This window comes from Nakamurella lactea DSM 19367 (assembly GCF_000426645.1).
Classification (GTDB): Bacteria; Actinomycetota; Actinomycetes; order Mycobacteriales; family Nakamurellaceae; genus Nakamurella; species Nakamurella lactea.
Map to the genome: position 1 here is coordinate 1 of NZ_AUFT01000001.1, position 115070 is coordinate 115070.

Consider the following 115070-nt stretch of genomic DNA (forward strand, 5'->3'; position numbering starts at 1 on the left):
TCGCCCGGCAGTGTCGACCGCCGCCGCGGTGTGCGTGTCCTTGTGGGTGTCAACACCGCCGGTCACCTCGACCACCGCACCGGTGTGGACCTTGTCTGCTGTCGATGTCATCGTGAATACCTGCCGTCCTATCGCTGAACCGGGAAGGGCGGCACGCGCCGGTCGGGCGGGCGGACAAGACAGTGACGGGGCCTCTGGCCAGGCTCCTATAAGGTCACGACGCCCGTCCGGCAGGTGCCGAATACGCCACCACACCAGCCCGGACGACACATCCCGTTCAGGACACCACGGTCAGTCAGAGCAAGAGTCAGACCGGACCAGCGCGGCAGCACCACCATCCTCACTGTCAGAACAGGACGGAGGCGAAGGTGCCCACCTGGTGGAAGCCGACCCGGTGGTAGGCCGCTCGGGCAGCGTAGTTGTGCTGGTTCACGTACAGGCTCGGCAACCGGCCGACGCCGTCCTGGATGTGCCGCACCACCGCCGCCATTCCGGGTGCCGCGATCCCCCGGCCGCGATAGCGCGGGTCGACCCAGACGCCCTGGATCATCGCCACCTGCGACGAGAGTGCGCCGATCTCCGCCTTGAACACCAGCCGGTCGCCGTCGAACCGGGCGAACGCCTGCCCGCGGAGCATCAGTTCCTGCACCCGGTGCCGGTACCCGACGCCGCGATCGCCGCGGCACGGGTCGACGCCGACCTCCTCGGTGAACATTGCGATCGCCGCCGGCAGGTACTCGTCCAGCCGGTGCGCCGGCACCTGGTGGACCTGCTCGTCGGGGGCCACCAGCGGTCGTCCCTGACAGACCAGCAACGGCTGATCGGGCCGGACGTCGCGGGCCGGCCCCCACTTGGACTCCAGGAACTGCCACAGCGGCAGCACCTGACCGGCCGACCCGACCATCGACGCGACGGTCCGTCGGCGGCGGCCGAGCCCGGCCGCCAACTGACGCAGGGCAACGGGTGTTCCGGTCAACGGGATCAGGTTGCCACCGACGAATGCGACCGCGTCCCGGCCGCCGGCCACTCCCCAGAACTGCCCGCCCAGCGCGGTCCGGTCCATCCCGCAGGCCTCGAACCGTTCCGCCACCAGGCATCCGGCGACCGGGTCGGCGGCCAGCGCCTCGGCCACCCGTTCGGCGTGCGCCGGGCCGAGCGTCCGAGCGCCGAAGGCGGTCAGCACGGGCATCTGTCCACCGTCTGGTCCGCCCGTCAGACCGTGGTGACCGACGGCTCGCCGGCCGGCACTCCCTCGGCGCGCATGCCGTCGGCGATCCGCATCGCTTCCTCGATCAGCGTCTCGACAATCTCGGATTCCGGAACGGTGCGGACCACCTCGCCCTTGACGAAAATCTGCCCCTTGCCGTTGCCGGAAGCCACGCCGAGATCGGCCTCGCGGGCCTCCCCCGGGCCGTTCACCACGCAGCCCATCACCGCCACCCGCAGCGGAACGTCCATCCCCTCCAGGCCGGCCGTCACCTCGTTGGCCAGCTTGTAGACATCGACCTGGGCCCGCCCGCACGAGGGGCAGGAGACGATCTCCAGCCCGCGCTCGCGCAGGTTCAGCGACTCCAGGATCTGCAGGCCGACCTTCACCTCTTCGACCGGCGGCGCCGACAGCGACACCCGGATGGTGTCGCCGATGCCCTGCGACAACAGGGCCCCGAAGGCGACGGCCGACTTGATCGTGCCCTGGAACGCCGGACCGGCCTCGGTGACGCCCAGGTGCAGCGGGTAGTCGCACTGCTGCGCGAGCAGCTCGTAGGCCCGGACCATGATCACCGGGTCGTTGTGCTTGACCGAGATCTTGATGTCGGTGAAGTCGTGATCTTCGAACAGCGAGCACTCCCACAGCGCCGACTCGACCAGCGCCTCCGGGGTGGCCCTGCCGTACTTCTCCAGCAGTCGCTTGTCCAGCGAGCCGGCGTTGACGCCGATCCGGATCGGCGTGCCGAGATCCTTTGCAGTGCGGGCGATCTCCTTGACCTGATCGTCGAACTGCCGGATATTGCCGGGGTTCACCCGCACCGCGGCGCAGCCGGCCTCCAACGCGGCGAACACGTACTTGGGCTGGAAGTGGATGTCGGCGATCACCGGCAGCTGCGAGTGCTCGACGATCTGCTTGAGGGCCGCGGCATCGTCGTTGGTGGGCACTGCGACCCGGACGATCTGGCAGCCGGCCGCCGTCAGCTCGGCGATCTGCTGCAGCGTGGCGTTCACGTCGGCGGTCACCGTGGTGGTCATCGACTGCACCGATACCGGCGACTCGGAACCGACCCCGACGCCGCCGACGTCCAGCTGCCGGGTGGGCCGGCGCGGGGCGAGCACCGGGACCTCGCGGTCGGCCGGCATCGACGGCATGCCGAGCCCGATCCCGGTGGGAGCGGTACTCGCGGTGTTCGTCATCAGAGTCCTTTGCTGCGGTCTGCGGGGCGGTTCAGAAGAGCTTGACCGGGTTGACGACGTCGGCGACCAGAGTCAGCGCCGTCAGCCCTATGAACAACAATGCCACCACGTAGGCCACCGGCATCAGCTTGGCCACGTCGAACGGGGCCGGTTTCGGGCGACGGGCGAGCTTCGCCCAGCCGCGCTTGATCCACTCGATCAGCGCGCCGAAGATGTGCCCGCCGTCCAGCGGCAGCAGCGGCAGCAGGTTCAGCAGGAAAAGGCTCATGTTGAAGCCGGCGAGCAGGGTCAGGAACAGTGCCAGCTTGTCCTTGGCCTGGGTGTCCATCGACAGGATCTCGCCGGAGATCCGGCCGGCGCCGACGATGCCGACGGGCGAGTTGAGATCCCGTTCCTTGCCGTTGAAGATCGCCTCCCAGAGTGCCGGGATCCGGGCCGGGATCTGGATCACCGCATGGGTGGCCGCGCCGATGAACTGTCCGGTGCGGTCGAAGGCACTGCCGAAACCCTGGGTGACGTACGGCGTCTGCGGCCCGACGCCGAGAAAGCCGGTCTCGAACGTGCCGGTCATCTCGCCCCGGCTGTCGTACACACCGCGCTGGGTCAGCACGATCGAGACATCCTTGTTGATGCTCTGCCCACCGCGATCGATGACGATCGGCACGGTCTGCCCGGCCGCGGCGCGGATCAATCGGGTCAGCTGATCCCAGTCGGCGATCGGGGTGCCGGCGAACTCGGTGATCCGGTCGCCCGGCTCCAGGCCGATCGTTCTGGCCGGCGTCCATTGGTCCTGCGGGCACTCGGTCTTGTTCTGTTCGGCGAGCGGAGCAGACGCCGGCACCACGCAGGCGCTGACCGATTGCACGGTGGTGTTGGGGGTCGGTACCCCGATGGTGGTCATCACGATCCCGAACAGCACGACCGCCAGGACCAGGTTCATGAACGGCCCGGCGAACATGATGACGATCCGCTTGAACGGGTGCAGTTGGTAGAACTGCCGGCCGTCGTCGGTCGGCAGCACCTGCGAGCGGTCGCCGTTACGGGAGTCCTCGATCACCTGCCGGAAGAAGCCGGCCGGGCCGAGGGCCGTGGTGGTGATCCGCTGCCGGCCCTTGGCATCCGGCGGCACCATGCCGATCATCCGGATGTAGCCGCCGAGTGGGATGGCCTTGATGCCGACCTCGGTCTCGCCCATCTGCTTGGACCAGATGGTCTTGCCGAAGCCGACCATGTACTGCGAGGTGCGGACGTTGAACAGCTTTGCGAAGGTCAGGTGCCCGAGCTCGTGCCAGGCGATGGAGAACAGCAGCCCCACCGCGAACAGCACGATTCCGATCGCCATCCACATCAGCGCGTTGCACCTGCCCTTTCGGTCGCCAGCTCCCGGGCCCGTCCCCGGGCCCAGTTCTCGGCGGCCAGCACGTCATCGACGCCCTCGGGATCCCTGGTCAGGGTTTCCGCCTGTTCTGCTTCATCAATGATGCCTGCCAATACCGCGGAAATGCCGGGGAACGTGAGCAATCCCCCTCGGAAAGCCGCGACAGCCACCTCGTTGGCGGCGTTGTAAGTGGCCGGCACCAGGCCGCCGGCCTGCCCGGCCCGCCTGGCCAGCCGCAGCGCCGGGAACGCCTCGTGGTCCACCGGCTCGAACGTCCAGGACGTCGGTGACGAGAAGTCGCAGGCCGCGGCGACGTCGGGCAGCCGGTCCGGCCAGGTCAGACCGAGCGCGATCGGCAGGCCCATGTCCGGCGGGCTGGCCTGGGCGATGGTCGCGCCGTCGCGGAAGGTGACCATCGAGTGGACGACGGACTGCGGGTGCACCACCGTCTCGATCCGCTCGTAGGGCACCCCGAACAGCAGGTGCGCCTCGATCAGCTCCAAACCCTTGTTCACCAGGGTGGCCGAATTGACCGTGATCACCGGGCCCATGTTCCAGGTCGGATGGGCCATCGCCTGGTCGAGCGTCACGTCGACCAGCTCGTCGGGCCGCCGGCCGCGGAACGGGCCGCCGGAGGCGGTCAACACCAGCTGGGCGACCTCCTCGGCCCGGCCGGCCCGCAGGCACTGGGCCAGCGCGCTGTGTTCGGAATCGACCGAGACGAGTTGCCCGGGGCCGGCGGCCGCGAGCACCAATGGCCCGCCGGCGATCAGCGACTCCTTGTTGGCCAGCGCCAGCGGCCGACCGGTGGCCAGCGCCGCCAGCGTCGGAGCCAGGCCGATCGAGCCGTCGATAGCGTTCAGTACCACGTCGGCGTCGACCTCGTCGATCAGCCGCAGCGCCCCGTCGATGCCGGTGGCGACCTTCGCCCCGGGAAACCTGGCGGTCTGCGCGGCCAGAAGTTCCGGGCGGGACCCGCCGGCCACCAGACCGGCCACCGCCAGTTCGTCCGGATGCCCGGCGATCACATCGAGGGCCTGGGTGCCGACCGAGCCGGTGGACCCCAGGACGAGTACGCGGCGCATCCGACCATTGTCACCCAGCCGGCCCGTCGGCCGGGCTGCGCGCCGATCCGGAGGGTCGCGTGCGAAGATGGGCGCGAGCCGCAGTATCAAGGAGGAGCAGTGTCAGACCCAGCAGTGTCAGAGGCCGGAACCGCGCTGCAGAAGCACGACCCTTCGGCGCATGCCGAGGTCGAGGTCGCGCATCATGCCGCTCCCCTCACTTACAACCCGGACGCGCCGAGCGCCGAGTGGGGCTGGCACGGCGACTGGAGCCTGTTCGCCGCCCGCGGCTCGCGCCTGCTGCTGCTGTTGTTCACCGCGGTGATCCTGCTGATGCTGTTCGGCAACCACGTCAGCCACGTCGAGGACTGGTACCTGATCGGCACCGGCGCCGTGATGATCATCTGGCTGGTGTCCCGCGAGCTGCGCGCCCGCAAGCAGCGCCGACTCCGCCCCTGATCCGTCAGCCCTGATTCGTCAGCCCTGATCCGTCAGCCCTGATCCGTCAGCCCCTGGGTCGGAAGCCGGCCACCATCGGGCACTGGTACGGATCGCGGTGCACCAGACCGACCTTGTTCAGGTAGCGCACCACGATGACGTAGGCGCGCAGCAGCGAGGTCTCGGTGTAGGGCACCTGCCGCTCGGCGCAGAACGGCATCACGATCTCCCTGGCCCTGCGCAGGTTCGGCCGCGGCATGCTTGGGAACAAGTGGTGCTCGACCTGGTAGTTGAGTCCGCCCATCGCGAAGGTCATGAACTGCGGACCGGTGATGTTCCGGGACATCAGCACCTGCCGACGGAAGAAGTCGATCTTGGAATTCTCCGGGGCGACGGGCATGCCCTTGTGGCTCGGCGCGAACGTGCAACCCATGTAGACCCCGAACACCGCGAGTTGGACGCCGAGGAACGCCGCGGCCATGCCAGGTGAGAGCAGCAGGAACAGCGTGGTGAGGTAGGCGGCCCAGCGGAAGGCGACCATCCCGAGTTCGGTCCAACGATGCTTGACCGGCGCCTTGCCCACCAGGGTGACCATCGACTGGGCGTGCAGGTTGAGTCCTTCGACGATCAGGATCGGGAAGAACCACCAGCCCTGTCGAGCCATCAGGAACGCCGCGATCCGGCCACGCTCACGATCCGGCTCGGGGTAGAACACCACCACAGTGGGCTCGATGTCCGGATCGAAGTTGATCTGGTTCGGTTTCGCGTGGTGTTTGGTGTGCTTGCGCACCCACCAGCTGATGCTCATCCCGGTCAGCAGGCTGCCGAGCACCCTGGCCAGCCAGTCGTTCGCCTTGCCGGAATGAAACACCTGGCGATGGGCCGCGTCGTGCGACAGGAAGGCCAGGTGGGTGAGCACCAGGCCGAGCGCGGCGGCGATCCCGAGCTGCGCCCAGGATTCACCCACCACCGCGAACGCGACCCAGACAGCGGCGAAGGCTGCGATCACCGAGCCGATCTTGACCGCGTAGTAGCGGTATCGGCGTTCCAGCAGGCCGTGCTCGTGGATCACGGCGGCCAGTTCCGAATAGTCGGTGGCGATCCGGTGACGGGTGGCCGGTGCAGCGCCGAGGGTGGCGGTCAAGGTGTCCAGTTCCCTGCGAGATACGGTTCACCGTCGATCCGGCGCCCGGTCGCGCCCCACGGTCGGTCCGTGAGGGGCGACCCGAGGTCGTCGTACCGCCATCGTCAGCGTACGGGACGCCGCCGGAAGTGGCGGGTCAACCGGGCCGGCCGGTGCGTTGGCTGATCCGTTGGGCCACCGCCGCATCCGCCGTTCCCTCGTCCGGCTCGAACTCCCAGAGGATGCCGGTCCACGGATCCTTCACGCTCGCCGCTACCACCGGCAGATACCGCGGCTGTTGGCGCAACCCGAGCCCGGCGAGCTGGTTCCGGGACGCCAGCAGGACAAGTCGGAGGCCGAGCAGCGCGCCATCGACCCCGATCCGGTCCAGCGCGGCCACCTCGGCGGCGCCGAATCCGAGGGCCGGCCACGGCACGATCACCACGCCCGGCAGCGCACCGGGCAGGTCGGCCATGGCGCCGGCCTCGGCGGCCATCAGGTGCAGATCCACCTGCCGGGCCAGTTCGGCCAACGGGTTCTGGTCGGGCCGGCGGGCCGGTGCCGGCAGGCCGAGGAAGCCGGCCAGCTGGTCGTCGTCGGCGACCACGGCGACCTCGGTGCCGGCCGGCACCGCGGCCAGGATCCGGTGCAGCAGTCCGCGGACGGCCTGGTCGACGACGCCGGCCGGATTCTCCAGACAGATCCCGCCGAGCGCCGAAACATGGTGCACCATCGGGATTCTCAGCGCCTGGCTGTCCGGGCGGGTCAGCGTGCCGATCCGGAAGATGCCGACGCCGTCCGGCCCGATCGGCTGCTGCCAGACGGGCGCGCCCCAGCCTGCGACGGGAGCCGGGAACGTCGTCTCCAGTGCGGTCAGCTCACCGACCAACTGGTCCAGATCATCGAGCCGCCGGCGGGCCGCTAGGTCGGCGATCTGGCCATGCCGCGCCTCGACGGCTGCCCGCTGGGTGTCGACGATTGCCGACCGGTCCGGGTCGGCGGACCCATCGGCCGGGCCGCCGGCAGATCGGCGGGTCGGATCGGCCAGCAACGCGCCGAGCTCGTTGTCGCGGCGCTCGTCGGCGAACGCCATCGACTCGGCGTAAGCGACCAGACTGCGCGAGGCGTCCTCCCAGATGCCGTTCAGGTGCCGCTGGATCGTTTCCGGGTCGTGCTGGACCGTCGACTCACCAGCAGAACTGTCCACAGTGGACGCCCCGGCGCCGAAACCCGCCGAAACACCAGCCGCACTGTCCAAGTTGGACGGCCCTGCGGGCGCGAGACCGGCGGCGTCGGTCAGCATCGCGCCGTGCACCCGACCGAGTTCGGGCAGTCCGCCGGCGTAGTGCTGGCCCAGCGCGCGCACCTTCCAGCCGCCGGCGCGCCGATAGCACTCCAGCAGCACCGTGGCCGGGGCCTCACCCGGCGCCGCGGACCGGACCACCAGGGTCGACTCCCCCAGGTCCAACTCGCTGGTCGCGGCCGGCAGGCGCCGACCGTGAGCGACCAGCAGGCACCGCTGCACCGACGACTCCAGTGCCCCGAGGTTCATCGGAAGTGCCGACGCCACCACCGGTATCGGCTCGCCGTGCACGTGGTCGGCAGCGTCCAACGCGACCATCAGCAGCGGTACGGCGGGGGTGACGGTCAGTCGCCAGGTCGCCGGCAGCGGCGTATTCTCCCCGGCGGCGAGCTCCCTGGTCTGCACCGGCCGCTACAGGAACCGCGGGAGCTGCGGGAAGGAGTCGGACGGGGTGCGGGCCTGGATGCCCTCGCCGATCGCCTGCATCTGCCAGCCACCGCCGTCCCGGAACACCTTCGCCATCACCATGCCGGTGAAGGCCATCCCACCGGTCAGCGTGTAGCGGGCCAGTTCGCCGCCGGAGGTGTTGTCGATCAGCCGGCAGAACGCGTTCTGCACCTGTTCGAAGGTCTGACCCTCGTAGGACGTGACGATGAAGACGATCGAATTGATGTGCGCCGCGACCCGGTCCAGGTCGATCAGCACGGTCTCGTCATCCCCGTCACCGGCGCCGGTACGGTTGTCGCCCTGGTGCTGGACGCTGCCGTCCTTGGACCGCAAGTTGTTGTAGAACACCACGTCGGCGAGCTGCTTGTCGGCGAACATCACGGCTGACGCGTCCAGATCGATGTCGACCTCACGGTTGCCGAACATGCCGCGTTTCTTCAGTGGATCCCAACCCAGCCCCATCCGGACCACCGTGAGGTTGCCGCCCGACTCCTTGCGCAACGAGACCCGCTGCCCCTTCTGCAGGCTCACCGGTCGTTGCGCGCTGAGCCCGGCCGGCGGCTGCTGGCCTTGCGGGGCCCCGGTCGGCGGCGGGTAGTTTCCGGCCCCGCCCGGCGGCGGGAAGCCCTGCGCGGCCCCGCCCGGCGGCGGGAAGCCTTGCGCGGCCCCGGTCGGCGGCGGGAAGCCCGACCCGGCCGGCCCGCCGGCAGCGGTCGGCGGCGGGTAGCCCACGTTCGGCGCCGGGGCCGACGGGGGCGGGAACGCCGCCGGGCTCTGTTGCTGGCTCGGCTGCGGTGGCGGTGGGTAGCCGCCCGCCGGCGGGGGCGGCGGCGGCTGGGTCGCCGGTGGGCGCGGCGCTACCGGCTGCTGCGGTTGCAGATGCCCGAACGCTCCGCCGGTGTCCGGCGGCTCCCCCGGCGCGGGCTGCGTGGGCTGCGCAGCGGCCGGCTGCATGTTGCCGAAGACTCCCCCGGTGTCCGGCTCCTCGATCCGCGCCGGCGGGGTGGGCGCAGCCGGGGCCTGTGAGCCGGCATCGTCGACGGAGACGCCGTGGTCGGAGATCAGGTCCGCGAGCCCACCGGCGTAGCCCTGGCCAACCGCACGGGCCTTCCAGTCGGCGCCGCGCCGGTACAGCTCGACCGCCACCATGATCGACTCACTGTCCAGTCCGGTGACCCGGTACTCGGCGATCGGGCCGCCGGCGGCGTCGGCGATCCGGGCCACCGGCGGCGCGACCTGACCGAACCGCTGACCCGGCGTCTCCAGGTTCACCACTGCCCGCACGGTCTGGATGTCCGCGGGGATCTGGTCGGTCTGCACGGTCAATTGCCAGCCGCTGCCGTCCTTGACGCATCGCACACCGGGGCCGTCGGGCTGGTTGAAGAACACGAAGTCGCTGTCGCTGCGCACCTTTCCGGAGTCGGTCACCAGTAACGCGGACAGATCGGTCGGTGCTTGCACCTCGACGGTGATCCGCACCGACGAGGCGGCCAGCGGCGCGTTCTGGCCTTTGACCAGGATTGCGGGTCCAGTAGGTGTCGTCACGACGCTCCTTCGGTTCGGGGCTTGACCCCTCGATCCTGCCAGGTGCCGCGACCGGGGTCAGCCTGTTGGCCCATCCGGGCACGGGCGGCCCGGCGATGCGATGCTGGTCCGATGGCGACCAAGAGATCCCGATCCCGCCGCCGTCGTTCGGCGGCTCCCTCGGTGGCTGTCGTGGCCGGCGCGGCCGTGCTGTTCGCCGGGGTGTCCAGATATCTGACGCCGTGGCCGATGGCCATGGTGATCCGTCGGATCTTCGAACGCGGCGGCCGGCAATCGATGGTGCAGATGCTGCCGCACATGCCGACGGTCGGCATCGCCGAACTGCTCGACCAGCCCTATGCGCCCAGCCCCACCCGCACCGCCACGGACACCGCGCTGGACGTGTTCGCGCCCGACACCGGGACCGACGCCCTGCCGACGGTGATCTGGATCCACGGCGGCGGCTGGATCGCCGGCGACAAGTCGCAGATTGCTCCCTACCTGAGAGTCCTTGCGGCGCAGGGGTATACGACCGTCGGCCTGAATTACACCCGCGGCCCGCAGGGCCGGTACCCGACGGCGCTGCGGCAGTTGGACGCGGCAATCGGCTACCTGATCGACCATGCCGGCGAGTTGCGGATCGATCCGACCCGGCTGGTTCTGGCGGGTGATTCGGCCGGCGCCCAGTTGGCCAGCCAGCTGGCGGCGCTCGTCACCAATCCGGAGTTCGCGCGCCAGGTCGGGATCCGGCCGCGACTGGCACCCGAGCAACTGCGCGGGATGGTACTGAACTGCGGCGTGTACGACCTGGACATGATGAGCCGGGCCAAGGGTCTGGTCGGCTGGGGCTTCAAGAAGACCCTCTGGGCCTACACCGGTTCGCGGGACTGGGCGAAGACGCCGGCCGGCACCCAGATGTCCACGCTGCGGTTCGTCACCCGCGATTTTCCGCCGACCTACATCTCCGGCGGCAACGGCGACGGGCTGACGGCCGGACAGTCGAAGCCGATGGCCGAGCGGCTGCGCCGGCTCGGAGTGCCGGTCACCGCGCGATTCTTCGATGATGGCCACGAACCGCCGCAACCGCACGAGTACCAGTTCGCGTTGGGCACTGCGGAAGCCGACGAAGCGCTGACGGCGACGTTGACGTTTCTGAAGGAACTGCCCGGATTCTGAGGAGCATCGCTTCTGCCCGGGGATTCGACACCGGCATGGTGGCTGCGATCGGCACCTCCGTCGACCGGTCTGCGGCCGACATCGCAGAACTGGCGACACGCTTTCAGGATCAACCGAGGGCGGCGACGATTCGTTCGCCGACTGCGGCGATGGCGGCCCGGTCTCCCGGGACGTCCGGCACCCACGGCAGCGTCAACCTGTCCCTGTCCTTGTCGGTGTACCGCGGGATCACGTGCAGGTGGAAGTGGAACACCGACTGCCAGGCCGCCGCGCCGCAGCAGTTGATCAGGTTCACCCCGTCGGCGCCGAGTGCGGGTACTGCGACCGCGGCGATCCGCTGCGCGGCCAGGGTGACGGCGGCCAGGTCATCGGGCGCGATTTCCAGCAGGTCCCTGCTGTGTCGCTTGGGAATGACCAGTAGGTGACCATCGGAGGCCGGATTGATGTCCATGAAGGCGAAGGTCTTCTCGTCCTCGGCGACCTTCATGCTGGGAATCTGGCCGGCCACGATGCTGCAGAACAGGCATTGTTCGCTCATGAAGTCTCCCGTTCGACGAGTTCCGGACCGTCAGCGCTCGGCCGCGGCCAACTGGCCGCAGGCAGCGGCGATCTCCTGGCCCCGGGTGTCCCGGACCGTACAGGCGACGCCCTGGGCGCGCACCCGGCGGACGAACTCGGCCTCCACCGGCTTGGGTGAAGCGTCCCATTCCGAACCGGGGGTCGGGTTCAGCGGGATGACGTTGACGTGCACCAGCGACCCGAGATGCTCGCGCAGCAGTTGCCCGAGCAGGTCGGCCCGCCACGGCTGGTCGTTGATGTCGCGGATCAGGGCGTACTCGATGGACACCCGTCGACCGGTGGTGTCGGCGTACCGGCGGGCCGCCTGCAGCACCTCGTCGACCTTCCACTTGTCGTTCACCGGCACCAGGGTGTCGCGCAGTTCGTCATCCGGGGTGTGCAGCGAAACCGCAAGCCGCACTTGCAGTTTCTCGTCCGTCAGCCGGTTGATCGCCGGCACGAGGCCGACCGTCGACACCGTCACCGAGCGGGCCGAGATGCCCAGGCCGTGCGGATTCGGCGCGGTGATCTGCTTGACCGCCGACAGCACCCGGTTGTAGTTGGCCAGCGGCTCGCCCATCCCCATGAAGACGATGTTCGACAGCCGCCCCGGCTCCCCGAGGGCGCCGTCGCGGGCCGCGGCGGCGGCCAGCCGGACCTGCTCGACAATCTCGGCGGTCGACAGGTTCCGCTGCAGACCGCCCTGCCCGGTGGCACAGAACGGGCAGGCCATGCCGCAGCCGGCCTGGCTCGACACACACAGCGTGATCCGGTCCGGGTAGCGCATCAGCACCGACTCGATCAGCGTGCCGTCGTGCGCCCGCCAGAGCGTCTTGCGGGTGTCGCCGGCGTCGCAGGAGATCGAGCGGACCTCGGTGAGCAGTTCCGGCAGCAACGCGTCGACGAACTCACCGCGGCCGGCTGCCGGCAGGTCGGTCATTTCGTCCGCGATCCTGGTGAGACCGCCGTAGTAGTGCCGGGCGAGCTGATCGGCGCGGAACGCCGGCTGCCCCGCCTGCTGGACCGCGGCCTTACGCTGGGCTTCGTCGAGGTCGGCCAGGTGCGCGGGTGGCTTCCCACGGCGGGGAGCGGCAAAGATCAGGGGCAGGCTCTTGCGGGCGGCTTCAGCAGTCATGACCGCTACATTCTCCCATGCGGACGACACCGACCCGGCCCTGGAACCGTTCAGCAGTGAGCACCGTCGCACCCGGGACCGAAGGAGATTCCACCGTGACCCACAGCGGAACCACCGTTGTTCAACGCCTAATGCCGGCGGCCGGGACGGCCGTGCTGGCGCTCACCGCCACCAGTTGGATCGGCAAGTCGTTCCGCACGGATGCGGGCACCGGCGACCGGAGCTTCAGCTTCTGGGGGCTGTTCCACACGGTCCGCCACGGCCTGACCCTCGGGGTGGGGCTGGTGGCGGTGCTGCTGATGGCGTTCGTCGCCGTCGCAGTGCTGGCCAACCACGCTCGCCCCGCGGCGGGCTCGGTGATGGCCTGGGTGGCTGCGCTCGCCACGGTGGCCGTGCTGATGAACGTCGACGCCGGCTACTCGGCCGGGCCGGGCTTGTGGCTGACGCTGATCGTCACCGTTGCCGCGGCGGTCGCCGGCACCCTGGACTGGGTGTTGACCGCCAACGGCGACCGGCGGGAAGCGCTGGCCGCGGCCCGCTGAATCGTCAGCCGTAGGGAATCGGTCGGTCGCCGAGTCCGATCACCGATCCGACGAGTTCGCGGCCGGGTTCGGCCGAGGACACTTCGCAGGTCTGCATCGGGACCAGCTGCCGGCTGCCGTCGTCCTGCAGAACCATGCTGCCCATGGAGGGGTCCTGGGAGACCTTGGCCTGCAACGGATGGGCGCCGCCGAAGGCCGCGGCGCCGACCTGATCCACCGCGAAGTCCAGACAACCGGTGACCGGTGTCCGAGCCAGATACTCGGGTTGGAACGTTCCGATCCGCTGCACGAAATGCGGTGTCGTGCAATCGACCTGCTGCAACTCGTCCCGATAGCAGGCGCCGACGGCAGCCGACGATTCACCACCCGGCAGCGGATTGACCGATCCGGCGTACTGCAGCGCCCGAAGCTGCGGGCCACTGGTGACCGGACCGACGACGCAGGCCTGCCAGCCGAGCGGGGCTCCGCCGCTCACCGGGCGGGACAACAGCCATGGCTGGGGCGCGGTCCAGTCCGGCCCGGAGGTCCCGGTCATGGTGGGGCCCTGGCTGCTGCAGCGATCTGCTCCGGCAGCCGCCCCGGACGGCGATTCGGCGCCGGCCCGCCAACTTTCCACCACCTCGGCCGTGTGCGGCTCCGAGCACGGCACCTCACTGGGCTCGGTGCTGGTGGCGCCGAGGTCCGGCACGACCAGACAGGCGCCGACCGCCGGTGGCGGCGTCCACGGCAACGCGACCGGCTCGCCGTGGACGTTGCGACCGCTGACCCGGTTGACGACGATCAGGGCCAGCGCGGCGGCGACCACCACCGCGATCCCCCAGCGCCGGTCGTTCGTCATACCAGCAGGCTAGGCCCGCGGGCGCCGGCCGTCAGCCGAACGGCAGCGGCTTGTCCCCCAGGCCCTGTACGGAGTCGACCAGCGGTCGGGACGCGACCACGCTGCAGGTGTCTGGCAGCACCGGTTCGCCGGTGGTGGCATCGACGATCGTCACCGGGCCCGAGCGGTCCAGTCCGGTCACCGCAAGCAGTGCATCCGGACCTGAGAACGCGGATGCGCCGACGACCCGGCGGGCGAAATCCTGGCAGTCCTCCCGTGGTCGGGGGTCCACCGACGACGCGAGAAACAGGCCGATCCGCTCGACGCGATGTGGTGCAGCGCAATCGATCCGGACGTTCCGGCCGGCGTAGCAGGCGCCGATCACCGCCGCCGACCGGCCTGTCGAACCCGGAGTCAGGGAGCCGACGAAGGTCAGCGGATCCGAGGGGTCGCCGTCGACGGCGGCGATGAATGCGCAGACCTCCCAGCCGACCGGCCCGGGCGAGGACAACCGGGCCGAGAACGTCGGGCTCGGTGGCCGGGACCAGTCGCCGCCGCTCGGAACCGGCGGGATGCCACCATCGGCGGCGCACCGGTCCGAGATGTCGGCCGGGCTCCGGCCCTTTCGCCAGCTCTGGTAGACCTCGGCGGTGTGCCGCCGGTTGCAGGCGACCGGCGTCGGGGTGGATCCGCGGGTGTCCAGGCAACTCCCCACCGCCGGGATCGGCTGCAGGGCGACCGCGACCGCCTCGCCGGGAAGGTCGGGCCCACTGAGCCGGCTGACGGCGATCAGCGCCAGCGCCGCGGCCAGCACGACCGCGATGCCCAACCCCCGGTCCTTCGTCATCCCCGTCGCCTTTCCCCATCCCGGTCCGTCGTCGGTGCACACCCACGCAGCGCTGCGATCGACGTCGTCAGCCAGGTCCGCCGTACGGCAGCGGCGCATCACCGAGGCCGACGACGGACGTCATCAGCCACTTCCCCGGTTGCACCCGGACGGCGCAGTTCGACAGCGGCGGTGCCGGGAAGGCGGCGCCGGTCAGGAACGGCTGGGTATGACGGTCCATCCGGCCGTTCTCGACGTCGATCACGATCCGGCCGGTCGCCGCCAGGTTCAGGTCGCCCACCGTCAACGGTTCGGGGCCGTCGAAGACCTTGGCCGAACCGATCAGGTCGACAGCCAGTGCGGCACAACCGTTGTCGGCTGTCTGCGGCCGGTTGCTGACCGCCAGCAACTCCGCGTCGTGTGGCTGGGTGCAGTCGACCGGGTGGGCGGCCGCCTTCGCCGCGGTCTGCCAGTAGCAGGCTCGCAGCGACACCGGATAGTCGGCGACCGATGCGGCAGACAGCAGCGATCCTCGATGCACCACCACGCCGACCGGGTCCGCGGTGGCGATGGCCTGCTGCACGCAGGCGGTCCAGCCGGTCGGTCCGCCGCCGTCGACCAGATGATCGAACGTCGAGTACGGCGGGGGTCGCCAGTCTTCGCCGACGGCGCCGAGCACCGACTGCCGATCATCCCACCGGCAGGGCGAGTCCTGGCCCGCCAGACCCACCGGCCAGGCGCCGATCACCTCCGCCGAGTGCCGTTGATCGCACGGCAACACGGTGGCCTGACTGCCGGCCAGGTTCAGACAGGTACCGGCTGGCGGCGGCGAGACCGGCGGCACCGCAACGGCGGCACCCGGGACGTCCCGGCCGCTGATCCGGACCGCCGTCAGCAGCGCGACCAGCGCCAGGCACACGAATACCCAGCCCCCGAGCCGACGCATCGCCTCCGACGTCATGACTGGTCCATTCGCCGATCCAGATTCTAGGCGCTTCCCCGCCCCCGTTGTGATGGCAATCCGTGGTTGTGGCAGCGGAACAACCACGACTTACCATCACAATCTGGCCGCCGGCGCCAACCAGGCAGCCCGCCGCCGGTCGTAGACCTGTTTCGCCCGGCGCCGGAACTGGACCGGTTGCCGATAGAGGTCGTCGCCGGTAACCCGGAACACCCGGAGACCCGCGTCCTCCATGCCGCCGTTTCTTCTGATGTCCTTGCGGAACTGGGCCCGGTCGGTCCGATGACCGTCGCCCTCGTACTCGAAGACCAGCTTCAGGTCCCGGTAGAGGGCGTCGACACAGCTCAACCATCGACCCGTCTCGTCAAAGAGATCGACGTTGATCTCGGGCTCCGGCAGTCCTGCCGCCAGCAGTTGCATCCGCAGGTCCGACTCCGGTGGCGAAGCCACGTTCGGCCGGATCCATGGCAGCGCCGCCCGCAGGTTGTCAACGCCGTCGCAGCGGGCCCACCGACCCACTGCGTTGTCCAGGTCGCCGGTACTCAGCGGAACAAAACCCGTTGTCCGGCCGGCATAATCACGGCCGCTGATCGCGGCATCACCGAAACGGACCAGCTCCTCCTTCGTCGCACGGGTCGCCAGCAGGCACCAGGTGAGGGCCGGCGACGTGACGCGGATGCCGTCAACCTCACTGACGGTGAACAGGTCGGAGCGAATGACGCGACCGCGGACGTTCCGGCCGGTCGGCTTGTTCACGCCCCTCGGCACGGCCACCTGAACGGTCAGGTCGTTCCCGGCCCGGTACGGCAGCGGCAACCCGTACAGTGCGGCCGCCGTTTCCGCGGCGAAGGCACGCGGTGGCCATAGCCGCGGTAGGTAGGCCAGTGCCAGCTCCCGCAACGTGCCGACCTCGCCCGCCACCCGGATCCCGTGGAAGGGCGAGCGCAGGTCGGCTGCCCCCATCCGCCAGTCGGACAACCCGGAATCGAATCCCTCAGCGACGCGGAAGGCCCGCTGGGTGAACTCGTCCGGTAGCGATCGTCTCGGCGCGGCGGATCCCATGCCCGACATGGTGTCCGAAGGCCGTTCGGCGCCGGCGACTTGTCCACACCGGCCGGTCCACGTCGCCGCGTGTGGACAACTCGCCGGTCATCCGGCCTGCGTTGTGATGGCAATCCGTCGTCGTGGCAGTGGAACAACCACGGATTGCCATCACAACGACGCACCCCATAACGACGCACCAGTAACGACGCCCCGGTAACGCACCCGGTGGCGGAACGGGGGCGGTCAGCGGCGGCCGGGAAGGGTGGCCAGCACTCCGGGCAGCAGGAAGAAGATCCACGACCAGGCCCAACCGCCGAACAGGAACCCGCAGAGCAGGAACAGCACCAACGAGGCGGTGCCGGCCGCCGGGATCCAGCGCTGTGCGTCGAAGCCCGACGGCCGCTGCACCGCGGGTTGCGTCTGGGCGGCGCGGTTCGGATGCTCGTAGGACGGCGGCGGGTAGGTCGGCGCGGCCTCCGGATACCCGGAGGATGCCGACGTCACCGCCGCCGACGGGCCTGGTGGGGACACCCGGAAGCCGCCCGGCAGATCGGTGAACACCGAGTTCAGGTCGGCGGCCGTGGCCGCGGAGATGACCCGGTTGGACCGGGCGGAGTACTCGTCCGGCGTCAGCCGGCCGGCCCGCAGGTGATCGCCGAGCACGTCGAGCGCCCGGTCCCGCTCGACATTGCCGACCCGCATCTCTGCTGATTCGCTCACGACTCGATGGTGCCACCAACGACGCCCGACCGCCGTTACCGGGTGCTGCGCGAGGGTCCGCAGCTCCCTGTCAGCAGTACCCCTTGGCTAACCGGATCAGCTCGCGTCCGTAGCCGGGCCCATGGCTGACGGCATGCACCGCCACCGGGTGCAGCTGGTGCAACGGGGTTCGCTCGGGCCAGTCCGCCGGCAGCGCGGCGGCCTCCGCGTAACCGGCTCGGATCCGGTCAAGGCCGGGGCAGCCGAACAGCTCCAGCATCGCCAGGTCGGTCTGCCCGTGACCGCCGTGCGCCGCCGGGTCGATCAGCACAACGCCGTCGGCGGTGTAGACCAGGTTGCCCGCCCACAGGTCGCCGTGCAGCCGGGCCGGCGGCCGGTCGTCGTCGAACTCACCGGCGGCGATCCGATCGCACAACCGGTCGACCAGGGCGGCGCCGTCGGCGGCCAGGTTGCCGCCGTCCCGGGCCAGCCGGACGAACGGGCGCACCCGTTGCTCGGCGTAGAACTCGCCCCAGCTGGTCGTCGACCGCATCGCCTGCCGCTGCCTTCCGATCCAGCCGTCGCCGGTCCATCCGTCCGGCGGACTACCGAAGGCCGGAGCACCTGCTGCGTGGGTGATCGCCAGTGCCCGGCCGAACGCCTCCGCCGCTTCGGCGGTCGGTCGGGCCGCCCGCAGCCGTTGCAGCTCGAGGAAACCGGGGCCGATGTCGAGCACCTCGACGACCAGGGCACCGCCGTCAGCCGCTGCCGCGGCCAACCACCGAAGCCCCGCCGCTTCCGCCTCGAAGAAACCGGCCGGCGCGTCCGGCCGGTGTTTGCGGAAGGAACTCATTGCGGCAACGCTAGGCGCTGCCACTACCGTTGAGCGATGCCGATCGACCCGCCGCAGGTGTTGTCCGTGAATGTCGGCCGGGCCACCCGCACCGCGTACTCGAAGATCGGCGTCACCGGGATCGACAAGCGGCCGACCCCGGAACGGGTGCAGGTCACGGCCCCCGGCCCCAAGGGCACCGGCGGCTCCGGGTTGGCCGGCGACGCCGTTTGCGACCTGCGCCACCACGGCGGTGACGACCAGGCGGTCTACGCCTATGCCCGGGAGGATCTGGACCACTGGCAGGATCAACTCGGCCGGCCGATCGGCAACGGCGGGTTCGGCGAGAACCTGACCACCGCCGGGATCGACATCTCCGCCGCCGTGGTCGGTGAGACCTGGTCGGTGGGCGCCGAGATGCTGTTGCAGGTGTCCGATCCGCGGATCCCCTGCCGAACCTTCGCCGGCTTCCTGGCCGAGCAGGGATGGATCCGTCGGTTCACCGAAACAGCCTGTCCTGGAACATATCTGCGGGTGTTGCGGCCCGGGATGGTGCAGGCCGGCGACGCCATCGAGGTGATCGACCGTCCCGAGCACGACGTCACGGTCCAGCTGGCCTTCCGGGCATTCACCACCGACTCCGCACTGCTGCCGCGGCTGACCGTGGCCGCCGGACTATCGGCGGAGTCCCGGGCGAACGTGGCCCGCCGCACGACCTTCGCCCTCGATCGGGACCCGGCCTGATGCGGGTGCTGATCGCGCCCGACTCGTTCAAGGGCAGCGCCACCGCCCGGCAGGTCGCCGAGGCGATCGCCGACGGCTGGCGCTCCGTCCGCCCGCAGGACGAGGTGCGCACCCTGCCACTGGCCGACGGCGGCGAGGGCAGCGCCGACGCCATTGTCGCCGCGTCCCCCGGTGCGCGGCAGATCGACTGCGCGGCAACGGGTCCGGACGGTCACTCGGTCGCGGCCAGTTGGTGGCTGCTGACCGACGGCACCGCCGCGGTCGAGCTGGCGGCGGCGTCCGGCCTCCCGCAGATGGCGACCAAGGACGCGCTGCGCGCCCAAACCACCGGGTTCGGTGAGTTGCTGCTGGCCGCCGTGCGCCACCCACAGGTGCGGCGGATCGTCGCCACCCTGGGCGGCAGCGCCGCCACCGACGGCGGGACCGGTGCGCTACGGGTGCTCGGCGCACGGTTCCTCGACACGGCCGGCGACGAGCTGAACCCGGGCGGTGCCGCGCTGGAACGGCTTGCGACTGTGGATGTCTCCGACCTGACGCCGCCCCCGCCCGGCGGCGTGCAGATGCTCACCGACGTGACCGCGCCGCTGCTCGGGCCGCGCGGGGCGGCGGCCGTCTTCGGCCCACAGAAGGGCGCCACCGACGCCGATGTCGTCACGTTGGACGGGGGTCTGCGCCGGTTGCACGAGGTGATCGGCGGAAATCCGGACCGGCCCGGCTCGGGCGCCGCCGGCGGTACCGGGTTCGGCCTGGCCACGCTCTGGTCGGCGGCCACCGTTCCCGGCGCCGACCGGATCGGGCAGATCGTCGGGCTGCCGGCCGCACTTGCCGACGCCGACCTGGTGATCACCGGGGAGGGCCGTTTCGACGACCAGTCGACCACCGGGAAGGTGGTCGGGCATCTGCTGCAACTGATAGCCGGGCAACGGGTGTCGTTGGTCGCCGGGCAGATCGCCGGTGACGTCGGCCGGTTCGACCACTCGATCGAGCTGACCGGGCTGGCCGGTTCGTCAGCCGCGGCTATGCAGGACACCCAGAAGTGGCTCGTGGCAGCGGGATCCGAACTCGCCGCCGGCGTTGTCGACTGACCGCACCAACTCCGACTTCGGGGTACCACCAGCGGGTGTCGAAGTCGAAGTTCGTACCCCGAAGACGTCGCAGACGCTCAGGCCAACCCGAGCGACTTCATCCGCTCGCCATGGGCCATCTGCAGCCGCCGGAACAACGCGCCGATACCGGCCAGGTCCCCCGAACCGGCGATGATCACCTCGGCCAGGGCATCCCGTTCGGCGACCACGTACTGCGCCTGGGTGAGCGCCTCGCCGAGCAGCCGACGGCCCCACAGCGCCAGCGGACCGGCCAGCCGCGGGTCGGCCTGGCAGGCCCGGCGCACTTCACGCACGGCGAAGGCCGAGTGCCCGGTATCGGCCAGCACTTCGAACACCAGATCCCTGGTCTGCGGGTCGAGGCCTTCGGCGATCTCCCGGTAGAAGTCGGCGGCCAGCCCGTCGCCCACGTGCGCCTTGATCAGCGACTCCAGCCAGGAATGTGGCGGGGTCGAGTCGTGGAATGCATCGATCGCCCGGACGAACGGGCTCATCGCCTGCTCGACCGAGACGCCGCGCTGGGCCGAATACTCCGACAGCAGCTTGAAGTGACCCATCTCGGCGGCCGCCATCTCCGCCAGCGCCACCCGCCCCGGCAGGGTCGGGGCGTATCTGGCGTCGGCCGCCATCCGGTCGAACGCCGACAGCTCGCCGTAGGCCAGCGCGCCGATCAGGTCGACCACGCCGGCGGCCAACGGTGCCCGGCCGTCCGTTTGCGTCATCTCCTCCGCCATCTCCCTGCCTCCAGACCCGCCGGAACGACCGACGCGTCATGAACAGTAGTTCCAGCGACGTAGAATGGCGGACGGAGGCGGTGCCGGACGGCGCTGCCGTACTGTGCGCGCGACGCATCACTCTCATCGCGCCCGGCATCATTTCGATCGGGCCGGCCTCGCGCGCGAACGCCGAGGAAGGCACCGTTTTGACGAGCGACACCACTATCACCGACCCCGCTGTCGAAGAGGGCCTGGCGCCCGAAGACCTGCAGGAGTCACATCCACTGGTCGGCGACGCGCCGGTCACCGAACAGTCCCCCACCTTCGCCGACCTGCAGGTCGACCCGCGCATCGTGCAGGCCCTGGAACAGGCCGGGATCGAACACACCTTCGCCATCCAGGCGTTGACCCTGCCGGTCGCGTTGGCCGGATCCGACCTGATCGGCCAGGCCCGCACCGGCATGGGCAAGACCCTCGGGTTCGGCGTGCCGCTGCTGCACCGGCTGGCCGCGGAGGACGCCCGCTCCACCGATGTCGAGCCTGGCTCGGCCCAGCAGAAGGGCCGCGCCCCGCGTGCCCTGGTGATGGTCCCGACCCGTGAACTCTGCGTGCAGGTCACCCGTGACCTGCACGATGCCGCCAAGTACGTCGGCCTGACGGTCAGCGCGGTCTACGGCGGCCGCGCGTACGAGCCGCAGATCGCCGCCCTGCAGAACGGTGTCGACGTGGTCGTCGGCACCCCTGGCCGACTGCTCGACCTGGCCAAGAGCGGCAGTCTGGTACTCGGGGCCATCCGGATCCTGGTGTTGGACGAGGCCGACGAGATGCTCGACCTCGGCTTCCTGCCGGACATCGAGCGGGTGTTGGGGATGGTCCCTGACGTCAAGCAGACGATGCTGTTCTCGGCCACCATGCCGGGTCCGATCATCACCCTGGCCCGCTCCTTCATGAGCCAGCCGCTGCACATTCGCGCCGAGATGCCGGACGAGGGCGCCACCCACCGGACCACCAAGCAGTTCGTCTACCGGGCGCACGCGATGGACAAGGTCGAACTGCTGAGCCGGGTGCTACAGGCCAAGGGCCGCGGGCTGACGATGGTGTTCACCCGGACCAAGCGCACCGCGCAGAAGGTGTCCGACGAACTGGAGGACCGCGGTTTCGCCGCCGCGGCCGTGCACGGCGATCTCGGTCAGGGTGCTCGCGAGCAGGCGCTGCGCGCCTTCCGCTCCGGCAAGGTCGATGTGCTGGTGGCCACCGACGTGGCGGCCCGCGGGATCGACGTGGATGACGTCACCCACGTGGTCAACTACCAGTGTCCCGAGGACGAGAAGACCTACATCCACCGGATCGGCCGGACCGGGCGAGCCGGCAAGACCGGCGTCGCGGTCACCCTGGTCGACTGGGACGACGTACCCCGTTGGAAGCTGATCAACACCGCGTTGGGCCTGGACTTCGAGGACCCGGCGGAGACCTACTCGTCGTCGGCCCACCTGCGCGCCGACCTGGACATCCCGGAGGGGGTGACCGGGCGGCTGCCGAGGTCGCAGCGGACCAGGGCCGGCCTGGATGCCGAGGTCGTCGAGGATCTCGGCGAGACCGGTGGCCGCGGCCGCAGCAAGGGTGGCCGCGCCGGAGATCGGACCGGCGGCCGGTCCGGCGAGCGGCCCAGTGGTCGCGGCGGTGACCGGCACAGCGACCGGTCGCGGTCCACGGATACCGACCAGGCGACCGCCGACGCGCCGGAGAAGCCGGCCGGCGATCGGCCGAAGCGTCGCCGCCGCCGTCGTACCCGTGGCGGTGCACCGGCCGGCGATAACGGCTCAAGTGTGACGAGGGGTACCGAGCAGGCCGGTGCGGCCGATGCCGCGCGCGGCGAGTGACCCTCCGCTGAACCGGTTTGCGTAGGCTCGCTGCGTGACCGAATCCGTGCGCGCCCGGCCGACGCCCTACCGCTCCCGGCGACGCCGTGACCGCATCGTTGCCGCCGTCATCGCCGTCGTGGCCGTCGCCGTGGCGGCGGTGCTGTATCTGACCAGCGACATCCGCGCCACCGAAGCGGTCACCGCCGACGGCAGCGAACCGCCTACCCCGATGTCGACGGTGCCCGCGCGGCTGACGGCGGCCTGGCAGCAGGCCGCCGATCCCGAGGTGGGCGCCGCGGCATCACCGTTCGGCACCGTGGTGACCGCCGACCAGCACACGGTGACCGGCCGCAGCGCCGAGACCGGAGCGGTCGCCTGGACCTACACCCGGTCCAACAGGGACGTCTGCCGGATCGGCACCGGCGATGTGCTGGGTGGCGACGTGGACGCCGCCGACATCAGCGCGGCCGACATCGACTCCGAGGACGGTGTCCGCGGCATCATGACCATGTACGCCAGGGACGGCATGTGCCAGGAGATGGCCACGCTGAACCCGATCACCGGCGCACTGCTGTTCACCAGGACGGCCCCGAACCGGCTGCCCGGCACGCTGATCTTCGGTCATCCGTACGCGGCCTGGGTGTCGTCCGATCTGATGGAGATCTGGCGCGGCAGCCTGGTCCGGACCTTCCAGTACGGCGACCAGCCGGCGCCCACCTCGGCGAACACCAGACATCTGGGCTGCGTCTTCTCCGACGCGGCCGTCGGCCAGGACCAGTTCGGCACCGTCGAGCACTGCACCGACAAGGGCGCGAACGCCAGAATCGTGCTGAATTGGACCGACCCGAACCACCAGAACAAGGACTGGGACTCCTACAAGACGCAGGTCCGTGCCGACATCGACACCGGGTCCCCGGTGGCCAGGATCGTCGGCATCACCAAGGACCGGGTGGCAGTGCTGGTCACCGAGCCGACGCCGGCGGTGCTGATCTACGACGCCGACGGCAAGCTGGCCACCCGTACCCCGGTTTCCATCCCGGCGGCGGCGATCGTCGCCGACACCGGCATCACCCCGCGGGTGACGTTGGACGGCGTCCAGTACTCGTTCGTCGGCGGCAACGTGATCTCGGTCGGTCGGGAAACCGTGCAGGTCACGGTCCCGGTGACCAGCAGCTCGGGCGCCACCACGACACCGACCAGCGAAGCGGGCTTCTCCAACTTCCTGGGCACCACCGGCAGCTCCAGCGGTGCTGCCGAGCCGACCACCAAGACCGAGGACCGAGACTCGCTGGTGGTCAACTGGACGATGTCGGAGGCGATCGGGCTGCCGGCCTTGGTGGGCAAGGATCTCGTGGTGCCGTCCCCCACCGGGCTGGCCGTGGCCACGCCCGCCGAGGGGACGGTGAGCCGCTCGATCGATGTGCCGCGCACGGGGTCCCCGAAGCGGGTCGACGTGGTGCTGGTGGGCGACCGGCTGGTCGAACTCCGCGGTTCCGAGGTCGTCTCGTTGAAGGCGGCATCGTGAGAGAGTGTGCGGGCGAACCAACGGCACTCAGCGGTGGCGGACCGCGACGGCGGCCTGGCTGGTGGCCGCCGACAGGGAGCGGGGTGACGGCGTGATCGCCAGCCAACTCAGCCCGCACCATGCCGCACCGGTGCTGTTGCGTACCCCGGCCGGGATCCTGTTGGCGGCGCTGGACACCGGCATCGGCGAACCGTCCGACCGGCCGACGGTGCTGCTGCTCCCCGGCTACACCGGCTCGAAGGAGGACTTTGCTCCGATTCTCGATCCGCTGGCGGACAACGGTTTCCGGGCGATCGCAGTCGATCTGCCCGGTCAGCACGAGTCGCCCGGACCGGCCGACGAGGCCGCGTACCTGCCGGAGCCACTCGGCCGGGTGATCGCCGAACTGATCGGCACCTTGCCGGCTCCGGTGGTGCTGGTCGGCCACTCCTACGGCGGGCTGGTCGCCCGGGCGGCCACCATCGTCGGCGCCCGGTTGGCCGCGCTGGTGCTGCTGGATTCCGGCCCCGGCGCGCTGCCCGCCGGCGCCCGGCTCGACGCCCTGGTGGTCGGCGCGCCGATCCTGCGAGAGTCCGGGGTGGAGGCCGCCTATGCCGTCCGGGCCGGCCTCACCGCACAGTTGCGCGACCCGGCGGCGCAGGCGCTGGAGGACTTCTACCGGCATCGGTTCGTCTCCTCGACCGCCGCCGGCCTGTTGGGGATGGCCACCGGGCTGCAGTCCGAGCCCGACCGCACCGCCGAACTGGCGGCCGCCCTGGCCGCGATCGAGGCCGGGATCGCGGTGATCAGTGGCGAGGCCGACGACGCCTGGGGCATCCAGGCGCAGGCCGACATGGCCCGCCGACTCGGCGGCTCACTGGTACCGATCGCCGGTGCCGCGCATTCGCCCGCGGTGGAACAGCCGGACCGGCTGCTGCGGGTCCTGCTGCCGCTGATGCGGAGCTGGACCGCGCGTCGATGAGCGAGCCGCAGCCGGCGGACGACCGGGCGAGAAGTGCGCCGCTGACCGGGATCACCGTGCTGGACCTGAGCCAGGTGATGGCCGGACCCTGGTGCACCCAGTTGCTCGGGGACCTTGGCGCCGACGTGATCAAGGTCGAATCGCCGGCCGGCGGCGACCAGGCACGGTCGAGCCTGGGTGTCGCCGGCCCCGGCGACAATCCGGCATTCCGGGCCGTCAACCGCAACAAGCGGAGTCTGGCCGTGGATCTCAAGACCGCGGCCGGTCGGGCACTGCTGCAGCGGATGGTTTCGACCGCCGACGTGTTGGTGGAGAGCTTCCGACCGGGAGTCGCCGCCCGGCTCGGCATCGACGCCCCGACCCTGCACGAGGTCAACCCGCGGCTGATCGTGGTGTCGCTGACCGGTTTCGGCACGCCCGACCGGCAACCGCCGGCGGACCGGGCAGCCGACACCGCTTCCGCCACGCCGACGGCTCCCGCAACCGCGACGACGGCGGCAGCGCCCACGGCGCCGCCGCTGGCCCTGCGGCCCGGGTACGACCTGATCGCCCAGGCGATGACCGGGCTGATGAGCGTCACGGGCACACCGGGCGGTGAGCTGGCCAAGGTGGGCGTCCCGATCACCGATCTCGGGTCCGGCCTGTTCGCCGTCATCGGCATCCTGGCCGCGCTGCGGAACCGGGAGGCGACCGGCCGGGGCGACCACGTGCGGACCAGCCTGTACCAGGCCGGCCTGGCCCTGCTGGTCTGGGAGTCGGCCGCCTACTGGGCGACCGGAACCGAGCCCGGCCCGACCGGGTCCGGGCATCGGCTGCTGGCACCGTACGAGTCGCTGCGGACCAGGAACGGCGCGTTGGTGGTGGCTGCCAACAACGACAAGCTGTGGCGGCTGCTGACGGACCGGCTGGGCATCCCCGAACTGGCCGACGACCCTCGGTTCGTCGGCAACGCGGACCGGCTCGCCCATCGCAACGAACTCGCGGTCGCGCTGGAACAACGGCTGGTGACCGACGACACCGATGCCTGGGTGGACCGGCTGGGAGCAGCCGGGATTCCGGTCGCGCCGGTGCGCACAGTGAGCCAGGCGTTGACCGATCCGCACACCGCCGCGCTGGCCATGGTGGGTAGCGTCGCGCACCCGGTGGTGGGTGAGCATCCGGTGCTCGGCCTGCCGTTCCAGCTGCAGGCCGACACCGCATGGCCGGGGACCGCGGCACCGGCACTGGGCCAGCACAGCCGGGAGGTGCTACGGGACTTCGGTTTCGACACCGCGGAGATCGACCAGCTGACCAGCAACGGGGTGGTTCTGGAATGAGACGACCGGAGGAGAGCGCGGGCGAACCATCCGATGCCGGGAACGAGCTCCTGGTCGAGCGCACCGATCGGGTACTGACGGTGACGCTGAACCGTCCGGCGAAGCTCAACGCGTTCACCCTGGACATGTTCGCCGCGCTCATCGACCTGGGTGCGCAGTTGCGCAACGATCCGACCGTCCGGGTGGTCTGCTTCCGCGGCGCCGGCAGCCGGGCGCTGGCGGCCGGCGCCGACATCTCCACCTTCACCGAATTCACCTCCGGCGACGACGGGGTGCGCTACGAGGCGACGGTTGCCCGCGCGTTGCAGGCGGTCTCGGATCTCCCGCAGGTGACGCTGGCGGTGATCCGCGGCCTGGCAGTGGGTGGCGGCCTGGCCCTGGCCACTGCCTGCGACCTACGGATCGCCGGCACCGGCGCCCGGGTCGGGTACCCGATCGCCGGTACCCTCGGCAACTGCCTGTCGGCTCCTGTACTGCGCCGCTGCGTCGCGGTGTTCGGGGATTCCCTGGTTCGCGAGATGCTGCTGACCGCCCGGCTGGTCGACGCCCAGCGCGCCTATGCGGCCGGCGCCATCAATGAGCTGGCCGACGACGACCAACTCGACGCCGCCGTCAACGCGCTGACCACCCGGCTGGCCGGGCTGGCTCCCGGCACTCAGCTGGCCACCAAGCGGATCCTGGCCGCGCTGGCCGCCGGCGAGGATCCGCACGATGCCGACGAGATGCGAAAGGTTTACGGCAGCAAGGACTTCGCCGCTGCCGTGCAGGCGTTCATGAGCAAAGGTGAGCCCCGGTTCTCGGCCGAACTCGACCTCACCTGACCCCCCAAAGGCGTAGCGGGGTTGTCTCAGGCGCGGGCGCGACACGTGCGCCACCCCAGGCGTAGCGGGGTTGTCTCAGCGCCACCAGAACAGCACCAGCACCGCGAGCACGGCGAGCACCGTCAGCCCGGCCAGCAGCGCCCTGGCCCACGTCGGGAACCTGCTGCGCAGCCCGCGGCCGGCTTCCCCGGCCCCGCCCACCAGCAGGTGCGCGAGCACCGCCGGCCAGCCTGGGCCGTCGGCTCCGTCGATCAGTTGCGGCGCAACGAATTGCAGCAGCAGAAGGACCACGCCGAGCAGCAGCAGGCCGCCGCCGGCCAGCCCGGCCGTCAGCTCCAGGGCGCGCAGCCCGCGGCCCGGCTGCCCGGACCCGTCGTTCGGCGCCAGGTCGGCGGATCGGTCGCCACGGCCGTCGTCACCGCCGCCGTTGACGGCCGGCAACGGGCGGGTGGTCATGCTGAACCGCCGATCGGTCCGGTGGCCCCGCTGGTCCGGGAAATCAAGCGCTGCAACGCCTCCGGTGCCGTAGTGCACTGTCCGAGGGTGAGCGACTTGTTGTGGCCGTGGTAGTCGGAACTGCCGGTCCGCAGCAGCGAGAAACGCTGCGCGATCTCCGTCAGCTCGGCGCGGTCGGCCGCATCGTGATCCGGATGGTCGACCTCCAGCCCGGCCAGCCCGAGGTCGGCCAGTTCACCGATCAGCTCGGCCGTCAGCGCGCGGAACTCGCCTCGCCCGCGCGGATGGGCGATCACCGCCGCGCCGCCGGCCGCCGTCACCAACTGCACCGCCACCCGCAGATCGGTATCCAGCTTGGGCACGTAGTAGGAACCGTGACCGGCCAGGTACGACGAGAACGCCTCCGTCACCGAATCCACCACCCCGGCACGGACCAGCGCCCGGCCGATGTGCGGGCGGCCGACCGGCGCGCCGGCGGCGATGTCCAGCACTTGCTGCCGGCTGATCCCGATGCCATCGGCAACCATCAGGTCGACGATCGCCAGTCCGCGCTGCAGCCGTTCGGCACGGAGCCGCTGGTGCTCGGCGACGATGGCCGGATCGTCCGGATCGAACAGGTAGCCCAACAGGTGCACACTCACCCGACGGGCGCCGATCGGCACGGCTGTGGAGAATTCGGCCCCGCGGATCACCGTCAACCCGGCCGGCCGGGCGGCCAGGGCCGGCGCCCAGCCGTCGGTGGTGTCGTGGTCGGTGATCGCCACCACGTCGAGGCCGGAGGCCGCCGCGGCGCGCATCAGTTCGGCAGGGGTGTCGGTGCCGTCGGAGGCCGCCGAGTGAGTGTGAAGGTCGATCCGCATGATGTCGACTACCGTAGCGATCGTGCCTCGACTTCCGGCGATGCCGCCCCTGTTCCCGTCCGGGAAGAGGCCGGTCCAACCGGCCGCGGCGACCCCGAAGGTCGACCCGTACCTGGTGGACTGCGGGGTCTACGTCGACGGCAGGCGGGTGCCGGGACCGACCTCGCCCCGCCAGGCGCTGGCGCTGGTCCGGGAACGAGCGGGCGGCTTCGTCTGGCTCGGTCTGTTCGAACCCGACGCCGACGACATGGCCGAGGTCGCCGAGCTGTTCGGGCTGCACGAATTGGCCGTTGAGGACGCTGTCCTGGCTCACCAACGACCGAAGCTGGAACGGTACAAGCGCAACACCCTGCTCGTTCTCAAGACCGTCCGGTACGTCGAGCACGACTCGCCGACCACCGCCGACGAGATCGTGGAGACCGGCGAGATCCTGATCTTTCTCGGCGTGGACTTCGTGTTGACCGTCCGGCACGGCCACCATTCCGAACTGGCCGGCCTGCGAAAGTCGCTGGAGGACGATCCCGAGCAGCTGGCGCTGGGTCCGGCCGCCGTGATGCACGCGATCGCCGACCGGGTGGTCGATCACTACCTGAAGGTGGTCGACGCGGTCGAGGACGACATCGACGAAATGGAGACGCTGGTCTTCGATCCGCGCTCGCAGGTCTCCATCGAGCAGATCTATCTGTTCAAACGGGAGGTACTGGAGCTGCGCCGGGCGGTGGCGCCGTTGCGCGCCCCCCTGCAGAACCTGACGAACATCCCGAACCCGTTCGTCCCGCACGCGATCCAGGAGTATTTCCGCGACGTCGAGGACCACCTGACGCACGTGGCCGAGCAGGTCGCCACCTTCAACGAGCTGCTGACCTCCCTGGTGAACGCCGCACTGGCCGAGGTGACCACCCAGCAGAACGAGGACATGCGAAAGATCTCCGCCTGGGCCGCGATCGCCTTGGTGCCCACCGCCATCGCCGGCATCTACGGGATGAACTTCACCCACATGCCCGAGCTGGACTGGACGTTCGGCTACCCGTTGGCCATTGCGCTGATCCTGCTGGTCTGCGTCCTGCTGTTCCGGGTGCTGCGCAAACGCGGCTGGCTGTAGCCGGTCGCCCTTACACGGCCGCGCCCGGCAGCTTCAGGCTCCGCCGCCCGTAGTCCCACACACCGCCGTCGAGCTGCTCGCGGACGATGTCCAGCTGGCCGCTGTGTGCGGCATTGTCGTTCAGCAGGTGGATCAGCACGCCGCGAATGGTGTCCTGCCGGTAGCCGCCCCAGGCGCCTTCCGGCCACCAGCCGGGCTCAGCGGTACTGGGCAGTGCCCGCACTTCAGCACAACCCTGGGCAGTGTCGCGGCGCACGCGCTCCAGCAGCTCCGGGAACGCCAGCGCGGGGTCGTTGTCCCAGTCTTTGTCGTCGAAGTCGACCGGATGACCGACCGCGACGTGGTGCAGCCAGAACCAGGTGCTGTCGTGGACGTGCCCGATCAGGCCGGCGATGCTCCAACCGGAGGGCATCACAATGGTGCGGGCCTGCTGGTCGGTGAGCCCGCCCGCCGAGGCGCACAGCCGCCGGGTCGCGCTTTCGATCCAGCTGAGCAACTCGTCGGTGACCGGGTCCTGGATCGTTTCGTTGTTCGTCATACCCATAGGTCGAAGCTCGCGCCCGAACTTCTACATCCCGCCGATCAGCGTGCAGCGCTGAGCTTTTCGGCCGCCGCCAACAGCACACAGGTGGCCACGCCCTGCATCGCGGTCGTCACGTCGGCGACCGGCGGCATGGTCGGCGCCAGCCGGATGTTCCGGTCGTTCGGGTCGTCGTGGTACGGGAACGAGGATCCGGCCGGGGTCAGCGCGATCCCGGCGCCCTTGGCCAGCTCGACCACCCGGGAGGCGGTGCCGTCCACGACGTCGAGGTTGACGAAGTAGCCGCCGGCCGGGTCGTTCCAACTGGCCACGCCATGCCCGGCCAACCGTTCGGTGAGCACCCGCTGCACCTGTGCGAACTTCGGCGCGATGATCTCCCGGTGCTTGGCCATGTGCGCCAGCACGCCGTCGCCGTCACCGAAGAACTGGGCGTGCCGCAGGTGATTCACCTTGTCCGGGCCGATTGATTCATTGCCGAGATGTTTGAGGTACCAAGCGATGTTCTCCACCGAGCCGCCGACGAAACCGACCCCGGCACCGGCGAAGGTGATCTTCGAGGTGGAGGCGAACAGGATCGGCCGGTGCGGGTGACCCGACGCCGACGCCAGCGACAGCACATCGGCGCTCTTGGTCTCGTCCGCGGTCAGGTGGTGGAAGGCATAGGCGTTGTCCCAGAAGATCTTGAAGTCCGCTGCCGCGGTCGGCATCGAGGTGAGTTCGGCCGCCACCTCCTGGCTGCACACCGCGCCGGACGGGTTCGCGTAGGTCGGCACGATCCACATGCCCTTGATCCTCGGATCGTCCGCGACCAGTGCCTTGATCGCGGAGGCGTCCGGACCGTCGGAATTCATCGGCACGGTGAGCATCTCGATCCCGTACGACTCCAGCAGGGTGAAGTGCCGGTCGTAGCCGGGGACCGGGCAGATGAACTTCACCGGACCGTCGGCCGACCACGGCCGTTCCGAGTCGACGGCGCCGTGCAGCAGGCAGTGCACCAGCACCTGCTGCATCATCGTCAGGCTGCTGTTGCCGCCGGCGACCAGCTGCCCGGTCTCCATCCCCAGCAGCTCGGCGAAGATCGCCCGCAGGTCGAGCAGGCCGGCCAATCCGCCGTAGTTGCGCGCATCGGTACCGTCGGCCGCGGTGTGCCCGTTCGGCAGCTGCAGCAGCTCCTCGGACAGATCCAGCTGAGCAGCCGACGGCTTGCCCCTGGTCAGGTCCAGCTTGAGCCCTTGGGCGACCAGTTCGTCGTAGGCGGTGCGCTGGTCCTGCAGGAACGCGGCAAGTTGGGCAGCAGGCAGTTCGGACAGGGTCACGGTGTCACCATTTCGATCGGTTCCGGCGATTCGCTGCCAACGATAAGGGCGGCCGCCGACGCCGGTTCAGCTGGGCTGCGGTGGCGCCTGCGGCGCGGGCGCGTTGGTCCCGCCGAGCTCCATCCGGGCCAGCAGGTTCCGGGCACTCTCGGCGCTGCGCGGCTCGCACAGCAGATCGTAACGACGCGCCACCACCTGGCTGGACGAGGTGAAGTCCCTGCGCCCCTTGGTCATCGAGTAACCCAACCAGCCCATCGCCGCGCCGAACAGCGCACCGACCCCGATCGACACCAGGATCAGCAGGAACACGCCGCCCTGCACCGGCGAGAAGAAGCTCATCAACATCCCGACGAACAGGCCCATCCACGCACCGGAACCGGCGCCCGCGCCGATCATCTTCCCTGAGGTGAGCCGCCCGGTGACCCGCTCGACCATCTGCAGATCGGAGCCGACGATGGTCACGTCCTGCACCGAGAAGTCGTTCCGGGCCAGATGTTCGACGGCCCGCTGCGCCTGCAGGTAGGTCGGGTAGGCGGCGACGGCGAAACCGGTCGGCGGCGTCGGCACGTTCGGCACGCCTGCGCCGCTCGCACCGCGGAATCCCATCGGTGACGTCATGATCTCCACCTCCCGGACCCCCAGGTCCACCGGTAATACGTCGATCGTCTCACATCCGGCCCCTGCGCCACCGGTGCGGAACCTGAGCGACAGATGGGAGGACGTAGCCTGAGGCAGAGCAGAGAGAGGTTCAGTCACCGATATGCCTACCGAAACCGCAGCGAGCCGCGACGACGTGATGGCCGCGCTGGCCACCGTGAAGGATCCCGAGATCCGCCGACCGATCACCGACCTGGGCATGGTCGATCGGTGTGAGGTCGAACAGACAGCCGGCGGCACCGTGGTCGACGTCAAGGTGCTGCTGACCATCGCCGGGTGTCCGCTGCGGGACACCATCACCAAGGACGTCAACGCCGCGGTCCGGGCCGTGCCCGGCGTCTCCGACGTCCGGCTCGAGCTGGGCGTGATGACGGACGAGCAGCGCACCGAACTGCGGACGAACCTGCGCGGCGGCGCCACCAAGGAGATCCCGTTCGCCCGCCCGGAGAGCCGTACCCGGGTGTACGCGGTGGCCTCGGGCAAGGGCGGCGTCGGCAAGTCGACCGTCACGGTGAACCTCGCGGCGGCGCTGGCCGCCAAGGGACTGAACGTCGGCGTGCTGGACGCCGATGTCTACGGTTTCTCGATCCCACGGATGATGGGCGTGACCATGGCGCCGACCAGGGTCGACGACATGATCCTGCCGCCGGTGGTGCACGGCGTGAAGGTGATCAGCGTCGGCATGTTCGTCGACGGCAACGTCCCGGTGGTCTGGCGCGGCCCGATGCTGCACCGCGCGCTGCAACAGTTCCTGGCCGACGTGTTCTGGGGCGACCTTGATGTGCTGTTGCTGGACCTGCCGCCGGGCACCGGCGACATCGCGATCTCCACCGCACAGCTGATCCCGGCCACCGAGATCCTGGTCGTCACCACCCCGCAGACGGCGGCGGCCGAGGTCGCCGAACGGGCCGGCGCGATCGCCATCCAGACCAGGCAGAAGGTGGCCGGCGTGGTGGAGAACATGTCCGGGCTGACGTTGCCCGACGGGACCGTGCTGGAGGTGTTCGGCAGCGGCGGCGGGCAGATCGTCGCCGATTCGCTGAGCCGCACCACCGGCACGGACGTGCCGCTGCTGGCCCAGGTACCGCTGGACGTCGCACTGCGCCAGGCCGGCGACTCCGGCCTGCCGCTGGTGTTGCGGCCCGAGGCCTCCGACTCCCCCGCCGCCGCCGCGCTCCGCGCGGTCGCCGACGAACTCGCCGCCCGCAGCAAGCCGTTGGCCGGGGTGTCGCTCGGGATCGCGCCGATGAGCAGCCGCTCCGCCTGACGCCGCTCCGCCTGACGCCGGCCGGCTTCAGCCGGACTACCACCCCGGACGACGCACCAGGCGACGTACCGGGCGATGGTCCCCTCAGGTGCCGTCGGGATCGAACGGCACCGATTGCAGTACCGGCGGTTCGTTCTGCAGCACCGGCGGCTCGTCCGCGGCAGTTGGCCGCGCGGCGATCAGTTGTACCGCTGGCTCGGTCGCCGAAGACTCGGGTTCCAGAGACTCGGGTTCCAGAGACTCGGGTTGCAGAAACTCGGGTTCCAGAGACTCGGTTCCGACAGACTCCGGCACGGCAGCTGTCGGCTCGTCCGGCGGGGATTCGACGAGCGGCAGCGGATCGGGTACCGGTAGCGGGTCGGCGGCCGGTGCCGCCTTCCGCTGGTCGGGAACCGGCGACTTCGTCGGGTCGGGTGCCGTCGCCGTCGTCCGGTCGGGTACCGCCGGCTTCGTCAGATCGGGTCCCGTCGACTTCGTCAGGTCGGGCAACGGATCGGGCTCGGCCGACTCCGTGGTCAGTTGTTTCTCCTGTTGCGCGGTAACAGCCTCGGCCGGCCCGTTGGCCGACTGTGCCTTTTCGCCCGGCTTCGGGGCGCTCAACAGGTCCTTGTCCAGGCCGAGGAAGCCGGCAACCCCGCCGGCGGTCCCGGCACCGTCGCCGAGCAGACCCTTGCCCAGCAGGTTCTTCGGGTGGAGGTCTCGCAGGTCCTTGAGTTCCTGCAACTCCTTGAGCGACTGCAGTTCCTGGATCTGCCGGCGCATCTCGGCCAGCTCCGGCCCCAACTCGGAATTCAGCTGTTCCTGCGCACCCTGCGCCATCGTCCTGGCCTTGCGGAGCGAACTCGTCAGCCACTGCACGGCGACCGGGATCCGTTCCGGGCCCAGCACGAAGACCCCGATCACGACGATCAGCAGGATCTGGGTCCAGGAGAGGCCGAACACGTCGCGAGCCTAACCCGCGGTCAGCGTGACGGTGACGGTCAGGTTCTTGCCGCCCCGCTTGAGGACCACCGGCACCGACTCCCCGACCTGGTGTTCCTGCACCGCGACCACCAGTTCGTCCGCGTTGCCCACCGCCCGGTCGCCCACCTTGGTGATCACGTCACCCTCGACGATGCCGGCCTTGGCTGCCGCGCTGCCGTCCTGCACGTTCTGCACCTGGGCGCCGTCGGTCGTCCCGTCGGTGGCCGACCGGGCGTTCACCCCGATGGTCGGGTGCACCACCTTCCCGGTCCGGATGATCTGCTCGGCGGTCGCCTTGGCGTCGTTGATCGGGATGGCGAAGCCGAGCCCGATCGACCCGCTCGCGGCACTGTCCCCGAGGGTGCGGATGGCAGTGTTGATGCCGATCACCGCACCCGCGGCATCGACCAGCGGGCCGCCCGAGTTGCCCGGATTCACGGCGGCATCGGTCTGCAGCGCGTCGATCACCGCGTTGGTGTCGGTGCCCTCGCCGGACAGTCGCACCGGGCGGTTCTTCGCCGAGACGATGCCGGTGGTCACGGTGCCCTGCAGCCCGAGCGGAGAGCCGATCGCGATCACCGTGTCCCCGACGGCGAGGGTGTCGGAGTTGCCGAGCTGGGCAACAGTCATGTTCTCCGTCTTGTCGACCTGGACCACCGCCAGGTCCGACTGCGGATCCCGGCCGACGATCGTGCCCGGCACCCTGGTGCCGTCGCTGAAGACCACCGAGAGCACTGCATCCTTGTCGGTGGCGGCCAGCGACACGACGTGGTTGTTGGTCAGGATGTGGCCCTGCGGGTCGATCACCACTCCCGACCCGGTGTCGCCGGTGTCGCCGGTTCTGACCTCGAGCGAGACAACAGCGGGCACCACCTTGCCGGCGACCGCGGCGACCGAACCCGGCTCCCGGGCGATCGCCGGGCTCACCTGCGACAGCGTGTATTCCGGATCGGTGGCGCTGATCGGTACGGCGCGGCCCAGCAGGGCAACGATCAGCCCGCCGATCGCCCCCACCACCAGCGCACCGACCGCCAACGAGACCAACGCCGACGGCCGCAGCCGATGGTCGAACAGCGCCTGCCGCAGGGTGAATCGTTGAACTGGTGGACGCTCCCGGTGCTCCGGTTCGGGCCGGTCCAGTGCCGGCGGCCCGAGGGTGACGCCGGCCTGCGGATCGCGCCACGGATCCTCCGGCTCCGCCGGTTCGGCGACCACCGGACCGGGCTCCGGGCGCCGCAATCCGGGGGTGGCCGGGTCCGGGCGACCGAACGCATCGACCAGCATCTCCGGCACCACAGCGCCCGTGCTGATCGGTTGCGGAGGCCGCTGGCCCCGCGGGGCGAACGATCCGTTGACCTGGCCGGGCCGACCGAACGCCGCTGCCGTCGCCGGATCGATCGGCGGCTTCGGTGAGCTCATCGAGTCTGGGGCCTTCCTGCGGCGGGGTTCGACAGGTGGTGCGGAAGCTGGGCTGCCGGCCGCCGGATTCCTGTCGATCCGGTCGGCGACGACCTAGGCAGGCTACGACACCCGCTCGGCGGAGGGTGGGCGATTGCCCGCGCTCAGCGTCGGCCGAACCGTGGGCGACGATCGGTCGGCAGCGGCGATTCCCGGGTGTCGGCCGGCAGGGCGATCGGGATCGACCGCAGCTGATCGAACAAGCTGCCCGGCATCTTCGGTGCCCAGGCGCTGCGCAGCAGATCCCTGGCGGCGGTCTGCTCGGCCACTTCGGCGGCGCAGGTCTCGCACCGGGCGACGTGGGCGGCCGCGCGCTGGTAGGCCACCATGCTCATCTCGCCGTCGGCGAAGGCGACCACCGCGTCGAAATTCAGGTGATCGGCGAATACCTCGGAGAACCCGGAGGTCTCGAAGTAGAACGTCATCCCGTCGTCCTCTGCTGATCGTGCATCTGTCCGCGCTGTAACTCCTCGCGGGCGGCCCGGCGCTGTTCCAGGCCGGCCCGCAGGGCCTGCCGACCCCGATGGATACGGGATCGGACGGTGCCCATCTTCACCCCCAGGGTGGCGCCGATTTCCTCATAGGACAAGCCCTCGACGTCACACAGCACCACGGCGGCGCGGAAATCGGGCGGTAGTTCGTCCAGGGCAGCCTGCAGATCGGGATCAAGATTGCTGGCGTCGAAGGCCTGCTCGGGCGACGGCTCCTGGCCGGCGATCCGGTCGGTGTCCTCGGGCAGCGCCTCCATCCGGATCCGGCTGCGCCTGCGCACCATGTCCAGGAAGACGTTGGTGGTGATCCGGTGCAGCCAACCCTCGAACGAGCCCGGTCGGAAGTTCTTCAGCGATCGGAACACCCGGATGAAGGTCTCCTGGGTGATGTCCTCGGCGTCGTGGGCGTTGCCGGACAGCCGGTAGGCAAGCCGGTACACCCGGTCGCCGTGGTCGCGCACAATGTCTTCCCACGGCGGTGGGGTCCAGTCCATGTCGATCCCCGAATCGGCTGCCAACGCTGTTCCTCTCAAGCCGGCCACGGGCGATCTCGCCCGCTGACGGTCCCATTGTGGGCCGTCAGTGTGTGAGTCGGCTGAGAATTTCGATCACGATCGGATACCGTCGCTGGGTGTCCAACAGCCGGTCCTACGCAGAGTTCTTCGTCCCCGAGTCGGAGGCGGCGTCCGCCGCCCGAGCCCGCGCCGCCGATCTTGGCTGTACCCCGGTGGGCGCCGGTGCGGCGACCGCGCTGACCTTCCTGGCGGCGGCCGTCACCGCGCGCACCGCGGTCGAGATCGGCACCGGCGCCGGCGTCTCCGGGCTGGCGCTGTTCGCCGGGATGGCCGAGGACGGCATTCTCACCTCGATCGACATCGAGGCGGAGAACCAGCGAGCGGCCAAACAGGCATTCACCGAAGGCGGTATCGCGCCTGGCCGCGCCCGGCTGATCAACGGCCGCGCCCTCGAGGTGCTCCCCCGGCTGACGGATGCCGCCTACGACCTGGTGCTGGTCGACGCCGCCAAGAACGAGTACGACCAGTACGTCGACGAGGCCATCCGGCTGCTCCGGGTCGGCGGCATCCTGGCCATCGACAACGCGCTGTGGCATGACAAAGTTGCCGACCCGACGCAACGCGACGCCGACACGGTCGTCCTGAGAGAGGTGGGCCGAACGGTCCGCGAGGACGAGCGATTGGTACCGGTAATGATTCCGTTGGGTGACGGGCTGTTGGCAGCCGTCAAAAAAGGCCTGTGAGGCGGCGATTCGCCTCGCTGGTCGCGCTCGGTGTGACAGTGGGGTTGCTCGCCGTGCTGCCCGCCTGCAGCACCGACGCAGGGGCAACCGTGACGGTGACGCAGCAGGTTCCGCCGGCGCCGACGGTTCCGACGTCCGCCAACGCCCCGGAGGCCCAGCCGGACACCACGGCGTCGGAAACCACGGCGTCAGAAACCACGGCGGCAGAAACCACGGCGGCAGAAACCACGGCCAGCGCGACCTCGACGCCGAAGCCGACCAGCTCGGCGGCGACCAGCACCTCGAAGCAGCGCACCTCGAAGAGCGCCACCACGGCCGGCGACCCCGACCCCGGCTGGACGAACCCGACCACGAACGACCCGGACGTCAGCCGCGACGTGCCCGGGCCCGAGGGCGGTCGGAAGTGCGCCACCGACGCCAAGTACTACGACGAGGCGCCGACCGGGATGCGGCCGGACGTGATCGCCGCCTGGCACCACTTCGAGAAGGTGGCCAACGCCCAAGGCATCATCGTCTGCCTCAACGACGGCAAACGCAGTAGTGCACAGCAGCAGGCGCAGTACGACGAGTACGTCCAGGAGTACGGAAAGGACGTCGCCGATCAACTCGTGCTGTCGCCGGAGAAGTCCTCGCACGTCACCGGCAATGCGCTGGACGTCCAGCCGCAGGCGGCCTACCAGTTCCTGCAGTCGACCAAGGGCAGCCTCGGGCTGTGCCGGATCTACGACAACGAGCCGTGGCACTTCGAGTACGACGCCAAGTACTTCACCCAGGGTTGCCCGGCCCGGCTGCCGAAACCGGAGAACTGATCGGCCCGGTCAGACGTCCACCCGGATGCCCTTGCCGACCACGGTGATGCCGGACGCGGTGACGGTGAACCGCTCCCGGTCGCGCTCGAGATCGACGCCGACCGTCGCTCCGTCCGGGACCACGACGTTCTTGTCCAGGATGGCGTCCTTGACGGTGGCGTTCTGGCCGATCCGGACACCGGACATCACCACCGAGCCGGTGACCGTGCTGCCCTTCTGGATCCGCACGTCGGGTGAGATCACCGACGTCTCGATGTCGCCGCCGGAGATGATGGTGCCGGAACCGACCATCGAGTCCCTGGCCAGGCCACCCTCGACGAACTTGGCCGGCGGCCGCGGGATCTCGTAGCTCAGGATCGGCCAGTCGGCGTTGTACAGGTTGAAGATCGGGTGCACCGACACCAGGTCCATGTGCGCGTCGCGGAACGAGTCGATGGTGCCGACGTCCCGCCAGTAACCGCGATCCCGGTCGGTCGCCCCTGGCACGTCGTTGCGGCTGAAGTCGTAGACCGACGCCCGCCCCTTGTCGACGAAGTTCGGAATGATGTTGCCGCCCATGTCGTGCATCGAGTTCTCGTCCGCCGCGTCGGTCCGCAGCATCTCGATCAGCGCCTCGGTGGTGAACACGTAGTTGCCCATCGAGGCATAGGAGACGCTCGGATCGTCGGCCACCGCCGGCGGATCTGACGGCTTCTCCAGGAACTCGGTGATCCGGCGACCGCCGTCATCGGTCTTGATCACCCCGAAGGCCGAGGCCTCGTGCCTCGGCACCCGGATCCCGGCGACGGTGGCATCGGCACCCGAATCGATGTGGTCGGCGACCATCTGCGACGGGTCCATCCGGTAGACGTGATCGGCGCCGAAAACCACCAGGTAGTCAGGCTTGTCGTCGTAGACGAGGTTCAGGCTCTGGAAGATCGCGTCGGCGCTGCCGGTGTACCAACGCGGCCCGAGCCGCTGCTGCGCCGGTACCGGGGTGACGAAGTTGCCGAGCATCTGGCTCATCCGCCAGGTGGTCGAGATGTGCCGGTCGAGCGAGTGCGACTTGTACTGGGTGAGCACGCAGATCCGTAGGTAACCGGCGTTGACCAGGTTGGACAGGACGAAGTCGACGAGCCGGAAGTTGCCGCCGAAAGGCACGGCCGGTTTGGCCCGATCGGCAGTCAGCGGCCAGAGCCGCTTCCCCTCGCCGCCGGCAAGGACAATTCCGAGAACTCGTGGTTTCCCAGCCATGATCGCGACCCTAGCCGCTGCTGTGCGGTGGGTCACTTCCGGCCCGCCGAACCGCCGCGCGATCTGTCAGGATGGCGCACATGCGCACCGCACTGCTCACCCGCGAGTTCCCACCCGACATCTACGGCGGGGCCGGGGTCCACGTCGACTACCTGGTCCGCGAACTGCGGAAGCTGATCGACGTCGACGTGCACGCCTTCGGTGACGATCGGCCAGGTGCGACCGGGCACCGGCCGGCAGCCGAGCTGGCCGCCGCGAACCCGGCGTTGTCGACGCTCAGCGTCGACCTGTCGATGGTGGCCGGCCTCGGCGGGGGGCCAGGCGACGGGCCGCCGGTGGAACTGGTGCACTCGCACACCTGGTACGCGAACATGGCCGGACTCTGGGCGAAGCTGCTCTACGACGTCCCGCACGTGGCGACCGCCCATTCGCTGGAACCGCGCCGGCCGTGGAAGGCCGAGCAACTCGGCGGCGGCTACCGGCTGTCCAGTTGGGCCGAGCGCACTGCGTACCTGGCCGCCGACGCGGTGGTGGCGGTGTCCGACGGGATGCGCGTCGACATCCTGGACTGCTATCCGGAGCTGGATCCGGCGCGGGTCAAGGTGATCCGCAACGGGATCGACACCGAGATCTACTCCCCTGTCGAGGACCGCGATGTGCTGACCTCCCACGGCGTCGACCTGTCCGCGCCGATCGTCGCATTCGTCGGCCGGATCACCCGGCAGAAGGGCGTCAAGCATCTGATCGCCGCCGCCCACCAGTTCGCGCCCGGGGTGCAGCTGGTGCTCTGCGCCGGCGCCCCGGACACCCCCGAGATCGCCGCCGAGACCGAGGCGGCGGTGCATGCCCTGCAGGCCGCCCGCCCCGGTGTGTTCTGGCTGGACGGGATGCTGACGCTCGACCAGGTCAAACAGGTCTTGTCGGCGGCGACAGTCTTCTGCTGCCCCAGCGTCTATGAGCCGCTGGGCATCGTGAACCTGGAGGCGATGGCCTGCAATACGGCGGTGGTCGCCAGCGACGTCGGCGGCATCCCGGAAGTGGTGGCGGATGGCGTCACCGGGTCGTTGGTGCACTACGACCCGGCGGACGAGGCCACCTTCGAGACCGACCTGGCGGCGGCCGTCAACGCGGTGATCGCCGATCAGGCGAAGGTGACCGGTTGGGGCGAGGCCGGACGACGCCGGGCCGTGGAAGCGTTCTCCTGGACCGCGGTGGCCGAGCAGACGGTGAGCCTGTATCGCTCGTTGCTCTGACCTGCCTTACTACCCGGATATTGGCACGGGTCTGCTACGCCCAGGTCTTGACATTCCGGATGCCGACCACGACACTCTCTTCGAAATACGGGTCACAACGACCTGATGAGGTGACGATGCACATCCTGAAGTTGGGCGCTCGATTGACGTCGTCGGTCCTGATCGCAGCGTCAACTCTCACTCCGTCGTGGGCGGCGGCAGACGCGGTGGGACCTCCGAAGATTGACCTTGCGCAGGCATGCTTCGAAGGACAAACTCCGATCCCGTCGGGGCCGCTGCGAATTGAACCAGACGGTGGCCATTCATACCTCTACACGACGCCCACGGGTGAATCGTTCACCCAACTCATGCCTCCGACATCGTTTGACCCGCTGAAGGCAAGCGATGACGCCCTTATCAGGTATGGCTACACACCACGACCGGTCGACCCCGTTGAGCTAGATGCATGGCTCGCCGAGGCAGGGGGATATCGTCAAGCTGCGGACGAGGCCCCGATATTCTGCAAGATGCCCCGGCCCGATCCTTTCGCAGCAATTCCAAGCACCCACACTGCGACGACGTTCTGGTCCGGCGAGGAGAACACCGTTGGTGGTTACCAGAGGGCCGTAGGGGACTTCATTCAACCATCGGTCACAAATACAACCAATTCATCAATGCTCAACTGGGTTGGGCTGACTGGCAGTGGTTCAAAGCACGTCCTGATCCAGGCCGGGACCGTGAACGAACCCGGAAACCCGTCTGTCGGATACCCCTTCTGGGAGTTGTACTGCACGTGGTCGCCGAGCTGCAACGGATACCAGCCAGACAAGCGTTACACAGCTACACACGGAACTCACGTGTCGATATCTGTCTCATATAATCCAGCAACCCACCTCTCCTACTACCACGTCCGTTTCAATAACGTTCTGCGAATCAACGTTCAGTATTTAATCCCTGCGGGTTCGGTTTCAGGAGCGTCCGCATTGTACATAGGTGAGAGAGTTCTAGGGCCCCCGCAGCGAAACCTTCCGACATTCGCCCTGATGCAATGGCTCAATCTACGCACGTTTCCTGTATGGAATCAATCAACCTACACGTATTTCGGCGACCAGGCACACACCAACATCGAAATGTCCAAAAATGGCACCTTCTACACAGTCCCACCGTGTACCAATGCCAACATCCTGATGTATCCAACGCAGCAATCAAGGACTGGATTCTATAACGTGTTCTGTCGCGCCAGTTAGTTTCACCTGCATACGACCAACTTATCGCGAAGACGTGACCCAAGGCGCCGTCCCGTTCTTACCCTGCGGAACAAGGTTCGCAATCGACTCCGTGCGTACTCCTATCAAGTCTCCGGATGCGTCGAAGCATTTGGCTGTGATGATCGTGCTCAAAGGGTAGCTTTCCAAGCCAACGGCCGAGCTGAAGGCGTGCCAACCGCTACCTATCGCTTGTAGTTGCGACGGCCCTGGTGCATCGTCCGAAGAATAGACGTCTTCGTGGGCACCGCTAACCGAGACTGTCACCCTTGTCACATCCGGTCGCGTTGCCCCCCAAAGGACGCCCGTGTAATCTAGGGCGAGATAGGCGAGAGGATTGTCAGTCCCTGTGGCAACCGACCGCACTGGTGGCCCAGCTAAGGCTCTGGTATTCGATACACACATCACACCGTGTCCTGCTTGACCCGCCGACGAGTAGATGCTGAGCGCCGGGATTGGCGCGCCATTCACAGAAACCACACCCTCGTACCAAGCAGAATGGTCGCCACCTGTCGCACTCAACCAAAATCGCGCAAACTCCCCGGTCGGAGTGTCGCATACCAGTTCCGGATTGTCGGGAACTGCGATGACTGGCGCAGTCTGAGTGCCAGTGCTCCGATTCAAGCTCGACAGGACGAATATTGCGAGGACACCGATTGCCACCGCTAGAGGTGCTAACACCGGCAGCCACCTACGCACACGGTATCGACCGGCACGGCGCAAAGGTGGTGGCGCAACCTCCTCGCTCAGACCCCGATCGAATTGAGAATTCTCGTCTGGATTCGCGGCAATCCTTGAGATGCGTTCATACAGCCCTGAGCTAGCACGCACCTCGTCGAACGCAATCACGATCCATTGTAGATCCGGCTCGATCTTGTCTCGCGCTTTCAACATCCTATCTCACTCTCTCGCAGCCCGATTGTCAGTCTCGGTCGGGGATCCATTTGATCGCAACGTCTGGAGCGCTTCGTGCGTGATTCGCCGGACCGAGCCGGGCGCTTTTCCTAGCAGTTTCCCGATATCTCCGGAAGACATTCCATCAATGAATCGCAATACAACCACTGTTCGTTGCATCAGGGATAGCGTTTCGAGTGCTCTAAGCGCGTCTACCGTGTTCACGGCGCGCATAGCGACATCTTCTTCAGACTCAAGATCTGCTGATAGTACTGAAGTCACAGACTGGCGTCGCACTTGATTCAGATGTTCGTTGACGATCGCGCGGCGCATATATCCGCTTGCCGAGTGGCGAATGTTGTTCCAATGCGGCAAGCACTTGACAAAGGCATTAGCAACCAGGTCCTCGGCGGTCGCCCGATTGCCACACAGCGCGTACGCGAAACGGTAGAGGGTGTCGAGGTTCCGTCGTGCGAAGTCCTCTACGCTCAGCGGGGTCGCCCGCGAGGACGGTTGAGTCACGAGCACTCACTCCCTTCCACCGCACTATCCCTACTCAGTACTAGACACCCGGGACCGTCAGAGCGTTCGGACGGTTCACCCGTTCGGGTGAACTCCGAGAGCTCGGCAGGATAGCCATTCTTCTGGCACCGATGTGTGGGTTTGGTGTGTCCCGGCTGGAACGATCGGCTCGGATCAGGGTGGACCGCTCCTGCCGCGCCGTCCAGCCGACGGGTTTGTCTGCGACGTGGCTGGGTCAGTGCCCCTGAGCCAGGATCGCAGACGGACGGCACCAGCGACCTGAGATCTGCGACAGAAACGCCCGGTGCCGGTCGGTCGACCGGCCCCGGGCGCTACGGGTGATGCTCCGCAGGAGCTACTTAGGAACCACGACAGCCTTGAGGGCGTCACCCAGGGCATTGGCCTCGTCCGCGGTGATCTCCACCACCAGACGTCCACCGCCTTCAAGGGGCACCCGCATGACGATGCCTCGACCCTCCTTCGTCACCTCAAGAGGACCATCCCCGGTTCGGGGCTTCATGGCCGCCATCCTCGCTCCCTCCAACACAGTGAACTCGCGCCCGTTCGCGCGAACTGGTCCATTCTCCCACGAGGCGCGCACGTACCGGAAACGCGCCCGCATGGCAGGCTGACGGAGTGACCGAACCAGATTCCCCCGTTCTGCTGGCCACCGACGGTGGCGTCGCCACCATCACCCTCAATCGGCCGCGCGCCTACAACGCCTTCGACGGCACGATGAAGCCGCTGCTGCTCGACGTGCTGCGCGGCGTCGCCGCCGACGCAGCGGTCCGCGCGGTGGTGATCACCGGCGCCGGTAAGGCGTTCAGCGCGGGCCAGGATCTCAAGGACCACCTGCGCAACGTGCAGGCAGGGGCGGCCGGCAACACCGTCACCGACTTCTTCAACCCGATGCTCGAACTGGTAACCGGGATGGCCAAACCGGTGATCGCCGCGGTCAACGGCGTTGCCGCCGGAGCCGGCGCGGGGCTCGCCTTCGCCTGCGACCTGCGGGTGGTGGCCTCATCAGCGGTGTTCCGGACCTCGTTCGCGCAGGTCGGCCTGTCTGCGGACTCGGCATTGTCGCTCACCCTGCCGCGGCTGATCGGCGCCGGCCGGGCGCTGCAGCTCACCCTGCTCGACCAGCCGCTGGACGCCGCCACCGCGCTGGCCTGGGGCGCTGCCACCGCTGTGGCCGACGACGATGCGGTGGTAGCGGAGGCGACCGCGCTGGCCGCCCAGCTCGCAGCCGGCCCGACCACCGCCTACGGCTGGATCAAGGCCTCGTTCGCACAGGCCGCGAACGGTTCGCTGACCGACACCCTCGCGTTCGAGAATCGTGCCCAAAAGGCCTGTTTCGGCTCCGCCGACCACCACGAGGCGCTGAGCGCGTTCGTCGAGAAGCGGCCACCCGTGTTCACCGGGCGCTGAATCCGCCGATCGGCCGCCGATCGGTCCACCGCGGTGGTCGCCGTCACGTAATCTGGCGTTGTGGGTCCAATGGGAGAGCTCGGGGCGTTGTTCAACCCCGGCATGCGGCACGAGATCGAAGAGCGCCAGTCGAAGGCGTCTCGGCGTGAGGAAGAGGGTCAGGCCGACCCCGGCAACCTGCGCATCGACCTGCTCTCCGGCGTTGCCGTGATCAACATGGGCAGCAAGGCGACCGGCACCGACCCGGAGGGCGAGGACGTGACGGACCCGGAGACCACCGAGGCTGACGACACGGCGGCTGACGACAACCCGGCTGACGACAACCCGGCTGACGAGAACGGCAGCGGCGCCGCTCCGGAACACGGCGATACCGAGGAAGCGGTGCAGAGCACCGACGACGACTCCGCCGAGGTGACCAAGGCACCGACCGCCGACACCGGAACCGCGCCGCGGCTGCCGGCGGGCAGTTCGGTGTCCGCCGACGGCGACATCGACGCCGATGCGTTGCAGATCGCCCGCGAGACCTCGAATACCGAACCGCCGGTCTGAGTTCAGCCGGTATCAGGACTGGCTTCGCAAGCGTCCGCAAGCGTCAGCCGGTCGCCCGCCAACAGTCGGCGACGTGGTCGTCGACCATCCCGGTCGCCTGCATCATCGCGTAGGCCGTCGTCGGCCCGATGAACGCGAACCCCCGCCGCTTGAGCTCCTTGGCCATCGCCGTCGACTCGTCGGTGATGGCCGGAACTTCGGCCAGCGTCGCCGGGCGCCGGCGGGAGGCCGGATCCGGCGCGAAGGACCAGAGCAGGGCATCCAGGCCGTCCGGTAGCGCCGCCGCCACCTTGGCGTTCGCGATCGACGCCCTGATCTTCGCCTGGTTGCGGACGATCCCGGCGTCGTTCATCAGCCGTTCGTAGTCACCCTCGTCGAACTCGGCGACCGCGTCGATCCGGAAGCCGGCGAACGCCTCCCGGAAGGCCGGTCGCTTGCGCAGAATGGTGATCCAGGACAGCCCGGACTGGAAGGCCTCCAGGCATATCCGCTCGTACAGCGCGTCGTCGCCGTGCAGCGGTGTGCCCCACTCCAGGTCGTGATACTCGACGTAGTCGGGCGTCGCCGTCGCCCAGCCGCAGCGGTGGCGCTCGGCGGCCGTCACGACCCCTCGCCCGGGTCCGACGCCGGGAACCGCCTGGTGACGTCGTCGTCGTGGCCTCCCGGGTTGGCGACGCCGACCGGGTAGCCGGCAGGTTCAGGGTGCGCTGCGTCGAGCGCAGCCGGCGCCCCGTCGCTCTCGGGCAGCACTCTGCTGGTCGTTGCCTGCTCCTCGGCCGCTTCGGGCAACACTTCCGGTGCGTCCGGTACATCGTCCGGGTCGCCGCCCAGGTCACGGACCTGGCCACGCAACCGGTCCAGTTCGTCGGCCAGCCGGTCCAGGGTCCAGTCGACATCGCCCATCCGGTAACCCCGGACGCCGACGGCGAACCGGACCTTGCGGATGTCGTCGCCGGCCGGGGCCTTGTCCGGCAGCTCGGCCGGCGAGGTGCGGGCCGGCAGCGGCGCCAGCTGCTCCCCACGGCCGAACACCCAGGCCGCCAGGAAGAAGACGACAAGGCCGATCGCCGCCGCGATGACGAGGTACTCCAGAACCGTGATCACGAAGACGATGGTGCCATGTTCCACCGACCGTGCGATGAGGGTTGGTTCCGACCGGCGTCCGAGGGTCGACGAAAGCGGTACTTCGACGCCTATTCAGACCAGGCCGCGCCTGACCCGCAGCGGGGCGAAGGTGCCCTGGACCGCCGCCACCATCTCCAGGGTCTGCCGGGTGGCGGCGACGTCGTGCGCCCGGAACACCGCCGCGCCGGCGGCGGCGGCCAACGCGGTCGCGGCAAGCGTGCCGATCAGTCGGTCGCCGACCGCGGCGTCGAGCGTCTCCCCGACGAAGTCCTTACGGGACAATGCCATCAGCACCGGCCAGCCGGTGGCCACCAACTCTCCGGTGCGCTGGACCAGTTCCAGTCCGTGATAGGTGTTCTTGCCGAAATCGTGGGTGGGGTCGATCAGGATGCCCGCCCTCGGCACGCCAGCGGCGACCATCTTCTCGGCGGCGCTGGTGGTCTCGGCGACGACGTCGGCGACCACGTCGGCGTACCCGACCCGGTGCGGGTTGGTCCGGGGTACCGCTCCCCCGGTGTGTGAGCAGACGATGCCGGTGCCGTACTCGGCGGCGACGTCCGCCAGACCGGGATCGGCGCCCGCCCAGGTGTCGTTGAGCAGATCGGCGCCTGCCCGGCAGGCCTCGACGGCCACCGGCGAACGCCAGGTGTCGACGCTGAGCACCAACTCGGAATGCCGGGCGCGGACCTTTTCCAGGAACGGGACAACCCGGCGGATCTCCTCCTGCACGTCCACCACCGGTCCGACGCCGGCTTTCACTCCGCCGATGTCGACCAGGTCGGCGCCCTCGGCCACCGCCGCATCGACCGCCTCCAGGGCGGCCTGCTCGGCCCAGGTGGCCCCCTTGTCGAAGAACGAGTCCGGGGTGCGGTTGACGATGGCCATCACCGCTGCCCGATCGGCGCGCAGGGCCTTGCCGCGGAGTTCGACCACCGGGCGCGAAGACGTCACCTTGGCAGCTTAGGGGCTGCCCGCGGCGGCCGGTCAGCTCGTCGACGACTCGATGAGTTCGGCCAGCCCGGCGGCGTCCAACAGGTCGACCGGCGCCAGGGTGACGCCGTCCGCGACGTAGTGGAACGCCGCCCGCACCCGCCCCAGCGCAAGCCCGGACAGCTGCGACCAGGCCAGCCGGTAGGCGGCGAGCTGGACGGCGGCGGCTTCGGCATCGGCGGCCGACGGGCGTCGCCCGGTCTTCCAGTCGACGACGGTGTCACCGCCGTCCGGATCAGTGAAAACCGCGTCGATCCGGCCGCGCACACCGACCGGCCCGACAGTGGTGGCGAACGGCACCTCCACCCGGATCGGTGTGCGATCGGCCCAGACCGACGCCAGGAATGCGGTCTTGAGTACCTCCAGCCGCTCATCGGCGGCCGCGTCCCGGTCGTCGGCGCCGGGCAGCTCGTCCAGTCCGAGCAGCGCCTCGCCGGCGAACCGGTGTTCCAACCAGAGGTGAAAGGCGGTCCCCCTGCGGGCCTGCGGCGCCGGTGGCTGCGGCACCGGACGGCGCAGCCTGCGCGCCAACCCCACCGGGTCGGCAGCCAGGTCGACCAGGGCAGACACCGAGACCGTCCCGGGCAGTTCGACATCGATCACCGAGGTGGTTCGGGATCGTCGTTCGGCCAACAGCGCGGTGACGTCGGCGGCCCAGCCGAACGGGTCGGGTTCGATGTCCGGTGCCGGTGCGATGTCGGCTGCCGGTGCGATGTCCGGTGCCGGTGCGATGTCCGGTGCGGACGCCGATGTCTCGGCCGACGCCGAGAGCGCTGCCAGCGCAGTCACAACCGCATCGGCTCCCTGCCGGATCCGGGCGCGTGCATCGCCCAACGGATCCTGCGGCCAACCCGCGGTCCGCGGAGTCGCCGTCAGCGGGTTCTGTTCGCCGTCGGCCGGCGGATCCGCCCAGCAATCCGGCTCGACGTCGATTCCCGGCCCGCTGCCCAGCTCCCGCAACTGGGTGAGGAACTCTCCCGGTCCCCGCGGCCGGACGCCGGTCGATCCCCAGTGGTGCGCGGAGAACAGCAGGTCACCCTGCGACCGGGTGACCGCGACGTAGGCCAGCCGCCGTTCCTCTTCCCGCTGCCAGTCCTTGAACGCAGCCAGATGCGCCTTCAGTACCTTGGCCAGTTCGCCCTGGTCGGCGTCGGCCGGCAGCCGCAACGCCGGTACGTCGTCGACGTCGCCGCGCAGGTCCGGCGGCAACTGCGAGGCGTCGGACAGCCAGCTGACCGCACGGTCGGAGGGAAACACCCCGACCGACAGGTGCGGGACCGCCACCACGTCCCACTCCAGCCCCTTGGCGGCGTGCACGGTCAGGATCTGCACCCGATCGCTGGTCGCCTCGACCTCGCCGGGCGTCAGACCCTCTTCCCGTTCCTCCGCGGTGGTCAGGAAGTCGAGCAGCTCGACGACCCCGCCGCCGAGCTCGGCGAAATCGTCGACCACCTGGGCGAACGCGTCGAGGTGTGCGCGCCCCTCCGGCCCGGCGACCGCGACCTCAACATCCAGCCCGATGGTGCGTTCGACGTCGGCCACCAGATCCGGCAGCGGCTGGGACAGTCGAGCCCGCAACGCGGTCAGCTCGTCGGCCAGGGCGGTGATCCGGCGGAACCCGGCGGCCGAATACCCTTCGGCACCACCGGGATCGGCGATCGCATCGACCAGGCTCGGGACGTCGTCGGCGTCCTCGGCGCCGGTGGCGGCCTCGGCCATCGCGGCCCGGACGGACGCCGCGAGGTCGGCCCCGGGCGCCGGGCGCCGGCGGCCGGACAGTTGTTGGGCCCGGTTCGCCAGGGCGGCCAGATCGGCGGCGCCCAGCTGCCAACGGGCACCGGTGAGGACCCGCAGGGCCGACGCACCGGAGTTCGGATCGACCAGCAGGTGCAGCACGGCGACGAGGTCGGCCACCTCGGGTTCCTGCAGTAGACCGCCCAGCCCGACCACCTCGACCGGCAGCCCGCGGTCGCGCAGAGCCTGCGCCAGTTCGTCCATGTCCCGTCGTCGGCGCATCAGCACCGCGGTACTCGGCGGCGGACGGTCGGCGTCGGCCGCGGCCAGCCAACGGGCGGCGAGATGTTCTGCCAGCCAACGGTTCTCGTCACCGATGGTGCGAAACAGGCCGTACTGCAGTCGACCGGCAGGGGCGTCCGGCCGCGGGCGCAGACCGTCGACATCACGACGGATCGGTGCCGACAGGCCGTTGGCCATGGTCAACACCTCCGGTGGATTCCGGAAGCTGGTGAGCAGGGTCAACCGAGGCGATGGCCGCCCGTCGTCGAGCTGGAAGTCGTCGCCGAACCGGGTCAGGTTCGAGGCCGATGCGCCCCGCCAGGTGTAGATCGACTGCACGGGATCGCCGACCGCCGTTACCGGATGGGCACCGGAGCCGAACACCGACCGCAGGATGATCCGCTGGGCATGCCCGGTGTCCTGGTACTCGTCCAGCAGCACCACCCGGTAACGATCGCGCAGCGCGGCGCCGATCGTCGGGTGGCCGGCGACCAGCTCGGCCGCCAGCTGCATCTGGTCGGCGAAGTCCACAACGCCCTGGTCACGTTTGGCCGCGGCGAAGGCCTCCACCAGCGGCAGCACCCACCGCCGCTGCTGCAGGTTCTTCACCCTGGCGGCCAGTTCGGTCATCAGCGGCCCCTTCTGCCGCGACGTCGGCGGCGCAGCGGTGATCCGGGTGATCAGCGCGTCCAGGAACTCGGCCAGCTCGGCCGGCCGGCGCAGATGATCGGCCAGGCCACCGGAGAGGGCGAGCAGCGTCTCGGTGACCCGGTCCGGCCCGGCGTCGGTCTCCAGGTCGTCCTCCCAGCGGCCGACCAGCCGACGCGCCAGTTGCCAGGACGAAGCCGGCGTGAGCACCCGGGATGACGGCTCCACCCCGACCAACGGGCCGTACTCACCGATCACCCGGCCGGCGAAGGCGTGATAGGTCGATACCTCCGGCTCGGCGCCGGCCAGCGCGTGCGCCACGTCGTCGGGCACGGTGCGCAGCCTTGCCAAGGTGCGCAACCGGGTCCGGATGCGCTCGGCCAGCTGTCCGGCGGCCTTACGGGTGAAGGTCAGCCCGAGCACCTGCTCGGGCGCGACCAATCCGTTCGCCACCAGATGGACCACCCTGGCCGCCATCGTCTCGGTCTTGCCGGAACCGGCACCGGCAACGACCAAGAACGGCTGCAGCGGCGCCTGGATCACCGCCACTTGTTCGGCCGTCGGGGTCGGCAGCCCGAGCAACTGGGCCAGCTCGGCCGCCGAGAACTGCTGCCGGAGTTGCGGTGTCGTCAACGGGTCACCTGCCGACCCTCGGACTGCAGCGGACAACACGACCGAACCGGGCAGCGGTCACAGTCCGCGTTCTCCTGCGCCAGCAGCGTCGCGCCGGCCAACCGGGCCGCCGATTCCCTGATCGCCCCGACGGCCAGCTCGGCCAGCTCGGGATCCAGCGGCGGTTGCGGGCGCGGGTTGGCCGAGCCGCTGCGAACGTAGAGCAGTTGCGCGCCACCGGATTCGCCGTCCACACCGTCAACACCACCGAGGGTGACGGCGACCTGGTAGCAGGCCAGCTGCAGATTCCTGGCCGCTTTCTCCTTGGACTCAGGGGTGACGCTGGTCTTGAAGTCGGTGACCAACAGCGTGCCGTCGGCCTGCCTGCCCAGGTGATCGATCCGGCCGGTCATCCGGGCGGTGCCCAGGTCCAGATCGATGGTCAACTCGGAACCGACGGTCCGCGCCCCGGCGGCGGCCTGCTGATCGAGCCAGTGGGCGATCGCCGTGGTCATCGAGGTGACGGCCCGCCGAATCCGGCGGACCTGCCAGTCCGGAAGCTGTTCCTGCCCGGCCAAGAAGGTATCGATCTCGGCGACCACCGCCGGTTCGGACATGCCCTGGGACAACCCTTGGGCTGCGGCGTGCACGACCATCCCGATCAGCTGCGGGTCCTCGATCGGCCCACGGGCGCCGCGGCGCTCAAGAACACCGCGCAGGCTGCACTGCTGCAGTCGCTCGACCGCCGACGGCGACACCGCGACAGCGGTGCCGGACGGGACGGCCGGCGCGTCGCTGGAGACGCCGGCCAGCGCGTACCACTGGCGCGGATGGGCGCCCGGTACCCCGGCCGCCGCCAGCCGGGCCAGCTGGGCGGCGGCCTGCTGCCGGACCTCGGGGTCGGTCGAGGAGCTGACGGCCCGCCGCAGTTCGCCGACCAGTTCCGGCAGGTGGAACGCCCGCCGGGTGCCGGCCCCGTCCCGCGGCCAACCCTGCTCGACCGACTGCCCGCCCTCGCTGTCGGTACCGGCCAGCTCGTCCAGAAATCGGGACGGTGCCCGGTCCTCACCCGAGCTCGCCGTCACCAGCAGCTCGCGCCGAGCCCGGGTGCAGGCGACGTAGAACAACCGACGCTCGTCAGCCAGCATTGCCGGGGTCCGGGACAGCGCCGGGTCGATGTCGGCCGCCCGGTCCAACAGATCCTCGGTGGCCAGCAGGCCGGTCCGGGTACGCAGGTCGGGCCAGCTGCCCTCCTGGACCGCGGCCACCGCCACCAGGTCCCATTCCAGCCCCTTGGCCGCGTGCGCCGACAGCACCGTGACCACCTCGCCGGCCCGTCCGGCCCTGGCGGATCGCTCGCCCGGGAGCTGTTCGGACAACGCCTGATCGATGAACGCCCGGACACCGGCGCCGGGCAACCGGGCCGCCAGCTCTGCGGCCTGGTCGAACAGCGCCACCACCGCGTCCAGCGCTTCGTCCGCACGGCGGCCGGCCCGACCGCCCCGCTCCGCGGCGGTGGTCAGCTCGGACTGCAGCCCGGTCCCGGTCCAGACCCGCCAGAGCGCCGACTCACCGTCTGCAGCGGCGGCCGCCTGTTGGGCCGCGCGGAGCAGGCCGGCCAGCCGGCGGACGGTCCTGGCCTCCGGGAGGTCGGCCAGCCACCGGGGCTCATCCTCCTCACGGACCAGCGACGCCAATAGTTCGGCCAACAGATCGGCCGTGGAACCCGGTGCTCCGGCGGGCCTTTCCGTCGGTACCTGATCAGCCGCGACCGCAGGTGCCTGGTCAGGGGCGGCCGCGGCCAGCCGCGCCGCCCGCCGCAACCGGCGCAGGGCGAGCGCGTCCAGCCCGCCGGCCCCACCCAGCGGTGCGGTGAGCAGTTGCTGGGCCATCGCGCCGTCCAGCAGCTGCGGATCCGCCCCGAACTGCAGCAGCCGGATCAGCGTGTCCGCCAACGGGTCGCCGAGCGCTCCGCGGTCGGCAGGCGGCACGGCCAGCGGCACTCCGGAGGTGGCGAACGCGCGCCGCAGGGCCGGCAGCGCGGCGGCCGGGGAGCGCACCACCACCGCCATCTCCGACCATGGAACGCCGTCGATCAGGTGCGCCCGACGGAGCCGGTCGGCGACATAGGCGGCCTCCCGGGCCGCCGTCGGGAGCACCCTGATCTCCACCACACCGGCCGGCACACCGTCGGCGGCGAACAGCTCACGGTGATCGGCGGTGCCGGGCAACAACGCGGCGACCCGCCTGGTGGCCGTCAACAGCGCGAGGCCGGCCCGACGGCTCACCGACAGCGTGACCGTCCGATCGACCTCGATCCGCCGGAGCGCGCCTGGATCGGCACCGCGGAAGCCGTAGATCGCCTGATCCGGATCGCCGACCAGCACCAACTCGTCGGCGCCGGCGGCCAGCCGCTCGACCAGGGCTGCCTGCGCCGGATCGACGTCCTGGTACTCGTCGACGAAAACCCGCCTGATCCGGCGCTGCTCGACGGCGAGCACGTCGTCGCGACTCAGCAGTTCCAATGCGGCCAGCGTCAACTCGGCCTGGTCCAATGCCGTCCCCAGACCGGTGGTGCCCATCCGCAGGTCGACCACCTGTTGGTACTCCTTGGCCAGGCCGGCGGCCGCCACCCACTCCGGCCGCCGGTACCGTCGGCCCAGTGCGGCGATCGCCGCCGGCGACAGCGCCCGCTCGCCGGTCCGCAGCACCAGGTCGCGCACCTCACCCGCGAACGCCCGCGATGCCAACGCGGGCCGCAGCTGCCCGGGCCACGCCATTCCGCCCTGCGCCAACTGCCCGGCCAGCAGGTCGGCCACCATCCGGTCGGACTCCGCGGCGCCGAGCATCCGCGGCGCCGGCGCACCGGACCGCGCGGCCTCGGCCTTGAGCAGCGCGTACGCGTAGGAGTGCAGGGTCCGGACCAGCGGCTCTGCGGTGGTGACGCCGAGCCGACGAGTGATCCGGTCGGTGAGCTCGCGGGCGGCGCGGCGCGAGAACGTCAGCACCAGAACGGATTCCGGGTCGACTCCGCGGGCCTCGACCCGCTGCGCGACCGCCTCGACAATGGTGGCGGTCTTCCCGGTGCCGGGGCCGGCCAGCACCCGCAACCGCCCGCCGGCATGTTCGATCACCTGTCGTTGATCGGTGCTCGGAACGAGCACACCGACGCCGCCGCCCGGTCGCCGGAGCCGGTAGCGCACCCCGGTCGACCCGGGCCGCTGATCGGTGGCGGCGCTCGCTGTCATATCCGGCATGCAACCATGCAACACCGACACTGCGGAACCGGCCCACCGCCGGGCTCAGCGGCCGAGCGGGTGCACCACCCTGGAACGGACCTGCTGGGATCCGACCACGAACCGTCGCCGCAGCGTCGGCACCACTTCGATGCCGGCCGTCCGCGCCAGCCTGAGTCCGACCACCAAGGTCACCAGTCCCGGCACGATCGCGCCGAACAGCAGTGCATAACGCGGCCCGAGATTCTCGTTGATCGCGCCGACCAGCGGCCCGCCCACGCAACCGGCGCCGACCACCACCAGCAGGTACAGCCCCATGATCCGGCCGCGATTGTGATCGCGGGCGGCCAGCTGCACACCGGCGTTGGCCGACACGCCGAACACCACCGAGCAGAATCCGACCGCCACCAGCGACACCGCGAAGGCGGCCATGCCAGGGGCCGCAGCGGCAACCAACTGGGTCGCTGCCAGCCCGGCTGCCAACCCGACCAGACCGCGCAATCGCAATTCGACGCGGCGAGCAGCCGACAGCGACCCGATCAGTGAACCGACGGCCAGCGCGCAGGTGAGCAGCGCGAAGCCACCGGCGCCCACCTCGAACACTCCGTTGGCGAACGCTGCCATGGTCACCGGGAACGACACGGTGAATATCGAGAAGACCGCGACAAGTACGGTCGGCCAGCGCATCTCGGGTCGACCGAACAGCTCGACAGCGGTGCTCACCGGCTGGTCGTCGGTCGTCGCAGCGGTCACGGCCGCTCCCGTCACCTGCAGCTCGCTGCTGCGGATCCGCAGCAGCGCAACCAGTACCACCGTGAAGCTCATCGCGTTCAGGGCGAACGCGGCACCGATCCCGATGGTGGAGATCAGCGCGCCGGCCACCGCCGGCCCGACCAGCGCGCCGAGCTGGAACGCGGCCGAGTTCAGACTGATCGCGTTGCGCAGCAACCGCGGTCCGACCATCTCGTTGACGAACGCCTGCCTGGTCGGGTTGTCGATCGCGATCGCAATGCCCAGCACAACAGCAACCGCGAAGATGTGCCAGACCTCGACGGTGCCGGTCAGGGTGAGCACCGCGAGCACGCCGGCACAGCTGCCCATCACGATCTGGGTGCAGACCAGGACCGTGCGTTTCGGGAAGCGGTCGGCCACCAGTCCACCGACCGGGCCGAACAGGATCGACGGCAAGAGTTGCAGCGCAACGATAACGCCCACCGCCGTCGGGCTCTTGGTCAAGGTCAGAACGAGCCAGTCCTGGGCGATGCGCTGCGCCCAGCCGCCGACGTTGGAGATCAGCTGACCGCTCAGGAAGATCCGGAAATTGCGGGTGCGAAGGGAGCTGAAGGTGGCCGGCCGGTCGGCCGCGGAGGCGCGCGGACCGGCGGTGCTACGGGTGAACAAGGGGGTCCCAACGGTGGACGTGGACGACGGACCCAACAATGATGACCGTTTCGTTCCCATAACGCTGGCGAATTGGCCCTATCATTGGCATTGTGTTCCGTAATGACCAATGGAACAGCGGGAGCTAGCCTTGTATCCACCGGAGCAGTTGCGAACCCTGCTGGCCATCGCCGGCACGCTGAGCTTCACCAGAGCCGCTGAACAGCTCGGACTGCGTCAACCGACTGTGTCCCAACACATCCGCAAACTCGAAGAAGCGGTGGGGCGACCGCTGGTCAGCCGGGACACCCGCTCGGTCTCGCTGACCGCAGACGGCGAGGCGATGGCCGGATTCGCCCGCAGCATCCTGTCGGTGCAGGACGAGGCAGTGGCCTATTTCACCGGATCGGGGCTGCGGGGCCGGCTGCGGTTCGGCGTCTCCGACGATCTCGCACTCACCGCCCTGCCCAGCATCCTGCGCGAGTTCCGCCGGCTGTACCCGCAGATCAACCTGGAGCTGACGGTCGGCCAGAGTGCGTTCCTGCACCGCCGGCTGGAGGCCGGCCACCTCGACGTGGCGTTCGTGAAACACGATCCCGGAGATCCGCTGGCGACCGTGGTCCGGCGGGACCGGCTGGTCTGGTCGGCAGCCGATGGCACTCCCATCGATCCGGCCCATCCGATCCCGCTGGTGGTCTATCAGGCGCCGAGCCTGAGCCGTTCGCTCGGCGTCCGGGCCTTGGAATCGGCCGGGATCCCGTTCCGGATCACCTGCACGGTGCGCGGGGTGAACGGTGTGCTGGCCGCCGTCCGGGCCGGTCTCGGGGTGTCGATCTTCGCCCGCACCCTGGCGCCGTCCGACCTGGTCGAACTGCCGCCGGCGGTCGGGCTGCCCGACCTCGGCGAGATCGACTTCGTGTTGCTCACCGGCCCGCGGGCGCCGGCGGAGCCGGCGAAGGCGCTCACCACGGCGATCCTGGGCAGCAGCCGACCGTTGGCGCCCGGCCCGCCGATCGTCACACGATCAGCGCGATGACCACCACGACGACAACGACAACGACGATCGCGGCGATCAGCAGGAGAAGCTTCTTGGTCCGATCGTCGCGACCCTGCGCGACCTCGGCCGACAGGTCCTCAGCGACGAAACGCCGGAACTGCTGCGTAGCGGCAATCGGGTCTTCGTGCGGCGCGCGGCCGGGATCGGTCATGGGTCCATCTCACACCACCAACGGCACTCAGGGAAACTCGAACGGCGCAGCCGGCCGCGGATTCCGGGGCAGGATGTGCGGATGGACATGGAGCTCGCGGCCCGGATGCTGGAGGTGGTCGGCTCGATTCCGCCCGGACGGGTCTGCACCTACGGTGATGTGGCGGCGGCAGCCGGATCGCCGTCACCGCGGCTGGCCGGGCGGGTACTGGCCGAGCTGTCCGACGACGACACCCCCTGGTACCGGGTGCTGCGGGCGAACGGAACGTTCGCGCCGCACGTCGCCGCCCGGCAGGCGGAACTGCTGCGCGCGGAGGGCGTCGAGGTGACCGGAGATCGGATCAGCCTGCGCAGCTATCGGTACCGCCCCTGATCGGATCCGCCGGTTCCGTCGCCCTGCGACGAGCCGCCGCCCGTCGCCGGCGCCGTCGCCGTGCGTGGAGTTTTCCACCCGCTCACAGTTGTGCACAGCCAGGTTCGGTTTTTCCGGCTGACCTCCCGCTGCGCTGTTGGCTGCTGGGATGACGACAACAGCACGCGAGGAAGCCATCTCCGTCACCGAATCGGTCGACCTGATCCCGATGGTGCCGCATCTGCTGGGCTTCGCCCCGCAGCAGAGCCTGGTGGTGATGTGTTTCCGCGGCAAACGACTCGGGCCGGTGATGCGGGTCGATCTGCCACCGGCCGAGTCCGCCGCCGACATATCCGAATACCTTGCACTACAGGCACAACAACACGGCGACCGAGTGGTCGTACTGGCGTATTCCGACCGGAAGGAGGCGTCGGCCATCCTGCGGGTACTGCTGGACCGGATGCTCGAGGACCTCCCGGTGATCGACGCCGCCGTGGTCGCCGGCAACCGGGTTTCGTTCCTGCCGGATCCGCGCGGCAGGGTCGCCGATCCTGTTCAGCTGCCGTCCACCGGGCCGGCCGCCCAGCGGCTGGCGGCGGAGTCGGCCTGGCACGGCCGCGGGGTACTACCCACTCGGCAGGCGGTCGCCGCCAGCATCGCGCCGCCGACCGCCGATGGTCTGCGGCGCGGGGAACAGGCGATCGCGGCGGCCCGCGACGAGCTGGCACCGCTCGCACTGCGGTCCCTGCAGTGGCTGGCCGCCCGCGCGGACATCACGCTCGACCTGTCCCTGGCCGCAATGGACCGCGACTGCCGGGTGCCCGCGAACTGCGCGGCCGGGCTGGCCCTGCTGGCGCAGACGCCGGCCGTCCGGGATCTGATGATCGCCGCGATGCTCGGTGAACGTCACCGGCCGTGGGTGCCGATGCTGGTCGACGCACTCGCCCAGCTGCCGGCCGAGGAGTCGATTGACCTGTCGGTGATGTTGGCGGTGATGGCCTATCGCGCCGGCGACGGCGCGCTCGGCCAGATCGCCGTGGATCGCGCGGTGCGGGTCGATCCGGAGCACCGGCTGGCCGGACTGATGCTGGCCATCATGGAGGCCGGTCTGCCGCCGAGCGGCCTCGACGATCTCGCCGGTCTGGCTGCCCCCGCCAGCTGGCCGCTCGATGACGAGTGGGGCCAGGAGCTGGACGACGAATGGGACGACGAATGGGACGAGGAGTGGGACGGGCGGTGGAACGGAAGGTCGGCTGACGAATCGGATCAGGAAGCCAACTGATCCTGCAACACCTCGGCCGCCGACAGGATCTCCACCAATGACTCGGCGGTGGACCGCGGGTGGGCCAGGCTCACACCCAGTCGGAACAGCAGCGCCCGGCGCAGCATCTCGGGCCAGTCCGGCCGCTCCGCATTCTCCTGCACCAGGTCGGTCGTCGCCCCACCCCAGGAGATGGCGTCCACCACGATCACCGCGGCGGCCCACTCCGGCGGCCGCCAGTACGGGGTGACATCGACGACGGCCGGCGGGGCCGAGGCAGCGAACAGCACGTTGCCGAACATGTCGCCGTGCACCACCTGCGCGGTGGCCGTCACCGGTCGACGACCGGCAGCGAGTTCGGCGAACAGGTTGGCCCCGTGTCCGTCGCCGAGGCGGCCCTGGACGTCCTCGATCTCGCCCCAGGCGAGTCGATCCGCCCAGGAGTAGAGGTCGTCCCGATCCGCCAGGAACCTGGGCTGTGGAACCCCGGCCAGGGCGGAATGGAGACGATCGGCTGCCTGCAGCACCTCTTCGTAGCGGTCCTCGGGACGGCCGGCGACGAACCGTTGCGCCGTCCAGCCGCCGACCACCCAACGGCCGTCCGAGGACCGAACCGGACGGGCCAGCCGGATCCCGGCGATCTGCAGTTGTTCGAAGGTTGACGCGATCCAGGCCGCCTCCGCGGTACTGGCTGCCGGCTTGAGGACGGTGTCGCCGCAGCGCCAGGTCGTACCCTGCCCGCCGGCCAACAGTTCGGGTTCGGCGCTGGCGACGCCGAAGGCGGCGCGCACGTGCTCGGCAGGCGGGTTGGTCACACCTGCGGACGCTACCGGTCCCGCGCAGCCGAGCGGGCCAGCACCGGGCCGTGTCGCCGGATCCGGCCGGATCCGGCGGTACTCAGTACCTGGTCAGGCCGGGGTCGACCTGGTCCATCCAGGCCAGGATGCCGCCCCGCAGGTGGCGCGCGTCGGCGAATCCGGCCCGGTGCAGGACGGCCAGCGACTGCGCCGACCGGCCGCCGCTCTTGCAGTGCAGCACGATCGGTCGTCCCCGCGGCAGCCCGGCCAACGCCGCACCGGAAAGAATGTCGTCATTGCGGATCGGAATCGCACCCTCGATCGCGGCGATCGCCCGTTCCGCCGGTTCCCGGACATCGATCAGGGTGAGTGCGACGCCGGTGTCGAGCAGGTCCTTGAGTTCGGCCGCACCGATCTCGGCGGCCGGGTCAACACTCACCGCGGCCCCTGTCCCGCAGAACGCCTGGTAGTCGATCAGCCCGGTGACCGGCTCCCCCTGCGGGTCCCGCTGGACCCGGACCGTCCGGAAGGTCATGTCCAGCGCGTCGTACATCAGGATGCGGCCGACCAGCGGATCGCCGATACCGCAGATGAGCTTCACCGCCTCGGTACCCATCACCGAGCCGACCGTCGCGCACAGCAGACCCAGGACACCGGCCTCCGCGCAGCTCGGGACCGTTCCGGGCGCCGGCGGCACCGGGTAGACATCGCGATAGTGCGGGCCGTGTTCGGACCAGAAGACGCTGACCTGACCCTCGAAGCGCAGGATCGAACCCCAGACGTACGGCAGCCCGGTCAGCACGCAGGCGTCGTTCAGCAGGTATCGGGTGGCGAAGTTGTCGGTGCCGTCAAGCACCAGGTGATAGTCGGCGATCAGGTCCAGCACGGAGTCGCTGTCGACCCGGACCCGGTGCTGTACCACTGTGACGAGCGGGTTCACCCGGGCGATCGCCGCTGCCGCCGACTCGGTCTTCGGCCGCCCCACGTCGTCCGCGCCGTGGATCACCTGGCGCTGCAGGTTGGACAGCTCCACCACATCGTCGTCGACCACCCCGATGGTCCCGACCCCGGCCGCCGCCAGGTAGGTGAGCGCCGGCGCCCCCAGGCCACCGGCACCGACCACCAGCACCCTGGCATTGCCCAGCCGCCGTTGGCCGAGGTGACCGATGTCGGGGATCAGCAGATGCCGTGAATATCGCTCGATCTCCGCGGGCGACAACTCGGCTCCGGGTTCGACCAGCGGTGGCAGGCTCACCACACCAGTGTGCGCCGGCTCAGCCACCGCTTCCGCGCGGGTACGGGAACGCATTGAACCGGCACACCCGGTGATCGGCGGCCACCGATTGCGGATCCAGCAGATGCAGCTCGTCGTTCGAGGTGGAGAACGACTGCTGCATCATCACCGGCGCCAGTCCGCCGTTCTCGGTGCAGAACTGGTGCCCGAACCCGAGCGCGTGTCCGACCTCGTGATTCACCGCGTAGACCCGGTACAGCCCGAGGTCGCCGTTGAACGACACCGCCCCACGGGTCCAGCGCGCGTTGTTGATCATCACCCGACCGACCGTGCGGTTGTAGCAGGAGGCCTCCAGTGGAGTGCTGTAACCACACAGCGACGGATCACGGATGGTCATCTGCGACGTCAGCGAGACCCGGAAGCTCGGCGTGCCGGAGTCGACCCGTTGCAGGGTGAACTGCCCACCCGCGATCCACGACCGCTGATCGGCCAGGGCTGCGTCCACGGCCTCGGCGAACTCCTTGTCGGCGGCCGCCGACTGGATTCCGTCCTCGACCTCGACCGAGTAGGTGAACTTCTCCGGACCGGTACCAACCGGTTTCCCGGTCCCCTTCACCACATGCCAGCTGCCCTTGCCGGTGGCGACGAACGAGCCGCCGGGTGGCAATGCGCCGGACTTCACCTGGCTGGCGAACTTGCCGTTCGGATTCGGCGCGGTGGACAGCGTGGTGTTCGTCTCCAGCGACGGAGCCGGCACCGAATCGTCGGTCGGCACCGCCCCGGCCGCACCGCCGGTCGAGGCGGCGGTGCTCGGCGCGGCCGTGCTGACCACCGTGGTGGTCGGTCCGACGGTGACCGTCGCCGGCGCATCCGCGGCGACGGTGGGTGCGGTCCCAGATGCAGTGTCGACGGCCGGCGCCCTGAGGGCCTGGACGATCACCACAACGGTCAACGCGACCAGCACCGGTAGCGCGTAGGCCCGCCAGCCGTAATGGTGGAAGAACCAGCCGACCGCGCTACGCCGGCGGACCCGCCGATTGCCGGGTGGGACAGCACTGTTGGGCCCGGCAGTGCCGCCCGGTGGTGCAGTGCCGCCCGGTGGAACAGTGCCGCCCGGTGGAACAGTGCCGCCCGCGCCGTCCCCTGGCGTAGCGCCGCCGTGGCCCTGGCGGTGGACGCGGCTGTCGTCGCGGTCGGCGACCGGCTGTCGTTGCGGGCGACGGTGCGGTCGATCGGCCGGTGACCTGACCGCCGACGGGTCCGGTACCGGCGTCCAGCTGGCCTTGAGCGGCTGCGGTCCACGCTGGTGACCCTCGTCGGCGTCGCCGTCCCACAGTGCCGATCGCCCGACGGGTCGTCCGCTGCCGCCGGAACTGAAGCCGGTCCGGCGGGCGACCGCGGTGCCGGTGACCACCCCAGGGTCGGTGTCGCTCTCGACTCCTGGCGATGGACTGGCGCGCCGTCGTCGCGGGTCGGATCCGGGGCGTGTCACGAGGACGAGGGTGCCACAGCCGTGGCCGACGTTCCGGGCGGCGCGCCCGATCCGGTCCGCCGGGGATCGGCTCCCGGCACGTCGACGGCAGTCTCGGCGTCCTGCCACAGGGCGAGCACGGCCCTGGCCGTCGCCGTCGGCTGTTCCATCATCGACACGTGGCCGGTGTCGGCCAGGATCAGCAGCCTGCTGTCGCTGAAGGCGGCCGCCGTCGGCACCGCCAGCTTGGCATCGACCAGCCGATCCTTGGCACCCCAGATCACCAGGGTCGGTACCGCGACGCGCGCGGCCGCCGCCCGGAACGACCACGGCCCCGGTCGCAGATAGCTGCGCATCAGCGAACGCAGCGACTGCACCGTCGAGCTGTGCACCCACGGCAGGCCGTACCGCCAGCCGAGGTCGTCCGCCGCAATTCTCAGATCATCGTCGGTGAGCACCGACGGATCGCCGTAACACAGCGCGGCCATCCCCTGCGCCCTGGCCAACGGGCCGACCGAGGCCAGCCGTCGGACCGCTGCCGGCATGGTTCCGGGGGCCAGCAGCAGGGCGAGCCGCGGGTCGGCCCCGCGATCCTGGGTCAGCCGCAGGTCGGGGACCGCCGGGGAGATCAGCGACATCGTCGCGACCTGCTCGGGATGGCGAGCGGCCAGGGCCGTGCAGACCATCCCGCCGAGCGAGTTTCCCACCAGGTGTACCGGCCGATCCGGGGCGAGCTGCCGCAGCAGCCCACTCAGCACCTCGGCGTCGTCGAGCAGCGAGTACCGCTCCCTCGGCGGCGGGTCACTGCGGCCGAAGCCAGGCAGGTCGAGGCTGAAGCCTCGGGTGTGTCCGGCCAGCAAGGTGGCCAGTGAGTCGAAATTGGTCGACGACCCGGCAAGCCCGTGCACGTACAGGGTGACCGGTAGGGACTCGTCCACCGGTCCGCCGTCGGCCGCCGGGATCTCCCGGACGTAGACCCCGCGATCGTCCACCGACAGAAATCGGCCGGCCGCCGGCGGAGCCGCGACCGGCGGCTCGACCGGCAACTGGTCCTGTGCTGCCCTGGCGTTCGAGGCGGCCACCAGGTAGCCGCGATCGGGAGCCGGCGGCATCGGCCAGGGGGTGCTCACCCGTCCATGGTGCCAACCACTGGCCGGCCGGTGCTGCCGAATCGGGGTGTCCGTGCACACAACCGGTGCTGTTCGCAGCCTGGGACTTGTCCACCCAGCTGGATCTGTCCACACCGGGATCGCCGGTCGCGGCGGCGGCGATCCCGCTGCGCCACCATCGCAGAGGTACGGACCGGAACGGAGGACGGACTCATGGACGTGGACACCACCGCAGTGCGGGCGATCGGTGCGGAGCTGGAGATGATCGCGCTGGGTTGGGCGGGCGCCACCATGGCCGGCGAACCGGTCGCCGGACTGCAGGGATCGTTCGGTACGAGTCCGCAGGGCACGGAACTGGCCGAGAGCCTGCGCACCTTCACCCGCAGAGCGCAATCCGCGCTGCGCGACCTCTCTACCCGGGTAGCGGCCGCCGGTCGGGCATTCGGCGTCACGGCCGCCCGGTTCGAGTCCACCGAGGAGTCGCTGTCCAGGAGCCGCCGATGATGCCCGAACTGCACCCGCACCTGCGGAGCTGGACCGGTACCTACACCTCCCACCCCTATCCGCACGACACTGCCGTCACCATCGGCAATCTGCAGCCGGACCAACTGGCGGCCGCGGCCGGCATCCTGATCGGCCTGAGCCCGGTGCTGCACGACGGCTATTTCGACGTCGACCGGCAGGCGGCGCTGGCCGCCGCGGCCTGGTCGGCGCCCGAGCCGGTGTCCCATCTGCGGGCGCTCGCTACCGCCACCGAACGCGCGGCGGACACCATCGATCGGCTGCGGGATGCGCTGCTACCGGCGATCGACGTGTTCCGGCAGGCGCAGTCCGGCGCCGCCGCGGCCATCACCTGGGCCAACACTGCCACCGACTGGACGCAGAACTACGTCGCCACCGGTACCCCGGAAGCGAACCTGCGGATCTCGATCTGTCGGGCGCTGAAGCAGTCGCTGGACGGACTGCGTGCGCCGGTGGAATCGGCGATGGCCGACCTTGCCGGCGTCATCCACCTCGATCCCCAGGACGGCTTCGAGACGCTGCCGGTGGCCGGTGGGCTCGCACCCCCGCAGGCCCCGACCGCCACCGATCGGGTGGCACGGAACAACCTGGAGCAGCTCGGCGCCGACCTGGTATCCCCGGACCGACGGCTCCGCGCGTTCGCCGCCGGAGTGCTGGCCGGGGTACACCGGGCAGGCGGCGCCGACGGTGCCCGGTTGCTGATCTACGACCCCGCCGCCTTCGGCGGTCAGGGGCGGGCGGCGATCGCGGTGGGCGACCTGGCCGCGGCAGATCACCTGGCCGTTCTGACCCCCGGCATCGGCAACTCCCCCGACGAAATGGGCGACACCGCCGTCACCGCCAGGAGCCTGATCGCCCAGGCGGAACGGGTCGCCCCCGGGGAGAGCACCGCCGTCGTGCTGTGGTTCGGGTACGACATCCCGTTGTCCGACCGCACCGGGAGCCCCGCCGGCTGGCTGAACGACGCCTTCGCGGCCGCCGATGACGACGCCGCCCGCGCCGGGGCGGCGCTGCTGGCCGACGACACCAGGTGGATCGCGCGGCTGGCCGCGCCCGATGCCACGGTGACGATGATCGGCCACTCGATGGGCTCGACCACTACCTCGGAAGCGGCCCTCTCACCGCTCCCGGTGGACAACATCGTGCTCCTGGGGTCGCCCGGCGCCGGTCACGGTGTGACGACCGCCGACGACTACCAGGGCGTGACACGGGAGAACGTCTTCGTGTTGTCCCACCCGGCCGACCCCGTCACCCGGACCGAGACCGACATCGGCGCGGTACTGCTCGACGGTCCGCGTACCTCGTCACCGTTCGGTCCCGATCCGGCGGACTCGAGCTTCGGGGCGCAGGTGATCGACGCCCCGTCGACCGCGAACGCGCTGCAGATCGACGGCATGGGTCCGAACATCCTGGCCGAGCACAGCATCACCAACTACCTGACCGGTCCCGCCGGGACCGCGGTTGCCGCCGTGATCACCGGTCGAACCGGCCGGGTTCCACGCAAGCCGGGGCGGTGACACGGCAGGATGAGTGGGTGGACGTACTCGATGAGGCCGCCGTTGCCGACTACTACCGGGAGGTCGCCGCGACGCTCGCCGCGCACCTGGCCGGACGGCGGATCCACGCCGGCGGCTGGACCTCAGGTCAGCAGGCGATGCGGGATCAGCCGCATGGTCCCGCCGATATCGCCGCCGCTGTCGATGCCGGGGCCCGTTGGTTCGCCTGGGAGACGGCCGGCGACATCGGCAGTGTCCAACTCACCCCCGGTGACGGCGCCGACGTCGCTACCGCGGCCACCGCCGCGCTGGCGCTGATCGAATCCATCCAGGCCGCCGGCGGGATCACCGTTCCGGCCACTGACGGTCAGGGCGGTCTGCTGGTATTCGTCACCGGTCCGGCCGATCTCGATCCGCTGCTGGCCGAACTCGCCGAACGCGCGCCCGAGATCGCCACCATCGACAGTGCCGGCTCCGACGGCCGGGTCTGGCTGTCCGTCGCCGCCGGCGGCTCGTTGGTTCCCGCGCCGTACAGCCTGGTCGATTCGGCCGACGGCACCGGGATGGTGCTGCCACTGTCTGCCGACGAGTTGGCCGCGGTCACCGCCGGGATGCCGTTGGATCCGGCACCCGACGAGGTCGCCGGCCGGTTGGCGTCCCAGGGCGACCTGGCCGCTGCCCTGCTCGGTCACTGACCCGCGGCTGCGCCGACACCCGGCACAACGCTGCGGGCCGGCGCTACGGGTGCACGCGGTGCCCACACCGACGTGTTGACACGGAGCATTCGGGCGGCCGGTGACACGCCCCGGCCCGAACGCCACGTAGGGTCGGACGCTGAGATGCCCGAGTCCGGCCGGTGGAAGGGATGGTGCCCGCGATGGCGAATCCGGGGCGGGGCGGTCGGCTCTCCCGCGACGACCGACGTGCTCAGCTGCTGGCAGCGGCGCGTTCGGTGTTCGTCGAACAGGGCTATCACGCCGCCGCCATGGACGACATCGCCGAGCGGGCCGGCGTCAGCAAACCGGTTCTTTACCAACACTTTCCATCGAAACTCGAGCTGTACCAGGCGCTGCTGGACGAGTCCGCGAACGACATGGTGGCCAGGGTACGGGCGGCCTTGGCGGCGACCGAGGACAACCACGACCGGGTGCACCGCACCATCGAGGCGTACTACGAATTCGTGGCCGGCGACGATCAGGCGTACCGGCTGATCTTCGAGTCCGATCTGCGCGGGCAGCCGGACGTACAGGCCGCCGTCGACCGGGCCATCGACGGTTGTCTGGACGCGCTCACGGAGACCATCACCCAGGACACCGGCGTGGACAGCACCCACAGCCGGCTGCTGGCATCGGCACTGGTCGGTCTGTCCCAGGTAAGTGCGCGGTACTGGCTGTCGCAGGGCGCCCAGATTCCGCGGGCCGCGGCCGTCGATCTGTTGTCGACGCTGGCCTGGCGGGGAATCTCCGGGTTCCCCCGTCAGAGCTAGGAGCCGAACCCGACCCGACGGCTGTCCGACTGACCGATCTCGACGTAGGCGATCTTGGCTGTCGGGATCATCAGCCGCTTGCCCTTCTCGTCGATGAGCACCAGGGTGCCGTCGGCATCCTTCAACGCCTCGGTCACCTGCGCCTCGATCTCCTCGGGCTCGGACGCCGACGTGACCAACAACTCGCGGCCACTGTCCGCAACACCGATCTTGACCTCCACGCGAACCCCTTCACTTCTCATCAGACGAATCTTCCGTCGGCCGCTACCGCCAGCCACTTCACCAGGCTAGTCCAGCCGTCGACGTCACCGCCCCGGGCTTCACCGACGGCGAAATGCAGCCGGCCCGCGGCAGCTCAGAACAACCGCCCGCTGGGGTCGTCAACCCCGCGCATCACGTCGTAGTCCAGCACCACGCAGCGGATCCCGCGATCCTCGGCGAGGGTTCTGGCCTGTGGCTTGATCTGTTGCGCAGCAAAGACTCCGGCCACCGGGGCAAGCAGCGGATCACGACCGAGCAGCTCCAGATACCTGGTCAACTGCTCGACGCCGTCGATCTCCCCGCGCCGCTTGATCTCTACCGCGACCACCGCGCCCGCGGCATCGCGGACCAGCAGGTCGACGGGCCCGATCGGGGTCGGATGCTCGCGCCGGATCAGCGTGTAGCCATCTCCGAGCACCTCGACCTGTTCGGCCAGCAGCTTCTGCAGGTGCGCCTCGACGCCGTCCTTCACCAGGCCGGGATCGGCGCCCAGCTCGTGACTGCTGTCGTGCAGGATCTCCTCGATCGTGATGATCAGCTTCTCCCCCGCCTTGTTCTCCACCTCCCACCGATCATCGGTGGCGGTCAGCCGGCAGGGCGGACTCATCCAGTTCAATGGCTTGTAGGCCCGGTCGTCGGCATGCACCGACACCGAACCGTCGGCCTTGACCAACAACAACCGGGGCGCCATCGGCAGATGAGCGGTCAACCGACCGACGTAGTCCACCGAGCACCGAGCCACTACGAGACGCACCGCGTCACCCTATCGGTCCGTCCGGCCGGGCCGACGCACCGTCAGTCCGGCCATTCGGGTTGGCGCTTCTCCAGGAAGGCAGCCATCCCCTCCCTGGCCCCGGCGGTCTGCGCCGCCGCGGCCATCGCCTCGGCGGCAATTCGATAGGCATCGTCCTCGGGCCGGTCGAGTTGGGCGTACAGCACCCGTTTTCCCCAGGCCCTGGACGTGGCGCTGCCCCTGGTCGCCCGCCCGAGCAGCTCGTCCACCGCGTCATCCAGCTCCGCCAGTGGCACCACCCGATTCACCAGACCCCACGCCAGTGCGGTGTCGGCATCGATCACGTCGCCGGTCAAGGCCATCTCCATCAGCCGCTTACGACCGATGCTCCTGGCCACCGGCACCGACGGCGTGTGGCAGAACCAGCCGCCCTTGCCCCCCGGCAGCGCGAAGCCGGCGGTGTCGGCCGCGACGGCCAGATCGGCCGAGGCCACCAACTGGCAACCGGCCGCCGTTGCCAGCGCCTGCACCCTGGCGATCACCACCTGTGGCATCGAGTGCATCCGCACCATGACGCTCTCGCACAGGGCCAGCAGTTCCCGCACCCCCACCGCGTCGCGGGCCGCCACATCGGCGAAGTCGTGTCCGGCCGAGAACGCCGGCCCCTCGGCGGCCAGCACCACGCCGGTGGCCGGCGTCGCCGCCACCTGGTCAAGGGCGGCCAGCAGTTCCCGCAACATGATCTCGGACAAGGCGTTGCGGCGCTTCGGGTTCGCCAGGGTGATTCGCGCGGTCGGGCCGTCGGTCGCCAGCCGCAGGAGTTCGTCGGTCATGCAGCCGAGGGTAGGCGGTGCGGTCGTCAGGCCGGGGCCAGTACGGCCCACCCGTTTTCGGGCAGCGTCAATTCGGTCCCCGGGCCGCCGCGGATCTCACCGCTGCCGGCGATCAGCCGCAGGCCGGCCGGGACCGGTACCGCCGCCGGCGCCGCCGCGATGTTCAGTGCCACCACCAGTTCGGTGCTGCTCGCCGCCGGATCGCCGCTGCGGTAGACCAGTTGCTCGTTCGCGGTGTGCAGGATCTCCGGTCGCGCGCGATGCAGCCAGCGGTGACGGCGGCGCAGGCCGAGCAACTCCTGGTGCAGCCGGAAGTTCGGCTCACCCAACGGCGACAGCTCGGCCGGGGAATCCGGGAACGCCGGACGCACCTCGTCGTCGCCGCCGACCCGCTCGTACTTGACGCCGCGGAACGACTGTTCGTCGCCCGCGTAGATGCTGGGGGTGCCGCCGAGGGTGGCCAGCACCACGACGGTATGCGCCAGGTGGGCAGGCTCCGCCAACCGACTGGCCAGCCTCGTCACGTCGTGGTTGCCGACGAACGTCTGCGGCACAAAGGATTCCAGGAATTCTGCATGCCGCTGCACGGCCCAGGCCAGCTCGAACAGGTTGGCGTCGTTGATCGAACTCCAGATCGCCTTCCACAGCTCGTACTGGGTCACCGAGTCCAGGCCGGACTCGGCCACGTAGCCGGCGTAGTCGCCGTGGATCATCTCGCCGAACAGGTAAGCGTCCGGGAAGTCGGCGCGCACGGCCCCGATCACCCCTCGCCAGAACCGCGCCGGGACTGCGTACGCGGCGTCCAACCGCCAGCCGTCCGCGCCGCGGGCCAGCCAGTACGTCATCACCTCGGTGACCAGCTTCGCCACCGCCGGTGACGAATGATCCAGGGTGACCAAACCCTGGTGCCCCTCGAAGGTGGCGAACCCGCGGTCCGCGCCGCTGCCATCGGCGACGAACCAGTCGGCGTGCGGCGCACCGGCGCCACGCGCGAGCACCTCGGCGAACGCCGGATGCCCACGCCCGACGTGATTGAACACCCCGTCCAGCACCACCCGTAGCCCGCGGCGACGGCACTGCCCGACCAACTCGTCGAAATCGGCGTCGTCGCCGAGTCGCGGGTCGATCCGGAAGTGATCGACGGTGTCGTAGCCGTGGGTCTGCGCGGCGAAGATCGGGCCGAGCAGCAGCCCGGAGGCGCCGAGCTCGACGGCATAGTCCAACCAGTCGACGATCCGCGGCAGCCGGTGGGTTGGCCGCTGGTCTGCCGGCACCGGCCGATCCGGGCGGATCTCGGCACCGACGAATCCCAACGGGTAGAGCTGCCAGAAGATCGCATCGTCCACCCAGCCCGTCATCCTCGGGAGCCTACCGACGGACCGGGACGGGGGCCCGGTCCGTCAGGCCCCCGGTCGGCCGGGCAGGATGGGCTGGTGCCAGACGACTCGCAGGGCCGGGAACGGCCCACAGCCGCCGGTACTGCCACCGCGCCGGCGGAGCTCCGCTGCTCCCAGGCGAGCCGCGCCCTGGCGAACGACCCGGCCGGCTCCAGCAGCGACTTCGACTCGTTCCTGCTGCTCACCGAGCCCGGCTCGTGGAGTCGCACGGCGGCCGACGACGCGGCCGATGCCCAACTCGATCCCGCGGCAGCCGCATGGGTTCGCAACAACCGCGACGGGCTGCGGCCGTTCGCAATTCGGCCGGTTGAGGGGCGGCGGACCGCCGACCGCGACCGTTTCCTGGCCGGCCGGGTCGGTGACGGCGACGACCTGCGCTGCTTCACGGCGCCGCCATCGGTGCCGGAGTTGACCGCACTCACCCTCGGCCGTCCGGTCGGCGATCCGGTCGAGGGGCCGTTGGTCGGGATCTGCACGAACGGCAGCCGGGACCGGTGCTGCGCGATCGCCGGCCGGCCGATCGCCCAACAGGCACTGGCCATCCTCGGCGGGCAGCAGGTCGTCGAGATCAGCCACCTCGGCGGACATCGGTTCGCCGGCACCATGGTCGTGCTGCCCTGGGGATACTCCTACGGGTTCCTGGACCCCGACAGCGCGGTCGCGGTCCTGCAGGACGTCGCCGACGGGCTGGTGCACCCCACTCACCTGCGCGGCCGGGCCACCCTGTCCCCGGCGGCCCAGGCCGCGGAGATCCATTGGCGACGCGAGCTGGGTGCGGCGCCGCCGGATGCGGTCTCCGTCATCGGCGAACGGGCCGAGGATGACGTCACCGTCGTGTCCGGCACCGTCGACGGTCGACCGGAGAGCCTGCGGATGCGCTACCGGGATGGCGCCAAGGTGACGCAGACCGCTTGCGGCGGAAAACCTTTCGGCACCGGTACCTGGCTCGCCGGGTAACCGACCTGGCCACCGGAGGACCCGGGTCAGCCGACCCGTTCGATTTCGGCGCCGAGCGCGACCATGTCCGGCACGAAGTGCGGGTACCCCCGGTCGATGTGCCAGACCTCGTTCACCTCGGTCACCCCGTCGGCCGCCAGGCCGGCCAGCACCAGGCCGGCGCCGGCCCGGATGTCGGTGGCCCAGACCGGAGCGCTGGACAGCGTCTGCCGACCCCGGATGGACGCGTGATGCCCGTCGATCCGGGCATCGGCCCCCATCCGCACCAGTTCGTCGATGAACCGGAACCGCGCCTCGAACACGTTCTCGGTGATCATCGAGTGCCCGTCGGCCACCGCGGCCAAGGTCAGCGCCATCGGCTGCAGGTCGGTCGGGAAGCCCGGATACGGCAGCGTGATGAAGTCGACGGCCCGCGGGCGCTCGTCCAGCTGAACGGTGAACCCGTCTTCCTGCGGCGTCACCGTCGCCCCGGCACCGGCGAGCCGCTCCAGCGACGCGGTCAGGTGCTGCATCGCCGCGCCGCGGACCCGCACCCGTCCCCTGGTGAGCGCCGCCGCATATGCCCAGGTGCCCGCCACCATCCGGTCACCGATGGTCCGATGCTCGGTCGGCCGCAACACGTCGACACCCTCGATCGTGATGGTGCTGGTGCCGGCACCGCTGATCTTCGCGCCCATCTGCCCGAGCATGTCCGCGAGATCGACGATCTCGGGCTCGCGGGCGACGTTGTCGATCACGGTGGTGCCCTTGGCCAGCACCGCCGCCATCATGATGTTCTCGGTGGCGCCGACGCTCGGGAATTCCAGCACAACGGAGGCACCGATCAACTGGTCGGCCTCGCCGACCACCGCCCCGTGCTCGATCCGCATCCGCGCCCCCAGCGCCTGCAGCCCGGCCTGGTGCATGTCCAGCGGCCTGGACCCGATGGCGTCGCCGCCGGGCAGGGCGACCGTGGCCCGATGGCAACGGCCCATCAGCGGGCCCAGCACGCACACCGACGCCCGGAACCGGCTCACCGCGGGGAAGTCCGCGGCTGACGACAATTCCGCCGGCGTCGTCACGCTCACCCTGCCGTCCGCGATCTCGACCGTGCAGCCCAGGCCGGTCAGCACGTCGGCCATCAGCGGCACGTCCAGGATGTCCGGGCAGTTGGTGATCACGCTGGTGCCCTCGGCCAGCAGCGTGGCGGCCATCAGCTTCAGCACGCTGTTCTTCGCGCCCTCGACGGTCACCTCCCCGTCAAGTCGCGCCCCACCGGTCACCCGGAAACACTCACTCACCGCATGCCCACCAGGTGGGACGCCGTCATCGGTACGCAGGTCACAGGGTCGGATCGGTCGTCTCCGCGCTCGCTACCGGCCGGCCCCGGTAGCTGTGCTCCCGGACCCGTTTCCTTCACTCTCTGTCGGCTCACAGGCAGCAACTCTATCGGCCCGGCGGCACCCGTATCGTTGCCCCATGGCCGTACACCTGACCCGCATCTACACCCGGACCGGCGACGACGGCAGCACCGGACTCTCCGATTTCTCCCGGGTGTCGAAGACCGATCCGCGACTGGTCGCGTACGCCGACTGCGACGAGACCAATGCCGTGATCGGCGTGTTGCTGGCGATCGGCTCCCCCGGCGACGATGTCGCAGCGGTGCTGGGCAGGATCCAGAACGAGTTGTTCGACGTTGGCGCCGACCTGGCGACCCCGGTGGTGGCCGAGCCGGAGTATCCGCCGCTGCGGGTGACCCAGGACTACATCGACCGGCTGGAAGCCGAGTGCGACGACTACAACGAACGGCTGACCAAGCTCGATTCCTTCATCCTGCCGGGTGGGACCCCGGCGGCCGCCCTGCTGCACCAGGCCAGGACGGTGGCCAGGCGGGCCGAGCGCAGCGCCTGGGCGCAGCTCGGCGTTGACCCCGAGGGAACGAACGTGCTGACGGCGAAGTATCTGAACCGACTGTCCGATCTGCTGTTCATCCTGGCCAGGGTGGCCAACCCCGGCGGCGACGTGAAGTGGGTGCCCGGCGGCCAGCGGTGACCTCGTCAGCCCCGGGACAAGTGCGCTACGGCCGGCGTTGCGGGGTTGTCCGGGCCTAGCGACCCAGCATCGGCCCGCGGAAGCCCGAGGGCGCCGATTCCAACCAGGACCGCAGGCCGGTGAGTGCGTCCTCGCTCATCGCCAGTTCCAGGTCGGCGCCGGCGTCGCGACACCGGACGATCACCGATTCCGGCGGCAGCAGGTCCGGCTCGGTGCCCTGCGCCGGACGGCGCTCGCCGAGCACCAGATCGTGCCGGTCCAGCGATCTGCTGGCCATCGGCAGGATGGAGAAGGCCCGGAACAGCTCGAGCGACTCGCCGGAGAATCGTCCCTGGCCCAGGACCCAGCCACCGGAGCGCCGCGGGTCGGAACGCCAGGACATGTCGATCCCGCCCGACCGGGCGAGGGTGGTCCGGCGCACCGCGACCAGCGCGATCACCAGCACCACTGCAACCAGCAGCCCCAACGCGACGAACTCGATGGGGGTCATGGCTGCCGGTCCTTACGCCTGGTCTGCTCTCAGACGTCCTGGCCGGTAGCCAGAAGTTGCGCCCTGGCTCGGCGCAGTTCCGCCAGGGCCTCGGCGGTCTCGGCGCCGGCCGCCCTGGCCGTGTCGTAGGCGGCCTTCGCCTTCGCCACGTCGATCTCGTCGGAGAGGTCGGCCGCCTCGGCCAGAATGGATACCTTCTCCTTGGTGACCGACAGGAACCCGCCGTGCACGGCGACACCCAGCACGTTGCCGCCGGGTTCAATGATCCGGGCCGCGAAGCCTTCCTTCAGCTCGGCCAGCAGCGGCGCATGGCCGGGCATCACACCGATGTCGCCGTCGGTGGTACGGGCGACCACCATCTCGGCCTCGCCCGACCAGATCTGTCGTTCGACGGAAACCAGGTCGACCTGCATCTGTGCCACTTTGCTCACTCCGCATGCTGTCCGTTGTGGAGCGGGACTTCGCAGTTGATCAGGTATTGCACCTGATTGCGACGCTCTGTCCCATTCTCATGGTACGACCGCCGATGGAGCAAACTCCCGGAGAGATCCGTTTCTCTCCGGGAGTTGCCCACCAGCTCAGTTCTCTTCGAGTTGCTTGGCCTTGGCCAACACGTCGTCCATCCCGCCGACGTTCAGGAACGCCTGCTCCGGAACGCTGTCGTACTCACCCTTGGCGATCGCGTCGAAGGCCTCGATGGTGTCAGACAACTCGACGTAGGAGCCGTCCATGCCGGTGAACTGCTTCGCGACGAAGAAGTTCTGACCGAGGAACCGCTCCATCCGGCGGGCCCGGCCGACCACCAGCTTGTCCTCCTCCGACAGCTCGTCCATGCCGAGGATGGCGATGATGTCCTGCAGTTCCTTGTTCTTCTGCAGGATCCGCTTGACCTCCTGGGCCACCCGGTAGTGCTCGTCACCGACGTACTGCGGGTCCAGGATCCGCGAGGACGAGGACAGCGGGTTCACCGCCGGGTAGATGCCCTTCTCGGTGATCGCCCGGTCCAGCTCGGTGGTGGCGTCCAGGTGCGCGAAGGTGGTGGCCGGCGCCGGGTCGGTGTAGTCGTCGGCCGGCACGTAGATCGCCTGCAGCGACGTGATGGACCGCCCCCGGGTGGAGGTGATCCGCTCCTGCAGCACACCCATCTCGTCGGCCAGCGTCGGCTGGTAGCCCACCGCGGACGGCATCCGGCCGAGCAGGGTGGAGACCTCGGAGCCGGCCTGGGTGAACCGGAAGATGTTGTCGATGAACAGCAGCACGTCCTGGTGCTGCTCGTCCCGGAAGTACTCGGCCATGGTCAGTGCGGACAGCGCGACCCGCATCCGGGTGCCCGGCGGCTCGTCCATCTGGCCGAACACCAGGGCGGTGTCGTTGATGACGCCGGACTCGGTCATCTCGGTGATCAGGTCGTTGCCCTCGCGGGTGCGCTCACCGACACCGGCGAACACCGAGGTGCCGCCGAAGTTCTTGGCGACCCGGGTGATCATTTCCTGGATCAGCACGGTCTTGCCGACGCCGGCACCACCGAACAGACCGATCTTGCCGCCCCCGACATACGGGGTCAGCAGGTCGATCACCTTGATGCCGGTGACCAGCTGTTCGGTCTTGCTCTCCAGCTGGTCGAAGGCCGGGGGCTTGCGGTGGATGCCCCAGTGCAGGGCGTCCTCGCCGACGCCCGGCTCGTCAAGGCAGGCGCCGAGAGCGTTGAACACGTGGCCCTTGACCACGTCGCCGACGGGCACCGAGATCGGCCCGCCGGTGTCGGTGACCGTGGCGCTGCGGACCAGCCCGTCGGTGGGCTGCATCGAAATACAGCGGACGATGTCGTCGCCGAGGTGCAATGACACCTCGAGCGTCAGGGTGCGCTCGATGCCGGCACCCCTGACGTCGACGTGCAGGGCGTTGGACAACGCCGGGATCGCACCACGCGGGAACTCGACATCGACGACCGGGCCGATGATCCGGATGACCCGGCCGGCGGCAGAGGCGGACGCCCCGGAACCGGTGGTGTCGGTGGCAATGGCAGTGCTCATGTCAGTCCTCTTCGCTATTGGCAGCTGCGAGAGCGTCGACGCCGCCGATGATCTCGGTCAGTTCCTGGGTGATCTGCGCTTGACGTGCTTGGTTCATCTGCCGGCTCAACGTGCGGATGATGTCGTTGGCGTTGTCGGTGGCCGCCTTGCAGGCCGCCCGCCGGGCGGCCGACTCGCTGGCCGCCGCATCCAGCAGGGCGGCGTAGATGCGGGTGGTCACATACTTCGGCAGCAACAGATCCAGCAGTTCCTTCGGGCCGGGTTCGAACTCGTAGGAGGGCATCGGTCCGGACACCGTTGTGTCCTGCTCGACATACTCGATCTCCATCGGAGCGACCCGACGGGCCTGCGGCACCTGCGACAGCATGGAAACGAAATGCGTTGACACCAGGTGGATCTCGTCGACACCGTCCGTGGTGTTCCCGTCCGGGTCCTGCGCCTGGTTGCCGCTACCGGCCAGGAAGGCCGGCAGCAACGCCGCCGCCGCTGTGTCGGCGTCGGCATAGGTCGGCCGCTCCGAGAACCCGGTCCACGATGCGGCGATGGCCCGTTGCCGGAAGGTGTAGTAGCCCAGGCCCTTGCGGCCGATGATGTACATCACCGGTTCCTTGCCCTGGGAGCGCAGCAGCGAGGAAAGTTCCTCGGCCGCCTTGATCGCGCCGGCGTTGTAGCCGCCGCACAGGCCGCGGTCGGAGGTCACCAGCAGGATCGCTGCCCGCTTCGGTTCCGGCCGTTCGACCAACAGCGGATGCTCGAGGGTGGATGCCGACGCCAACGCCGACAACACCTCGGTGATCTGCTCGGCGTACGGCGTGGACGCCTCGACGGCGGCCTGCGCCTTGGCGATCCGCGAGGTCGCGATCAACTCTTGAGCCTTGGTGATCTTCTGCGTCGAGGTGACACTCTTGACGCGCTGTTTCAGCACTCGTGCCTGGGCGGCCACGCTTCACCTCCGATCCTGGAAATCTCTGCTCGGTCAGTACTCACTGTTGATGTTCAGTTCTCTTCGGGTCGGCTCTGCTCTGGTCAGGCCTTCTTCGGCGGCGGCGGCGGCTTGCGGACCTGCAGCTTTTCCTGGCCGACCTGGTCGGCGGCCATCGCCGCGGCCTCCTTCTCCTTGCCCAGCAAGGTGTGCCCGTCGGAGGTGGTGAACGACTGCGCGAACTCGGTGAAGGACGACTCGAGCTGGGCGACAGCATCGTCATCCAGCGCCTTGCTGTCCCGGATGGCCGGCAACGGCGAGCCCTGCGCGTGCCGCAGGTACTCCAGGAACTCGCTCTCGAACCGGCGGATGTCCTCCACCGGGACCTGGTCGAGCTTGCCGGTGGTACCGGCCCAGACCGAGACGACCTGCTCCTCCATCGGGAACGGGGTGTACTGCGGCTGCTTGAGCAACTCGACCAGTCGGGAGCCGCGGGCCAGTGAACGCTTCGAGGTCGGGTCGAGGTCGGAACCGAAGGCGGCGAACGCCTCCAGTTCGCGGTAGGCCGACAGGTCGAGGCGCAGGGTGCCGGAGACCTTCCGCATCGCCTTGGTCTGGGCGGCGCCGCCGACCCGGGAGACGGAGATGCCGACATTGATCGCCGGCCGGACGCCGGAGTTGAACAGGTCCGACTCCAGGAAGCACTGCCCGTCGGTGATCGAGATGACGTTGGTCGGGATGTACGCCGACACGTCACCGGCCTTGGTCTCGATGATCGGCAGGCCGGTCATCGAGCCGCTGCCCAGATCCTTGGACAGTTTCGCGCAACGCTCCAGCAGCCGCGAGTGCAGGTAGAAGACGTCGCCCGGGTAGGCCTCCCGACCCGGCGGGCGGCGCAGCAGCAGCGAGATGGCCCGGTAGGCCTCGGCCTGCTTGGTCAGGTCGTCGAAGATGATCAGCACGTGCTTGCCCTGGTACATCCAGTGCTGGCCGATGGCCGATCCGGTGTACGGGGCGAGCCACTTGAAGCCGGCGGAGTCGGACGCCGGCGCCGCGACGATCGTGGTGTACTCCAGCGCACCGGCCTCCTCCAGCGAGGAACGGACACCGGCGATGGTGGAGCCCTTCTGGCCCACGGCGACGTAGATGCAGCGGACCTGCTGCTGCGGATCGCCGGAGTCCCAGTTGGCCTTCTGGTTAAGGATGGTGTCGACGCAGACGGCGGTCTTGCCGGTCTTGCGGTCACCGATGATCAGCTGACGCTGGCCGCGGCCGATCGGCGTCATCGAGTCGATGGCCTTGATCCCGGTCTGCAGCGGCTCGCGGACCTCCTGCCGCTGCACCACCGACGCGGCCTGCAGCTCGAGCGGGCGCTGCTCCTCGGCGGCGATCTCGCCGAGGCCGTCGATCGGCTGGCCCAGCGGGTTCACCACCCGGCCGAGGAAGGCGTCACCGACCGGCACCGACAGCACCTCGCCGGTCCGGGTGACCTCCTGGCCCTCGGCCAGGCTGTCGGCGTCGCCGAGCACCACGGCGCCGATCGAGCGGGCGTCCAGGTTCAGCGCGACGCCGAGTACCCCGCCGGGGAACCGCAGCAGCTCGTTGGCCATCGCCGAGGGCAGGCCCTCGACAGTGGCGATGCCGTCCCCGGTGTCGGCGATGATCCCGACCTCTTCGCGGGACACCTCGGGTGAGTACCCGGAGACGTAGCTCTCGATCGCGGAACGAATCTCGTCGGAGGAGATCGTCAACTCGGTCATCGCGTTCCCGTTCTTCTTCAGTGGTGCCTTGGGTGTTTCAGTTGCTTTCGTGTGTACAGCGGTACTGCCGTGGAGCCACGAACTCGGGTGACGGGCTCAGCCGGCCAGCCGCCGGCGCAGGTTGGCCAGCTGTCCGGCCACGCTGCCGTCGATCACTTCGTCTCCGACGGTGACCCGCATCCCGCCGGCCAGCGCCGGATCGACCTCGAGGTGCAGGGCGACCGGCCGGCCGTAGATCCGTTCCAGCGCAGCGGCCAACCGGGCCCGCTGGTCGTTGTCGAGCTCGATCGAGGTCTGCGCGATCGCCGTCACCTTGTTCCGGCGTTCCGCGGCTTGCTCGACCAACTCGGCCACCCCGCTGGAGAACGTCCGGGTGCGGGTGTCGGTGGCCAGGTCGGCAAGCAACTCGACGGTGAGCGGGTTCGCCCGGCCGTCCAGCAGCCGGATGATCAGTTCCTTGCGTCCCTGCGGGTCGGCGGCCGGGTCGTCCAGCAACACCGACAGGGCCGGGTTCGCGTCGACGACGCGGCCGAAGCGGAAGAGCTCGTTCTCGATCTGATCCAATTGCCCACTGCGTTCGGCGCCGAGGAACAGTCCCGACCGGCCGAGCCGCTCGATGCCGTCGCGCAGATCCGCACCGGTGGCCCACGATCCGGCGACCGCATCGGTGACCAGTGACAGCGCGGTCGGATGGATCTTCCCGGAGAACAGGGAGTTCACCACCCCGGTCCTGGCTTCGGCGCTGGTGGTCGATTCGGACAGCGTCCTGCGCAGCACCGGCTCGGCGCGCAGCACGCCGGAGACGTGCAGCAGGTCGGTGCCCACCTTCTGCAGATCGGCATCCGACAGTGTCGCGGCACCGCCGACCAACGTCGCGGTGACGTCGTCGAGTGCCTGCCGGCTCGAGATGTGCTGCATCAGCTCTCCAGGTCGGCGAGGAAACGCTCGACGGTCCGGCGCCGGAGGGCATCGTCCTCCAGCGACTCGCCCACCACCTTGCCGGCCAGATCGATCGACAGCCGGCCGAGATCACCACGGAGTTCGGCGACGATCTGCGCGCGCTGGCTGTCCAACTGAGCCCGACCCGCGTTGGCGATCCGCTCCGACTCGGCCCTGGCCGAGGTGAGCATGTCGTCCTTGATCGCCTGCGCCTGGGCGCGGGCGTCCTCGCGAATCTTCGCGGCCTCTTCCCGGGCGCCTGCAAGCTGCGCCTGGTACTGCTCCAACGCGGCCTTGGCCTCGTTCTGGGCCTGCTCGGCCTTCGCGATGCCGCCCTCGATGGCCTGGGTCCGTTCGGCATACGCCTTTTCGAACATCGGCCAGACGAACTTGGCGAGTACCCAGACCAGAACTGCGAACCCGATCGCGCCGATCAGGACCTCGCCCCACGGCAAGCCGATCGGGTTGGTCTCTCCCTCAGCGGCGAGGAGTTGAGTCGACATCTGTGCCTATCCCTGGAGTCGGTGGAGTGAACTGGAGCTGACGCCCGCCCGGGGCGGCCGCTGGATCAGAGGATGAACGGGACCACGAAGCCCAGCAGGGCCAGTGCCTCGGACACCGCGAAGCCCAGGAAGGCGTAGGTCCTGGTCAGACCGGCCGATTCCGGCTGCCGTGCGGTCGAGTTGATGTAGGCGGCCCAGACGATGCCGACACCGATGCCGGGGCCGATGGCGGCGAGGCCGTAACCCATCGTTCCGATGTTGCCGGCGATGTCGACGTTCACGTCGGCGAGCTGCTGGATGACAGACATGGGGGTGGTTCTCCCTTTCGGTGGTGCCGGTTACTGGTCCCGCACCTGCGGGCCAGGGTCTGCTGCGGTCGGTGGTGCAGTGGATATCAGGTCAGTGCGAGTCGGCCAACGAGCCTTCCAGGTAGATGGCCGTCAACAGGGTGAACACATACGCCTGCAGGGCGCAGATCAGCAGCTCGAAGAACACCAGGAAGATGCTCGCCGCCGCCGGCAGCACGAACAGGGCATAGCCGACCCCACCCTGCTGCAGCAGGAAGATGGTGCCGGTCGCCGCGACGCCGATCAGCATGTGACCGGCGAACATGTTGGCGAACAACCGGACTGCCAAGGTGAACGGCCGGAGCAGGATGTTCGACAGGAACTCGATCGGGATCAGCAGGATGTGCATCGCCGGCATCACACCGGGGATCACCGTCTGCAGCTTGAGGTAGCCGAGGAAGCCGTGCTTCTTGATCCCGACCGCGTTGTAGACCACCCAGACGAGGGCCGCCAGCATCACCGGGATGGCGAAGTGGCCGTTCACCGGCATCTGCGCGAACGGGATGATGCCCCACAGGTTGAGCACCAGGACGAAGGTGAACATGGAGGCCAGGAAGCCGGCCCACTTCTTGCCGGCGGTGCCGCCGAGCACCTCGATCGCGATGCCGTTGCGGACGAAGCCGTACATCGACTCGCCGGCGAACTGCATCTTGGAGGGCATCACCGCCGCCTTACGGGCGGAGGCCAGGAAAAAGGCGATAATCAGGATGACGCCGAGGACGAGCAGCACCATCGCCTTGACCGAGGCGATGACGGAGCCGTCGCTGAGTCGGTCGAAGAAGAAGGAGTGCTCGACGGAGGGCGGGGCGAATCCGCCATCGCCGGAGCCTTCAGCAGCGAGGATTGACGTCGCTGCGGACAGGACCGGATTCACTCGGTCTCCCTTCGGGTGCTGGCCGGAGGCGGCCCGGGCTGGGGGTCGATCGGTCGCATCGCATCGGGGTCGACCGGATGGTCAGCTCTGGCCACCACGGCGTAGATCCCGAGGGCCATGCCGATGATCAGCCCGACCGGGAGCGCGAACTTCGTGCCCCACCAATGATCAAGCAGCCAACCGATTCCGCCCCACAGGATGAATGCTCCCAGCAGGGTGGAGACGACGGTCCACCCCTCGTCCGAACCGGAGTGGTCCGAAGCTTTCGGCGGCCTCATCTTCATGGCAAGACGAACTCTAACAGCCGATCGGGCGTGCTCCTGCACCAGGGAGCGCAGATTTCTACAATCTGTCGAAGGTCACTGTTCCGATCAGCTCGGATCGACGTAGAACAGCTTGGTCGTCCACACATAGCGCATGTGCGCGCCGAGCCAGCAGAACAAACCGATTCCCACTGCTCCGGCCATCCAACGGGTGTCGAACACGCCGTCCCTGGGGATCATCACCAGCACCACGCCGAGCGCGACGATCTTCGCCACGTAGCTGATCAAGGCCGCCGCCAGCACCCCCTTCGGGTTGCGCTCGCCGACCTTGGCGATCACCACCGCCGAAAAGCTGAAGAATGCGCCGACGATGACGGTGCCGAGCACCACCCCCCAGGCGGCCCTGGATCCGTCGACCAGGGCACCTACCAACGTCAGCACCGCGCCGCCGGCCACCAGTGCCGCCCAGCAGACCCGTAGGTGCCCGAGTGACCAGACTCCCCCGGCGGCGGAGCGGCGGGCCGCCTTCTCGGCGATCGTCAGGTCCACCATCGGTGGCGCCTCCCGGCTCTTCTGGATGCGGCGTTCGCCGCGATCGCTGTCGCGATCCGGGGCATCGCCCGGCTCACGGTCCCGGCCGGCCGCCGGTGACCCGTTCATGGTGCCGTACTTCCGGCGGCCTGGTCCCCGGCCGGCTCGTGCCGGGCCTGGCCGGACCCGCTGCCGGCTCTGGCCCGGACCAGCCGCCGGTCCCTGACCCGCGGCCAGGCCGACACCACGACGGCCAGCACGATCAGCGCGATCGCCGGGCCGATGGCCACGGTCCACGGCAGGAACGACAACGACACCGCGCTGCCGGTCAGCACCGCCGCCCATAGGTAGAAGATCAGCACGGCCTGGCGGTGGCTGTGGCCGATGTTCAGCATCCGGTGATGCAGATGCTGCTTGTCGGCGCTGAACGGATGCCGCCCCTCCCTGGTCCGGCGCACCACCGCCATGAAGAAGTCCAACAGCGGGATGAACACCACCGCCAGCACGACGATCAACGGGGACAGCGCCGCGATGGTGTTCCGCGGGCCGAAGGTGCTGGAGTCCAGCTTGCCGCCGGAGCTGACGATCGCCGCGGCCATCGTCAGACCGATGAACATCGAACCGGAGTCGCCCATGAAGATCCGCGCCGGATAGAAGTTGTGCGGCAGGAAACCCAGGCAGGCACCGATCAACGCGGCCGCGATCAACGGCGGTTGCGAGGCCCCGGTGTCGTCGTGGGACAGCGCCAGCTGGTGGGCGGAGAAGACGAAGACGCCCACCGCGGAGATCAGCGCAACCCCGGCCAACAGGCCGTCCAGCCCGTCGATGAAGTTCATCGCGTTGGTCAGCACCACGGTGATCAGCACGGTGATCACCAGGCCCTGCGCCTGCCCGAGCGAGACCAGGCTGCCGCCGTTGTCCAACGGCAGCCACACGGTCACCCACTGCACGCCGAACATCACCAGCACCCCGGCCGCCAGCACCTGACCGGCCAGCTTGGTGATCGCGTCCAGGTCGAACCGGTCGTCGAGCACACCGACCAGGCAGATCAGCCCACCGGCCGCCAGCACGCCGAAGACCTCCGAACTGGTGCTGAACGCCTGCGACAACTTCGGCAGTTCGACCGCGACCAACACGCCGGCCGCCACCCCCGCATAGACCGCGACGCCGCCCATCCGCGGGGTCGGCAACTGGTGCACGTCGCGGTCCCGGATCTCGGTCACGGCGCCGACCCGGCGGGCGAGCACCCGGACCAGTCCGGTGACCAGATAGGTGACCAGCGCAGCCGTCGCGAGCACCAGCGCGTACTCACGCGCGGGTATGAGGGAGAGCACCGGCCCAGGGTAGTCGGGCCGCAGCGGCCGACGTCCGCGCGCGGCGGGTCCGGAACCGGAATGACGAGCCGCGCGTCACAGGAGTGCAGTACCGAACCGGTGACGAGCTTCAGGCCCCCCGCCGGGGCCGGCGAGGGGATCGTCACGAGACCGGATCGGGATTGCGGCTCCACGCAGGAGCAGAGCTCACGGGCCTGGCGTCCGGTCACGACGACCGGAAAGCCGGGCCCGCAGCAGTTCTCGCCGCAGCCGACGGCTTCGATGTCATGATTCCCACACCGCAGCAATCCGCACCCCGCCACACCGCACCGCCCGGCCATGATCCTTCGCACACACCAGTGATCGGTCCGTCAGCTCCACCGGGAGCGGACGCCGAGTCGCGCATCGTCCCGAGAGGCGTCCCCGATGACCCAGCCGCCGCTTCCCCCGCCCTCTTCCGGCTTCGGTGCCGGCCAGTTCGCCCCGGGCCCGTTCCCGGCCGGCCAGTTCGCCCCCGGCCAATTCGCCCCCGGCCAGTTCCCGGCCGGCCAGTTCCCGGCCGGCCAGTTCCCGGCCGGGCAGTTCCCGCCCGGCCCGGTACCGCCCGGCCAGTTCCCACCCGGTGCCCCCGGTCGACCGGCCGCGCCGATCAACCGGTTCGGCGCCGTGGTGCTGCTGGCCAGGATCGCGGCCGTGGTGCTGGTCCCGCTGGGCCTGTCCATTCCGTTCGACAGCAGCTCCGGGTGGGTCACCCAGCCGGCCTGGTCTGCCTTCGCCATGCTGGCCGCGGTCACCCAGTTGCTGCCCGCCTTCGGCGGCGGCCTGGGCTGGTCGGTCCAGCGCGGCTGGCTGGTCTCCGCGGTCGGAACGGGCGCATTGCTGCTGTTCTGGCTGTTGATCGTGCTGCCCGGCATCGGCAGCAACGAAGGCTTCTGTCTGACGCTGGCCGCGGCGGTCGCTGCGGCCGGGTGCGTGTTGGCACCCGGACGGCGATGGTGACCAGCCGTCCGGCGATCGCCCCGGCCGCGGCCCGTCGGCGACTGTGGCTCGCCGGCGCGCTGGCACTGCTGTCGTTGGGCCTGCCCTGGTCCGCGGCCAGGGCCGGCTATCAGGTCGCGGGCTGGTACGCCCCGGGAAGCTGCATCTCGGTCTACGACGCTGACGGGTACGCGACCCTCGACTGCTCCCCCGGCTACTACTCGCCCGGCTGGTCGGTCGCCGGCCAGGCCGCCGCCCCTGGCTACGCCACCGATCTCCGGATCGTCCTGGCGGTGGCACTCACCCTGCTGGTGCTCGGGCTGCGAAGGGACTCCGGCCGGCTGCAGCTCGCCGGACTGATCGTCGCCGTCGCCGGGTTCGCCCTGAATCCGGGTGAGCAGCCCGGTCAGTTGGCGTACGCGGGGGCGGTGGTCGTGCTGGCGTCGGCCTTGCTCAGCTCCGGTCGGGGTCAGCTCCGGTCGGCGGCCAGCACCTCGCCGGCCACCTCGCGGATCCGGTCGAGTTCCAGCGCACCCTGACGCAGGATCCTGGGCAGCTCGCCGGTGAGGTCGATGATCGTCGAGGCAACGCCCAGCGTCGACGGTCCGCCGTCCAGGTAGACGGCGACGTCGTCGCCGAGCTGCTCCGCCTCCGCCACGCTGGTGGCCGGCGGCTCGCCGCTGCGATTGGCGCTCGACACGGCCATCGGGCCGACGGTCCGCAGCAGGTCGAGCGCCACCGGGTGTAGCGGCATCCTGACCATCACGGTGCCGCGGGTGTCCCCCAGATTCCACTGCAGGCTCGGCGCATGCTCGACGACCAGCGACAGGCCGCCCGGCCAGAACGCCTCGATGAGTCGGCGCATGGCCGGCGTCACGGCCGTCACCAGACCGTCCAGGGTCGACCAGGACCCGACCAGGACCGGCACCGGCATGTCCGGTCCGCGACCCTTGGTAGCGAGCAGCTTCTGGACGGCAGCCGCGTTGAACGCATCGGCGCCGAGCCCGTACACGGTGTCGGTGGGCAGCACCACCAGTTCGCCGGCCTGCGCGGCGGTAGCGGCGGCGGTGAGCCCGGCGCGGCGGGCGACCGGATCGGCACAGTCGAAAGTCGTCACCGCGACAGTCTGGCAGGGCGCCCGCCGGCCCGTGAGTCGGGGACAGACGCTCCGACTCGGCGGCTCGCCGCTCGGCATCGGTTCCCGGGCGGGGACGGACTCACCGACTCGGCGGCTCGCTGTCCGGAACCGTTGTGCGAACGGCCCGATGTAGGTAAGTTCCGACGGGCAGCCAACAACCGTAATCTTTTACCATTCCGCTTCGGCGGAAGGGACGGAGGACGCATGGCACCGCTCGATCGACGAACCTTCCTGCGCGCGGCCGGGATCTCCGCGGCCGCGGTACCGCTGGCCCCCGGGCTCGCCGGGGCCGTCACCGCGCCGGCCGACCCCGCGACCCAGGGACCACAGCCCAACGGACACTCCCGGGTGCGCACCGGGGCCGATGTCCTTGCCGCACAGAACTTCTCGCCGCTGTCCGGCACCAAGGTCGGCATCATCACCAACCCGACAGGGATCGGCGCCGACCTGCGCAGCATCGTGGACGCGATGCACGCCTCCGGCGCGGTCGACATCGTCGGCGTCTTCGGACCCGAGCACGGCTTCCGCGGCACCGCGCAGGCCGGCGAGTCCGAGGAGACCTACGTCGATCCACGCACCGGACTCACTGTGTACGACGCTTACGGCGCGACGGTCGACAAGCTGGTCGGCATGTTCACCACGGCCGGGGTGCAGACCGTGGTGTTCGACATCCAGGACGCCGGTGCCCGGTTCTACACCTACATCTGGACCATGTACACGGCGATGAAGGCCGCGGTCGCGGTCGACGCCAACTTCGTCGTCCTGGATCGGCCGAACCCCACGGGCGGCGTCGCCCGCGGCCCGCTGATGACGGACGCCTACACCTCCGGCGTCGGCGCCGAGGCGATCGTCCAGGCACACGGCATGACGGTCGGTGAGCTGGCCGGTTATCTGGACGGCGAGATCCTGCCGACCGACACCGACGGGAAGCAGCTGCGGAAGCTGACGGTGGTGAAGATGAGGGGCTGGCGGCCGTCCATGCGATATGCCGACACCGGCCTGCCCTGGGTGCCGCCGAGCCCGAACATGCCGACCCCCGACACCGCGCTGCTGTACCCGGGAACCGGGATGTTCGAGGGCCTGTGGCTGTCCGAGGGACGCGGCACCACCCGGCCGTTCGAGCTGATCGGCGCACCCGACGTCGACTACCGATGGGCCGAAACCCTTGCCGCACGCAACATTCCGGGAGTCGGTTTCCGCGAGGCCTACTTCACCCCGACCTTCAGCAAGTTCGTCGGGGAGGTCTGCGGTGGAGTCCAGGTGCAGATCACCGACCCGGCGAAGCTCGATCCGATCCGGGTGGCGGTCGAGATGATGGTGGCCGCCAAGGCGCTCTACCCGGGTTTCGGCTGGCGGTACGACAGCTACGACCCGGTGCGGCCCCACTGGATCGACAAGCTCACCGGTTCCACCCGGCTGCGGGAGCAGATCAGCGGCGGTGCGTCCGCCGACGAGGTGATCGGATCCTGGCGGGACGAGCTGAGCGCCTTCGACCATCGGCGGCGGCAGTACCTGCTCTATCCCGGACGGCGCGCCTGAGCACGCCGGCCGACGGTGTGATCGCGGCGGTCAGCAGTCCACCACCAGATAGAAGTACTGATCGGCGGGGGCACCGGCCGCGGTCCAGATGTACACCCGGACCGAACTCGAGTTGCTGCCGTAATAGGTCGAGGCGGATCCGAAATAGCCCGAGTTGTAGACGGTCACTTCGGCCGTGCAGTATCTGATGTTGCGATCGAACACGACGTCGTAGACGCCGAGCGATGCCCTGGACGCGCTGACCCCACGGGACGATCCGGCGTAGAGCGCTCCGCCCGAACTCACCATCACCGCCAGCGGCTTCACGTAGTAGCCGAACACGTCGATCACCAGGTCGGTCGGCCCACCGTAGTTGCGGACCCTCAGCGCCATCGCGGACGAGGCGTTCAGGCTGACGGTGGCACCGGATCCGATCGACGATCCGGCGTAGTTGAGCAGCGTCGCGCGGGGTTCGCTCAGGCCGTTCGGCCAGGCGCGCAGGAACCCGGAATGCGTCGGGGTGACGGCGGTCAGGGTCGCGGCGATGGCCGTGGCACCGACCGGAATGCCGCAGCCACCCGACTTGCCGCCTTGCGGGGCGAAACCGAACGTGCCGCCGACGTAGTACGGGCGGATCGTGTGGTTGCCCAACGGGGTCCCGTTCGCCCCGGTCCCGGATCTGGTGTCGACGATCCGGCACGGGGTGATCGGCAAGAATGCGGTCTCGGAACTGGCGGGCTGGAAGGTGGGCGCGAGCGCGGCCATCCTGGCCGTCGCGGTGGCCGACGCGAGGGTGTCCGCGCCCGAGTGCGACGAGGCGCCGGCCGCACCGGCGGCGGGTAGCCCGACGACCAGCACCGCCCCGGCGGCAATCGCAACGCTGCGTGATCGTAGTCCCATGGCATCCTCCTGTTGGCGGGTAGATGGGCTCTGCCTACTCGCACGCTGCGCAGTTTGACAACCGCCATACAGGACAAATCGTCGGAAACCTACCGGTGATCGAGTCGTCCGGCGGCGGCAGCTCGAATCGGCAGCGGCCACACCGCCAAGGCCGTAGCACTGAGCAGATGCCAGGCGGCGTGACCCTGCAGCAGCGCATCCGGACGGTGCCACGGGCCGCCGGTCCGGCTCAACCGGTTCAGCACAGCCCCGGCGCCCAGCATTGCCAACGGCGCGATCCGCCGGCGCAGGCTCCGTGGCTCGCGGACCGCCGTCACCGCCAGATCGCCGGTCAACAGCCCGACGATCGCCAACAGCGAGGCGTCGTGGAGTCGGTGTGAGATCCGGTCCCCCGGACCGTGAAATCCCATGCTGCCCAACCCGTTCGCCGTCATCGCGGCAGCTAGCGCCGAAAGGGCCGGAGAGCGTTGCCGGCTCCGCGTCATCCGCTGCCGGAGCCACCACGCGCCGATCGGATAGGCCAACGACGATGCGGTGTTGACCGGCTGGGCGATCAGCCCCGAATGCAGCCGCTCGCCGTCGGCGGCAGCCGGATGCTCGGCGTCCGGGCGCCGCCAGGCTCGCACCCGCCGGCGCCAATCCTGGTCGATCAACCCGCTCACCCAGTTCTCCGGCCGCCGGGTCAGCCCGGACCGAGAGAGACCCGTCGCGCGGTGACGAACCGCGGCCGGCCGGCCAGGTCACGGTGATCGGCGACGTCGGCCAGCACCTTGCGGGCGGACAGCAACGCAGGCACCGACTCGCCGTGCGAGTCGTCGTGCTCGATCGCCAGCAGGCCGCCCGGTTTGAGCAGGACGGCGGCGACGTTGATCAAGGGCCGGATCACCTCGAGGCCGTCCGGCCCGGCGAACACTGCCTCCGGCGGGTCGTGGTCGGCCACCTCGGGCTGCACCGGCGTTCCCGCCGGAACGTACGGGGGGTTGGCCGTCACCAGATCCGCCGCACCGTCCAGGTCGTAGAGCAGTCGCGGGTCGTTGAAGTCGCCGCCCCGCAACTCGACCGCCGAGCCGCCGGCCTCCAGCTGCAGCTCCAGATTCCGCCGCGCCCAGGCCAGCGCCCCGTCCGCTCGCTCCACCGCGATCACTCTGGCATCCGGCCGTTCGGCGGCGATCGCGAGCGCGATGGCGCCGGATCCGGTGCACAGGTCCACCACCACCGGGTCCGGTACGCCGCTGATCGCCGTCAGCGCCCAGTCCACCAGCAGCTCGGTCTCCGGTCGCGGGATGAACACCCCTGGTCCCACCGCGATGGTCGCCCGGCCGATCTGTACGGATCCGAACAGGTGTTGTAGCGGGATGCGTTGCGCGCGCCGGCCGACCAGTTCGTTGTACTGCTCGACCCACTCACTCTCCACCAGCGGCTGCAGGCCGAGCCTGGTGCGCTGGATGCCGAGTGAGAAGGCCGCGAGCTCCTCCGCATCGACCTTCGGACTGGGCACGCCGGCGTCGGCCAGCCGCTCGGCCGCCCGGTTGATCACCACCCGCAGGGGCTCACGCGCCACCGCCATCACCTCCGGCATCGGCGATCCTGGCGGCCCGGTCGGCGGCGTCCAGAGCATCCAGCACTCCGTCCAGGTCGCCGTCCAGCACCGCGTCGAGGTTGTAGGCCTTGTAGCCCACCCGGTGGTCGGCGATCCGGTTCTCGCCGAAGTTGTAGGTGCGGATCCGCTCCGAACGATCGACGGTGCGAACCTGCGAGCGCCGGTTGGCCGCCTCGGTCGCCTGGGCTTCCTCCCTGGCAGCGATCAACAGCCGGGAGCGCAGGATCCGCAGGGCCTGCTCCTTGTTCTGCAGCTGGGACTTCTCGTTCTGGCAGCTCACCACGATGCCGGTCGGCAGGTGGGTGATCCGCACGGCCGAGTCGGTGGTGTTCACCGACTGGCCCCCCGGACCCGATGAGCGGAAGACGTCGATCCGCAGATCGGACGCGACAACCGGAACGTCAACTTCTTCGGCTTCCGGGGAGACGAAGACACCGACCGCCGAGGTATGGATCCGCCCCTGCGACTCGGTGGCCGGCACCCGCTGCACGCGGTGCACGCCGCCCTCGTACTTGAGCCTGGCCCACACCCCGTCCGGTGGTGCCGGGTTGCCGCGGGCCTTCACCGCGACCGTCACCGTCGTGTATCCGCCCAGATCGGACTCGGTGGAGGACAGCACCTCGGTGCTGAACCCGCGGCGCTCTGCGTAGCGCAGGTACATCCGGAGCAGGTCGCCGGCGAACAGCGCCGATTCGTCACCGCCCTCCCCCGCCTTGATCTCCAGGATCACATCCTTGGCGTCATCCGGGTCGCGGGGGGCGAGCAGTTCGGCGAGCTCGGACTCCAACTCGGTGATCCGGCCGGTCAGTTCGTCCACCTCGGCGGCGAAGCCGGGGTCTTCGGCCACCAGCTCCCGCGCCGCCCCCAGGTCGGCGCGGGCGGCGTCCAGCTCGCGGGCCACCCGGACGACCGGCGCCAGTTCCGCGTACCGCCGGCCCAGCCGCCGGGCGACCGCCTGGTCGGCGTGCACCGCCGGGTCGGCCAGCTCACCCTCGATCCTGGTGTACTCGGCGACCAGCTCCGGGGCTGCCGGGGGGCTCTCGGTCATGCGTCTCGATTCTCGTGCTCGGTGGATCCGTGCCGGGCTCGCCCGACGGGCGCTCGATGCCGGCTGGTAACCCTGGAACGGCAAACGGCGCCCGCCGGCTGTTCAGCCGGGCGGGCGCCGTAGACGTAGCTAGCGGGTGCGCTTGCCGTAACGAGCCTCGAAGCGGGCGACGCGCCCGCCGGTGTCCAGGATCTTCTGCTTGCCCGTGTAGAACGGGTGGCAGTTCGAGCACACCTCGACGGTGATCTTTCCGCCGGTCTCGGTGCTCTTGGTGGTGAAGGTGTTCCCGCAACCGCACGAGACCTCGGTCTCGACGTACTCGGGGTGGATGCCGCTCTTCATAGCTGGTTCCTCTCTGATGGCCGCCGGGTCGCTGCTCGCCGCTGAGCCGCCGACGGATCGGCCGACTCTCGAAGCGGGCACCGTGAACCGGAGCCTGGGTGTATGGCCGGTCAAGTGTGCCATGACCGGCGCCTGCATTCCCAACCGGCGACCGGCGGCGGGTATTCCGCCGGTCGCTGCGATCCGATCTCAGTCGGACCCGGGGGTGTTCTTGGCGACCTGCATCAGGAATTCGATGTTGGTCTGGGTCTTGCGCAACTGGTTGAGCACCAGTTCCAGGGCCTGCTGCGGCTCCAGCGCGGACAGCACCCGGCGCAGCTTGACGGTGATCGCCAGCTCCTCTGGGCTCATCAGCAGGTCTTCCTTACGGGTCGAGCTCTGATCCACGTCAATGGCCGGGAACATCCGCTTGTCGGCCAGCCGCCGGTCCAGCTTGAGCTCGGCGTTGCCGGTGCCCTTGAACTCCTCGAAGATCACCGTGTCACCGGCACTGCCGGTCTCCACCAGTGCCGAGGCGAAGATGGTCAGCGAGCCACCGTTCTCGATGTTGCGGGCCGCGCCGAGGAATCGCTTCGGCGGGAACAACGCGGTCGAATCGACGCCACCGGAAAGGATCCGGCCGGAGGCCGGGGCCGCCAGGTTGTAGGCGCGGCCGAGCCGGGTGATCGAGTCGAGCAGCACCACGACATCGCGGCCCATCTCGACCAGGCGCTTGGCCCGTTCGATCGACAGCTCGGCGACCATGGTGTGGTCTGCCGGCGGACGGTCGAAGGTGGAGGCGATCACTTCGCCCTTCACCGACCGCTGCATGTCGGTGACCTCTTCGGGTCGTTCGTCGACCAGCACGACCATCAGGTGGCACTCGGGGTTGTTGGTGGTGATGGCGTTGGCGATCGCCTGCATCACCATCGTCTTGCCGGCCTTGGGCGGCGAGACGATCAGCGCCCGCTGCCCCTTGCCGACCGGCATCACCAGATCGATCACGCGGGTGGTGAGCAGGTGGGACTCGGTCTCCAGCCGCAGCCGCTCGTTCGGGTACAGCGGCGTCAGCTTGGTGAACTCCGGACGACTCTTGGCCAGCTCCGGATCCTGCCCGTTGACGGTGTCCAGCCGCACCAGGGCATTGAACTTCTGCCGCTGTTGCTCGCCGTCCCGCGGAGCCCTGACCTGACCGGTCACGTGATCGCCGCGGCGCAGACCGTTCTTGCGGACCTGCGAGAGCGACACGTAGATGTCGTTCGGGCCGGACAGGTATCCGGACGTCCGGATGAAGGCGTACGAATCCAGCACGTCCAGGATCCCGGCGACCGGCGTCAGCACATCGTCGTCGCGCACCTCGGTGTCGGGCGTGTCGTTGAACCGCTCGCCCCGGTCCGTGCGGTCGCGACCGCGCCGGTTGCGGTCGCGGTAGCGATTGCGCCGGCGGCCGCCACGGCCATCGCCATCGTCGTCCCGGTCGTTCTGCTGACGATCGTTGTTGCGGTCGTTCTGCTGACGATCGTTGTTGCGGTCGCCGCCCTGCTGACGATCGTTGCCCCGCTCGCCCTGCTGACGATCGTTATTGCGGTCGCCGCCCTGCTGACGGTCGTTGCCCCGCTCGGCCTGCTGACGATCATTGCCCCGCTCGGCCTGCTGACGATCATTGCCCCGCTCGGCCTGTTGGGTCTGCTGGCCCTGGCCCTGGCTGTCGGTCTCGGCCGCCCCGTCCCGCCGGTTGCGGCGATTGCGCCGGTTGCCGCGATCCTGCCGGTCGTCGGCATCGCCGCCATCGGTCGGGGCCGAAGCCTCGCGACGCACCTCGGGCTCGCGGGTCTCGGACCGGCGGCCGTTGGTGCGAGGGTCGGAGTGCCCGTTCTCGACAGCCGACTCCGCCGGCTCCGCCGCTCGCCGGGCAGTCGCCGGGGGGGTGTCGTCGAACAGGGTCGCCGCACCGTTGCTGGTCGCCGGCTCGGTGGTCTCGGGAGCACCAGCCGACCGGGCGGCCGCGCGGCGGCGCGGTGGACGCTGCTCAGCGGTGTCGTCCGCGGCCGGGGCGGGGGCGCTGTTGCGCCTGCCGGCGGCCGCCGGCGCTGCCGTTGCTGGCGCGGTGGCGGCGGGCGCTCCGCCCTGCCGCGCGGCGATGGCGGCGACGAGGTCGCCCTTACGCATCGCCGAAATGCCTTTGATGCCCATGGAGGTGGCCATGGCCTTGAGGTCGGTCAACACCATCGCCGACAGTCCCGTGCCTGTGGAGCGGCGGCTGCGGCTCCCAGTGGCGGAAACGCCGGAATCGGTGGTGGTGTCCAACAGCTCCGTGGTGTCGCTCACGAAGTTCCTTCCTGTCCGGCCGCAGGACGCGTACCGGTGTGGGTGCGCCGGCTCTTCGGCCGACGGGGACGTCCGCGTCCCATCGGACGCGGCTGGGGACTACCCAGGAGTGATCACTGGGCCCGAGAAGGCAGCCCGGTCGGTGCTGGTATCACCGAAGTTGTGTGCTGCCGTGTGACGGGAGCGGGGCCGGTGTGCGGCATGGCAACCGGATGATTGCGTCTTCCCCCGCTGATGAATCTGCTACCGGCCAACTGCTCGCGGCATCAGTGATCAATACCGAGAATACCTGCCCGATGGCACTCGAGGCAACCGACCGGTAACAAGTGGTCGGCGATTCGTGTTCTCACTGCCGGAATGCCGCGGCGTCGGCGGCGATCTGCTCGATCTGCAGCCCCCGCCGGTCGATCGGCAGCTCGACCAGATCGAACCCGGGACGCTGCCAGCGTCGCCCGTCGATCTCGCCGGTCACGAAGGCCAGCACCGACGGCCCGGCGCCTGATACCACTGCGGCGATGCCGGCGGCCCGCAGGTCGGCCACCAGGGCGGCGGTCTCCGGCATCGATGGCGCCCGGTACCGCTGATGCAGATAGTCAGCGGTCGCGGTCAGCAGCAGCGCCGGCTCGTCGCTGATGGCGTGCACGAACAGCGCTGCCGCGGCCGAGTTCGCGGCGGCATCCGCGTGCGGCACGGAGGTCGGCAGCAACGCCCTGGCGCGCTCGGTGGAGGATCCCCGCCGCGCGGAGAACAGCAGCACCCGCACCTGCGGGTGCACCGGCCTTTGCACCACCTGGCTGCGGCCGTCCGGCTCCGTCCAGGCGATGGTGAATCCCCCCAGCACCGCCGGTGCGGCGTTGTCCGGGTGACCCTCGACCCCAGCGGCGAGGTTCAGCAGGTCCGACCGCGACATCCGCTCCGGCCCCCCGGGGGTCAGCATCCGGGCGACGGCGATCCCGGCGACGATCGCCGCCGCCGACGATCCCTGCCCGCCACCGTGCGGGATCTCGTTGCTGCAGACCAGTTCCAGCCTCGGCACCGGCTCGCCGAGCGCTTCGAAGCCGAGCACTGCGCTGCGGTACACCAGGTGATCGGCGGTCAACGGCACATCGGCCGACCCACACCCGGTGACGGTGATTCGCAGCGGCCCGTCGGTCCGCCGGGCCGTCACCAGGTCGTAGCGGCCCAGCGCCAGGCCGAAGCAGTCGTAGCCGGGCCCGAGATTCGCCGAGGTCGCCGGCACCCGGACCCGCACCGCAGGCCAGGGGCGCGCCGGCACTACCGGACTTTCCGGCGCGTCGGGTGAGTCCGTCGACGCCGTCATCCGAGTTTCAGCGCATCCGCGACCGCTTCCGCGGAAACCGGGACCACTTCCGGCTCGCCCATGGTGGACATCGCGGTATCGGGATCCTTGAGCCCGTTGCCGGTGACCGTGCAGACCACCAGCGAGCCGGCCGGCAGTCGTCCGTCGGCGACCGTGGCCAGCAGCCCGGCGATCGAGGCGGCCGACGCCGGCTCGACGAACACCCCGGTGCCGGCCGCGACCAGGTGATAGGCCCGCAGAATCTGCTCGTCGGTGACCGCGTCGATCAGCCCGCCGGAGTCGTCCCGGGCGCCGATCGCACCGTTCCAGGAGGCCGGCGAACCGATCCGGATCGCCGTCGCGATGGTCTCCGGGTCCTTCACCGGGGCCCCGTGCACCAGCGGCGCCGCGCCGGCCGCCTGGAAGCCGAACATCCGCGGCAGCGCGGAGATCGTCCCGTCAGCGGCGTATTCGCGGTAGCCCTTCCAGTACGCGGTGATGTTGCCGGCGTTGCCGACCGGCAGGCAGTGCACATCCGGTGCCCTGCCGAGCACGTCGCAGATCTCGAACGCCGCGGTCTTCTGGCCCTCGATCCTGGCCGGATTCACCGAGTTGACCAACTCGATCCCGTCGATCGATGCGGCGGTCTTGCGGGCGAGTTCCAGGCAGTCGTCGAAGTTGCCCTGGACCTGCAGGATCCGGGCGCCGTAGGCGACCGCCTGGGCCAGCTTGCCGGCGGCGATCCGGCCCTGCGGGATCAACACCGCTGCCGTCAGGCCGGCGCGGGCGGCGTAGGCCGCGGCCGACGCCGAGGTATTGCCGGTGGAGGCGCACAGCACCACCCGCGCGCCGTCGGCCTTGGCGACCGTCACCGCCACCGTCATCCCCCGGTCCTTGAACGACCCGGTCGGGTTGGCCCCCTCGACCTTGAGGTACACGTCGCAGCCGGTCTGCTGCGACAGCGCCGGCGCGGGCAGCAGCGGGGTGCCGCCCTCGAACAGCGTGACGACCTCGGCGCCCGCCGGCACGCGGATCCGGTCGGCGTACGCGGCGATCAGCCCCGGCCAGCGTCGATGAACCGCTTCCGATGACGAAGAACGGACGATCACGACATGTCTCCCATCACGCGCATCACCGAGGTGACCTGACGAACAGAATCCAGCTCGGTGAGCCGGTCGACGGTCGCCGACAACGCAGCATCGGCCGCGGTGTGGGTGACCAGCACCAGGGTGGCGTCGTCACCGCCGCCCTGCTGACGGACCGTGGCGATCGACACGCCGGCCTCCGCGAACGCGGTAGCCACCGTGGCCAGCACACCCGGCCGGTCGTCCACGTCCAGGCTGATGTGGTAGCTGGTCGGCACCTCACCGATCGGCCGGATCGGCAACTCCGCGTAGGCCGATTCCCGCGGCCCGCGGCCGCCGCCGACCAGGTTCCGGGCGACCGCGACCAGGTCGCCGAGTACCGCCGACGCGGTCGGTGCCCCGCCGGCGCCCGGACCGTAGAACATCAACCGGCCGGCCGCCTCCGCCTCCACGTACACCGCGTTGTAGGCACCGTCCACCTGGGCCAGCGGGTGATTCCGCGGAATCATCACCGGGTGCACCCTGGCGGACACCGCCTCGCCGGCCGCCGGCCCGTCGCCCGGACCGCCGGTGACCCGCTCGCAGATCGCCAGAAGCTTGACCACACAACCGATCTCGTCGGCCGCCCGGATGTCCGCCGAGGTCACCGAGCCGATCCCCTCGCGGTAGACGTCGGACGCCCCGACCCTGGTGTGAAACCCCACCGACGCCAGGATCGCAGCCTTGGCAGCGGCATCGAACCCGTCGACGTCGGCGGTCGGATCCGCCTCCGCGTAGCCCAGCCGGGTGGCCTCCTTCAGCGCGATCTCATAGCTCTCGCCGGTGTCGCTCATCGCCGACAGAATGAAGTTCGTCGTGCCGTTGACGATGCCAAGGATCCGGGAGATCCGATCGCCGGCCAGCGATTCCCGCAGTGGCCGGATCAACGGGATGGCGCCGGCCACTGCCGCCTCGAAGTACAGGTCGGCGTGCGCCGCATCGGCTGCCTCGTACAGCGCCGGGCCCTCCTCCGCCAACAGCGCCTTGTTCGCCGTCACCACACCGGCGCCGCGGCGCAGCGCCGTCAGCAGCAGATCCTTGGTCGGTTCGATGCCGCCCATCAGCTCGACCACCACGTCGACGTCAGCACGAGCGACCAGGGCAGCGCCGTCGGTGGTCAGCAGATCTGCCGGCACCTCGGGGTGCTTGTGCGGGCGGCGAACGGCGACCGCGACCAGTTCCAGCGGCGCGCCCACCCTGGCGGTCAGCTCGGCCCGCTGCTCGGCGAGCAACCGGATCACCTGGGAGCCGACCACACCGGCACCGAGCAGCCCGATCCGTACCGGGGACGGTTCGGCCCCGGGCTGAGCGGCGTGCGTCATCGACCCCGCCTGGTCGCGCCGCGGAACACCCGGAAGGCGATCACCAGCAGCGCGACCACCACCAACACCGCGGCGATCGCGATCGCCGTCCGCAGCCAGTCCGGCATGTCGGGCTTCACCAGCACGATGACGATCAGGATCCCGGCGATCCCGAGCAGCACGGTGCCGGGCACCAACGACGGCTGGCCGTTGCGGTCCGGTTGCCGATCGGGTTCGTCGTTGCTCACCAGGCCCCTCCGCTCGTCCCTCGCGGGTTGCCCTGGCTGGGTGCCAATGGTTCCCTCACAAGTTCGCTCACCAGGTCTCCAGTCGCATCAGGTCGTCATCGGTCTCGCGGCGCAGCATCACCCTGGCGGCCCCGTCCCGGACCGCCAGCACGGCCGGCCGTGGCAGCCGGTTGTAGTTGCTGGCCATGGCATAGCAGTACGCGCCGGTGGCGGCGACCGCGAGCAGGTCACCAACCGCCAGATCGGCAGGAAGATAGCAGTCGCGCACCACGATGTCGCCGCTCTCGCAGTGCTTTCCCACCACCCGGGACAGCCTGCCGGGCGCGTCGCTGTCCCTGGAGGCCAGGGTGACGCTGTACTCGGCATCGTAGAGAGCGGTGCGGATGTTGTCGCTCATCCCGCCGTCGACGCTCACGTAACGGCGGACCAGCCCGCCGTCGAGCGCGACGTCCTTGATGGTGCCGACCTCGTACAGCGTGACGGTGCCCGGCCCGGCGATCGCCCGGCCCGGTTCGACGGCGATCCGCGGTACCGCGACGCCGGCCGCCTGGACCTCTCTGGAGACGATGTCAGTGAGCGACTTGGCCATCGCGTCGGCGGTCGGCGGATCGTCGGAGGGCACGTACGCGATGCCGAGCCCGCCGCCCAGATCGAGGGTGTGAATGGTGTCTACGAGTTCGGGATACCGCCCGATCAGTTCCTTCATCAGGCCGACCACCCGATGCGCCGCGACCTCGAACCCGGACGGGTCGAAGATCTGTGAACCGATGTGCGAGTGCAGCCCGATCAGCCGCAGGTGCGGCGCCGCCACCACTCGGCGGGCGGCCTCGGCGGCGTCGCCGCCGGCCAGGGAGAAGCCGAACTTCTGGTCCTCGTGGGCGGTGGCGATGAATTCGTGGGTGTGCGCCTCGACGCCCACCGTCACCCTGATCATCACATCGACCGGCTCGGTCCGGCCATCCGCCGACGACTCGGTGAGTCCGGCCAGCCGGGCGATCTCGTCGAACGAGTCGACCACCACCGTGCCGATCCGCGCGCTGACGGCGGCCGCGAGCTCGGTGTCGGACTTGTTCGACCCGTGCAGGGCGATCCGCCCGGCCGGGAAGCCGGCCCGCAGTGCCAGGGCCAATTCACCGCCGGAACAGACGTCCAGCGACAGTCCCTCATCGGCCAGCCAGCGCACCACCTCGCCGCAGAGGAACGCCTTCCCGGCGTAGTGCACGGCAGCCGCGTCGCCGAACGCGTCGGCGTAGTCGTGGCACCGGGACCGGAAATCCGCCTCGTCGACCACCATCAACGGAGTGCCGTACTCGGCGGCGAGGTCGCGGGCATCGGTGCCGGCCAGACTCAGCGCCCCGTCGATACCCCGGCATGCGCCCCGCGGCCAGACTCGGGGATCGAGCACCCCGAGATGCTCCGACGGACCCGGATTCGGGTGCGGAGCAACGACTTCGCCGTGTCGGGGTCCGGCGGGATGGGCTCTCACATTCGCTCCGGTGCGCTCACGCCGAGGACGCCGAGTCCGTCGGCCAGGATCTGGCGGGCATCGGCCACCAACTGGAGCCGATCGTCCGCGGCAGTCCCGCCGTCGGCGGTGACCGCCATGGTCGGCAACACCCGGACGACACACAGGTAATCACGGACGGCCGTCGCCAGTCGCTCCAGGTAGCGGGTCAGCCGGTGCGGCTGCGCCCGGTTCACGACGTTGGCGAGCACCTGCGGGTACTCCGCCAGCACCCGGCGCAGCACCGCCGTCGCCGCCGCCTCACCTGATGACGGTGCCGCCGGATCCGCTGCCCGTTGCTCGGGCAAGGTCTCCGCCGGGCCGAGGCAGTCGTCGTGCTCGCCGGCGAACGGGCGCAGCGCGGCGGCATAACGGCCGACCGCCGCCAGCCTGGCGTGGGCGAACTGCACCTGGAAGATCGGATTGTCGTCGTTCGGACGTACCCACCGGCCGATGTCGATCGGCGCGGCCGGATTCCGGGCCTGCCGGATCAGCGCGTACCTGGCCGCCTCGGCCCCGACCAGTGTTGCCAGCTCGGCGCCGGTGATCGTCGCCAGGTACGGATCCGCCATGGACGGGCAACCCCGGGTGTGCCGCGCCCGCATCCGTCCGGTCCGGCCCACCGCCTGCTCCACGACCTGCACGGCGCGCTGCCGGACCAGGCCGTCCGTGTCTCCCCCGCCGGGCGCCGGATCGGCGGCGCGCGCCATCGCGGCGGAGGGGGTGGAGGTCATCTGTCCATCTTAGGAATGACGGCACGCTCGATTCGCCACCCGGCCTGTGATCCGCGCCGGGCGATACGCCGTCGACGGCCAGGTGAACGCCGGCCGGGGACACCCCGAACGGCCGGCGCCGCCGAGCCCTGATCTTCTGCCCGTAGACTCGCCCGGGTTGCCCCGGCCGGCCGCCGTCCTCCGTTCGATCGGGGAACGGCCGGGTCCGGCGTGACCTGGTGGTGCACGGAGCGTTCCGATCCGGGTCCCGCCCGCCGTACCCGCCCAGTCCGCAGCACCGCTCAGTCAACGAGGTTTGCCCACCGATGATGGCCAGCAACAGCAAGAACAAGCGCGCCGGCGCGACCAAGACGCCGACCATCCGGCACCGGCAGGGTCCCCCGTGGATGACCATCATCGCGGTCGCCATCGTGGTCGTCCTGGCCGGCGCCATCGCCTGGGTGGTGATCGCGAAGAACAACGAGACCAGCGCGCAGGCCGACAAGTTGGCGCCCTGGACGCCGAGCGCGGACAACAAGGACCCCTCGGTGAACATCCCAGGGATCTACGTCGGTGCGTCGGCCGAGGAGGTCGCGACCGATGCGTCGGGGGCGCAGTTGATCCGCTACAACTATCCGGCGTACAAGGCGCTGATCCACGTCAAGGCCGACCAGCGGGTGGCCTACGACCGGTTCCCACCGGTCGGCGGCCCGCACGACGAGCAATGGGCCGACTGCCAGGGCATCGTCTACACAAAGCCGGTCCGCGACGAGAACATGGTGCACACCCTCGAGCACGGCGCGGTGTGGATCGCCTACAACCCGGACAAGGTCAAGGGCGCCGACCTGGACAAGCTCAAGAGCTATGTCGAGGGTCAGAGCTACATCACGCTGACCCCGTACCCGGGTCTGAAGTCCAATATCTCGCTGCAGGCCTGGGCCCACCAGCTGCAGGTGGAGTCGGCGTCCGACGAGCGGATCGCCCAGTTCATCACCGCGCTGCGGCAGAACATCTTCGTGTACCCGGAGACCGGTGCCCGTTGCGACTCCCCCGGCTGGGACAGCGCGAACCCGCCGGCCTTCGATGCCAGCCCGCGGACGTCGTCCGACGTGCAGATGGACGGCTCGGGCGCAGACGGCGCCACCGGCGTGGCCGCCGAGACCGGCGCTTCGGTGCCCGAGGACTCCGGCAGCGACGTCAGCGGCACCGACGTCAGCGGCACCGACGTCAGCGGCACCGATGCACCGGCCACCGATCCGGCCACGGCGACCAGCACCGCCGAGACCACGGCGGCTGCCTCGACGTCATGACCGACCGCAGCGACGACCTGCCGGGTGACCCGGCGCCGCATCCCGACGCCGAGTTCGACGTGGACTCCGACGCCGATATCGACGCCGACCCCACTACTGATGCCGATGTCGATGTCGATGTCTACGAACGGGCACACGCTCCGGGTGAGTCGGTCTTCCAGCGCTGGGGCCGAGGCAGCACCGCCGCGGTGCTGTCGTTGGCCGCCGTCGCACTCCTGCTGGTCGGGGTGATCCTCGGCTTCGCGGTACGCGGATCGGGCGACCGGTCGCCGAACTCTCTGGTGCTCGCGGTGCCGGCGAACGACTCCGTCGACGTCGGCTTCGCCCGCGACATGATCGTGCACCACAACCAGGGCATCACCATGGCGCACGAGGCCGAGTCGGACACCGACGACGATGAGATCCGGCTGCTGGCCTACGACATCAACGCCACCCAACTCGCCCAGGTCGGCCAGATGCAGGGCTGGCTGGCGCTGTGGCAGCTACCCCAGCAGGTGGTCGGCAGCACCCCGATGACGTGGATGAGTTCCTCCTCCGGTCACGACATGGCCGGGATGGCCGGAATGACGACGGTCGGTGGCACCACGTCGGCGTCGCCGGCCGTCACCACCGGCACCGCCGACGACTCCGGCCACCAGGCGCTGATGCCCGGGATGGCCACGTCCGGCGAGATGGCGAAGCTGAAGTCGTTGCGCGGCAAGGAGTCCGACATCTACTTCCTGCAACTGATGATCCGCCACCACCAGGGCGGTGGTCCGATGATGGTGTACGCCGCGCAGCATGCCACCAACCCGATCGTGGTCAACTTCGCCCAACAGATGTGGGAGGCGCAGACCGGCGAGGTGTCGGTGATGACGCAGATGCTGGCCGAACGCGGCGCCGAACCACTGCCGTACACCCCGCCCAAGTGACCGGGTTCGTTCGACCCGCCACGGCGAGTGCATGGTCGGTGATGCGGTAGAGTTTCTCCAGTGCGCCCCCGTAGCTCAGGGGATAGAGCACCGCCCTCCGGAGGCGGGTGCGCAGGTTCGAATCCTGCCGGGGGCACGTCCGGACATAGCAGTACCGACAAGGCGCCGATCTCCTGGATCGGCGCCTTTCGCGTTAACCCAGGATGACCGGCAGCTTCTCGACGCCGTAGACGATCGAGGTCTGCCGGTACTTCAGGTCTGACGGGTCGACAGCAAGCCTGGCCGTCGGGAACCGGCGAACCAGCGCGGGGTAGGCAATCCGCAGTTCCATCTTGGCCAACTCGGCGCCGATGCAGCGGTGGGCACCGTAGCCGAAGGCCAGGTGCTTCGTCGGAGCCCGCTGCGGATCGACCAGGTCCAGGTTGCCCTCGCCGTCGGTGAGGGCAGGGTCCCGATCGGCGCCGGACAGGGAGACCAGGACCACGTCGCCGGCGCCGATCCTGACGCCGGCCACCTCACAGTCCTCGCGGGCGAACCGGGGAAAGGCCACCTGGACCACGGTGAGATAGCGCAGCAGTTCCTCGACGAACGGCCCGATGGCGTCCGGATCGGTGCGGATCAGGTCCCGGGTCGTGTGGTCCTGCAGCAACACCAGTGCGCCGAGGGCGATCATGCTGGCGGTGGTCTCGAAGCCGCCGACCAGGATCCCGTCAGCCAGCCCGGCCAGCTCCCGGTCGTCGATCGCGTCGCCGTGCTCGCGGATGATCATCCCGAGCAGTCCGTCACCCGGGTCCTTGCGTTGCTGGGCTACCACCCCCATCAGGTAGTCAAGCGACTCCGAGATCGCCCCCAACGATGCTCCGGCGCCGGCGAACAGGTCGAAGCGGGCGACCGAAAGTCGTTGGAACGCATCACGATCCGCATACGGAACGCCGAGCAGCTCGCAGATCGCCAGCGACGGGATCGGCAACGAGAACAGCTCGACCAGGTCGACCGGTCCCCCGCCGCCCTTGCTCGCGGCGTCGGCCGCTATCGCGTCCAGCTGGCCCTCGACGATCGCCTCCAACATCGGCGTCAGCCGGGACAACCGCCGCATGGTGAATTCCGGCGTCAGGATCTTGCGCAGCCGGGTGTGATCGGGCGGGTCGGCCATCCCCAGCCCACCCGGGTCCTTCTCGTCGGCGTTGCCGCCGATCGCCGCGGCCAGCGACGGGTCTGCGGCGATATTGGCGAAGTCGTTGCTGAATCGCTCGGTGTCGGCCAGCACCTGCTTGGCCTCCTCGTAGCCGGTGACCAGCCAGACGTTGACCCCGAAAGGCAGCGGCAGCTTGTTCACCGGTGCCTTCTCGCGCATCGCGGCCAGCTCCGGCAGCGGGTCCAAACCGTTGCGCCGCAACGGCATCGTCACCGAGGCCGGCAACAGCGCCAGCGGTGACCGGCCGCGCGCGGTCTGCCAGGCGACCGCCCGCCGGGCGACGAAACCGATCAGTCGCGATTTCGCCCGGCCGGACAGCTCGACAGTGCGGCGCCCGACCGCTGCCCCCCTCCGGCGAATCGCTGCGGCACTCCCCGACCGTGCAGACCTCACCGGCACACCCTTCATGTTCGTCCTGCGCTCGTCCGTGCTGTGGCCGTTCATCATTGGCCCGGTTCCCAACCTACTCATCGCCCCGATGGGTTCCGGCCGGCCCGCCCCGAGCCACCCCGGGATTCGAATGACCTTGATGAAGGAACCGACGGCGCCGGGTTCGCCCGTTGGATGTTGATCTTCCCCCGTTTGCCCTGTTAGCGTCTTTTGCGCCGGCCTGCGTCGGCGTCGGGAGGAAATATGAGCGTGCGGCGCCCCCGCGGCTTTTCGGCCGCGCTGGCGGCACTGACGCTCGCCGCGTCCGTGGCCTTGTTGTCGGCACCAGCGAGCGGTGCCGCCCCGAATTCCGGGGCTACCGCCCGGCCGGCTTCGACCCTGTCGGCGAAGGCGGCCGCGCACATCGCTGCATTGCAGCGGATCAAGGCCACGTTGTCGCCCGCCGAGCGCAAACTGGATAGTCGACTTGTCGTCGCCTTGCGCGCCGGGAGCGGTCGGGCAACCGAGAAGGCGTTGCCGGGCTTGGCCTCGGAGCCCGCACTCGCCAAAGACCTCGTCGACGTCGACCTCACCGTGGTCGAGGTCGATTCGGGTCTCCGCGACCGACTCGGCAAGCTGGGTGTCACCATCGGCCACGTCTCCACCCGGCTGAACACCGTCCGGGCTTCGGTGCCGCGCTCGGCGCTGACCACGATCGCGTCCTGGCCGGATGTCGTCCAGGTGGCGATCGCCGACGAGGCGGCGACCACGGGCGCGGCCGGGTCCGGCACAACCACCCCCAGCCCGGCCGCTGCGAGTGCTGGACCGCGCGTCGACCTGTTGGCCGCTCCTGGCGATCAAGGCACGGTCGTCTCGGAGGCCGACAAGACCGAGGCTGTCGACATCGCGCGGGCCGCGGCCGGCGTCGCCGGCGCGGGTGTCAAGGTGTGCGTGCTGTCCGACGGCGTCAACAAGCTGGCGGAGACACAGGCCGCCGGCGAGCTTCCAGCCGTCGACATCCTGCCGGACCAGGACGGCGTCGGCCCCGAAGGCACGGCCATGCTCGAGCTGGTGCACGACCTGGCACCGGACGCCACCCTCGGGTTCGCCACGGCTTTCGGAGGGGTGGCAAGTTTCGCCGACAACATCCGCGCGCTGCGTTTTCAGGCGCATTGCGACGTCCTCGTCGACGACATCTATTACTACGCGGAGAGTCCGTTCCAGGACGGGCCGATCGCCCAAGCGGTCGACGCGGTGACGGCCGACGGCGCGCTCTACTTCAGCTCGGCGGGCAACGACGGCAACGTGCTGGACGGCACCTCCGGCAATTACGAGGCAACCTTCGAGGCTGACGACACCGTGATCCCCGGAATCACCGGGGAACTGCACGACTTCGATCCGGGCCCGGGAGTGCAACTGTTCGAGCCGCTCGGCGACCCGGCGGGTGATCCGCTGACGCTGTTCTGGGCCGACCCGCTCGGCGGCTCATCGAACGACTACGACGTCTACCTGTTCGACGACAACGACAACATCGTCGGGTTCTCGCAGAACGTCCAGGACGGCACCCAGGATCCCTACGAGTCCTTGAGTGTCGCGTTCTTCGAGAGTCTGCGGGCGGCGGTGGTCAAGCACCCGGGCGCCGACGACCGGTACCTGCGACTGCAGATCAACCGAGGAACCTTCGCCGATTCGGCGGACGGCCTGCACGCGTATGTATCACCGGGGTCGATCAAGGGCCATGCCTCCGCCGCGGACGCCTTCAGCATCGCGGCCGCCCCCGCTGCGGGCGCGTACGGCCCGGTGCCGGGCAGCCCGACCGGTCCGTACCCGGGTGTGTTCACCGGCGCCCAGCTGCCGGAGAAGTTCACCAGCGACGGCCCGCGGCGGATGTTCTTCGAGGCGGACGGGACGCCGATCACCCCCGGCGACTTCGGCTCGACCGGCGGGACCGTCCGGCAGGACCCGGACTTCACCGCCGCCGACGGCGTCAGCACCACCAGCGAGTTCGGCGGCCTCAACCCGTTCTTCGGCACCTCGGCCGCGGCCCCGCACGCGGCCGCGATCGCCGCGCTGTTCCTGTCGAAGAATCCGACCGCGACCCTCGGCAACGTCCGGGCGGCGCTGAAAGCGGGCGCCGTCGATCTCACCCCGGCCGGTCTGGACGGACGCACCGGCGACGGCGTGCTGCGCGCCGACCTGGTGCTGGAGCACGCGCCGGACACCGTGGCGCCGGTCCTGACTCTCCCCCCGGCGATGACGGTCTCGGCAACCGGCCCGGACGGCGCCGAGGTCACGTACACCGCGACGGCCACCGACGACGTCGACGGCGCCATCACCCCCAGCTGCGTGCCCGTCAGCGGCAGCACCTTTGCCCTCGGCCAGACCACCGTCACCTGCACCGCCCAGGACGCCGAACAGAACGAGGCAACCGACACGTTCACCGTGACCGTCACCGTCCCCGACATCACCCCGCCAGAGCTGAGCCTGCCGCCCGCGCAGACGGTCGAGGCAACCGGCCCGGACGGCGCCCAGCTGACGTACACCGCGACGGCCACCGACGACGTCGACGGCGCCATCACTCCCAGCTGCGTGCCTGCCAGCGGCAGCACCTTCGCCCTCGGCCAGACCACCGTCAACTGCACCGCCGAGGACGCCCAGCACAACACGGCAACCGGCAGCTTCACCGTCGCCGTCGTCGACACCACCGGGCCGGTGATCAGCGTTCCCGACGACATCCAGGCCAACGCGACGAGTGCCGCGGGCGCGACCATCGACTACGTCGTGACCGCAACGGACGCAGTGAACGGCTCCCTACCGGTGCTCTGCGCACCGACGCCGGGTGCGCTGTTCCCCGTCGGCACCACCACCGTCACCTGTTCCGCGAGCGACCCGGCGCCGCAGCCGCCGACCACCGTGCAGCCGCCGACCACCGTGCTACCACCGACCACCGTGCTACCACCGACCACTGTGCAGCCACCAACCACCGTGCTACCACCGACAACGGTGCAACCGCCGTCCACCGGGCAACCGCAGGCTGTCGCGCCGACCAACGGGACGGCACTGGCATTGGCGCCGGCGGCCGCACCGGGGCACAGCACGGCGACCTTCCGGGTGACCGTTGCGGCGTTCGTCCCCCCGACGTCCGATCAGCCCACCACGACAGCGCCCAGCTCGACAGCGCCGACCACGACAGCGCCCACCACGACAGCGACCACCTCGACAGCGCCGGCCTCGGGATCGCCGCCGACATCGAACCCGTCGACCCCGACTTCCAGCACCTCAGAACCGGTCGATCCGCCCGACCAGGTCCAGCCGGGACCACCGGACACCGGTTCGCTGGCCACCACCGGTGTCGACGTCGGCGGGTTGCTGGGTTGGGCCGCGATCCTGCTCGCTCTCGGTCTGCTGCTGATCAGGCGAGGACGGCACGGAGCACGTTAACCGCTGTGCGGGCGCCGCAACGCCGGCGTCCGGCCAGCGAACCGCGACAATACGGCGGTGACTCTTGCTGCGATGGTCAATGAGCCGGCGTCGGTGACGGACACCGTCGAGGCGGTGATCAACCTGGTCGGCATCTTCGCGTTCGCGCTCTCCGGTGCCCTGATGGCGGTCCGCAAGCGGATGGACATCGTCGGCATGGTGGTGCTGGCCAGCATCACTGCGCTCGGCGGCGGCATCATCCGGGACGTCCTGCTCGGTGATGTTCCGCCGGCCGCGTTCCGCAACACCTGGTGGCTGGTGCTGCCGCTGATCGCGACCGTGCTCACCTTCTTCCTGCATCCGGTGGTCACCCGGCTGCACCGGTCGATCCAGGTATTCGACGCGATCGGTCTCGGCGTCTTCTGCGCCTCCGCCACCGCGAAGGCGGCGCAGTATGGCGTCAGCCCGCTGGCCGCGGTGCTGCTGGGCACCATCACCGGGGTCGGCGGCGGCATTCTGCGAGACCTACTGGCCGGCGAGATTCCGTCGGTGCTGCGCCGGGACACCAAGCTGTACGCGGTGCCCGCGGTCGCCGGCAGCATCATCGTCGCGGTCGCCCATGCCGCCGGCCAGGACGGGTTGTGGGTGCAGGCCTTCGCGGCACTGTTCATCTGCGGCTTCCGGCTGGCCGCGCTGTGGCGCGGCTGGGGCGCGCCGGCGCCGCGGGTGTCCGGGCCGACGATCTGATCCTCAGCAGGGGCGCGTGCCGGTCAGCTCAACGTCGGCGGTTCGGACAACGGTCGTCTGGTGGGCGCGGACGGGTTCGAACCGCCGACCGCCCGGGTGTAAACCGGGAGCTCTTCCGCTGAGCTACGCGCCCGCAGCACGGCGCGCGAACGCCGACGCTGTGCCCGATCAGGGTAACGGGCGATCGGACCCCGCCGGGACCGCCGAGGCGGTGCCGGTGATCAGGCCGGCAGCGCCGCCACCGCGCGCTTCCAGGCTTCCTGGTCGCGTGGCTGCCCGGGCTCATTGACCTCGGCGAAAGTCACCACGCCGTCGGCACCGACCAGGAAGGTGCCGCGGACGGCCATCCCCGCTTGATCATTGAAGACGCCGTACTGCTCGGCGACGGCGCCGTGCGGCCAGAAGTCGCTCAGCAGCGGGAACTCGTAGCCCTGGGCCTGCGACCAGGCCTTGAGCGCGAACGTCGGGTCAGTCGAGATCGCCAGCACCTGCACCTGCTCGTTCTGGAACGAGGCGAGGTCGTCGCGGATCGCGCACAGCTCGCCGGTGCAGATGCCGGAGAAGGCGAACGGGTAAAAGACCAGCAGCACCGCCTTCTTGCCGGCGAAGTCGGCCAACGACACCGGCGTCTTGTCGCCGTTCGGCAGGGTGAAGTCCGGCGCGGTGTCGCCCACCGCGATGCTGACGGGGCTGCTCATCTGGATCTCGCTCTCCGGGCGCGCCGGATCGGCGTCACCCCAGGGTGGTGGGTAGTGGCCGTCGACCGGACGGCTCAGCGCTTCTTCGGTGCCCGCCCGCGGGCCAGCCTGGCGATCGTCCAGTCGGCCGGTCCGCCGACGGTCGTGGTCTGCGACAACCCGGCGGTGCGGGCCGCCTCAGCGATGTCGCTGGGCTCGACGTAGCCCTCGCGGCCGGTCTTGGGCGTCAACAACCAGATCACCCCGTCGTCGGCGAGCAACGTCAGCGCATCGACCATCATGTCGATCAGATCGCCGTCGTCGTCGCGCCACCACAGCAGGACCGCGTCCACCACCTCGTCAGCGTCCTCGTCCACCATCTCGGTGCCGGTCGCCGCCTCGATCGCGTCACGAAGGTCGTGGTCGACATCGTCGTCGTACCCCATCTCTCCGACGACGTCGCCTGCTGTCAGGTCGAACCGGGCCACGGTTGCCGCGGTCTCCGGTGAGCCTCCAGTCACTTCCTATCGCGTCCCTTCGGGTGTCGCCGTGCTGGGAACCCCCAACCGCGGCACGGATCATGCTTGGGCACACCCTATGCACCCGACCCGGCCTGCGTGAAGTTGGCCCGCGCTAACCGGCCCACTTGCGCAATGGGAAGATGGTGGCGGCCGGGTGCTCACCATGTTCCCGAGTCGAACAGACGAACCGGAACCGTCCGACAGGCGACATCCGGGAATGACGAGGAGAACCCTTGGCTGAGTCCGCAGAGCTCGCAGATCTCACCGATCCGCAACTGCACAGCATGATCCGCGACGGAATCGCCGCACAGCTCCCGGACGTCGATCCGGAGGAGACGCAGGAGTGGCTCGACTCGTTCGATGCCATGCTCTCCTCCGGCGGCCGACAACGCGCCCGATATCTGATGTTGCGAATGCTGGAACGGGCCAGGGCCCAGCACGTCGGTCTGCCCGCGCTCACCACCACCGACTACATCAACACCATCCCGACCACGTCGGAACCCGACTTCCCCGGCGACGAGGAGATCGAGCGGCGCTACCGGGCCTGGATCCGCTGGAATGCAGCGATCATGGTGCACCGCGCCCAGCGGCCCGGGATCGGCGTCGGCGGGCACATCTCGACCTACGCGTCCTCCGCCACCCTGTACGAGGTCGGCTACAACCACTTCTTCCGCGGCAAGGACCATCCCGGCGGCGGCGACCAGATCTTCTTCCAGGGGCACGCCTCCCCCGGGATGTACGCCAGGGCGTTCCTGGAGGGCCGGCTCTCCGAACACGATCTGGACGGATTCCGGCAGGAGCAGTCCCATCCGGGCGGCGGCATGCCTAGCTATCCGCACCCCCGGCTGATGCCGAACTTCTGGGAGTTCCCCACCGTGTCGATGGGCCTCGGCCCGATGAACGCGATCCAGCAGGCCAGGGTGAACCGCTACCTGCATCATCGCGGCCTCAAAGACACGTCACAGCAACATGTCTGGGCATTCCTGGGCGACGGCGAGCTGGACGAGGTGGAATCGCGCGGGCTGGTGCACGTACCGGCCATCGACGGGCTGGACAACCTGACCTTCGTGGTGAACTGCAACCTGCAGCGCCTCGACGGCCCGGTGCGCGGCAACGGCAAGATCATCCAGGAGCTGGAGGCCTTCTTCCGCGGCGCCGGCTGGAACGTGATCAAGGTGATCTGGGGCCGCGAGTGGGACGCGCTGCTGGGCGTGGACCGGGACCATGCATTGGTCAACCTGATGAACACCACGGCTGACGGCGACTACCAGACCTACAAGGCCAACGACGGCGCCTACGTCCGCGAGCACTTCTTCGGCCGCGACCCGCGGACCAAGTCGATGGTCGCCTCGATCAGCGACGACGACATCTGGAACCTCAAGCGCGGCGGGCACGACTACAAGAAGGTCTACGCCGCGTACCAGGCCGCCACCGAACACGTCGGCCAGCCGACGGTGATCCTGGCCAAGACCATCAAGGGCTACCACCTGGGCTCCAGCTTCGAGGGCCGCAACGCGACCCACCAGATGAAGAAGCTGACCCTGGACAACCTGAAGTCGTTCCGCGACGAGCTGCACATCCCGATCAGCGACCAGGCACTTGAGGCCGACCCCTACCGGCCGCCGTACTACCACCCGGGCGAGAACAGCCCGGAGATCGGCTACCTGCTGCAGCGCCGGAGCACCCTCGGCGGCTTCGTGCCCGAGCGCAGAGTGACTGCCCCGGCACTGGCCGAGCCGGCCGACCAGGTGTACGACGTGGTCCGCCGCGGCTCCGGCAAGCAGGAGATCGCCACCACCATGGCGTTCGTCCGACTGGTCCGAGACCTGTTCAAGGACAAGGGGATCGGCGACCGAATCGTGCCGATCATCCCGGACGAGGCCCGGACCTTCGGGATGGACTCGTTCTTCCCGAACCAGAAGATCTACAACCCCTCCGGGCAGCTCTACACCGCCGTCGACGCCAATCTCATGTTGGCGTACAAGGAGTCCGAGCAGGGCGTGATCCTGCACGAGGGCATCGACGAGGCCGGATCGGTGGCCACCTTCACCGGGGTCGGCACCGCGTACTCGACGCACGGCGTGCCGATGATCCCGATGTACATCTTCTACTCGATGTTCGGCTTCCAGCGCACCGGTGACGGGCTGTGGGCGGCCGGCGATCAGATGGCCCGCGGATTCGTGCTCGGTGCGACGGCGGGTCGGACGACGCTCACCGGCGAAGGTCTGCAGCACGCGGACGGTCACTCGCAGCTGCTGGCCGCGACCATGCCGCACGTTGTCGCCTACGACCCGGCGTACGGCTACGAGATCGGGCACATCGTCAAGGACGGCCTGCGCCGGATGTACGGCGAGGGCGGCCGGACCGATCAGCACCCGACCGGGGAGAACGTTGTCTACTACCTGACCTTGTACAACGAGCCCTACGTCCAGCCGGCCCAGCCCGAGGGTCTGGACATCGACGGACTGCTGCGTGGGATGTACCGGCTCAAGGCCGCCGACAACGTCGACAACCGGGCCAGGGCACAGCTTCTCGCCTCCGGTGTCGGCGTCCGCTGGGCGCTGGAGGCGCAGGAACTGCTGGCCACCGACTGGAACGTGGCGGCCGACGTGTGGAGCGTGACCAGCTGGTCCGAGCTGCGCCGGGAGGCCGACGAGATCGAGCGGGCCAGGCTGCTGGACCCGGCCGGCGAACACGCCGAGCCGTACGTGACAAGGGCGCTGGCCGAGGCACCGGGGCCGGTGATCGCGACCAGCGACTACCAGCGCGCGGTGCAGAACCAGATCGCCCCGTGGGTGCCCGGCGACTTCACCGCGCTCGGCGCCGACGGGTTCGGTTTCTCCGACACCAGGGCCGCGGCCCGCAGGTACTTCCTGATCGACGGCCCGTCGATGGTGGTGGCGACACTGGCCGCCCTGGAGCGGCGCGGCGAGTACCGGCAGGGTGCGGCCGCCGAGGCCGCGCAGAAGTACCGGCTCTCCGACGTCACCGCTGGTACCTCGGGGAACGCGGGCGGCGAGTCCTGATCCGTCACCCCGTGGTGGTGCCCGCCGGCCGGCGGCGTCACCGCGGGTGACGATGTGATTACGGTCTGCCCACTCGGCCGGGTGAGCCGGTAGCGTCTCGGCTGTTGTTGCTCTTCCTCGCAGGTAAGACCGTCAGGCGCACGTGGGGTAAGGCGCATCCCCTCGGTGGGATCCATCTGCCGGGGTGTCCCACCCCGCGGCGGCAGTTCCGGCCGGCGCGGACAACGCTCGAGGAGAGCAGGCATGGCACAGGGCACTGTGAAGTGGTTCAACGCGGAGAAGGGCTACGGCTTCATCTCCCCCGACGACGGCTCGGCGGACGTCTTCGTCCACTACAGCGCGATCGGCGGCTCCGGCTACAAGACGCTCGAAGAGGGCCAGGCGGTCACCTTCGAGGTCGAGCAGTCGCCGAAGGGCCCGCAGGCGGCGAACGTCACCCCCGCCTGATCGCACGCAGTCATCGAAGGCCGGATTCCCCCCGCGGGTCCGGCCTTCGACCTACCGGCCGTCAGCCCGGTCGAACACCCGCCGACCGGCCGTCAGCCGAGCTGCCGGCGCCGCCGCCCGACGACCATCAGCGCGGCCCCGGCCAGCAGCAGCCCGAGAGCCAGCCCGGTCAGCTTGCTGAACGGGCCACCGGTGTTCGGCAGCTCCCGCTCGAGCACCGTGGTGGTGTAACAGGCGGACGCTGAGTCCGCGCAGGTCCCACCGTCGACCCTGGCGACGTTGTCCAAGGTGAAATCACCGGCGCTCGCGTTCACCGTCACCGAGTAGCGGATCGTCACGGTCTGCCCGCTGGTCACCGTGCCGGTCCAGCTGAGCTCCGGCGGCGAGAACGTCAGGCTGCCGGCCGTGGCCGTCGCATCGTCGTTCCAGGCCGCGTCGTCCAGCACGTCGGACAGGTCGTCGCTGACCGTCGTCGACACCGGCAGCCCACCGGTGTTCGTCAGGGTGAGCGTGTAGTGCACCGTGTCCCCGGCGGCCGCGGTGGCGACGTCGACCGATTTGGTGAGCTCGACGTGCCCGGGCGGTAGCGGTGCGCGGACCAGTACGTCCTGGGTCGCCGGCCGGCTGCGGACCGGGGCGTCGTTCGGATCGGTGCCCAACGCCCTGGCCTCGTTGTGCACGTAGCCGTACGCCGCATCCGCGGCGGTGATCCGGTGCACGTGGCTCCCGCAGGTCGCGGTCTGGTCGGGCCCGATCTGCAGCACCGTGCGGGCCGGCGGCAGGGTCTGCGGGGTACACGCCACGGCCCCGCCGAACATGGTGTCGTCGACGTGGACGCCCTTGATGGTCACGTTGCCGATGTTGATCACCAGGAACCGGTAGCTGATCGTCTCCCCGGGATCGCCCCAGCCGTTGTCGTTGGCGTCGTCCAGGGTGGCCCGCTTGATCAGGAACAGCTTGGCCCGGATCTTGGCGGTCGGTAGCGACGCGCTCGCCGGCCGGCTGGTCACGCTCTCGCCCGTCGGCGGCGCCCCGGTCACGGTCGCGGTGTTGTCGATGGAGCCGGCCAGGATGTCGGCCTCGTCCACCGGGTGCCCTGAGGCCGAGTGGCAGGCGGTGGTCTCGCCCGGGGCGAGAGTGGTCGCGTCGCAGGCCACCACTCCGGCGGTGGCGTCGCTGACGGCGATGTCGTGCAGCGTGACGTTGCCGGTGTTGACCACCGCGAAGGTCCACCGCACGTTCTCCCCGAGGTTGCCGATCCCGTTGCGCAGCAACGTCTCCTGGACCAGCACCTTCTTGGTCAGGGCGATCGAGGCGACCTGCGGAACGGTCGGTACCGAAGCGCTGGCCTCGTTGCTCTGCACACTCGGCGTCTGGTCCCCGGGGGCGAACGCATCGGCCGTCGCGGTGTTGTCGACGCTGCCGTGGTCGACGTCGGCCTGGGTGACGGTGTGGGGCTCGTCGGAGGTGCAGGTCATGCTGGCGGCCGGGGCCAGTCCGCCCGCGGGCTCGGTGCAGCTCACCGCGCCGACGACCGGGTCGTCCACCGCGATGCCGCTGACGGTGAGGTTGCCGTTGTTGGTGACGGTGAAGGTGTATGAGATCGTCTCACCGACCTCGGCGAGGCCGTCGTGCGCACCGGCAGCATCGTCGAGCGCGGCTGCCTTGGCCAGCACGATGCTCGGTCGCGGGGTCGCGGTGGGCACCACCTTGCCGTCGGTGTCCTGCACGTCGTCCCCGCTCGGCGGCGTCCCTGTCGCGGTGGCGGTGTTGTCGATCCGGCCGGCGATCAGGTCGGCCTCGGTCACGGTGTGGTCGTCGGCGCTGCAGGTGGTGTTGGCCTGCGGGGCGAGGGTGGCCGCCGCGCAGCTGACGGTCCCGAGCACCGGATCGGTCACTGCCACGCCCGAGAGCGTGACGTTTCCGGTGTTGTAGACCGTGAAGCCGTAACTCACCGTTTCACCCAGATCGGCCAGCCCGTCGATGTGGCCGGCGCCGTCAGTGTCGTTGATGGTGGCCGACTTGACCAGCACGATCGCCGGCTGTTGCAGCACGGTCGGCACCACCGCGTCATCGCTCGAGGTGACATCGCCGCCAGTGGGCGGCGAGCCGGTCGCGGTCGCCGTGTTGGCGATCCGGCCGGTGTCCACGTCGGCCTGGGTGACCGTGTAGGTCGCGGTGCAGCTCGCCCGCTGTCCCGCGCCCAGCGTGGCCGGGCAGCCGGTGAGGCCGGGGAACATCGGATCGGTCACGGTCAGCGGGTCAAGGGTGACGGTGCCGGTATTGGTGACGGCGAAGGTGTAGGTGACCAGGTCACCGACGGCCGCGACCGTGGCCCCGCCCGGCAGGGTGGCGGTCTTCTCGATGGTGACGCCCGGATCGCGCAGCGCCGGCACCACCGCGTTGTCCGGCGCACTCTCGATCGGATCGGTGCCGCCCGGCGGCGTGCCGTGCGCGGTGGCCGTGTTCAGTACGGCACCGGCGTCGACGTCCGCATCGGTGACGCTGTACGTCCCGGTGCAGGTGGTGTCGGCGCCCGGCGCCAGGGCGGTCGCCGGACAGCTCACCGAGCTCACCTTGCTGTCGGAGACGCCGACCGCGGCCAGCGTGACGTTCCCGGTGTTGGTGACCAGGAACGTGTAGTCGACGGTGTCGCCCGTCACTGCCAGGCCGTCGGTCGTGTCGCCTTCGGTCTCATGCAGCTCGGCCGATTTGACGATGGTGACCTGCGGCGCCTGCTGCTGGGCCGGCACGCTCGCGGTGTCCGGCAGGCTCACCACGATCGTCGCGCCGCTAGTGCCATGCGCCGTCGCGGAGTTGTCAACGCTGCCGTGGTCGAGATCGGCCTGGGTGACGGTGTGGGTCGAGGTCGCCGCGCAGGTCACCTCGTCGCCGGGAGCGAGGGTCGGCGCCGGCGAACCGCAGGCCACGGCGCCCAGCGGGTCGTCGGCAACCGCGACACCGGCGACGTCGACGTTGCCGGTGTTGTGGACCAGATACGAGTACGAGATCGTGTCGCCGACCGCCGCCTGCCCGTCACCGGTAGGTGCGGTGGTCTCGTCCAGCGTCGCGGTCTTCACGATGGTGAGCTGCGGATTCGCCACGACGGTCGGCACCACGGCCGACGCCGGTCGGCTGACCACCCGGTCGCCGGCCGGCGACCGGCCCGAGGCGGTCGCGGTGTTGATGACGAAACCGTTGCCGACGTCCGCGGCATCGATGACGTGGTCCGTCGCCGAGCAGGTCGTGCTCTCCCCAGGCGCCAGCGTGGTGTCGGGGCAGCTGACCGTGCCCACCCTGGCGTCGGCCACCACCACCCCGGTGAGCGTGACGTTGCCGCGGTTCGTCACCGTGAAGCTGTAGCCGATGTGCTCGCCGGGATCGCCGAGTCCGGTGGTGCCGCCGGCGGTGTCCTGCAGTGTCGCGGTCTTCGTCAAGGTGATGGCCGGCATCGCGCCTGTGGTGGGTACGTCGGCGGTAGCGGGGTCGCTGACGACCGGTCCACCGACCGGTGGTGTGCCGTGCGCGGTGGCGCTGTTGTGCACGACACCGGCATCGACGTCGGCCTGGGTGACGGTGTAGGTCGCCGTGCAGGTGGTACGGGCCAGTGGCGCCAGCGTGCTGACCGGACAGGCGACCGCGCCCACCTTCGAATCGGTGACCCCGACCGTGCTC

109 protein-coding genes and 2 tRNA genes (1 of these 111 running past the window's edge) are annotated in these 115070 nt (G+C 69.8%); 37 read left to right on the forward strand and 74 right to left on the reverse strand.

Going from position 1 to position 115070, the window contains the following annotated elements:
* Positions 1-346: 346 nt before the first annotated feature.
* Genes K340_RS0100010 through K340_RS0100025 form a run of 4 tightly spaced genes read right to left on the reverse strand, consistent with a single transcriptional unit; the run spans position 347 to position 4869 of the window.
* Positions 347-1183 carry a GNAT family N-acetyltransferase gene (locus tag K340_RS0100010; RefSeq protein WP_029135193.1) on the reverse strand — a complete coding sequence of 279 codons (837 nt, stop codon included), beginning with the start codon at positions 1181-1183 and terminating at the stop codon, positions 347-349.
* A 29-nt stretch (positions 1184-1212) separates the two neighbouring features.
* Positions 1213-2406: a flavodoxin-dependent (E)-4-hydroxy-3-methylbut-2-enyl-diphosphate synthase gene (gene ispG / locus K340_RS0100015; protein ID WP_037362084.1), complete on the reverse strand. Its 1194-nt coding sequence runs from the start codon at positions 2404-2406 to the stop codon at positions 1213-1215.
* 31 nt (positions 2407-2437) lie between these two features.
* A complete protein-coding gene (locus K340_RS0100020) occupies positions 2438-3754 on the reverse strand; it encodes a M50 family metallopeptidase (protein ID WP_029135195.1) in 1317 nt (438 codons plus the stop codon).
* Positions 3754-4869: a 1-deoxy-D-xylulose-5-phosphate reductoisomerase gene (locus tag K340_RS0100025; RefSeq protein ID WP_051264644.1), complete on the reverse strand. Its 1116-nt coding sequence runs from the start codon at positions 4867-4869 to the stop codon at positions 3754-3756. The genes K340_RS0100020 and K340_RS0100025 overlap by 1 nt, the downstream gene beginning before the upstream one ends.
* A gap of 99 nt (positions 4870-4968) precedes the next feature.
* Between K340_RS0100025 and K340_RS34890 the strand changes: the two genes are divergently transcribed.
* Complete coding sequence (locus tag K340_RS34890; RefSeq protein WP_211229188.1) at positions 4969-5307, forward strand: DUF2631 domain-containing protein; 339 nt, start codon at positions 4969-4971, stop codon at positions 5305-5307.
* A gap of 46 nt (positions 5308-5353) precedes the next feature.
* Here K340_RS34890 and K340_RS0100035 read toward each other — a convergent pair whose 3' ends face one another.
* From K340_RS0100035 to K340_RS0100045, 3 genes are all read right to left on the reverse strand, one after another.
* Positions 5354-6430 carry a fatty acid desaturase family protein gene (locus tag K340_RS0100035; protein WP_029135197.1) on the reverse strand — a complete coding sequence of 359 codons (1077 nt, stop codon included), beginning with the start codon at positions 6428-6430 and terminating at the stop codon, positions 5354-5356.
* 136 nt (positions 6431-6566) lie between these two features.
* On the reverse strand, positions 6567-8117 hold the full coding sequence (locus tag K340_RS0100040) for a TerD family protein (RefSeq protein WP_029135198.1): 1551 nt from the start codon (positions 8115-8117) through the stop codon (positions 6567-6569).
* 6 nt (positions 8118-8123) lie between these two features.
* Positions 8124-9704 carry a TerD family protein gene (locus K340_RS0100045; RefSeq protein WP_029135199.1) on the reverse strand — a complete coding sequence of 527 codons (1581 nt, stop codon included), beginning with the start codon at positions 9702-9704 and terminating at the stop codon, positions 8124-8126.
* A gap of 111 nt (positions 9705-9815) precedes the next feature.
* Here K340_RS0100045 and K340_RS0100050 point away from each other — a divergent pair, with 111 nt between their 5' ends.
* Positions 9816-10859, forward strand: a complete 1044-nt coding sequence (locus tag K340_RS0100050) for an alpha/beta hydrolase (RefSeq protein ID WP_029135200.1) — start codon at positions 9816-9818, stop codon at positions 10857-10859.
* Positions 10860-10968: 109 nt separating this feature from the next.
* Here K340_RS0100050 and K340_RS0100055 read toward each other — a convergent pair whose 3' ends face one another.
* Together K340_RS0100055 and rlmN are read right to left on the reverse strand one after the other, a co-directional pair.
* Positions 10969-11397, reverse strand: coding sequence for an HIT family protein (locus K340_RS0100055; RefSeq protein ID WP_029135201.1), 429 nt, complete (start codon positions 11395-11397; stop codon positions 10969-10971).
* A 30-nt stretch (positions 11398-11427) separates the two neighbouring features.
* A complete protein-coding gene (gene rlmN, locus K340_RS0100060) occupies positions 11428-12552 on the reverse strand; it encodes a 23S rRNA (adenine(2503)-C(2))-methyltransferase RlmN (RefSeq protein WP_037362097.1) in 1125 nt (374 codons plus the stop codon).
* 95 nt (positions 12553-12647) lie between these two features.
* On the opposite strand from rlmN, the gene K340_RS0100065 reads away from it, so the two are divergent.
* Positions 12648-13094, forward strand: a complete 447-nt coding sequence (locus K340_RS0100065) for a hypothetical protein (RefSeq protein ID WP_154673969.1) — start codon at positions 12648-12650, stop codon at positions 13092-13094.
* Between the two features lie 4 nt (positions 13095-13098).
* On the opposite strand, the gene K340_RS0100070 is transcribed toward K340_RS0100065, so the two are convergent.
* The 6 genes from K340_RS0100070 to K340_RS0100100 form a co-directional block, all read right to left on the reverse strand.
* Positions 13099-13932, reverse strand: coding sequence for a hypothetical protein (locus K340_RS0100070; RefSeq protein ID WP_029135204.1), 834 nt, complete (start codon positions 13930-13932; stop codon positions 13099-13101).
* Between the two features lie 31 nt (positions 13933-13963).
* Positions 13964-14758 (reverse strand): hypothetical protein, encoded by a 795-nt coding sequence (locus tag K340_RS0100075; RefSeq protein WP_154673970.1) that lies wholly within the window; start codon positions 14756-14758, stop codon positions 13964-13966.
* A gap of 67 nt (positions 14759-14825) precedes the next feature.
* Positions 14826-15698, reverse strand: a complete 873-nt coding sequence (locus K340_RS0100080) for a hypothetical protein (RefSeq protein ID WP_029135206.1) — start codon at positions 15696-15698, stop codon at positions 14826-14828.
* Between the two features lie 96 nt (positions 15699-15794).
* Positions 15795-16760, reverse strand: coding sequence for a hypothetical protein (locus K340_RS33610; RefSeq protein WP_051264651.1), 966 nt, complete (start codon positions 16758-16760; stop codon positions 15795-15797).
* 225 nt (positions 16761-16985) lie between these two features.
* Positions 16986-17462: a DUF1707 SHOCT-like domain-containing protein gene (locus tag K340_RS33615; RefSeq protein WP_154673971.1), complete on the reverse strand. Its 477-nt coding sequence runs from the start codon at positions 17460-17462 to the stop codon at positions 16986-16988.
* Between the two features lie 70 nt (positions 17463-17532).
* Positions 17533-18294 carry a fructosamine kinase family protein gene (locus K340_RS0100100; protein ID WP_029135207.1) on the reverse strand — a complete coding sequence of 254 codons (762 nt, stop codon included), beginning with the start codon at positions 18292-18294 and terminating at the stop codon, positions 17533-17535.
* 36 nt (positions 18295-18330) lie between these two features.
* On the opposite strand from K340_RS0100100, the gene K340_RS0100105 reads away from it, so the two are divergent.
* Complete coding sequence (locus K340_RS0100105) at positions 18331-19017, forward strand: MOSC domain-containing protein (protein WP_037362100.1); 687 nt, start codon at positions 18331-18333, stop codon at positions 19015-19017.
* Positions 19017-20102 (forward strand): glycerate kinase, encoded by a 1086-nt coding sequence (locus K340_RS26360; RefSeq protein ID WP_037362105.1) that lies wholly within the window; start codon positions 19017-19019, stop codon positions 20100-20102. The genes K340_RS0100105 and K340_RS26360 overlap by 1 nt, the downstream gene beginning before the upstream one ends.
* Before the next feature lie 77 nt (positions 20103-20179).
* On the opposite strand, the gene K340_RS0100115 is transcribed toward K340_RS26360, so the two are convergent.
* On the reverse strand, positions 20180-20842 hold the full coding sequence (locus K340_RS0100115) for a ferritin-like fold-containing protein (protein ID WP_029135208.1): 663 nt from the start codon (positions 20840-20842) through the stop codon (positions 20180-20182).
* Positions 20843-20892: 50 nt separating this feature from the next.
* On the opposite strand from K340_RS0100115, the gene K340_RS26365 reads away from it, so the two are divergent.
* From K340_RS26365 to K340_RS0100140, 5 genes are read left to right on the forward strand one after another with little or no spacing between them, the layout of a single operon-like run.
* Positions 20893-22716 carry a DEAD/DEAH box helicase gene (locus K340_RS26365; protein WP_084613889.1) on the forward strand — a complete coding sequence of 608 codons (1824 nt, stop codon included), beginning with the start codon at positions 20893-20895 and terminating at the stop codon, positions 22714-22716.
* Between the two features lie 34 nt (positions 22717-22750).
* The gene (locus K340_RS0100125; protein ID WP_029135209.1) at positions 22751-24223 is read left to right on the forward strand and encodes an Rv3212 family protein; all 1473 of its coding nucleotides are present in this window, start codon (positions 22751-22753) and stop codon (positions 24221-24223) included.
* Between the two features lie 4 nt (positions 24224-24227).
* Positions 24228-25184 carry an alpha/beta fold hydrolase gene (locus K340_RS0100130; RefSeq protein WP_211229189.1) on the forward strand — a complete coding sequence of 319 codons (957 nt, stop codon included), beginning with the start codon at positions 24228-24230 and terminating at the stop codon, positions 25182-25184.
* Positions 25181-26500 carry a CaiB/BaiF CoA transferase family protein gene (locus K340_RS26370; protein ID WP_051264654.1) on the forward strand — a complete coding sequence of 440 codons (1320 nt, stop codon included), beginning with the start codon at positions 25181-25183 and terminating at the stop codon, positions 26498-26500. Before K340_RS0100130 ends, K340_RS26370 begins: the two co-directional genes overlap by 4 nt.
* On the forward strand, positions 26497-27321 hold the full coding sequence (locus K340_RS0100140; protein ID WP_029135211.1) for an enoyl-CoA hydratase-related protein: 825 nt from the start codon (positions 26497-26499) through the stop codon (positions 27319-27321). Before K340_RS26370 ends, K340_RS0100140 begins: the two co-directional genes overlap by 4 nt.
* A gap of 75 nt (positions 27322-27396) precedes the next feature.
* Here the strand turns inward: K340_RS0100140 and K340_RS26375 are convergent, their stop codons facing one another.
* Positions 27397-27777, reverse strand: coding sequence for a hypothetical protein (locus K340_RS26375; RefSeq protein ID WP_037362108.1), 381 nt, complete (start codon positions 27775-27777; stop codon positions 27397-27399).
* Positions 27774-28637 carry a PHP domain-containing protein gene (locus K340_RS0100150; protein ID WP_029135212.1) on the reverse strand — a complete coding sequence of 288 codons (864 nt, stop codon included), beginning with the start codon at positions 28635-28637 and terminating at the stop codon, positions 27774-27776. Before K340_RS0100150 ends, K340_RS26375 begins: the two co-directional genes overlap by 4 nt.
* A 22-nt stretch (positions 28638-28659) precedes the next feature.
* On the opposite strand from K340_RS0100150, the gene K340_RS0100155 reads away from it, so the two are divergent.
* A complete protein-coding gene (locus K340_RS0100155) occupies positions 28660-29739 on the forward strand; it encodes a magnesium and cobalt transport protein CorA (RefSeq protein WP_029135213.1) in 1080 nt (359 codons plus the stop codon).
* 10 nt (positions 29740-29749) lie between these two features.
* On the opposite strand, the gene K340_RS0100160 is transcribed toward K340_RS0100155, so the two are convergent.
* From K340_RS0100160 to K340_RS0100170, 3 genes are all read right to left on the reverse strand, one after another.
* The gene (locus K340_RS0100160; RefSeq protein ID WP_029135214.1) at positions 29750-30277 is read right to left on the reverse strand and encodes a mycothiol transferase; all 528 of its coding nucleotides are present in this window, start codon (positions 30275-30277) and stop codon (positions 29750-29752) included.
* A gap of 44 nt (positions 30278-30321) precedes the next feature.
* Positions 30322-31596: an aminotransferase class I/II-fold pyridoxal phosphate-dependent enzyme gene (locus K340_RS0100165; protein ID WP_029135215.1), complete on the reverse strand. Its 1275-nt coding sequence runs from the start codon at positions 31594-31596 to the stop codon at positions 30322-30324.
* A 66-nt stretch (positions 31597-31662) separates the two neighbouring features.
* Positions 31663-32214 carry a general stress protein gene (locus K340_RS0100170; protein ID WP_029135216.1) on the reverse strand — a complete coding sequence of 184 codons (552 nt, stop codon included), beginning with the start codon at positions 32212-32214 and terminating at the stop codon, positions 31663-31665.
* A gap of 142 nt (positions 32215-32356) precedes the next feature.
* Here K340_RS0100170 and K340_RS0100175 point away from each other — a divergent pair, with 142 nt between their 5' ends.
* Complete coding sequence (locus tag K340_RS0100175) at positions 32357-33520, forward strand: Mrp/NBP35 family ATP-binding protein (RefSeq protein WP_029135217.1); 1164 nt, start codon at positions 32357-32359, stop codon at positions 33518-33520.
* An 84-nt stretch (positions 33521-33604) separates the two neighbouring features.
* On the opposite strand, the gene tatB is transcribed toward K340_RS0100175, so the two are convergent.
* The 4 genes from tatB to sigE all read right to left on the reverse strand — a co-directional run bounded on the left by tatB (position 33605) and on the right by sigE (position 36974).
* Positions 33605-34462 carry a Sec-independent protein translocase protein TatB gene (gene tatB / locus K340_RS33620; protein WP_051264656.1) on the reverse strand — a complete coding sequence of 286 codons (858 nt, stop codon included), beginning with the start codon at positions 34460-34462 and terminating at the stop codon, positions 33605-33607.
* Positions 34463-34471: 9 nt separating this feature from the next.
* Positions 34472-35902 carry a S1C family serine protease gene (locus K340_RS26385; RefSeq protein ID WP_084613892.1) on the reverse strand — a complete coding sequence of 477 codons (1431 nt, stop codon included), beginning with the start codon at positions 35900-35902 and terminating at the stop codon, positions 34472-34474.
* A 143-nt stretch (positions 35903-36045) separates the two neighbouring features.
* A complete protein-coding gene (locus K340_RS26390) occupies positions 36046-36366 on the reverse strand; it encodes an anti-sigma factor family protein (protein ID WP_051264663.1) in 321 nt (106 codons plus the stop codon).
* Positions 36363-36974, reverse strand: coding sequence for an RNA polymerase sigma factor SigE (gene sigE, locus K340_RS26395; RefSeq protein WP_051264666.1), 612 nt, complete (start codon positions 36972-36974; stop codon positions 36363-36365). The genes K340_RS26390 and sigE overlap by 4 nt, the downstream gene beginning before the upstream one ends.
* Positions 36975-37063: 89 nt before the next feature.
* On the opposite strand from sigE, the gene K340_RS0100200 reads away from it, so the two are divergent.
* Positions 37064-37690 carry an O-methyltransferase gene (locus K340_RS0100200; RefSeq protein WP_029135218.1) on the forward strand — a complete coding sequence of 209 codons (627 nt, stop codon included), beginning with the start codon at positions 37064-37066 and terminating at the stop codon, positions 37688-37690.
* Positions 37687-38499: a D-alanyl-D-alanine carboxypeptidase family protein gene (locus tag K340_RS33630; RefSeq protein WP_051264667.1), complete on the forward strand. Its 813-nt coding sequence runs from the start codon at positions 37687-37689 to the stop codon at positions 38497-38499. Before K340_RS0100200 ends, K340_RS33630 begins: the two co-directional genes overlap by 4 nt.
* A 9-nt stretch (positions 38500-38508) precedes the next feature.
* On the opposite strand, the gene glgC is transcribed toward K340_RS33630, so the two are convergent.
* Complete coding sequence (glgC, locus tag K340_RS0100210) at positions 38509-39732, reverse strand: glucose-1-phosphate adenylyltransferase (protein WP_029135219.1); 1224 nt, start codon at positions 39730-39732, stop codon at positions 38509-38511.
* A gap of 80 nt (positions 39733-39812) precedes the next feature.
* On the opposite strand from glgC, the gene glgA reads away from it, so the two are divergent.
* Positions 39813-40985, forward strand: coding sequence for a glycogen synthase (glgA, locus tag K340_RS0100215; RefSeq protein WP_029135220.1), 1173 nt, complete (start codon positions 39813-39815; stop codon positions 40983-40985).
* A gap of 116 nt (positions 40986-41101) precedes the next feature.
* Positions 41102-42211 carry a G1 family glutamic endopeptidase gene (locus tag K340_RS34895; RefSeq protein ID WP_161632031.1) on the forward strand — a complete coding sequence of 370 codons (1110 nt, stop codon included), beginning with the start codon at positions 41102-41104 and terminating at the stop codon, positions 42209-42211.
* A gap of 918 nt (positions 42212-43129) precedes the next feature.
* Here K340_RS34895 and K340_RS37420 read toward each other — a convergent pair.
* Positions 43130-43651: an RNA polymerase sigma factor gene (locus K340_RS37420; RefSeq protein ID WP_084613894.1), complete on the reverse strand. Its 522-nt coding sequence runs from the start codon at positions 43649-43651 to the stop codon at positions 43130-43132.
* Between the two features lie 349 nt (positions 43652-44000).
* Entirely contained in the window at positions 44001-44174 is a 174-nt protein-coding gene (locus K340_RS26405; protein ID WP_084613963.1) for a DUF3117 domain-containing protein, read from the reverse strand.
* Between the two features lie 107 nt (positions 44175-44281).
* On the opposite strand from K340_RS26405, the gene K340_RS0100225 reads away from it, so the two are divergent.
* Together K340_RS0100225 and K340_RS36350 are read left to right on the forward strand one after the other, a co-directional pair.
* Complete coding sequence (locus K340_RS0100225) at positions 44282-45073, forward strand: enoyl-CoA hydratase-related protein (RefSeq protein WP_029135221.1); 792 nt, start codon at positions 44282-44284, stop codon at positions 45071-45073.
* A gap of 69 nt (positions 45074-45142) precedes the next feature.
* Entirely contained in the window at positions 45143-45622 is a 480-nt protein-coding gene (locus tag K340_RS36350) for a DUF6191 domain-containing protein (protein ID WP_037362115.1), read from the forward strand.
* Positions 45623-45665: 43 nt separating this feature from the next.
* Here K340_RS36350 and K340_RS0100240 read toward each other — a convergent pair whose 3' ends face one another.
* The 6 genes from K340_RS0100240 to K340_RS26420 all read right to left on the reverse strand — a co-directional run bounded on the left by K340_RS0100240 (position 45666) and on the right by K340_RS26420 (position 55650).
* The gene (locus K340_RS0100240) at positions 45666-46226 is read right to left on the reverse strand and encodes a DNA-3-methyladenine glycosylase I (RefSeq protein ID WP_029135222.1); all 561 of its coding nucleotides are present in this window, start codon (positions 46224-46226) and stop codon (positions 45666-45668) included.
* Complete coding sequence (locus K340_RS34905) at positions 46223-46726, reverse strand: DivIVA domain-containing protein (protein WP_084613964.1); 504 nt, start codon at positions 46724-46726, stop codon at positions 46223-46225. Before K340_RS34905 ends, K340_RS0100240 begins: the two co-directional genes overlap by 4 nt.
* 93 nt (positions 46727-46819) lie before the next feature.
* Positions 46820-47698, reverse strand: coding sequence for a dihydropteroate synthase (gene folP / locus K340_RS0100250; RefSeq protein ID WP_029135223.1), 879 nt, complete (start codon positions 47696-47698; stop codon positions 46820-46822).
* A 33-nt stretch (positions 47699-47731) separates the two neighbouring features.
* Positions 47732-51034, reverse strand: coding sequence for a UvrD-helicase domain-containing protein (locus tag K340_RS0100255; protein ID WP_051264670.1), 3303 nt, complete (start codon positions 51032-51034; stop codon positions 47732-47734).
* Positions 51031-54261, reverse strand: a complete 3231-nt coding sequence (locus K340_RS0100260; RefSeq protein WP_051264672.1) for an ATP-dependent helicase — start codon at positions 54259-54261, stop codon at positions 51031-51033. Before K340_RS0100260 ends, K340_RS0100255 begins: the two co-directional genes overlap by 4 nt.
* A gap of 54 nt (positions 54262-54315) precedes the next feature.
* The gene (locus K340_RS26420; RefSeq protein ID WP_051264674.1) at positions 54316-55650 is read right to left on the reverse strand and encodes an MFS transporter; all 1335 of its coding nucleotides are present in this window, start codon (positions 55648-55650) and stop codon (positions 54316-54318) included.
* 130 nt (positions 55651-55780) lie between these two features.
* Here K340_RS26420 and K340_RS0100270 point away from each other — a divergent pair, with 130 nt between their 5' ends.
* Positions 55781-56665 (forward strand): LysR substrate-binding domain-containing protein, encoded by an 885-nt coding sequence (locus K340_RS0100270; protein WP_029135226.1) that lies wholly within the window; start codon positions 55781-55783, stop codon positions 56663-56665.
* On the opposite strand, the gene K340_RS0100275 is transcribed toward K340_RS0100270, so the two are convergent.
* Entirely contained in the window at positions 56646-56837 is a 192-nt protein-coding gene (locus K340_RS0100275; RefSeq protein WP_029135227.1) for a hypothetical protein, read from the reverse strand. The genes K340_RS0100270 and K340_RS0100275 overlap by 20 nt on opposite strands.
* 81 nt (positions 56838-56918) lie before the next feature.
* On the opposite strand from K340_RS0100275, the gene K340_RS0100280 reads away from it, so the two are divergent.
* Together K340_RS0100280 and K340_RS0100285 are read left to right on the forward strand one after the other, a co-directional pair.
* Complete coding sequence (locus K340_RS0100280) at positions 56919-57209, forward strand: MGMT family protein (RefSeq protein ID WP_029135228.1); 291 nt, start codon at positions 56919-56921, stop codon at positions 57207-57209.
* Between the two features lie 148 nt (positions 57210-57357).
* The gene (locus K340_RS0100285; protein WP_029135229.1) at positions 57358-58470 is read left to right on the forward strand and encodes a DUF4192 domain-containing protein; all 1113 of its coding nucleotides are present in this window, start codon (positions 57358-57360) and stop codon (positions 58468-58470) included.
* Here the strand turns inward: K340_RS0100285 and K340_RS0100290 are convergent.
* The 4 genes from K340_RS0100290 to K340_RS26430 form a co-directional block, all read right to left on the reverse strand.
* Positions 58455-59264, reverse strand: a complete 810-nt coding sequence (locus tag K340_RS0100290) for a TIGR02569 family protein (protein ID WP_084613897.1) — start codon at positions 59262-59264, stop codon at positions 58455-58457. The genes K340_RS0100285 and K340_RS0100290 overlap by 16 nt on opposite strands.
* 82 nt (positions 59265-59346) lie before the next feature.
* Positions 59347-60501 (reverse strand): molybdopterin-synthase adenylyltransferase MoeB, encoded by a 1155-nt coding sequence (gene moeB, locus K340_RS0100295; RefSeq protein WP_029135231.1) that lies wholly within the window; start codon positions 60499-60501, stop codon positions 59347-59349.
* A gap of 19 nt (positions 60502-60520) precedes the next feature.
* Positions 60521-61972: a DUF3152 domain-containing protein gene (locus tag K340_RS36515; RefSeq protein ID WP_211229190.1), complete on the reverse strand. Its 1452-nt coding sequence runs from the start codon at positions 61970-61972 to the stop codon at positions 60521-60523.
* Positions 61969-63081 carry an alpha/beta fold hydrolase gene (locus K340_RS26430; RefSeq protein WP_051264677.1) on the reverse strand — a complete coding sequence of 371 codons (1113 nt, stop codon included), beginning with the start codon at positions 63079-63081 and terminating at the stop codon, positions 61969-61971. Before K340_RS26430 ends, K340_RS36515 begins: the two co-directional genes overlap by 4 nt.
* Positions 63082-63273: 192 nt before the next feature.
* Between K340_RS26430 and K340_RS0100310 the strand changes: the two genes are divergently transcribed.
* The 4 genes from K340_RS0100310 (at position 63274) to K340_RS0100325 (ending at position 66564) form a co-directional block, all read left to right on the forward strand.
* Positions 63274-63564 (forward strand): hypothetical protein, encoded by a 291-nt coding sequence (locus tag K340_RS0100310; protein WP_029135232.1) that lies wholly within the window; start codon positions 63274-63276, stop codon positions 63562-63564.
* Positions 63561-65099 (forward strand): alpha/beta fold hydrolase, encoded by a 1539-nt coding sequence (locus K340_RS0100315; RefSeq protein WP_084613898.1) that lies wholly within the window; start codon positions 63561-63563, stop codon positions 65097-65099. Before K340_RS0100310 ends, K340_RS0100315 begins: the two co-directional genes overlap by 4 nt.
* Before the next feature lie 17 nt (positions 65100-65116).
* On the forward strand, positions 65117-65773 hold the full coding sequence (locus K340_RS0100320) for a hypothetical protein (protein ID WP_154673975.1): 657 nt from the start codon (positions 65117-65119) through the stop codon (positions 65771-65773).
* A 182-nt stretch (positions 65774-65955) separates the two neighbouring features.
* Positions 65956-66564, forward strand: a complete 609-nt coding sequence (locus K340_RS0100325) for a TetR/AcrR family transcriptional regulator (RefSeq protein WP_084613966.1) — start codon at positions 65956-65958, stop codon at positions 66562-66564.
* On the opposite strand, the gene K340_RS0100330 is transcribed toward K340_RS0100325, so the two are convergent.
* The 4 genes from K340_RS0100330 to K340_RS0100345 form a co-directional block, all read right to left on the reverse strand.
* Positions 66561-66785 carry a DUF3107 domain-containing protein gene (locus K340_RS0100330; RefSeq protein WP_029135236.1) on the reverse strand — a complete coding sequence of 75 codons (225 nt, stop codon included), beginning with the start codon at positions 66783-66785 and terminating at the stop codon, positions 66561-66563. The two genes, K340_RS0100325 and K340_RS0100330, sit on opposite strands and share 4 nt — an antisense overlap.
* A gap of 134 nt (positions 66786-66919) precedes the next feature.
* On the reverse strand, positions 66920-67579 hold the full coding sequence (nucS, locus tag K340_RS0100335) for an endonuclease NucS (protein ID WP_029135237.1): 660 nt from the start codon (positions 67577-67579) through the stop codon (positions 66920-66922).
* A 41-nt stretch (positions 67580-67620) separates the two neighbouring features.
* Positions 67621-68391, reverse strand: a complete 771-nt coding sequence (locus K340_RS0100340; RefSeq protein ID WP_029135238.1) for an enoyl-CoA hydratase-related protein — start codon at positions 68389-68391, stop codon at positions 67621-67623.
* A gap of 26 nt (positions 68392-68417) precedes the next feature.
* Positions 68418-69749, reverse strand: a complete 1332-nt coding sequence (locus K340_RS0100345) for an alpha-amylase family protein (protein ID WP_029135239.1) — start codon at positions 69747-69749, stop codon at positions 68418-68420.
* Positions 69750-69824: 75 nt separating this feature from the next.
* Between K340_RS0100345 and K340_RS33635 the strand changes: the two genes are divergently transcribed.
* Positions 69825-70745: a sucrase ferredoxin gene (locus tag K340_RS33635; RefSeq protein WP_029135240.1), complete on the forward strand. Its 921-nt coding sequence runs from the start codon at positions 69825-69827 to the stop codon at positions 70743-70745.
* Positions 70746-70771: 26 nt separating this feature from the next.
* On the opposite strand, the gene murA is transcribed toward K340_RS33635, so the two are convergent.
* Positions 70772-72025 carry a UDP-N-acetylglucosamine 1-carboxyvinyltransferase gene (gene murA / locus K340_RS0100355; protein ID WP_029135241.1) on the reverse strand — a complete coding sequence of 418 codons (1254 nt, stop codon included), beginning with the start codon at positions 72023-72025 and terminating at the stop codon, positions 70772-70774.
* Positions 72026-72203: 178 nt separating this feature from the next.
* On the opposite strand from murA, the gene K340_RS0100360 reads away from it, so the two are divergent.
* Positions 72204-72776 carry a cob(I)yrinic acid a,c-diamide adenosyltransferase gene (locus K340_RS0100360; RefSeq protein WP_029135242.1) on the forward strand — a complete coding sequence of 191 codons (573 nt, stop codon included), beginning with the start codon at positions 72204-72206 and terminating at the stop codon, positions 72774-72776.
* A gap of 55 nt (positions 72777-72831) precedes the next feature.
* Here K340_RS0100360 and K340_RS0100365 read toward each other — a convergent pair whose 3' ends face one another.
* The 12 genes from K340_RS0100365 to K340_RS26450 form a co-directional block, all read right to left on the reverse strand.
* The gene (locus K340_RS0100365; protein ID WP_029135243.1) at positions 72832-73266 is read right to left on the reverse strand and encodes a DUF2550 domain-containing protein; all 435 of its coding nucleotides are present in this window, start codon (positions 73264-73266) and stop codon (positions 72832-72834) included.
* A gap of 29 nt (positions 73267-73295) precedes the next feature.
* The gene (locus K340_RS0100370; RefSeq protein WP_029135244.1) at positions 73296-73688 is read right to left on the reverse strand and encodes a F0F1 ATP synthase subunit epsilon; all 393 of its coding nucleotides are present in this window, start codon (positions 73686-73688) and stop codon (positions 73296-73298) included.
* A 156-nt stretch (positions 73689-73844) separates the two neighbouring features.
* The gene (atpD, locus tag K340_RS0100375; RefSeq protein ID WP_029135245.1) at positions 73845-75299 is read right to left on the reverse strand and encodes a F0F1 ATP synthase subunit beta; all 1455 of its coding nucleotides are present in this window, start codon (positions 75297-75299) and stop codon (positions 73845-73847) included.
* A 1-nt stretch (position 75300) separates the two neighbouring features.
* Complete coding sequence (locus tag K340_RS0100380) at positions 75301-76242, reverse strand: F0F1 ATP synthase subunit gamma (RefSeq protein ID WP_029135246.1); 942 nt, start codon at positions 76240-76242, stop codon at positions 75301-75303.
* 83 nt (positions 76243-76325) lie between these two features.
* Positions 76326-77981, reverse strand: coding sequence for a F0F1 ATP synthase subunit alpha (gene atpA, locus K340_RS0100385; RefSeq protein ID WP_029135247.1), 1656 nt, complete (start codon positions 77979-77981; stop codon positions 76326-76328).
* Positions 77982-78077: 96 nt separating this feature from the next.
* Positions 78078-78899, reverse strand: coding sequence for a F0F1 ATP synthase subunit delta (locus tag K340_RS0100390; protein WP_037362123.1), 822 nt, complete (start codon positions 78897-78899; stop codon positions 78078-78080).
* Positions 78899-79423 carry a F0F1 ATP synthase subunit B gene (locus K340_RS0100395; RefSeq protein WP_029135249.1) on the reverse strand — a complete coding sequence of 175 codons (525 nt, stop codon included), beginning with the start codon at positions 79421-79423 and terminating at the stop codon, positions 78899-78901. Before K340_RS0100395 ends, K340_RS0100390 begins: the two co-directional genes overlap by 1 nt.
* 65 nt (positions 79424-79488) lie before the next feature.
* Positions 79489-79731 carry an ATP synthase F0 subunit C gene (gene atpE, locus K340_RS0100400; protein ID WP_051264680.1) on the reverse strand — a complete coding sequence of 81 codons (243 nt, stop codon included), beginning with the start codon at positions 79729-79731 and terminating at the stop codon, positions 79489-79491.
* 91 nt (positions 79732-79822) lie between these two features.
* Positions 79823-80644 (reverse strand): F0F1 ATP synthase subunit A, encoded by an 822-nt coding sequence (atpB, locus tag K340_RS0100405; RefSeq protein WP_051264682.1) that lies wholly within the window; start codon positions 80642-80644, stop codon positions 79823-79825.
* On the reverse strand, positions 80641-80928 hold the full coding sequence (locus tag K340_RS36355; protein ID WP_051264684.1) for an AtpZ/AtpI family protein: 288 nt from the start codon (positions 80926-80928) through the stop codon (positions 80641-80643). Before K340_RS36355 ends, atpB begins: the two co-directional genes overlap by 4 nt.
* Before the next feature lie 87 nt (positions 80929-81015).
* Positions 81016-81567 carry a hypothetical protein gene (locus tag K340_RS26445; RefSeq protein WP_037362126.1) on the reverse strand — a complete coding sequence of 184 codons (552 nt, stop codon included), beginning with the start codon at positions 81565-81567 and terminating at the stop codon, positions 81016-81018.
* Positions 81564-82772 carry a glycosyltransferase family 4 protein gene (locus K340_RS26450; protein WP_051264687.1) on the reverse strand — a complete coding sequence of 403 codons (1209 nt, stop codon included), beginning with the start codon at positions 82770-82772 and terminating at the stop codon, positions 81564-81566. Before K340_RS26450 ends, K340_RS26445 begins: the two co-directional genes overlap by 4 nt.
* A 405-nt stretch (positions 82773-83177) precedes the next feature.
* Between K340_RS26450 and K340_RS0100425 the strand changes: the two genes are divergently transcribed.
* Both K340_RS0100425 and K340_RS0100430 read left to right on the forward strand, forming a co-directional pair.
* On the forward strand, positions 83178-83750 hold the full coding sequence (locus K340_RS0100425; protein WP_029135252.1) for a hypothetical protein: 573 nt from the start codon (positions 83178-83180) through the stop codon (positions 83748-83750).
* On the forward strand, positions 83744-84268 hold the full coding sequence (locus tag K340_RS0100430; RefSeq protein WP_029135253.1) for a hypothetical protein: 525 nt from the start codon (positions 83744-83746) through the stop codon (positions 84266-84268). The genes K340_RS0100425 and K340_RS0100430 overlap by 7 nt, the downstream gene beginning before the upstream one ends.
* On the opposite strand, the gene K340_RS0100435 is transcribed toward K340_RS0100430, so the two are convergent.
* Positions 84199-84846 carry an L-threonylcarbamoyladenylate synthase gene (locus K340_RS0100435; protein WP_029135254.1) on the reverse strand — a complete coding sequence of 216 codons (648 nt, stop codon included), beginning with the start codon at positions 84844-84846 and terminating at the stop codon, positions 84199-84201. The two genes, K340_RS0100430 and K340_RS0100435, sit on opposite strands and share 70 nt — an antisense overlap.
* A 225-nt stretch (positions 84847-85071) precedes the next feature.
* Between K340_RS0100435 and K340_RS0100440 the strand changes: the two genes are divergently transcribed.
* On the forward strand, positions 85072-86406 hold the full coding sequence (locus K340_RS0100440; RefSeq protein ID WP_029135255.1) for an exo-beta-N-acetylmuramidase NamZ family protein: 1335 nt from the start codon (positions 85072-85074) through the stop codon (positions 86404-86406).
* A 30-nt stretch (positions 86407-86436) separates the two neighbouring features.
* Here the strand turns inward: K340_RS0100440 and K340_RS0100445 are convergent, their stop codons facing one another.
* The 12 genes from K340_RS0100445 to K340_RS33640 form a co-directional block, all read right to left on the reverse strand.
* Positions 86437-87285 carry a hypothetical protein gene (locus K340_RS0100445; RefSeq protein WP_154673978.1) on the reverse strand — a complete coding sequence of 283 codons (849 nt, stop codon included), beginning with the start codon at positions 87283-87285 and terminating at the stop codon, positions 86437-86439.
* Between the two features lie 89 nt (positions 87286-87374).
* Positions 87375-87947, reverse strand: coding sequence for a hypothetical protein (locus K340_RS0100450; protein ID WP_029135257.1), 573 nt, complete (start codon positions 87945-87947; stop codon positions 87375-87377).
* Positions 87948-87967: 20 nt separating this feature from the next.
* A complete protein-coding gene (gene prmC, locus K340_RS0100455; protein WP_029135258.1) occupies positions 87968-88846 on the reverse strand; it encodes a peptide chain release factor N(5)-glutamine methyltransferase in 879 nt (292 codons plus the stop codon).
* The gene (gene prfA, locus K340_RS0100460; protein ID WP_029135259.1) at positions 88836-89933 is read right to left on the reverse strand and encodes a peptide chain release factor 1; all 1098 of its coding nucleotides are present in this window, start codon (positions 89931-89933) and stop codon (positions 88836-88838) included. Before prfA ends, prmC begins: the two co-directional genes overlap by 11 nt.
* A gap of 129 nt (positions 89934-90062) precedes the next feature.
* Positions 90063-90275, reverse strand: coding sequence for a 50S ribosomal protein L31 (rpmE, locus tag K340_RS0100465; RefSeq protein ID WP_029135260.1), 213 nt, complete (start codon positions 90273-90275; stop codon positions 90063-90065).
* A 189-nt stretch (positions 90276-90464) separates the two neighbouring features.
* The gene (rho, locus tag K340_RS0100470; protein ID WP_029135261.1) at positions 90465-92582 is read right to left on the reverse strand and encodes a transcription termination factor Rho; all 2118 of its coding nucleotides are present in this window, start codon (positions 92580-92582) and stop codon (positions 90465-90467) included.
* A 346-nt stretch (positions 92583-92928) separates the two neighbouring features.
* A complete protein-coding gene (thrB, locus tag K340_RS26455) occupies positions 92929-93903 on the reverse strand; it encodes a homoserine kinase (RefSeq protein WP_084613900.1) in 975 nt (324 codons plus the stop codon).
* The gene (thrC, locus tag K340_RS0100480) at positions 93900-94991 is read right to left on the reverse strand and encodes a threonine synthase (RefSeq protein WP_029135262.1); all 1092 of its coding nucleotides are present in this window, start codon (positions 94989-94991) and stop codon (positions 93900-93902) included. Before thrC ends, thrB begins: the two co-directional genes overlap by 4 nt.
* Positions 94988-96328 (reverse strand): homoserine dehydrogenase, encoded by a 1341-nt coding sequence (locus tag K340_RS0100485; protein ID WP_029135263.1) that lies wholly within the window; start codon positions 96326-96328, stop codon positions 94988-94990. The genes thrC and K340_RS0100485 overlap by 4 nt, the downstream gene beginning before the upstream one ends.
* On the reverse strand, positions 96325-96555 hold the full coding sequence (locus tag K340_RS0100490) for a hypothetical protein (RefSeq protein WP_029135264.1): 231 nt from the start codon (positions 96553-96555) through the stop codon (positions 96325-96327). The genes K340_RS0100485 and K340_RS0100490 overlap by 4 nt, the downstream gene beginning before the upstream one ends.
* Before the next feature lie 67 nt (positions 96556-96622).
* Positions 96623-98041 (reverse strand): diaminopimelate decarboxylase, encoded by a 1419-nt coding sequence (lysA, locus tag K340_RS0100495; protein WP_029135265.1) that lies wholly within the window; start codon positions 98039-98041, stop codon positions 96623-96625.
* The gene (locus K340_RS33640) at positions 98038-98793 is read right to left on the reverse strand and encodes a DALR anticodon-binding domain-containing protein (protein ID WP_029135266.1); all 756 of its coding nucleotides are present in this window, start codon (positions 98791-98793) and stop codon (positions 98038-98040) included. Before K340_RS33640 ends, lysA begins: the two co-directional genes overlap by 4 nt.
* Before the next feature lie 305 nt (positions 98794-99098).
* On the opposite strand from K340_RS33640, the gene K340_RS0100505 reads away from it, so the two are divergent.
* The 3 genes from K340_RS0100505 (at position 99099) to K340_RS0100515 (ending at position 101129) form a co-directional block, all read left to right on the forward strand.
* Positions 99099-100082, forward strand: a complete 984-nt coding sequence (locus K340_RS0100505) for a DUF3105 domain-containing protein (RefSeq protein ID WP_245599386.1) — start codon at positions 99099-99101, stop codon at positions 100080-100082.
* Positions 100079-100993, forward strand: a complete 915-nt coding sequence (locus tag K340_RS26465; protein WP_051264691.1) for a DUF305 domain-containing protein — start codon at positions 100079-100081, stop codon at positions 100991-100993. Before K340_RS0100505 ends, K340_RS26465 begins: the two co-directional genes overlap by 4 nt.
* Before the next feature lie 64 nt (positions 100994-101057).
* Positions 101058-101129: transfer RNA gene (locus tag K340_RS0100515), tRNA-Arg, on the forward strand.
* Positions 101130-101186: 57 nt separating this feature from the next.
* Here the strand turns inward: K340_RS0100515 and K340_RS0100520 are convergent.
* Positions 101187-102479: a cytochrome P450 gene (locus K340_RS0100520; RefSeq protein WP_407662193.1), complete on the reverse strand. Its 1293-nt coding sequence runs from the start codon at positions 102477-102479 to the stop codon at positions 101187-101189.
* 342 nt (positions 102480-102821) lie between these two features.
* On the opposite strand from K340_RS0100520, the gene K340_RS33645 reads away from it, so the two are divergent.
* Complete coding sequence (locus K340_RS33645; protein WP_051264693.1) at positions 102822-105998, forward strand: HYR domain-containing protein; 3177 nt, start codon at positions 102822-102824, stop codon at positions 105996-105998.
* A gap of 57 nt (positions 105999-106055) precedes the next feature.
* Positions 106056-106724 carry a trimeric intracellular cation channel family protein gene (locus K340_RS0100530; RefSeq protein ID WP_211229191.1) on the forward strand — a complete coding sequence of 223 codons (669 nt, stop codon included), beginning with the start codon at positions 106056-106058 and terminating at the stop codon, positions 106722-106724.
* Between the two features lie 58 nt (positions 106725-106782).
* On the opposite strand, the gene K340_RS0100535 is transcribed toward K340_RS0100530, so the two are convergent.
* The 3 genes from K340_RS0100535 to K340_RS0100545 form a co-directional block, all read right to left on the reverse strand.
* Positions 106783-106857, reverse strand: a tRNA-Val gene (locus tag K340_RS0100535).
* Between the two features lie 88 nt (positions 106858-106945).
* Complete coding sequence (locus K340_RS0100540) at positions 106946-107422, reverse strand: peroxiredoxin (RefSeq protein WP_037362135.1); 477 nt, start codon at positions 107420-107422, stop codon at positions 106946-106948.
* A gap of 74 nt (positions 107423-107496) precedes the next feature.
* On the reverse strand, positions 107497-107922 hold the full coding sequence (locus K340_RS0100545) for a DUF3052 domain-containing protein (RefSeq protein ID WP_029135271.1): 426 nt from the start codon (positions 107920-107922) through the stop codon (positions 107497-107499).
* Positions 107923-108206: 284 nt separating this feature from the next.
* On the opposite strand from K340_RS0100545, the gene aceE reads away from it, so the two are divergent.
* Complete coding sequence (gene aceE / locus K340_RS0100550; RefSeq protein ID WP_084613970.1) at positions 108207-110948, forward strand: pyruvate dehydrogenase (acetyl-transferring), homodimeric type; 2742 nt, start codon at positions 108207-108209, stop codon at positions 110946-110948.
* Between the two features lie 243 nt (positions 110949-111191).
* Positions 111192-111395: a cold-shock protein gene (locus tag K340_RS0100555; RefSeq protein ID WP_029135273.1), complete on the forward strand. Its 204-nt coding sequence runs from the start codon at positions 111192-111194 to the stop codon at positions 111393-111395.
* A gap of 92 nt (positions 111396-111487) precedes the next feature.
* Here the strand turns inward: K340_RS0100555 and K340_RS0100560 are convergent, their stop codons facing one another.
* Positions 111488-115070, reverse strand: partial view of a DUF7507 domain-containing protein gene (locus K340_RS0100560; RefSeq protein ID WP_154673979.1) — the 3' portion only. The gene runs 1472 nt beyond the window's last position; 3583 of the gene's 5055 nt are visible here — the last part of the coding sequence; its start codon lies off the right edge, out of view — the gene reads right to left on this strand; its stop codon occupies positions 111488-111490.

Bases quoted from the DNA above. Each gene is read 5' to 3' on its own strand.
- K340_RS0100075 (WP_154673970.1), bottom strand. From the start codon at position 14,758: ATGACGAAGGACCGGGGGTTGGGCATCGCGGTCGTGCTGGCCGCGGCG.
- K340_RS0100020 (WP_029135195.1), bottom strand. From the start codon at position 3,754: ATGTGGATGGCGATCGGAATCGTGCTGTTCGCGGTGGGGCTGCTGTTC.
- glgC (WP_029135219.1), bottom strand. From the start codon at position 39,732: ATGGCTGGGAAACCACGAGTTCTCGGAATTGTCCTTGCCGGCGGCGAG.
- K340_RS0100425 (WP_029135252.1), top strand. From the start codon at position 83,178: ATGACCCAGCCGCCGCTTCCCCCGCCCTCTTCCGGCTTCGGTGCCGGC.
- K340_RS0100365 (WP_029135243.1), bottom strand. From the start codon at position 73,266: ATGACCCCCATCGAGTTCGTCGCGTTGGGGCTGCTGGTTGCAGTGGTG.
- K340_RS0100325 (WP_084613966.1), top strand. From the start codon at position 65,956: ATGGCGAATCCGGGGCGGGGCGGTCGGCTCTCCCGCGACGACCGACGT.
- K340_RS0100115 (WP_029135208.1), bottom strand. From the start codon at position 20,842: ATGACGCAAACGGACGGCCGGGCACCGTTGGCCGCCGGCGTGGTCGAC.
- K340_RS0100050 (WP_029135200.1), top strand. From the start codon at position 9,816: ATGGCGACCAAGAGATCCCGATCCCGCCGCCGTCGTTCGGCGGCTCCC.
- K340_RS0100430 (WP_029135253.1), top strand. From the start codon at position 83,744: ATGGTGACCAGCCGTCCGGCGATCGCCCCGGCCGCGGCCCGTCGGCGA.
- glgA (WP_029135220.1), top strand. From the start codon at position 39,813: ATGCGCACCGCACTGCTCACCCGCGAGTTCCCACCCGACATCTACGGC.
- aceE (WP_084613970.1), top strand. From the start codon at position 108,207: ATGATCCGCGACGGAATCGCCGCACAGCTCCCGGACGTCGATCCGGAG.
- K340_RS0100055 (WP_029135201.1), bottom strand. From the start codon at position 11,397: ATGAGCGAACAATGCCTGTTCTGCAGCATCGTGGCCGGCCAGATTCCC.
- K340_RS26390 (WP_051264663.1), bottom strand. From the start codon at position 36,366: ATGACGTTCTACTTCGAGACCTCCGGGTTCTCCGAGGTATTCGCCGAT.
- K340_RS26365 (WP_084613889.1), top strand. From the start codon at position 20,893: ATGAACAGTAGTTCCAGCGACGTAGAATGGCGGACGGAGGCGGTGCCG.
- K340_RS33640 (WP_029135266.1), bottom strand. From the start codon at position 98,793: ATGACCTCCACCCCCTCCGCCGCGATGGCGCGCGCCGCCGATCCGGCG.
- K340_RS0100345 (WP_029135239.1), bottom strand. From the start codon at position 69,749: ATGACGGGCTGGGTGGACGATGCGATCTTCTGGCAGCTCTACCCGTTG.
- K340_RS0100140 (WP_029135211.1), top strand. From the start codon at position 26,497: ATGAGACGACCGGAGGAGAGCGCGGGCGAACCATCCGATGCCGGGAAC.
- K340_RS0100175 (WP_029135217.1), top strand. From the start codon at position 32,357: ATGCCTACCGAAACCGCAGCGAGCCGCGACGACGTGATGGCCGCGCTG.
- rpmE (WP_029135260.1), bottom strand. From the start codon at position 90,275: ATGAAGAGCGGCATCCACCCCGAGTACGTCGAGACCGAGGTCTCGTGC.
- K340_RS0100025 (WP_051264644.1), bottom strand. From the start codon at position 4,869: ATGCGCCGCGTACTCGTCCTGGGGTCCACCGGCTCGGTCGGCACCCAG.
- K340_RS0100285 (WP_029135229.1), top strand. From the start codon at position 57,358: ATGACGACAACAGCACGCGAGGAAGCCATCTCCGTCACCGAATCGGTC.
- prfA (WP_029135259.1), bottom strand. From the start codon at position 89,933: ATGACCGAGAGCCCCCCGGCAGCCCCGGAGCTGGTCGCCGAGTACACC.
- K340_RS0100440 (WP_029135255.1), top strand. From the start codon at position 85,072: ATGGCACCGCTCGATCGACGAACCTTCCTGCGCGCGGCCGGGATCTCC.
- K340_RS34895 (WP_161632031.1), top strand. From the start codon at position 41,102: ATGCACATCCTGAAGTTGGGCGCTCGATTGACGTCGTCGGTCCTGATC.
- K340_RS0100260 (WP_051264672.1), bottom strand. From the start codon at position 54,261: ATGACAGCGAGCGCCGCCACCGATCAGCGGCCCGGGTCGACCGGGGTG.
- K340_RS0100390 (WP_037362123.1), bottom strand. From the start codon at position 78,899: ATGCAGCACATCTCGAGCCGGCAGGCACTCGACGACGTCACCGCGACG.
- K340_RS0100315 (WP_084613898.1), top strand. From the start codon at position 63,561: ATGATGCCCGAACTGCACCCGCACCTGCGGAGCTGGACCGGTACCTAC.
- ispG (WP_037362084.1), bottom strand. From the start codon at position 2,406: ATGACGAACACCGCGAGTACCGCTCCCACCGGGATCGGGCTCGGCATG.
- K340_RS0100485 (WP_029135263.1), bottom strand. From the start codon at position 96,328: ATGACGCACGCCGCTCAGCCCGGGGCCGAACCGTCCCCGGTACGGATC.
- K340_RS0100555 (WP_029135273.1), top strand. From the start codon at position 111,192: ATGGCACAGGGCACTGTGAAGTGGTTCAACGCGGAGAAGGGCTACGGC.
- K340_RS0100445 (WP_154673978.1), bottom strand. From the start codon at position 87,285: ATGGGACTACGATCACGCAGCGTTGCGATTGCCGCCGGGGCGGTGCTG.
- K340_RS26405 (WP_084613963.1), bottom strand. From the start codon at position 44,174: ATGGCGGCCATGAAGCCCCGAACCGGGGATGGTCCTCTTGAGGTGACG.
- K340_RS36350 (WP_037362115.1), top strand. From the start codon at position 45,143: ATGGGAGAGCTCGGGGCGTTGTTCAACCCCGGCATGCGGCACGAGATC.
- K340_RS26375 (WP_037362108.1), bottom strand. From the start codon at position 27,777: ATGACCACCCGCCCGTTGCCGGCCGTCAACGGCGGCGGTGACGACGGC.
- K340_RS0100070 (WP_029135204.1), bottom strand. From the start codon at position 13,932: ATGACGAACGACCGGCGCTGGGGGATCGCGGTGGTGGTCGCCGCCGCG.
- K340_RS0100275 (WP_029135227.1), bottom strand. From the start codon at position 56,837: ATGACCGATCCCGGCCGCGCGCCGCACGAAGACCCGATTGCCGCTACG.
- K340_RS26465 (WP_051264691.1), top strand. From the start codon at position 100,079: ATGACCGACCGCAGCGACGACCTGCCGGGTGACCCGGCGCCGCATCCC.
- atpD (WP_029135245.1), bottom strand. From the start codon at position 75,299: ATGAGCACTGCCATTGCCACCGACACCACCGGTTCCGGGGCGTCCGCC.
- K340_RS0100540 (WP_037362135.1), bottom strand. From the start codon at position 107,422: ATGAGCAGCCCCGTCAGCATCGCGGTGGGCGACACCGCGCCGGACTTC.
- K340_RS0100160 (WP_029135214.1), bottom strand. From the start codon at position 30,277: ATGACGAACAACGAAACGATCCAGGACCCGGTCACCGACGAGTTGCTC.
- atpA (WP_029135247.1), bottom strand. From the start codon at position 77,981: ATGACCGAGTTGACGATCTCCTCCGACGAGATTCGTTCCGCGATCGAG.
- K340_RS0100505 (WP_245599386.1), top strand. From the start codon at position 99,099: ATGATGGCCAGCAACAGCAAGAACAAGCGCGCCGGCGCGACCAAGACG.
- K340_RS26360 (WP_037362105.1), top strand. From the start codon at position 19,017: ATGCGGGTGCTGATCGCGCCCGACTCGTTCAAGGGCAGCGCCACCGCC.
- K340_RS0100395 (WP_029135249.1), bottom strand. From the start codon at position 79,423: ATGTCGACTCAACTCCTCGCCGCTGAGGGAGAGACCAACCCGATCGGC.
- K340_RS0100150 (WP_029135212.1), bottom strand. From the start codon at position 28,637: ATGCGGATCGACCTTCACACTCACTCGGCGGCCTCCGACGGCACCGAC.
- K340_RS0100100 (WP_029135207.1), bottom strand. From the start codon at position 18,294: ATGAGTTCCTTCCGCAAACACCGGCCGGACGCGCCGGCCGGTTTCTTC.
- K340_RS0100310 (WP_029135232.1), top strand. From the start codon at position 63,274: ATGGACGTGGACACCACCGCAGTGCGGGCGATCGGTGCGGAGCTGGAG.
- K340_RS26370 (WP_051264654.1), top strand. From the start codon at position 25,181: ATGAGCGAGCCGCAGCCGGCGGACGACCGGGCGAGAAGTGCGCCGCTG.
- atpE (WP_051264680.1), bottom strand. From the start codon at position 79,731: ATGTCTGTCATCCAGCAGCTCGCCGACGTGAACGTCGACATCGCCGGC.
- K340_RS33645 (WP_051264693.1), top strand. From the start codon at position 102,822: ATGAGCGTGCGGCGCCCCCGCGGCTTTTCGGCCGCGCTGGCGGCACTG.
- K340_RS36355 (WP_051264684.1), bottom strand. From the start codon at position 80,928: ATGAAGATGAGGCCGCCGAAAGCTTCGGACCACTCCGGTTCGGACGAG.
- K340_RS33610 (WP_051264651.1), bottom strand. From the start codon at position 16,760: ATGGGATCCGCCGCGCCGAGACGATCGCTACCGGACGAGTTCACCCAG.
- K340_RS0100340 (WP_029135238.1), bottom strand. From the start codon at position 68,391: ATGACCGACGAACTCCTGCGGCTGGCGACCGACGGCCCGACCGCGCGA.
- K340_RS0100360 (WP_029135242.1), top strand. From the start codon at position 72,204: ATGGCCGTACACCTGACCCGCATCTACACCCGGACCGGCGACGACGGC.
- rlmN (WP_037362097.1), bottom strand. From the start codon at position 12,552: ATGACTGCTGAAGCCGCCCGCAAGAGCCTGCCCCTGATCTTTGCCGCT.
- K340_RS0100105 (WP_037362100.1), top strand. From the start codon at position 18,331: ATGCCGATCGACCCGCCGCAGGTGTTGTCCGTGAATGTCGGCCGGGCC.
- K340_RS26385 (WP_084613892.1), bottom strand. From the start codon at position 35,902: ATGAGCTCACCGAAGCCGCCGATCGATCCGGCGACGGCAGCGGCGTTC.
- K340_RS0100170 (WP_029135216.1), bottom strand. From the start codon at position 32,214: ATGACGTCACCGATGGGATTCCGCGGTGCGAGCGGCGCAGGCGTGCCG.
- K340_RS26445 (WP_037362126.1), bottom strand. From the start codon at position 81,567: ATGAACGGGTCACCGGCGGCCGGCCGGGACCGTGAGCCGGGCGATGCC.
- K340_RS0100280 (WP_029135228.1), top strand. From the start codon at position 56,919: ATGGACATGGAGCTCGCGGCCCGGATGCTGGAGGTGGTCGGCTCGATT.
- K340_RS0100080 (WP_029135206.1), bottom strand. From the start codon at position 15,698: ATGACGTCGGAGGCGATGCGTCGGCTCGGGGGCTGGGTATTCGTGTGC.
- thrB (WP_084613900.1), bottom strand. From the start codon at position 93,903: ATGACGGCGTCGACGGACTCACCCGACGCGCCGGAAAGTCCGGTAGTG.